We start from the raw sequence: 115343 nt of genomic DNA, 5'->3' as shown, positions 1-115343 counted from the left end.
TGGCATCCTGCGCACCTTTGCGGTGCATGATGTTCTTAAATTGGGAATGACCCGCCATAGTTCCTTACCTAACTGTCCCGTCCACACTCCCGCCTGCTCAGATCAGGCGGCCATGACAATGTTTATATTTTTTGCCTGAACCACAGGGGCATGGCGCGTTACGCGGTGTTTCGCCCCAGCTTGACGGATCATCCGGCATGATGGCACTGGCCCCGATGGGTACTGCCATTTCAGGCGCAGCACCCGGAGACAATCCCGGTCCGGGTTCGGACTCAAAGCCCGGAATTTCCGGGTTTGCGTGAACTTCTGCTGTATCGGCAAACGGATCAACCGTGCCAGCCGGAGCCACTTCCACACGCGCCACCAGAGACACAACGCGTTCACGCATTTCTTCAAGCATGATGGTGAAGAGCTGGAAGGCCTCATGCTTGTATTCGTTCAGCGGATCTTTCTGGCCGTATGCCCGCAGCCCGATGCCCTGACGCATCTGATCCAGCGCGTGCAGATGCTCTTTCCAAACGGCATCATAGGTGGTCAGCAAGACCTGTTTTTCAATGAACCGCATCAGATCCGGGCCAAGATTGGCAGCCCGGGCGGCATGTGCCTGCGTAGCAGCCTGACTGATGCGCTCAGCAACCTGCTCCGCATCCATGCCGTCTTCCTTCGCCCATTCGGCAATCGGCAGATCAAGTGCGAATGTCTTGTTTACAGCCGCATGCAGTCCGTCCACATCCCATTGTTCCGCAAAGGATTTTTCAGGGATATGGCGCGCCACCATGGCGTCAATCACATCTTCCTGCGCTTCCGCAATGATGGAGGACACATCCTCGGTAGACATGTATTCCCGGCGCTGAGCGTACACTTCCTTGCGCTGGTCATTCATCACGTCATCATATTTGAGCGTGTTCTTGCGCATGTCGAAGTTGCGGGCTTCAACTTTTTTCTGCGCCCGTTCCAGCGCCTTGCTCAGCCAGGGGTGAACAATGGCCTCGCCTTCTTTCATGCCCATTTTCTGGAACATGCCGCCCATGCGGTCAGACCCGAAAATCCGCATCAGGTCATCTTGCAGGGAGATAAAGAACCGCGAATTACCCGGATCACCCTGACGCCCGGCGCGACCCCGCAACTGGTTATCAATCCGGCGGCTTTCATGCCGCTCGGTGCCGATAACGAACAGGCCACCGGCCTGCTTCACAATCTCATGGTCACGGGTCACACGGTCCCGAATGGCCTGCTCGGCCGCATCCCGTTCCGGTGACGGCTCCATGCCTTCAAGCTGCTGCTCTATCAGCATGTCAACATTGCCGCCCAGTTTGATGTCCGTCCCACGTCCGGCCATGTTGGTGGCAATGGTGATAGCGCCCGGAGACCCCGCCTGCGCCACAATCTTGGCTTCCATTTCATGGAAGCGGGCATTGAGCACATTATGGGGAATGTTTTCCTGCTTCAGCAGGGCGGAAAGCGCTTCACTTTTCTCAATGGAGGTCGTGCCTACCAGAATAGGCTGGTTGCGCTCATGCACCTCACGGATAAGACGCGTGACAGCCGCGAATTTCTCCGCTTCCGTCAGATAGATCTCATCATCTTCATCTTTACGGGCAACTGGCCGGTTGGTGGGAATTTCCACCACATCCAACTTGTAGATTTCCGCAAATTCGTCGGCCTCGGTCATGGCCGTGCCGGTCATGCCGGACAGTTTGGGATAAAGACGGAAGAAGTTCTGGAAGGTGATGGAGGCCAGCGTCTGGTTTTCCTGCTGGACCTCAACATGTTCCTTGGCTTCCAGCGCCTGATGCAGACCATCCGAATACCGGCGGCCTTCCATCATGCGGCCGGTGAATTCATCAATAATCACCACCTTGCCGCCCCGCACGATGTAATCCACATCACGCGAGAACAGGGTATGAGCCCGCAGAGACTGCTGCACATGATGAACCACAGCCACATGATGCAGGTCATACAACCCGCCTTCATCCAGCACGCCAGCTTCCCGCAGCAGGTCTTCCACCTTGTCAGACCCGGCATCCGTCAGCACAACGCTGCGGAACTTTTCGTCTTTTTCATAAGTTGCGGGGTCCTGCACCAGCCGGACCACAACTTCATCCACAGCACGGTACAGATCTGAACTGTCTTCCGCAGGGCCGGAAATAATCAGCGGCGTACGCGCTTCATCAATCAGGATGGAATCCACTTCGTCCACAATGGCGTGGTAGAAGGGGCGCTGAACCATCTCTTCCAAGCGATACTTCATGTTATCGCGCAGGTAATCAAAGCCGAATTCGTTATTGGTGCCGTAGGTGATATCCGCCGCATAGGCCGCACGGCGGGCTTCATCAGGCATGTTGGGCACGATCGTCCCGGTGGTCAGCCCCAGAAAGCCATAAAGCCTGCTCATCTCGGCCGCATCGCGGGAGGCGAGGTAGTCGTTCACCGTCACCACATGTACGCCTTTGCCAGCCAGGGCACTGAGGTACACTGCCAGCGTTGCCACCAGCGTCTTGCCTTCCCCGGTGCGCATTTCGGCAATACGGCCAGCCTGCAGCACCATGCCGCCAATAAGCTGCACGTCAAAATGCCGCATACCCAGCACCCGGCGGGATGCCTCACGCGCCACAGCGAACGCTTCAGGCAGGAGGCTGTCTAGCGTGGCCCCCTGGGCCAGCCGTTCACGAAACTCTCCCGTCTTGGCTGCAAGCGCGGCGTCATCCAGCGCCTGCATCTGGGGTTCCAGGGCGTTGATTTCCGGCACGCGGCGCTGGAACATCTTGAGCGTCCGATCATTGGCAGTGCCGAACAGGGCGCGGACGAAGCTTGCGAGCATGAAAACCTTTCCGGAACAATGCGCGACCCCTTCCGCCTTCCATCCGGAACCAGACCGGCGGAGACAGAACAAGGCATCAGCATGGAGTGGCTCGGGGGCAAAATAGGGCCGAGGCCGCCTGCGGTCAACCAATCACCCCGGTTTCTTGCCTTGCACCCGGCAAGAGGGCTTGCAGGGCTGGGGAGCCTCCTTCATAGAGGTAACACTGTTTAGTCCTTAGTTTAGGGTTTGTCCTCATGCGGTTTACCAAACAGGCCTTCGCTCTTGCAGCTACGGCCCTGCTTGCCTCCACTGCCTTTTCTGCTTCTTCTTTTGCGGCTCCGGCTGCACCGGCAGCGGCTCCCGCCACGCCGACAGCTCCTCCAGCAAAGCCGGTAGACCCGAATGCCGTGGTCGCTACCGTGAACGGTGAAAAGATCACGGTGTCTGATGTGCAGGACGCCCTGTCCAACATGCCGCCGCAGATGCGCCAGCTGCCGCCGAACCTGATCTTCCCGATGCTGGTCAATCAGCTGGCTGATCAGAAAGCCATCCAGATTGTTGCCCGCAAGGAAGGTCTGGACAAGACACCAGACGTCAAGAAAATGATGGATGCTGCTTCCATCAATGCGCTACAGAATGCATGGCTGTCCAAGCAGGTTACGCCCCAGCTGACGGATACGGCCATTGAGCAGTATTATCAGCAGAATTACGCTGGCAAGCCGCCGGAACAGGAAGTGCATGCCCGCCACATCCTGGTAAAGACCGAAGCTGAAGCCAACGATGTGATCAAGAAGCTGAAAGCTGGCGCAGACTTTGGCAAGCTGGCCGCGGAAGTTTCAACCGATACCGGCAGCGCCAAGCAGAACGGTGGTGATCTGGGCTGGTTCAAGAAAGAAGACATGATCCCGGCCTTCTCAACCGCTGCCTTCGCCATGAAAAAGGGCGATATCAGCAGCACGCCGGTCAAAAGCCAGTACGGCTACCATGTCATTCAGGTGCTTGATACCCGCACTGATCCCGTGCCGTCTCTGGACAGCGTGAAAGACAAGATCCGTCAGGCTCTGATCCAGAAATACGTGCGTGAAGCCGTTGGCAAAGCCACCAGTGATGTCAAGATTGTCCGGTTTGATCCCTCAACCGGCAAGCAGCTTCCTGATGCGCCTCCTCCCGGCACACCGGGCGCAGCACCGGCTGCTCCGGCAAAAAAATAATCTGATCTGACCACTCTCTTCCAGCCGCCATGCTTCCTGCATGGCGGTTCTGCCGTTTCAAGGACATAAAGCGTTATGGCACACGCCCTCCCCGTTTCTCCTCTCGCCCGGCCTCTTCCTGAGCTTGGTGTTATTCGCGGGGTGCGCCTTGGCGCGGCGGAAGCAGGTATCCGTTACAAAGGCCGGACAGATCTGGTTCTGGCCGAATTTACCCCCGGCACCACAGTGGCGGGTGTCTTTACCCAGACAAAATGTGCTGGCGCACCGGTTGACTGGTGCCGCTCCGTGCTACCGCACGGACAGGCAGGGGCGCTGGTGGTCAATGCCGGGAACGCCAACGTCTTTACCGGTCGCGCAGGCCGCGAAACCTGTGAAGCCACGGCGGAAACCGCAGCCAAACTGGCCGGATGTTCGCTGGATGCCGTCTATCTGGCCTCCACTGGTGTGATCGGGGCGATTCTTCCGCATGAGCGCATTACAAATGTGCTGCCCGCGCTGCACACTGCACTCAGCGAAACCGGGTGGGAAGCCGCAGCACGCGGCATCATGACCACTGATACGTTTCCGAAAGCCGCTGTGCGCACTGCCACGCTGAACGGCACCACTGTGACCATTCAGGGCATTGCCAAGGGCAGCGGCATGATTGCGCCAGACATGGCCACCATGCTGGCGTTCGTGGCGACCGATGCCGCTCTTCCGGCACCTGTGTTGCAAAGTCTGCTTTCAGCAGATGTCAAAACCACCTTCAACTGCATCACGGTCGATTCTGATACCTCCACCTCAGACATGGTTCTGCTGTTCGCCACAGGTGCGGCGCAGAATCCGCCTGTTGCAGCAGAAATTGACGCCCTGAATGACGCCGCACTGGCAGATTTCCGCGCAGCCCTGAAAGCGGTGCTGCATGACCTGGCACTTCTCGTCATTCGGGACGGAGAAGGGGCCACCAAGCTCATGAACATTCGGGTGACGGGTGCAGTCTCTGATGCGTCCGCATGGCGTGTTGGCATGGCCATTGGCAATTCCCCGCTGGTGAAAACCGCTGTTGCGGGAGAAGACGCAAACTGGGGCCGCGTTGTCATGGCCGTAGGCAAATGCGGCGAACCGGCAGATCGTGACACACTTTCCGTTTCCATAGGCGGTGTTTGCATTGCCCGTGATGGCACTGTTGTGGCGAACTATGATGAAACCCCCGTGGTTGCCCACATGAAGGGGCAGGAAATTGATATCGCCGTTGATCTTGGCCTTGGCACAGGATCAGCTCAGGTCTGGAGCTGTGATCTGACCCACGGCTATATTGATATCAACGGCTCCTACCGCAGTTAGCCCCGCCGCCCACACGGACGGTTCATGTTCGCTGCTTCGCCAGCAACAGTTTTTAAGGAACAGGCCTGATGTCCGCTTCTGATCTGCCGCCCGGCTGGGGAGGCCCGTCGCAACATTCGGATAACGGTTTCTATACACCACAGGAGGGCATTGGCCGCCCGATGTGGATTTACGCTGGCTTCTGGTGGCGTGTGTGGGCTTTTATAATTGATAGTGTCATTCTGAGCGTGGTGGATGGCGTGCTGGGCTTCTTCATGTTGCCTGACCTGAAAGTGGAATGGGAGGAAACCCCCATTCCCGACGCATCCGGCCAGACCATGGATGTTGTGGATATCGCCTCCTTCGTGCAGCCGGAAACGGCGTCCGTCCTTATTCCGCATATTCATGCAGGCAACTGGCATCTGCCCAGCCTGTTTCTGGCACTGCTTCCGGCCCTGTATTTCATTTTCTTTGAATCGTCCTCCTTCCGCGCCACACCGGGCAAACGGCTATGCCGTCTGGAAGTCACCACCACCCGCGGCAGACAGATTTCCATTGGCCGGGCGACAGTGCGTTTTCTGGTAAAGGCCTTCATCTCGTTCCCGTTTTTTTACATCGGGGTGCTGATGGTGGCTTTCACGCGCCACAAACAGGCGCTGCATGACCTGATTGCGGATACGCTGGTTATCCGGTCTGAAACTGCACAGGTTGTGACTTTCGAACCCCGTTCCTGAAACGCCGGCCATCCCTGCCCTCCGGCGGTCTTGATACTGCCGGAATTGCCCCCTACCCTTGAGCGCACTTATCGGGCATTCACCGCCCATTCTCTCATCGCGCTGAATACAAGGAGACGGCACGCCATGGCGGCAACAAGCCTGGTGCGGGGCTCGACCAGAACTCAATCTGCTTTTTCTTCGTCTTTATCTTTATGGAGCAGATCTTTCTTTGCGCTCTGCTGCCTCTGCCTGCTTCTGGCAGGTATGGTCCCCGGCTTTGCCTCTCTGGCGCACGCGGCAGATGCACCTGCCGCCGCAACGCCCAGTGCAACGGGTTCGCTCAGCAAGGAAGATGCCCAACAGCTTCTGAACGTGCTGAATGACCCGAAAAAGCGCGAGGACTTCACCCACACACTCTCCCTGATGGCAAAAGGCCTACCTGCCGCAGCGCCAGCAGCCGCCAAACCTGCCGCCGCTGCCCCCGCCGTTGTGGATAGTGATGTCAATTCAGAGCTGGATAATCTGACATCATCCATGCAGGGATATGTTCAGAATTTTGCCGGTCTGTTCAAGGATCTGGGGTTTGTCGGCTCATGGTTCCGCAGCCAGATCAGCAATCCGGAAACCCGAAAAACCCTGCTGGACGCCTTCAGCCGCGCCGCAATCATTCTGCTGGCAGCCCTGGCTCTGGAACGCGGCACCAGCCTGATGCTGAAAAAGCCGCTTACCGCTGTCACCTCTCATGCGGAAGCCCGCGAACGCAAACAGGAAGCTTCGGCCGCAGTCGAATCTGTTCAGGCAGCCACCTCCACACCCGATGGAGACAACACTCAGACCCGCGCGGATGATCAGAGACGACGGAATGAGGTCATGCGCTATCTGGTGCGTGTACCTTACAATTTCCTGCACTTCCTGCTCAAACTGCTGCCTGTGGTTGTCGCTCTGGCCATTGGTTATCTGGGCGCAGAATTTCTGACCACCACATCGCAGGCGCGCACCGTCACCATCACGCTGACAAACGCCTATGTTGTGGCACGCGGCCTTTACCTGCTTCTGGAAACAGGGCTCGCCCCCCGTTCGCCGGCCATCCGGCTTATCCCTGCGCAGGATAACACGGCACGGATGCTGACCCGGTGGTGGAACGTACTGGTTGCTGCTCCCTCTCTGGTCATCTGTCTTTCCACACTGGGCAGCGAATTCAATCTGGCCCCTCGCGGCACGGAAGCCATGCTCCGTGCCGTGGTGCTGGTGCAGCATCTGATCATTGCCGCCTTTATCTGGCGGGTGCGCCATATTGTGGCCAATTCGCTCCAGCCGTCCCCGGAACTCCGTAAAAACGCCTTCTGGGCCTTTGTCGGGGCCATGGCGCGCTTCTGGTGGATTCCCGTCCTGTTCCTGGATATTGCTCTGTGGTTTGTGTGGGCCGCACACCTGAAGGGCGGCTATCAGTGGATCCTGCGTGGCACCCTGCTCACGCTTGTCTGCCTGGTTCTCGCACGTCTGATCGCTGTGCTGGCTTACGGGTTGCAGGATCGTCTGTTCCGTATCAGCGATGCCATGGAGGCCGAATATCCCGGTCTGCAAAAACGGGCGGATTATTACTATCCCTTCGTGCGGCGCATGCTGACGGTCTTTATCGTCTTTGTTGCCGCCATCAGCATTGCGCAGAGCTGGAACATCCCCAGCTTCCATTTCTTCTTTGAAAATCCGCTTGGCTCGCGTCTGGTCAGCGCCGCCGTGATCCTGACACTGGGTCTGGTCATCGCCTCCGTGGCGTGGGAAGTTATCAACGGCCTGCTGAACAAGCAGATTGACCGTTACACAACATCCTCCCAATCAGCTCGGGCCACGCGGCTACGCACCATTCTGCCCATTATCCGTACCGTGCTGCTGGTGTTCATTGTGGTGATTGTCACCGTCACAACGCTCTCCCAGATCGGGATCAATGTCACACCCCTGCTGACAGGTGCCGGAATTCTGGGTGTGGGCCTGTCCTTCGGGTCCCAGAGCTTGTGGAAAGACGTGATCACGGGCTTCTTCATGCTGGCGGAAGACGCCATTCAGGTGGGGGACTGGGTCACAACCAGCGGTGTCTCCGGCACGGTTGAACAGCTTTCCATCAGGACGCTTCGTGTGCGGTCCATTGATGGTGATCTGCATATCATCCCGTTCTCGTCCGTCACCTCCATTGCCAACACTGGCCGCGGCTTCAACCAGATCATCATCAAGCAGGTGCTGGATCTGGGCGAAGACCAGAAAAAAGTGGTGCACATCCTAGCAGAGGTAGTGAAGGAAATGCGGACGGAAGACAGTTTCCGCCATATCATTTTCTCCGATTACAATGATCTGGGAGTTGATTGCAGCGACAGTAACGGCGCGGTGCTGGTTGGCAGCATCCGTACTGCCCCCATGATGAAGTGGAAGGTCCAGCGCGAATTCTATCGCCGTCTGGCTAACCGCATGGCGGCTGCTGGCGTTAAATTCTACACACCGACATCGTACTACACCACGCCGCCGGGCAACGCCATGCATCTGGCCATGGACGCCATGCCTGAGTGGACTCCGCCCCAGCCCGCAGCCGGTGCTGCGCAAGCTGCTCCGGCAACTCACCCCCCGGTCGCTGCCCCTCAGGCGGACGTCCAGAAACCACAGGCACCCCACCCCACCGAGGAAAACCCGCAGGGGAAAGCCTCTCCAGAAGGTCCAGCACATGCCTGATGACGCAGACCACCCCGTTGACCAGACTGTGCCGCAAATGCTCGGCACACTGGAAACGCCTCTGGCCAAGGAAGGCTTCACATACCAGCAGGCCGGCTTCATGCGTCCCCTGCTGGAACAGTTTGGTCTGGCACAATGGAACAGCTTTGCTGAAAGCTGGGACCATCTGGGGGTAGATCGGTATATGGCGGATGGCGGACGGTATCGCCGCCGCCGGTATGCCACTTACTCCCTCACACCGGACCAGATTCTCCGTAAGCCGCATCAACCCCATTACCAAAGCCGGGATTACAATACCCTGAATGGCGGGATTGAGCGGTGGTTCAAACCTGTCACGGACGCAACGGGCCACCACCCGGCGCTGCTGGCCATTCTGGAACTGACCCATCGTATCGCGTCAGATCTGACGCCAGCAGATTTGCAGCCTCAGGCATGGCATGCGGAAGTGCATCAGTTCCGCATTGAAGCCAGTCCTGAATCTTCAGGGCAGCCGACACCCGAAGGCCTGCACCGGGATGGCGTGGACTGGGTGTGTGTGTTGATGGTGAACCGGGAGAATATTGCCAGCGGTGAGACAACCATTCATGACCTCAACCGCAAGGCTGTGGGCAGCTTCACTCTGGCTCACCCGCTAGATGCTGCTTTTGTAAATGATAGCCGAGTTTATCATGGGGTAACGCCCGTTAAACCCGTTGATCCATCCCGTCCGGCATATCGGGATGTTCTGGTTGTCACTCTACGGCACGAGTAAGTCAGCAAAGCTGACAATTACGCCTCTCTCTTCTTCAAGGCTGGCTGAAAAGTCAGCCATTGAGAAGATAGGAGGGATTCCAGAAGTTAAAACCGGGATTTGATAGGCCGCTGCGAGGCCACCAGGACAAAAGAATCCCACGCCGTCAGCCGCAAAAGATGTTGATGGACTTTAGTCCACTTCATCAGAACGAGATTTAATATCCCACATAAGAAATGGCGTGCAGACCAAGTGCGGCAAAGCCAAACACAAACACCATGGCGCCCACCATCTGAACAATTTCTTTCATACTAATATCATACTCCTTCACTGGTGCGGCCTGAACAGGTGCTGGCGTTACCGGGATAACGGGATCAGCCATCTCGGCTGAGGTTTCAGCCGTTACCGTGTTCCGTGTTTCTTCCACCGCTGCGTCATGTGCGTTCAATTCCTGTTGCGGCGTGAAGGGCTGCATGGGGACGGGTGCATCATGAGATGACTCTGTTCCTGTCATGGCAAAACCCTTTCATTTTTTGCAATACAGACTTGTAATACACACTGATCTGGTGATCAATCGCCCCTCCGTCAAGAGGCGCTTGCCAAATAGTGAGCACCGGCTTCCCGCTGCAAAGGGATGGACGAACCGCCATTGGGCAGGCACATGAAAGAGACCATTCTTTTCGGAGAACCTGCCATGAAACGCCTGTCTGCCCTGTCTTTTGCCTGTGTGGCTGCACTGGGCACCAGCTTCGCCCTGCCTGCCACGGCCCATGCGGGGGATGCCCCTCCGCCTCTGGCGGACGCCCATACGCAATACCCCACCAGCCTGTTTGAAGGGCAGTGGGCCATCATGGCCATGAGTCCCGTGACCGTAGCAGCCAACAAAGCGCTCGGCCCCGCAGCGCGCCTTTTGGTGACACTTCCAGACTCCCTGAAGAAAATTGTCGGGCAGGACCGCTTCTCACTCTCCCGTCAGTCCGGCACCTCCTGGAAAGGCACCTCGGGGGACGCAACGCTCACATTTTCCCTGATTTCTGAAAACAGCGCCCAGATTCACATCACGGGCAAAGATAATCACAAGCTGGATCTGCCGCTCTACCGCGACAACTGATTGAAAACAGCGTCCTCAACAAAAACGGCTCCCGTCCATACAGGAGGGAGCCGTTTTTGTTGAGTCTTGAAGGGTTTTTGCAGGATCTGGCGGCTTTGATTTTAAACCCGCCTGCAGGGCCTCTCAAAAAAACTCGTCGTTTCAGGATGCCTCTTCAGGCGTCCAGTTTTTCAGAAACTCTTCCAATGCCGCGTCAGCCTTGCCGATCTTGACCTGCAAGGTGACATACAGGTTTCCTGCCGGGCGAGACCCATGCGCCTGCACTCCTTTGCCGCGCAAACGCAGTTTGCTGCCACTGTCAGACCCAGCGGGCACGTTCATTTTTACGTCACCTGTTGGAGTCGGCACGGTAATGGAGCCACCTAGCACCGCCGTTTTCAAATCCACCGGCAATGTCTCGTGCAGATCAAACCCATCCCGTGTGTAACGAGCATCCGGCAGCACCGTTATGGTGATCAGGGCGTCTCCTGCTGGCGCACCAGCCGCCCCGGCCTCGCCTTTCCCACGCAGACGCAGCATCTGCCCGTCTTCTATGCCGGGGGGGATTTTGACATCCAGCGTCGCCCCTTCCGGCAGCGTGATGCGGGATGTCCCCCCATTCACGGCTTCCAGAAAGCTGACCTTGAGGGAATAGGACCGATCGGCACCCTTACGCGGGCCTGCACGGCGGGCCCGTGCGCCACCGCCAAACATCCCCCCGAACAGATCGCTCAGATCTTCTTCCGAGAAACCGCCGCCCGGACCACCGGGACCGCCAGGGCCGCCATAACGGAAGCCCCCCATGCCTTCCCCAAAATCACGATAGCCTGCGCCACCGCTATAACCGGGATGCATACGCTCCTGCCCGGAGGCATCAATTTCACCCCGGTCAAATCTGGCACGTTTTTCAGGGTCAGATAAAAGCTCGTTCGCCTGACCAATGGCCTTGAACTGCTCTTCCGCCTTTTTATCCCCGGGGTTCAGATCGGGGTGATATTTTTTGGCCAGATTCCGATACGCCTTGCGGATATCATCCTGACTGGCCGTTTTTGAGACGCCAAGCACCTCATACGGATCACGCGCACTCATGCCTTGTCTCCCTGTGCTGTATCAGAAGCCGGTGCGAAGTTGTCCGTATCAAGCAGACTGATCAGAAGAGCGATGGTCACATCCTGAGCAAACCCGGCTTTCTCTGCCTCCGCAACAAGAGCTTCTAGCCGAGGTTTCAGAAAAGCCTCCGCCGATAGCGTGTTCATATAGTCACGTTCTCCACATCTTCTTTGAAAGTGCGCCCTGTTTTTTGCGTACCTTCAATGGTTTCAATATCTTGATAATAATAATGGGAACGGGCTCCCCCATGGTCAATGGACAAGGACGATCACCAGCCCCTCATCCCGCGTCGGCAGATACTCTCACCTTGCCTGCCAGAAATGCTCCACCTTTTCTGCCCATGCACAAGCCTGATGCGAAGGGAAACTGCTTTCGCCACCAGGCAGGAATTGTCGGGCAATGCCGTATCTGAACAACAGACCATTCAGACATTTCCAAAGAACCAATAGCCTCTGGCCGTCATACTCACTATAAGCCGTAAGGAGACTGAACAGCTTTGACAGAAAAACCAACCTGCCAAAGCGACTTTTTGAGTGGAGAACCGGTGATGACTGACAAACCGCGCTTTTTTGATGATCTGGCCGGCGTAGCCGGTGGCGCTTTTTCAGCCCTGACCGGTGTGCGGGAAGAAATCAACGCCATTGTGCGCAGCCGCGTGGATGAAGTGCTCAGCAGCCTTCAGGTTGTACGCCGTGAAGAATTTGAAGTTGCGCGCGAACTCGCGGCGCAGGCCCGCATCGGGCAGGAAGAAGCTGAACGCCGCATTGCAGCCCTTGAAGCACGTGTAGAAGCACTGGAGCACAAGGCTCACGGTACCCACACTCACCATCAGGCCTGAACCGTTCCGCTTTTTCCGGGAATGGCGGAAGCACGCTTTTGCCATTCGGCCAGAACATCTGCCCGCATCACCCCCCGCAGCTGAGAGTGAGCCATGCCCGCGTTAAGCACTGATACCACCTTGTCCCCCGCCAACCCGCTTGATCTGATGGAACAGGTTATTGGCGGCCTGGGTTGGAACTTTGAGCGCTGCAACCTGACAGAAATGGCCGTGGAAGCACCCGGAAAATGGTGTGACTACGGGCTGTTCTTCTCATGGTCGGCCGAACTGGGTGCCATTCATTTTACGTGTGCGTTTGATCTGAAGGCCCCGGCCCCGCAGCAACGCACCCTGTATGAACTGATCGGCATGGCCAATGAACGCATCTGGATCGGGCATTTCAGTCTGGATCAGGAAGACGGCGTCCTGCTGTTCCGCCACGCCCTGCTTCTGCGCGGCGCACACCTTTCCGTAGAGATGTTTGAAGACCTGATCGACATCGCCCTGACAGAGTGTGAGCGTTTTTATCCCGCATTCCAGTTTTTCCTCTGGGGTGGGCAGAACCCGGCAGACGCACTGGCAGCCGCCATGCTGGATTGCGTGGGAGAAGCCTGATGAACACCACTTCTCTTCTGCCATCCGTACTGCTGGTTGGATGCGGCAAAATGGGCGGAGCCATGCTGGAAGGCTGGATTCGCCATGGGCTCGCTCCCTCTGTGGTCATGGATCGTCATGACCACACGCTACCCGCGCCGCACCAGCATGCCCGCACACTGGCCGATATTCCAGCAGACTTCACGCCAGACATTATTATTCTGGCTGTAAAGCCACAGAAGGCCGATGAGGTTCTGGGGGAACTTGGGCAACGCTTCCCCACAACGCCCCTGCTATCCGTAATGGCGGGACGGACGGTTGAAAATCTGGCGCAACGCTTCAGCGAGGCCAACAGTGCAGCCAAGCCAACCATTATCCGCGCCATGCCCAATACACCCTGCGCCATTGGGGCTGGCATAAGCGGGCTCTACGCCGCTCCCACCGTAACAGATCAGCAAAAGCAGTATTGTGACCAGCTTTTGCAGGCTGTGGGAGAAACCGTATGGGTGGAGCAGGAAGATCTGATCGATTCCGTAACCGCCGTCTCTGGCAGTGGGCCCGCCTATGTCTTTCTGCTGGCCGAACTGATGGAAAAAGCTGGCGTGGAGCAAGGGCTGCCTGCCGAGACCGCCAGAAAACTGGCGCGCCGGACGATATTCGGCGCAGGTGCCCTGATGGATCAGTCGCCGCTTGATGCGGCTGAACTCCGCACACGGGTCACCAGCCCCGGTGGCACCACGGCTGCAGCTTTGGCTGTTCTGATGGCCCCGGATGCCTGGCCTGCCACGGTTTCCGAAGCCATACAGGCTGCGGCACGCCGCGCCAAAGAACTTTCTTCCTGACTTTTCTGACCGCTGGCCTTTTCTGCCCGCATACCATCATGGTGTTCGGACAGAATGGGCCACGCTCTGATCAATTTTTTCGCTAACAGGCCTTTCGCTATGGATACAGATGATTTTGACACAGCCCTTCTTGCCGCCGCCATGGCGCAGGCAGAACAGGGTGGATGGTCTTCCGTTTCTCTTCTTGATGCCGCCCGCACGGCTGGGCTCTCCCTACCAGCAACACGGGAGCGTTTTCCGATCCGGGCCTCTCTGCTTCTGCGTCTGGGCCGCATAGCCGATGATTCCGCACTGGCGGATGATACAGCCACCGGTAATGCACGGGAGCGTCTGTTTGATCTGCTCATGCGCCGTCTGGATGTGTTTCAACAATACCGGAACGGAATCAAGGCTGTACTCCGCGCCCTTCCGTTTGATCCGCCACTGGCTCTTCTCTTGGGGGGCGCCACACTGGAAAGCATGCGCTGGATGGCCGATGCCGCTGGCATCAACACCACTGGGCTGGGCGGCCTTGTGCGTGTGAACATGGTGGTTGGCATATGGACCCATACGCTCCGCACCTGGGAAAAGGACGACAGCGAAGATATGGGCAGCACCATGGCAGCGCTGGATCAGGCCTTAGACAAGGCAACCCGCTTCCGCCTTTTCCCTGCCGAGACAGATATGAACGCGGGCGGCCTGCCAGATCTGGATTTCGCTGAACCCGAACCGCCGCTCCACCCCCACGCCGAAAATACGCCGCAAGAGTAAAAACAGCGCATCCAGCCTCTTTACGAACCGTGCTGGTTGGTCTTAATAGAGGCCAACCGCATTTCTCTGGTGGGGCGTAGCCAAGCGGTAAGGCAGCGGATTTTGATTCCGCCATGCGGAGGTTCGAATCCTCCCGCCCCAGCCATCTTTTCCCGTCACACTATATCTATCACAAACGAATGCCTCATCACGGGGCCGAAGCGTCAGACCCGCTTGTTTTAGCCTCTTCACGATAGAAAATGTTCCCCTACCCAACTGAGGGGAACAGACAAGAAAGACCTCATTATCCCTTATTTGCGCGACCTGCAGTGGGACACTGCGTGAGCGGCATGGCACCACAAACACGCCATTTCAACGTCACCGCACACCGCACACCGCACACCGCACACCGCACACCGCAAAAATGAGCCCTTAGCACTCAACGCGCCATCCTTTTATGCCGCGTTTTTGGTGTTCCTTTGCACGTAACAAAACATGCGTGGCTTATCAGGGCCAATATCGAACGCTGAGACTGCTATAAAGTGTGAACACGGAGAATATCATGAAAATAAAGACCATGGCTTGCAGCGAGAAATTTATATTACTCTGAATTTTCAGAGTTTTTTCGCTTTTTACAATATTCTTATTGTTCATATATAGAATTTGTATCCCGACAGGAAGCAGCAGTATCAGTGGCAGGAAATAACGCCCCTGCACCCCTTCAATGTGATCTGCACCAACGGCAGTCCAACTCAGATACAAGGCCAGAATAATACCGAAGACAGAGCCGCAAAGAAGAGCAAGCACGCCAGATGTAAAGACAATCTGCCTTGTCTGTATTTGTGGCGTCTGCACACAAAACATTCCCAAAAATGAGAGAATCAGACAGACTTCAGCCACATGATAGAAAAGAGGGGGGAGAGAGGTATCAAGCCACCCCAAAACACCTATCGCTTCATGCAGCAATGGCTTACAGTTTTCGATCCCAAAATGAACAAACATGTTGGCCATTTTCAACGGATTATCAAGAACGAACAGCATCTGATTATGAACCGAAACACCCCGCACAGCGATTGTTGTCATTGTCGGGTGTATGCCGATCACAAACCATATCAAAAAAATGCCTGTGCCCAAAAAAGAGGATAACAACGGCCAGACAATGCTTGCCCCTCTTCTTATAAGTAAAACCAAAGGAAGGAGCACAATAGGGGCATAAGGCACTTTTGCAGCTGCAATACACCCCAGAATAACACCAGCCAAGAGTATGAAACCGTGGGATATCTTGTTATCCGGCCGTTTGAAACACTGGCCGATCAAAGCGCATGCGAGCGCACTGAAGGAAAGCAGAATGCCATCCTGCGAGGCCGACGCCATGAGGCTGACACTCATGGGAAGACTAAGAATGACACAAAAAAATGGAGCCATCTGCCCTGCCAGAGCGATAGCAAACATCGCAATGGCTGTACACAAAAGGCCGTTTATGCCTCGGGCAATATACAAGCTTGTTAAAGGCCGGACACCCAGAGCATCGCCCAGCCAAATTCCCAAAACCACTCCCCCGTAGGATGATGGAGGATAAAAAGCTGTATTGGGGTACTCAACAAATTCTGTTTTGCCTGACCAGGGCATCATATACGCTTGCGCCAGACCACCAAGATCAACTTTTTTAGCAGGATTGAACTTCAAATAATCAAATGACTGCGCCATGGGAAACAGGGGAGAAGGCAGAACACCACCACTTTGTGTTGCGCTAAGGCGCGTGCCAGTCACCCCGCCTTCCGCGATCTGAACAGCACGCATAAAATGGTTAAGTTCATCTGCCACCTGAAAGGGAGGAGTCAGCACAACACACTCCAACCCCGCTATCAGCATGAACATTCCATAAATCCAATGTATGGGCAAAAGACTTCTCTTGATTTGAAGAGATCCAAGGCGCCATGTGAATTTCATAGTCCCGCAATCCAAAAATTAAATTATACTTAGTAGCGGGGCAGGAAGATAACACCAACGCCTGCTTTAGGAAATCAAAAAGAAAACACTTTCTGATTTATTGATTTTAAATCCCTTACATTCTGTTATATTAAACAAATAACAAACTAGAAATACAACTTTTAATTGGATGAAAGTTTTATATCGTGAACTCTTCCCCACGTATTTATCTTCCAATTTTATGCCTTGTCCTGCTGCCGTTCATTGCACACTTACCTGACCTTCTTGGTTTACTCATTGAAGATCCCGCCTACCGTACAGCAGGGCCCGGCGTGCGTGGCATCTCATGGCTGCTGTTTGGAACCCCCGGGTGGGTTGATCCCAATGCGGGCGCAACAACAGAAGCTCTCGGTCACGAGGCTGCATTACAATGGCTTTCAGGGCATATTCCCTGGTGGAATACTTACACAGGCTTAGGGATGCCCTTAGCCGCTGAAATGCAAAACTCTGCTTTATTTCTTCCATTCATATTACTTCTTGCTTTGCCGCATGGTGTCATCCTTATTAAAGCAGCCCTTCAGGTTCTGACCGGTTTATGCGCATTTGGTCTTGGAAAATCCATGAAGTTGAGCCTTCCGGCTTGTATCTTCATGGGAATACTCTGTGAATTTTCCGGCACATTCGCATGGTTTGGGCATGGCCCAATAATGCCTCTGCCATTTCTGCCTCTTCTTTGTTTGGGGAGGATTTAATGTTGCAAACGCTGTTGAAAATAAAAAACGTAGGGGATGGCTTCTTGTAACCGTTGCCATTGCAGGCAGTATTCTTGCCGGCTTTCCAGAAACTGCTTACATGAATGGGCTGTTGGCACTTGCTATTATTACATGGCGTGTTTTCCAATCGCCCCGTTTTTATAGAAAAGCCATTATCTTCCGCATCCTTTACGGCGGCATCTTGGGGCTCTGTCTTTCAGCACCGGCATGGCTTTCTTTTGCCCTTTCTCTGCCTGTTTCTCTTGTTGGTATGAATGCTGATTTCGGGAATGCTCATTTTCTTTCCGGCAGTACAGCCCTTCATTTTTTCCCCTACCTTTTTGGCGCGGAACAGGGGAGGATGGATCTAGTAGAGCTCTGGTGGCATACGGGAGGATATATTGATCTCGGTTTGCTTACATTAGCGGCTCTTGCGTTTACAATACCATCAACATCATACAGCAGTTTGCGTTATGTCTTAGGTGCGTGGCTTATTCTTACAGCCATGAAAGCCGAGGGTGTACATTTTGTTAGCAAAATTATAGATCTGATCCCCCTTATTCGGCAGACAATGTTTTTTGTCTATGCCTCACCGGGCTGGTGGTTTGCATTAACTCTTTTGGCCGCCATAACAATTGATAGCTATTCACATACGAACACATCGAAAAAATCATCCATCTTTTTAATGAGTGGCATTATTTTTTCGGCAGCATTGCTCTCTCTTCTTTACGCAAGGCATGCACTGACGCTGCAACAACATCTTCCCCATGCCAATTTATTGAATTATGCTTCTACTTTATGGGGATTTTCTATTCTATTTTTAATTGTTTTTGTAGCTATTAGCGCAAAAAAGAAAGATGTTTTTCTTTCGTCTATCGGCATAACAAATGCTGTTCTGTTATTTTGTGTGCCCGTGCTGTGTGGATCACGTAACGCAAAAATTGACTATCCTGCCCTTGACTGGCTCAAAAGAGAAACAGCCTTCACGCGTGTTGTCTCTTTTGGAACTCTTCCTCCGAATTATGGTGCCTATTACGGTATTAAGTCTATTAACTATACTTATCTACCTGTCCCTCGTGTTTTTGCAGAAACGTTAGACGCCAACATCGATCCGAATATCGATCCTAGCGGGTTTTATACACCAGGCCTCGGTCAGAAATACAGTGATGCCTCATCTATCCATGATATGAATCTTTACCTTTCCGCGTCTTCGCCCAATACATTGAGCAGCCTGCACTGGCTAGGTTCTGTTGACAAAAGGTCTTTGCAGACTGGCCTGGACGTGATTCAGCGCTGGTCTTTGTGGAGACCTGTGGATGCGTGGCGACCTGACGGACGAGGAATGGGCGATCATTGGCAGCCTGCTGCCGCCTGAACGTGGCCGCTGGTCAAGACCGGCACAGGATAACCGTCTGTTTCTCAATGGAATGCTTTATGTCCTGCGTGTCAGTTGCCCATGGCGGGACATGCATGAGCGCTACGGTAAATGGAACTCGGTCTATGTGCGGTTCCGTCGATGGGCAGAGCAAGGTGTCTGGGACGCTCTGCTGGAAACGCTGGTTGAACTCGGTCTGACCGTAACCGGCCGTTCTGTGCCGCCTTGATTATGCGGCCTTTTTGTGAAGCGTATTCGCGGGTTGCCAGTTCCATGGCAACAATTCGTGGAGGCGGTTGATCTTGTGTTCGTTGATGCGGGCGAGAACATCGGCGAGGTAATCGTGCGGGTTGAGGCCTGAAAGTTTTGCGCTTTCGATAAGCGTCATGGCATCAGCGATGTTGTCGCCCCCGGCGTCTGAACCGGCAAACAGATAGTTTTTCCGCCCGACGCATACCGGTCGTATGGCCCGTTCGGCAGGATTGTTGTCGATGGCAACACGACCATCTTCGAGGAAGAGGGTAAAGGCTGCCCACCGGTTGAGCGCATAACGGATTGCTTTTGCCAGTTCCCCCTTGCCAGGGATACGGGCGAGCTGTGTTTCGCACCATGCGTGGAATGCTGTGACACGAGGGCGGCTTTTTTCCTGTCGGACAGCCAGACGATACGGAGCAGGAGACCCGGTGAGCTGCCGCTCGATATCGTAGAGTTCCCCGATCTGCTCGAGTGCTTCCCTTGCGATTGTCGAATCACTGCCCTTCCAGACATCATGGAAGGCCCTGCGGAGATGAGCCCAGCAGGCCGCTTCGCGCACATGCACGGTTCCCGTTGCATCGGGTTTATACAGATCCCTGAACCCCGCGTAGGCGTCAGCCTGCAGAATGCCCCGGAACTGTGCCAGATGGGTCTGGGGATTGATCCCCTTGCGATCGGGAGAGAACCAGTAGGCCACGGCGGGCGGATCACTCCCGCCCCAGGGGCGGGGATCGCGCAGATAGGTCCAGATCCGCCCTTCCTTCACACCACGTGGTTTCCCAGCCTGGCGCAGACGGGAATCAAGAACCTGGATGGGTGTATCATCGGCATGCAGCAGGTCTGCCTTTACGACATCCTGACGGATCAGATCTGTGAGAGGACGCAGAACGGCAACGGCCTGACCACACCAGTCGATCAGGGTTGAACGGGGAATGTCCACACCCTGACGGGCAAAGATCTCGTTCTGACGATAAAGCGGGATATGGTCATCGAATTTCGAGACCAGGATATGGGCCAGAAGCCCGGGGCCAGCCATCCCCCGTGGAACAGGGCGCGACGGTGCTTCAGGCTGCACCATCGTTTCGCAATGGCGGCAGGATTTCTTCAGCCGTGCCGTTTCGACAACTTTCAGTTTTGCCGCAATAAAGTCCAGTATTTCGGTGACATCTTCGCCTACAAGACGCAGAGGACCGCCACAGGCAGGACAGGCCTCACCCGGGTCGAGAACAATACGCTCCCGTGGTGTCGTGTCAGAAACCTGTGGTTTGCCACGCTGCCGTGGGGGAGAGACTGCATCATCGCTGACATCATGCTCCCTGATATCAGGAGAAGGATCGGCTGCCGCGATGGCGATTTTTACATCTTCAAGGAGCAGTTCGAGCTGTTCAATCTCACGGTCTATCTTTTCTGAACTGGCCCCGAATTTCTGTTTCTGAAGGCGTGCGATCCGGATTTTGAGAGACTGGACAAGAGCCTCATACGCACGGGCCGACGCAGAAAGCCGGGCCACTTCGGTCTGCAGGGAAACAATCATTTCCCTCAGGATATCCGGATCATCAGGCAGGACCACGGGTGCAGGCGTCATTATGAAAAAATAGCAGAAAATCTAAGAAAATTCAAAAGGTTCTACACGATCACGCCATAAAAATCAGGCTACGCGAGACGGTGGTGCAGACCAGGAAGGGCGTCTCCACTCCATGCCTTCCCACAGCATGGCCATCTGTGCTGTCGTCAGGCGTGCAACGCCCTCTGCCGGAGACGGCCATGGAAAACGTCCCTTCTCAAGCACCTTGTAATAAAGACAGAACCCCTGACCGTCCCACATCAGAAGCTTGATCCTGTCGCCACGGCGACCACGAAAAGCAAAGAGCGCCCCTGATGTCGGGTTCTGACGCAGCACGTCCTGTGCCAGTGCTGCCAGACCCGATATGCCCTTGCGCATATCGGTCACCCCGCAGGCCAGATAGACACGCACGCCGTTGCCCACGCCAATCATGCCGTCTCCGCAATCTGGATGACCCGGGCCAGAAGATCTTCGGCAGGATGTCCCGTCACCCTGATACTACGGCCATTGCGCAGCACTATGGCCAGTTCGTCAGGTCCACCGCCAGATGTCACAGCAGGTGTCGTCACTGAAGCAACAGGAATAAACGCCACAGACTGATCTGGCGAAGATAGTCTTTGACGGAATGAACTCCGCCATTGGTAAAGGTGTTGGCGGGTCAGGTCATGCCGACGTGCCACATCCGATACACTCGCTCCATCCACACCAACTTCAGACAGTATCGCCAGTTTGCGTTCATCCGACCAGCGGCGACGGCGTTCAACACCAATCAGGATTTCCTGGGCCATTCTTACCTCTCAAATGACGTCAATAACGACGTCGTTAACGACGGTAAGTTACCAGTCACAATCTTTAATCATAAGGCGGCCTCAAACGGCCGGTTACGTCTGACCGATGACTGGCAGCACATGATCGACAGCACGGTCGTTCGGGCTCACAGCCAGGCGGCTGGCGCAAAAGGGGGACGCATAAGGAAGGCTTTGGTCGAAGCCGCGGCGGCTTTACGAGCAAGATCCACGCCCGTGCCGACGGTCAGGGACGCCCTCTTGGCTTCGACCTGACGGGGGGTGAAGTTTCTGATTATTCCGGCGCTGATGCCCTGTTGGACCTGCCAGTCGTGACACCGCGCCGACTTCTGGCCGACAAGGGGTATGATAGTGACAGGATACGGGAGAACCTGCTTTTTCGAGGCATTCTTCCCGTAATCCCACCGCGTTCAAATCGCACAGAGGATATTCCCTGCGACTTCCGTCGTTATCGGGATCGAAACCGTATCGAGCGGATGTTCAACAAACTGAAGCAGTTCCGACGTATCGCCACACGATATGACAAGACAAGAAAATCGTTCCTCGCCTTTCTTAACCTCGCAGCCGTAAAAATGTGGCTACCGTCTTTTGTCAACAGAACCTAAGCCAACACGGCGTCGGGCTCGTCGCAGTTTCTCCCGAAAAAAATATCTGGCAAGACATTCTTCTAACCCACCCCGTTGCAGGAAATGCCCAAGCATATGATTTCACCGCAGGCCCCCTCTCCGGCCATATCCCTGCTCCCCGCAACAAGGGGGCCGCTGTAAGCAAGGTGGGTATTGCCGTTGGCACATTTTCTGGGCGTGCTACAGGAAAAATCAATATCAGATTATGTAGCAAAGATGTGTGTCAATCAGGAACAACATCCGTAGATCAAACTCCGGACAACACCGTTATCTTTATTCCTCTTGATCAGAAACTGGCTATTACCGGGCCTGAGGACTTGAGTTGGTCCATCTCTACAGATGGCAATGACATTAAACCGGCAGTCTGGGTGTGGCAGAATAAAGAAAATGGTGAGCTGTCTCCCATGATGCCACTTCAGACAGAATTTGATCCACCGGACTATGTGAAGCTTTCCTATCAGGATCCTTACATAACCATATGGAAACTTTCCAATGCTGCCCCTTATTTTTCTGCAGACAACTGTCATCTGACAATTCACTCTACAGAGAAACTTGAAGCTGATTGCGAGAATAAAGGCACCCTTGTTCGCCAGGAAATTGCCTATCCGGGATGGCATGTCACTGTAAACGGTGTGCACACAAAAACAGGGGCTACAAAAGACGGGCTTTTTCAGACAGCAAACCTTGTTTCTGGGCACAACACCATTACGTTCACCTATGCTCCACCCAAAGGAGTGTTAATGCTTTTCCTGTTTATTGTTGGACTATTGGGAACGGGAATAGGTTTTTACCGATCTCGTCCCATCTCCTTGCACTAAACACCGTCCACTTACATCTTGGCAGCGCGGTACGGTACAACCCCGCGCTCCTCACTTCCTGCATCTATGCCTCTTCCTGAAACAGGAAGAGAGCGGTGGCGACAATCATCCCGCGCGCAGGCCCGGCAGCCTGGGCCAATAGGCACAGCATTTCTCTGGTCGGCTACATCCAGGCCTGCTGCGTAAATCATCCGCCCTGCGTGACGAATATCGCAACCCAGCACAACGGCAACCTGACGCGGGCGATCAAAATAAGACATGCTGCTGTGCCGCACGGTGCGGGCCACATTCAGGTACACAACATCATCCGTCATACGAGAAAGCTGCACCTGCACCTGCCCCGGTGTCGTGAACGCCCGAAAGATGTTCCACAAAGGACAAGGACCACCAAAACGTGACTGCATGAAATGGTTTGCTGAAAAACTTTTCAGAATATTTCCTGCAATATCCAGTTTCATGAAGTAAAACGGGATACCCTCCGCCCCAGGGCGCTGAAACGTGCTCAGCCTGTGACAGGCCTGCTCAAAGCTGACACCAAACCGACGGTGCAACCGGTCTATATCATGCTGCATTTCCACTGCCGCCGTTCTGTATAATTCATAAGGCAGCAGAAGAGCTCCTGCAAAGTAATTGCCCAGATACAGCCTGGCCAGAGCACGGGCGTTCTCCCCTTTGGGGCCGGACCGTCGCAGAATACGGTCCATCACGGCCCCCTGCTCCAGTTGCCCGACAACCTGCGCCAGACAGAACAGACTATCTTCGGCCAAAACATCCTGAGACAGAAAGAGGGTATTGGTTTTCTGCTCCAGACGCCACCGCACGCCGCGCTGCTCCAGGGCGTGATCTGTTACAATCTGAAGGCGGTGCTCATCCTGCAAATACTGTATCAGTGCGGGGTGCAACCATCCTTCCTTCGGGGCCAGCTTTCCGTAAAGGGCTTCAGCCGCACTATCCAGCGCATGAAAATAATTGTGATTGGCCTGCACCCAGTCTCCCACAGCTTCATACGGCTCTATCACGGGCTGCGGCGGTGCATCCGCCAGAGATGCAGCCTGCTCCTGTGCATTTCTGTAGGCACTGTAAAGCTGCATAACTGCATGCCCCAGTGCGGGTGCTTTCTGCGCGGCTGTCAGCATTTCTGAAAAATTCGGCCGGGCTGCGTCAAACAGGGGGTCTGCCAGAACTTCCCGCAAAGCCTGAACCAGACGCACTTCTTCCATATCGCTGAAATATGCAGGGCTTACGCCAAACACCCGGCACACATCTTCCAGATGTCGCTCCGGCAGGGGGCGTTGATCCCGCTCTATCTGGTTCAGATAGCTGGCTGAAATACCCAGCTTTTGCGCCAGAACGGCCTGCGTCAGTTCGGCTTGCTGCCGCAGCGTGTTCAACCGGCTTCCTACAAACAGCTTTGTGGCTGGTTTTTTCATGTTCGCAATCTTTGCAATACGGGCGTTTTTCTTCGCCTCTTTCCGCTTTTATCCAGCTTCTTTCTTGGGGGGCTACTCTGCAACACTCGGGCCAAGGATACAAATCAAAGGGTCTGACCATGCAATCCCATCAGGTTACCGTTCACCCCGAAACCGACCGCCTGCCCCGCACAGAGCAACTGGCATGGAAAATTGCCGAAGTCGCTGCTGACCCTGTGCCGGTGGAACCCGAGGTGGCGGAAATGGTCATCAACCGCGTGATTGATAACGCCTCCGTCGCGCTGGCGTCTCTCAACCGGCATCCGGTCATGAGTGCGCGGGCTCAGGCTGTCGCACACGCTCACCCCGGCGGGGCCACCCTGTTCGGACTGGGGCCGGATATCCGCGTGCATGCAGAATGGGCCGCGTGGGCCAACGGAACTGCCGTGCGCGAACTGGATTATCACGATACTTTTCTGGCAGCGGACTACTCCCACCCGGGAGACAACATCCCTCCCCTGTTGGCGGTCGCCCAACAATGCGCCTCCTCCGGTGCGGATTTGATCCGAGCGGTTGCCACCGGTTACGAAATCCAGATTGATCTCACCCGCGCCATCTGCCTGCATAAGCACAAGATTGACCACGTGGCGCATCTTGGTCCCTCCGTAGCGTCTGGCCTTGGCACACTGCTCAAACTGCCGCCCGCCGTTATTTATCAGGCCATTGGGCAAGCTCTGCACGTTACCACCGCAACCCGCCAGAGCCGCAAGGGCGAGATTTCCTCCTGGAAAGCCTTTGCCCCGGCCCATGCCGGAAAAATGGCCGTGGAAGCCACGGACCGCGCCATGCGGGGTGAAGGCGCACCAAGCCCGATCTATGAAGGGGAAGACAGCGTGATTGCCTGGATGCTGGACGGAAAGGACGCACACTACACCGTGCCCCTCCCCGCACCCGGCGAGCCCAAACGGGCCATTCTCTCCTCCTTCACCAAGGAACATTCTGCGGAGTATCAGAGTCAGGCCCTGATTGATCTGGCCTTCCGTCTAGGCAAGCAGATTGAAAACTTTGAGGATGTGGCAGACATTCTGATCGAAACCAGCCACCACACCCATTACGTGATCGGTACCGGTTCAAACGACCCACAGAAATTTGACCCCACGGCATCGCGTGAAACGCTCGACCATTCCATCATGTATATTGTGGCGGTGGCTCTGCAGGATGGTCGCTGGCACCACGTCCATTCCTATGAGCCCGGACGCGCTCAACGCCCGGACACCGTGCGCCTGTGGCGCAAGATCCGCACCGTGGAAACACCGGAATGGACGGCGCGTTACCATGCAGAAGACCCGGCTGTAAAAGCGTTTGGCGGCAAGATCATCATCCGCATGAAAGACGGACGCGTTCTGGAAGAAGAACAGGCTGTGGCCAATGCCCATCCGCTTGGTAGAACGCCCTGGCAGCGAGCAGACTACATCCGCAAGTTCAAGACTTTGACAGAAGATCTGATCTCGCCTTCCGAATCCGAACGTTTTCTGGAACTGGTGCAAAGGCTGCCTGATCTGAAACCGGCCGATCTGCTCGCGCTGGACCTTGTGGTGCCGCCCAACCGTATCTCGCGGAATCTCAACCCCGGTATTTTTGACTTCAGCCAAAGCGCAACCCGCCAGAATCCATCGGACGCACCTGCACGAGAAACCCCGGCTCTGGCCACTTCGGTCTGACCCTTACCAGCCTGACCACATCGCCACCAACAAGATCAAAAGTGCCGTCAAGGCACCCGCAATTTGGGAGACCCGTGATATGGACAACACCACGACGCTCCATCCCCGCCAGAAAAAATCCGTGGCTCTTTCTGGCGTTTCAGCAGGCAACACCGCTCTGTGCTCCGTCGGCCAGAGCGGGAATGATCTGCACTACCGGGGATATGACATTCAGGATCTGGCCGAAGCCTGTTCCTTTGAAGAAGTCGCCCATCTACTGATTCATGGGCATCTGCCCAATAGTGCTGAGCTACAGCTTTATAAAGAACGCCTCCGCAGCCTGCGGGGCCTGCCAGATGCTGTAATGCGCGTTCTGGAATCCCTGCCAGCCGCAACACACCCCATGGATGTTCTGCGCACGGGTGTTTCTACCCTGGGCTGTGTTCTGCCCGAACGGCCGGATACCCCAAGTGCCGGAGCCCGCACCATAGCGGACAAGCTGATCGCCTGCCTGGCGTCCATGCTGCTGTATTGGTACCATTTCTCCAACCATGGCCGCCGCATTGCCGTGGAAACGGAGGATGACAGCATTGGTGGGCACTTCCTGCACCTGATGCATGGACGCACGCCGCCCAAACACTGGGTAAACGCCATGCACAGCTCACTCATTCTCTATGCGGAGCATGAGTTCAATGCCTCCACCTTTACCTGCCGTGTGGTGGCGGGCACGGGATCGGACATTTATTCCGCCATTACGGCGGGAATCGGTGCGCTTCGTGGCCCCAAACATGGTGGGGCGAACGAGGTCGCGCTTGAAATCCAGCAGCGCTACACCAGTCCAGAAGACGCCGAAACCGACATTCTCCGCAGGCTTGAGGCCAAGGAAGTAATCATCGGTTTCGGGCACCCAGTTTACACCATCTCGGACCCCCGGAACGAGATCATCAAGCGGGCCGCACTGAAGCTGGCGCAGAAAAGCGGGTCACGCCGCCTCTATAATGTAGCCGAACGGATTGAGGGGGTGATGGCGCACAAGCGCAAGATGTTCCCCAATCTCGATTGGTTCAGTGCCGTGGCCTACAGCCACATGGGCATTCCCACCGCCATGTTCACGCCCCTGTTTGTCATCGCCCGCACAGCAGGGTGGAGCGCGCATGTTCTGGAACAACGGCAGGACGGAAAGATCATCCGCCCCTCCGCCACCTATACCGGCCCCGAAAACCGCCGATTCCCCTCCCTGCATGAACGGGATGGACTGGAGAACGCAGCATGACGTACCTGACAGGCAAAACGCAGCCCACCATTCCTGCTGGCCAACGGTTCCGGCAACTGCTGGCGCAGCCAGGCATTCTGCAACTGCCCGGTGCGCATAACGGGCAAGCGGCCTTGCAGGCAAAGGATGCCGGGTTCAATGCCCTTTACCTCTCCGGCGCCGCCATGACAGCCAGCATGGGCCTGCCAGATCTGGGCATTATCACGGTTGATGAGGTCTGTTTCTTCATCCGCCAGATTGTCCGCGCCTCGGAACTGCCGCTGCTGGTGGATGGAGACACGGGCTATGGAGAAATTCTGAATGTGATGAACATGGTGCGGGCCTTTGAAGAAGCCGGAGCCGGAGCCGTGCATGTGGAAGATCAGATTCTGCCCAAGAAATGCGGCCATCTGAACGATAAAAAGCTCAGCACACCGCATGATATGGCGCTGAAAGTGGCCGCCGCCGCCAAAGCCCGGCGGGACATGGTGGTCATTGCCCGCACAGATGCCGCCGCACAGGAAGGCATGGACGGGGCCGTTGCCCGCGCCCGCCTGTATTATGAAGCCGGGGCAGATGCCATTTTCCCCGAAGCGCTGACAACGGCGGAGATGTTCCGCGAATTCGCCCGCCGCCTGCCGGATGTGCCCCTTCTGGCGAACATGACGGAATTTGGACGCACGCCCTTTTTCACAGCGTCGGAGTTCCAGGAGATGGGCTACCGCATGGTCATCTGGCCTGTCAGTTCATTACGAGTCGCAAACAAGGCGCAGGCGGACCTGTACGCCACACTGGCCCAGAACGGCAGCACGGAAGCCATGCTGAGCCGAATGCAGACTCGGGAAGAACTCTACAAAACCCTACGCTATCACGAGTATGAAGCGCTGGATGCCAGCATCATCACCACCGTCCTGCCAGAAACACGGGCAGGTACTCCTAAAGCGGCCTGATCACACAGCCGTTTTTACGCCAGAGGCTGTTCCGGCACTGTTATCCTGCTATGAACAGCCTCATCATGACAGATCATCCGGCGGCTTCTACGCCTCTTCTCGCTTTACCCGGCCTGAAAGCCGTTCTGACAGCGCGCACGTTGTCTGCTTTTTCCTCTCAGGTGCAGGCCGTGGCTGTGGGCTGGCAAATTTATGCCCTCACTCACAGCGCCGCCGCGCTCGGGTTTGTGGGGCTGGCACAGTTCCTTCCCATGGTTGCGTTCATTTTTCCCGCAGGCCACGCGGCGGACCAGCATGACAGACGCCGGATTGTCATCACCTGCCAGACCATCGAAGCCATAGCAGCCGCTTTCATGGCGGTAGCCTCCTTCACCCATCATCTTGCTCCAGGCATGATTTATGGGCTGGTCGCCCTGTTTGGCATGTGCCGCGCCTTTGAAATGCCCGCACAGCAGACCTTTTTGCCCTCCATGGTCTCTGCTGCGGTTTTTCCCAAGGCGGCAGCACTTTCTTCCTCCCTTTTTCAGGTGGCATCCATCGCGGGGCCATCTTTAGGCGGGCTGCTTTATGGGCTGGGAGCCGACGTCTGCTACGCCCTCTGCGCCATTGGATTTGCCGTCTCGGCCTTCGCCACCTTTTCCATGACGCTCCGCTTTCCCGCCCGTGCCAGGCAGCCAGCGAGCCTGGCGGCGGTTTTTGGGGGCATCGCCTTCCTGCGCCGCCGCCCCACCATGCTGGGTGCACTCTCGCTTGATCTATTTGCTGTGCTGTTAGGGGGAGCCACCGCCATGCTGCCTCTCTACGCCACGGACATCCTGCACGCAGGGCCATGGGGGCTGGGTCTTCTGCGGGCAGCGCCTGCCATTGGGGCGTTGGGCGTAGCCGCTGTGCTGGCCCGCTACCCCTTGGGGCGGCACGCTGGGCAGTGGATGTTTGTTTCGGTCGCCATCTTCGGCGTTGCCACCATTCTGTTTGGCCTTTCCAGCTCCATTCCGCTCTCCGTTCTGGCGCTGGCGGTTCTGGGCGGCGCGGACGTTATCAGCGTGATGGTCCGCAGTTCTCTTGTTCAGTTAGGCACACCAGATGAAATGCGTGGGCGTGTTTCCGCCGTGAACATGCTGTTTATTGGCTCATCCAATCAGCTTGGCGAATTTGAAAGCGGCATGCTGGCCAGCCTGATCGGCGCCGTCCCTGCCGTTGTGGTTGGAGGCTTGGGGACATTGGCCATTACGGGCCTGTGGATGATCATGTTCCCCGGTCTCAGGCAACTCGACCGGCTGGAAGACATCAAACCGGACTGATCGGTACAATCCTCCAGCCTGTCCGGTTGGTCTCATATAAAAACAGCCCGGAAGGTCTCCCTTCCGAGCTGTTTCGACCAAGAAACATTGTAATAAAACTGAAATGCTTCCTGCGTGTGGCCGTAAAGGCTCAGACCGCCTTTTTCAGGTTGGGGCTGGCCTTGAAACGAACGGTCTTGCCTGCTTTCACCTTCACAGGTTCACCCGTGCGAGGATTCAGCGCTTTGCGAGCTTTGGTTTTGCGGACAGTGAACGTTCCGAAAGACGGCAGGGTAAACCCACCTTCCCGCTTCAGTTCTTCTATGATCGCATCCATCAGATCGTTCGCTGCCTGATTGGCGGCCACGCCGGTGCAGTTGATCGAATCCTGGATCACCGCAGCAATAAAGGCCTTGCTCATTGAGACCGTATCTCCTTTTCAGACAGAACTATGTGAGTAACAATTATTCGGTTACGATAACCAACAACACTCGCGGCTTGTAGTCATATTTTCACGAAAAAACCAACTTAAAAATGCATTCAGTTTCGATTTCTCCCGCCACCATCAGCGAAAACGCTGTTGAAAGTGCCCCTTCGGGTCCCCTTCCACCGGGATCAGTCTGCCTGTTTGCTGCCTATACGCCAAATGGTAATTTGCCGCCATATACCTGTTTTTACCTGAAAAATCTCAAACGCTGTGGCCTGACAGTGCATATTGTACTCTCCGGCTGTTCAGTTATAACAGAAGAAACGCGTCTGTTTTGTAACGCGCAGGCTTTTACCGTCTGGCACCGGCCCAATGGCGGCCTTGATTTTGGCGCATGGCGCTTTCTGCTCGGCAAGAACCTCGTTCAGACCGCGCCCTATATCGTCTTTGCGAATGATAGTGTCTTTGGTCCACTCGCTCCCCTTCCCCCGCTTCTCCGGCTTTTACAGGCGGATACACGCCCTGCGTGGGGACTAGTGGCGTCCCGTGCCGTTACGCCGCACCTGCAGTCCTGGTTTATCGGCTTTTCTCGCGCCACATTTGAACAGGACGCCGTTCAAAGAGTCTTCTCCCTTCCCTTTGAAGACATGACACGTGCTGAAATTATATGGCATGGCGAACTTGGGCTTTCCGTTGCTCTGCGTTCAGCAGGAATTCCTCTGCATGCGTTATGGAGTGATGAAAGCAGTCCATTCGCCCGTATATTCCCCACCAACCCCATGCATTCCCATTGGCGTTCGCTTATTCGGTCAGGCCGAGTTCCTTTTCTGAAACAGGAATTACTTCGCGATAACCCTTTCGCTCTTTCAGAAGTCAAAAACTGGCGCTCGATCATTCCTCCACAGTGTGGTTTTGACCCGGATTGGATTGAAACTTACCTGAGCCAACATCCACCTCGGTCATTTCGGCAGAAATCGACTTGGAAAGGACGATTACTTTATAAAGCCGTAAACATATCTGATTATTTTAAATGTTAGAATTTTGACGCAGTCAAAAACTAAAAAACACTGAGCACTTAATATTTTGTTATTATACAAAACATATTTTTATTATTTATTTTTGAAAAATTCTATTCAATTCTATTTATCATTTTACAGAAAAACAATTTCTATCATCAATAATGCCAAATCGAAATATTGAGAACATAAAATAATTCTACTATCACTTAAGAAATGAATACACTCTTATGTGCAGCCCTTTTAAAAGGCATACTACCTCGTTGTTTAACATTCCCCATAAAAAAACCGGGCTGTTAAGCCCGGTTTCTTCAACACATAAAATCTAAACTGAGATCTTATTTAATGTTGTTAGCAATGTTGAACTGGCTGGTGTTCAGGCTGTCAACGCCAACAAACGTAATCTGGCTCTGGTCAGACAGAGTGATGGTCGTGTTGCCATCTTTATGCGTTGCAGCATCCAGAACCTTCTGCAGGTCTGCATCGCTGTAACCGTAGTTTACCAGCAGAACAGAGTTGCCGGCTGCGCTACCGAAGTCAGAGATGGTGTAGTCTGCACCAGCAATCCCGTCACGGAAGCCGAACACGTTTGCTGCGCCCGTGCCACCCTGCATGGTTGCGTTGCCCACGCCACCAACCAGCGTATCGCTGGCGGAACCACCGATGAAAAGCTGGTTACCCGTGCCATAGGTTGTGCCGAATGCATGAATACCGAATGCGGAAGAAGCGCCATCCAGCGTTTCATTGCCTTCGTTTGCAACAAACAGAGACGTGCCAGCCGTAGAGTTGACAATCGCATCCAGACCGTTCGCACCGAAGATGGTGGTCTGGCCAGCCGTGATGGTGGTAACGCCCGTGCCACGGATGAAGGTCAGAGAACCGCTGACATCCACGTTGGCTGCATTGGTGTTGGAAACTTCAAAGTCACCGTAAGCAGCGGAAATGGTGCTCAGCTGGCCACCAATAACCGTTCCGGTAGAACCGGCCAGGTTGATGGAGGTGTGCGGAACGCTGGTATCATTACCGTTGGAACCACCGATAACAGTGCTTCCACCACCAACCGTGATCTGCTCACCATCGGCGCTGTTATCAACAACCAGAGAGTTTGCACCCACCTGCACAACAGAGCTGGCACCGTTCAGGGTGATGTTCTGCGTGCCTGCCGTTGCGGTAATGGTGTCCTGCCCATCGGAGTGGACATAGTTAACACCCGTGCCCAGCGTGATGGTGTTGTCACCAGCGCCTGCGGCAATCGTGTTGTTGCCAGCACCGGTATCAATAATATCGTTGCCGTCACCGGTCAGGATGTTCCAGTCACCAGCGGTGCTGAGGTTGCTGCCCTGGAAACGGTTGTCACCGGAACCAGCCAGGAACGTACCGCTCTGGCTGCCTGCGCGGAAAGAGATACCGGCTTCGGTGCCACCCAGAACCGTTACGTTCTGTGCCGTGTCCTTGGTGATATCAACATTCACCCAACCGGCAAGAGCGGAACCCGGCTGAGCCGTGGAATCAGAGCCGATGGACAGCCATTCGGCATTACCTGCTACGTTGTAGGAACCAGCGGAGGTGATCACTCCGTATCCAGCCTGGTTGCTACCAGCCTGTCCATTATTAGCGCCCGGGGTCAGGTACCGCACATCAAGCGTATCGACAACGCCGCTCAGCTTAGAGGAAAGAGCGTCAGCCTGCTTGACGAGGGTCGAGTTCTGCGAACCATCGACAGTAACCTGTACCTGTCCACCTGACGCACCGACAACGGTGATAATCGCCATTTATTTCGTCCTTCTCACTCTCCGCTGCGGCGCGAAAAACCCTTACCTTCACAGCGGCATACTTCTGTCATGTTCAGTTCTAGGCGAATCATCCGCGAGCTTGCAAGCATATTTTGAGTATTTGCCGGGTATATTCGCTTTTTTAACACCCCCGTCTCATAACAGAAACGCGGTCAGTTCTTTTGACCGTACGTTACAAAACTACAGCGTCAAATACCGCACCAAGATAGCAGAGCATTTTTCTTGCGGTTTACAGCCAATAGACTCGCCAATGCGCACAATTGCACAACGACCGGCCTTTTCTACTCGCCTGTCCTTTCAACAGCAACATTTCTGCATTCTATCTAAATGAGAAAATATTGCTGTCATTTCCCTCTTACAGGCAGACTCGACTCTGTTTTTCTTCGGAAAGAACTGCTTCATACAGGCTCAAAAGTTGATCCGCCTGCGCCGAATAGGTGGGCAGCGCCCCCTTAAGAGGGTTTTCATAATTTTCCAGCATGGCGGCATTCTCAAGTAATGAGCTTATGGCGCTCCTCAATCCTTCAGACCGCCCATCTAGTTCTATATAAGTGCCATTTACCCCATCAACCACGTCTTCAGACTGACCACCGGGCGCGGTTGTGACAACCCATACATCACGCGCCAGAGCTTCACGCACTGTCAGGCCAAAACTTTCTTTCCATTGGGAAGGGAAAAGAAGAACATCGATTCTATCAAAAAAATCATCAACGTCTTCAGGAGTATAGGACGGAATGACCTCCACTTTCCCGCCTACTTTCCATAAACGTGTATCAATCGATTTGAATCCGAGCTTGAGTGTATTATCAACCAGCACCAGTTCCCAATCTGTTCTTTCCAATGCCTCGAAGGCTTTCCTTACAAGGGGAAACCCTTTTACGGCCTCATTCCCCCCCACATACCCGAAGCGAACAGGTGCCCCCGGTTTACGCTTAAGATGGGGGCGTTTGGGCCAGACAAAGCCATTCCTGTTGACAACAAGCCGGTCAACCGGAACGCCATTGGCTGCATAAAGCTCAAGATGAGACTGACTAGGGCTTAGGAGACGAGAGGCATATTTCAGGCATTCCTGCATCATAAGCATCCGTTCCGACAGATGCCGGACACCGGGCACACAGGTTTCACACACCCGCAGATCTATGGTTTTCTGAAAACAGTATCGGCCGTTTTTCTGCACCATGAACTGGCGATCACATAGCCACCACGCATCATGCAAAGTGACAATGTAAGGAACGCCCAACTCCTGACACACACGCACCAAGGATGTGCCCAGCCCCTGAGTTGCATGAAAATGCACAATCTCCGGCTGCCAGGTCTGAACCCAACTTCTGAAAATTTCTCCAATCGCCGGGTTATCCAGACCTGCAATAGGGTCTTCCGGCACGGGAACAGAAAGTGCCTGCATGTCATGCACCTGATACCGCAGGGCTGAGTTCGGCAGATCCTCCAGAGACGGACGAGAGGTCATGACCGCAACATCCATGCCCCGCTGCTGCATGGCTTTCGCCATTTCCTCCGCAACCAGCGTTGCCCCGCCAAATGAACGGGGCTCAAAGAACACATTCACAACCATAAGGCGGGGTCGTGTATAATCAGGCTTAACGGGTGCGCCAAATGCGGGAAGAACCTGCTGTTGTGCCACCGCCTGCGGACGATAGCGCGCCAGAATATCGGCCCGCGCCTTTTCGCCAATGTCATGGCGCAACGCGGTATTATCCGCCAACGCCAGCAAGCCCGTTTTCCAGTCCTCCGGGGTCACGGCCAGATAGCCGTTTGTTCCCGTCTCAATAACATCCGCAAAGGCCTGAGCCGGAGAACAGACGGAGGGAACAGCAAGAACTGCCGCTTCCAGATATTTTATGTTGCTTTTTGCATCATTGAAAAGGCCGGGCTCCAGAGGAGCAATGGCAATATCCGCCTGCGCAAGAAGCTGCAAATAAGCCGCATAGGAGCGCCCTTGCAGCCTTTCCACCCGGTCTCCCAAAGCGTCAAACTCTGATGGAAGAGTCAGATCACCAACAATCTTCAACCGCATGCGTGGGTTTGCCTGCATGGCGGCCAGAATTCCCGGTGCGGCAACCCGAAAATCCATATCATGCGTCTTGGTGCCAGACCCGTAAAAGACAACGATCTGGCTTTGATCTTCTCCTTCTGCCTGAGCAGGCTGGGCACGGAGCGCGTTTGCCGACGTGAGTGTTTCTACATCCAGCGCGTTCTCAATAACGGCAACATCATTCACGCCAGCCTGGCGCATGGCGTCCGCAAGCCCGCGGGTAGACGCTATAGCCCGACCACAGGCAAGCAGGGCTTTTCTATAATTGGCGACGCCTTCCAGCACATTACGCCGCTCTGCCCCGGAGAGTGTTTTCAGGTTGGTATTTTTCTCATAAGACGCCGGGTCAAAAATAAGGTCATCCACTTCCCACCATGGTGAAAGGGAAAGCCGATGCGCCTCATCTATCAGTTGCATCCCATCCTTGTTTCCTGGCACGCGGTAGAAGACCACCCGGGTACAGACCTGCAACAGGGAAAGCGCACGCGTAATATCGTACCATTCCACCACAACAACCCGCCAGCCGAGGCTTTCCAGCGCCTCCTGCCGTTGCCACACGCGATATTTGGCGCATTGCGGAATGGAAAGTTCAGCAATGATCAGAAACAGAGGCTGGAAATCATCCGTCGTTCGGGCAGGGAGGGAACTGAGGTAGACGTCTTCTGCGCGTTTGCGGCTTTCTTTCTCGGTTGATCTGGAAAGAGACCTTACGGATTTGCGCCCGAAACCCCCTATCCGTGGAATATCCGGCAAACGGGCATGAAGGCGCTCCGCCACACCGCGCCATCCCTCATCCTGCGCAATCTCGCGCACCCTTTGCACAACCTCTTTCACCGGCCGCCCGGAGGGCATGCGCCCTGCCGCAAGAGACCTCACCGCCCGCAGAGGCATGGTCACTTTCCATGAAAGGGATGTCCGCTCCAGATGCCGGTAATGACGCTCGGACGCCAGAGCAGAGAACATGCCATCTGATCGCAGGGAATGCAGGCGCGCACTAGCGCGATATCCCACCACCAGATCTTCCGCCAAGTGAAGCTGCTTTTGCAGGAGCGCATCATCCACGGAGGCCCCCTCGCTCTGAGGAAGGTCCTCTTTTACACCAAGCAAAGAAACCGGATCACGCATCACGTCAGTCATGCCCGAAACATGCCGTTCTTCCTCATGGCTGTCCATAAAAACAAGATATACCCTCGAATACCCCAGTAATACTGGCTCTTTGTTACAGAAACGCCTGAGCAGAAGATCGTTCCTGAGAGGTACACTTTGACGGGCCTTCCCGAAGATTTATATATCACTCAGATATTTGGTTTATTTGATTTCAGTTTCGGCTTGCCGTTTTCAAAGTGAAAAGAAGAGAATGCCCCAGCGTCCCTCCGCCTCAGTGTCTGCTACCCACCTGTCAGAACAAAAGGCCTCTCCTTTTCCGGCCCGTGCAGAGCATGGCTCGCTCCATCCACGCCCTCCTGCTCCGGCCAACACCCCGCAGACAGAGACTCCTGCAGACAATCGGGCGCTCAGAATTGCGTTGGCAGACGCCCTGACAGAACTTTCCCTCGCCCGTAGCGCCCTTGCGGATCAAACACGACGCATCCAGTTGCTCGAGCAGGCCGAGGCAGAACGAGAACGCGCCTTTCAGGTTATCACCACCCAGTTGGCGGACCATCAGAGAGCACTGGCAGAAACAGCCCGGACGCTGACTCCTCACCCCTCCCGCCTGCGTCGTCTTTGGCGCACTCTGCGCTATCCTCCTGTAACACCGGCCTTACCTGACGCACCCGTTCTGGAAGCTCTTCCTTCCATTCCTCCCTCTCTTCCACAGCGTCCCGCCCATCGGCCTCTTCCGCTCCCTCACAGCGGGCCGCGCAAGATTCTGTTTGTTGCCGGAGAGCTGGATACTACAGGCCGCATCTATCGGTGCGAACGGATGGCGGCAGCCTTTGCGGCGGCTGGCGTTGAAGTGCGCGTGCTTGATTGCCCTGTTGTAGGGCCGGATGATGTCAACTGGGCGGATGCCCTTGTCATCTGGCGTACCCGCATGAGTGAGCATGTCAGCATCATGCTGCGTCTGTTTCAGGAGCAGGGAAAGCCCACAATTTTTGACATCGATGATCTGGTTTTCCGACCGGACCTCGCAAAAATCGAGATTATTGACGGCATTCGTCACGGCGGGACAGTTACAGAAGAAACCACCTGCCAGATTTTCACAGGTTTCAAACAAACCGTTGAAAAATGTGACATGGCGTTCACCACCACCCTCGAACTGGCCGACGCGCTCTTCATGACCGGCGTAAGACCTGTGGTGGTTCTACCGAACACATTTGATCATGAAACCCAACGCCGGGGCCGCCTTGCCGCCCGCCGCAAGCAGCTTATCGGGCCAGATGGTCTTATCCGCATTGGATACGCCGCCGGGTCACGCACGCATCAACGAGACTTCAAACTTGTTTCACAGGTGCTGGCAGACCTGTTGCGGGCAGATAACCGGCTACGGCTTGTGCTGTTTACAGTGAACGACACCCTTCCTCTGCTGCTGATGGAAGAATTTCCTGAACTGAGCGGGCTGGAAGAACAAATTGAATGGCGCACCTTTGTGCCTCTTGTCGATCTTCCTGCCGAAATGGCCCGGTTTGATATTTCCATCATTCCGCTTGAGACTGACAATGTGTTCTGCGAAGCCAAAAGCGAGATCAAGTTCTTTGAAGCAGCGCTCGGAAATGTCTGTTCCATAGCCTCGCCCACCGCCCCCTTCCGGCGGATTATCCAACACGGGCAGAATGGCTTGCTCGCCAGCACAGCGGACGAATGGCGGGAGGGCCTGCTTACGCTTATTCGCGATCCTGCTCTTCGGCAGAAACTGGCCTGCAACGCATTCAACTGCGCCCTGTGGTTCTTTGGCCCGGAACGGTTGAGCTTTCTGGCACGCGATGCCGTGCTCTCCATGGGTGCCGGGCTGGAGTGTGCTCAAGCCAGCGCCCGCCTGCTAACCGGCAGCAGAGACACGACACCTCTCATCCCCGTTGTACCGGATAGTGAGACACTCTTTTTGCATGACCAACTGGATCAGGCTGAAGTGAGTGTTGTGGTCACCTCCTACAACTATGAACACTTCATTCTGGAAGGGCTTGAAAGTGTCGTGGCGCAAACGCTGGACATGCTTGACCTGATTATTGTGGATGACGGCTCCACCGATGGCTCCGTACCCCTGATTCTGGCATGGGCCGCAAAACACACATTCCGTTTCAATCGGCTGCTTGTCTTGCGCTCCATTTCCAACGCAGGTCTTGGCGGCGCACGCAATATTGGTATGGCAGCAACAGAAACCCCTTACGTCATGCAACTGGATGCAGATAACAGACTGACACCAACTGCCTGTGAGCGCCTTATGGAGGCGCTAAAGACTGAAGGGGCTGCCTTTGCTTATCCTATAATCGAGCAATTCGGTGCCCGTATCCATAACGGCGTTCTGGGCAACCGTCCCTTTCAACCCCTTGCCTTTGTGCCTTCCAACTACATTGATGCCATGGCCATGGTGGCCAAATGGGCATGGGCAGCCGTAGGCGGCTATTATGTGCAGCGTGACGCCATGGGCTGGGAGGATTTTGACCTCTGGTGCAATTTTGCAGAACGCGGCTTCGTTGGTGTCCATGTACCGGAAATTCTGGCGCAGTACCGCCGCCACACATCGTCCATGACGAATGCAGTAACAGAAACACCTGATCACAAACCTCAGATTGTGTCACTTCTGGAAACACGGCATCCTTGGCTGCGCCTGACCCACCCCCACGCTGCGCCCAGAGACGACACACCGACAGAAACAGCGGTTTAAAAATGAACTGGCAGCCATACTCCAGAGCACGATTTCAGGCCTCTTTTCGATGTTTCCGACACCAGCCTTTCCACTACGCCTTCTGAGTCGTCAGTCTTGTGTGGTTGGCTCAACTTTATGATTCAACCAATGCTTGTGGCGTGCCTGCACATAGGTTTTCGTGTGAGGAAAAAGCGGCCTGGCAGACTGTGATGGGACGTAAATCGCGTTAAATAAGGACCATCTCAAGAAAGCGATTCCCCTGCCTCAGCTTAACAGGAGCTTTCGGACTACTTTTCTTCAAAAGATGTGTGCGCAAATCTGCCTACCATAATGACAAACAGTGGCGATTTTATTTTTACATTGTGATGATATACGATGCAGCTAGATGAACAAAATTTTCATTCATCTAAGCTCCTGATTTTCTTGATAAAATCTGGAGCGGGCGATGGGATTCGAACCCACGACCCCAACCTTGGCAAGGTTGTGCTCTACCCCTGAGCTACGCCCGCATCGGATGGCCACCTTCTACGAGGGAAAGAGAAAACGCGCAAGAGGGTATTTCAAATTTTTTATGCTTTTGTTTCAGCCCTCTCTGCCTCCCTTCCCTCATCACCATTTGGAGGGATGGTTCGCCTGCATATTGGCGTTAAAAAGGCTTGTCTGTAATCATGACGCCCGTTTCAGGTTCAGGAGGGCAGTTCATGCCGGTTTCCCCATTTCACGCCCTGTATCATCAGGGCTTTGCCCGTGTGGCGGCCTGTACTGTTCCTGTTTCTCTGGCAGACCCGGCCACCAATGCGCAGCGTATTCTTGCCGCAGCCCAAACGGCATCGGAAGAAGGATGCGCTTTGTGCGTCTTCCCCGAACTTGGGCTGTCAGGATACGCCATTGATGATCTGCGCCAGCAGGAGGCTCTGCTCAACGCTGTGGAAAAAGCGCTGACAGCCCTTGCCGCCGCGTCAGCATCTCTCCTGCCCGTTCTGGTTGTGGGTGCTCCCCTTCGCCACAACAACACCCTGTATAATTGTGCCGTCATTCTGCATCGCGGTACCATTCTGGGAATCGTGCCTAAAAGCTTTCTGCCAAACTATCGGGAGTTTTATGAGGCCCGGCATTTTACCCCGGGTGCAGGAGTCCGTGGGCAAAGCATCCTTATTGATGGCAGGGCTGTGCCCTTCGGCCCGGATCTGCTGTTTGACGCCACAGATCTACCCGGGTTCTGTCTGGGAGTGGAAATTTGCGAGGATATGTGGGTGCCCGTCCCGCCCGGCACGTTGGCAGCACTGGCAGGGGCTACGCTGCTCGCCAATCCCTCCGCCAGTGACATCACAGTCGGCAAGGCGGAGACACGCACACTTCTGTGCCAATCCCAATCCGCGCGGTGCGTTGCGGCCTATATTTACGCCGCCGCAGGCGCTGGCGAATCCACAACCGATGTGGCGTGGGATGGCCAGATTTCCATCTTTGAAAATGGTGTCCTGCTTGCCGAGAGCGAACGCTTTCCCTCCACGGCTCAGACCGTCACGGCAGATATTGATCTCATGCTGTTACGGCAGGAACGCCTGCGCATGGGCTCCTTTGCGGCCAACGCGCAAGCCATGGCAACCAACGCGCCAGACTGGCGGCGAATACCCTTCACACTCGCCCCACCACAGGCAGATCTGGGACTACGCCGCCCACTTGCACGTTTTCCGTTTGTGCCAAGTGACCCCGCGCGGTTGGCGCAGGACTGTTTTGAAGCCTTTACCATTCAGGTAACCGCCCTCAAGCAACGCCTGCGCGCCAGTGGCGCCAAAACCATGGTCATCGGCATTTCCGGGGGGCTGGATTCCACGCAAGCGCTGTTGGTGGCCGTGCGCGCTGCAGATGAACTCGGCTGGCCGCGTTCCGCTGTGCTGGGCTACACCATGCCCGGTTTTGGCACGACGGAAAAAACTCTCGCCAGTGCGCAGGCCCTTATGGCGGCTCTTGGCACAGGCAACGAGCTTCTGGATATCCGTCCCGCAGCTACCCTTATGCTTAAGGAGATCAAACATCCCTTTGCCCAAGGCGAGCCCGTGCATGACATCACTTTTGAGAACGTGCAGGCAGGACTGCGCACGGATTTCCTGTTCCGGCTGGCCAATATGCGTAATGGACTGGTGATTGGCACCGGCGATCTTTCGGAGCTTGCACTGGGCTGGTGCACTTATGGCGTAGGCGATCAGATGGCCCATTACAATGTGAATGCGGGCCTGCCAAAAACCCTTATCCAGCACATCATTCGCTGGGCCATCGCCTCGGGCCATTTCTCGGCTGAGGTCACGCCCCTGCTCTCCACCATTCTGGCCACGGAAATCTCCCCGGAACTGGTGCCTGCTGGCGCGGATGGAAGCATCCAGAGCACGGAAGACATTATTGGTCCCTACGCGCTGCATGATTTTACCCTGTTTTACGTGCTGCGCTACGGCTTCACCCCTTCCCGTATCGCCTACATGGCGCAACAGGCATGGCAGGACACCGATGCTGGCGCGTGGCCACCCGGCTTTCCGCAGGCCGAACGGAAGACGTATGATCTGCCCACCATCAAACACTGGTTGCGCGTTTTCCTGCGGCGGTTTTTCGCCACCAGCCAGTTCAAGCGCTCCGCCATGCCCAACGGGCCGAAGATCATGGCTGGCGGCAGCCTTTCTCCCCGTGGAGACTGGCGCGCTCCGTCTGATGGCAATGCCACGCTCTGGCTGACAGAACTGGAACAGAACGTTCCCTGAGAGGTTCTGCCCCACCGCATGCATGATGGTATCTGCCGCACTCTTCAGCTATAGACTCCGCATCATGAGCACTCCGCGCCAAGCCACCCTTCATCGCGTTACCAGCGAGACAGATATTGCCGTCACTCTTGATCTGGATGGATCAGGACAGGCAGACATTGATACCGGCATCGGTTTTTTTGACCATATGCTGACAGCGCTGGCCAAGCATGGCCTGCTGGATCTGACGGTAAAAGTGCGGGGAGACCTGCATATTGATGGTCATCACACCGTGGAAGACACCGGGATAGCACTGGGCCAGGCGTTGCGGCAGGCGCTGGGCGACAAACGGGGAGTGCGCCGCTTTGGCCACGCGCTTGTGCCGCTGGATGAAGCGCTGTGTGAAGCTGTGGTTGACCTTTCCGGCCGTCCCTTTCTGGCATTTGACGCCACTTTTGACCGCGACCGCATTGGTGAACTGGATACCGAACTGGTGGAAGAATTTTTCCGCGCCTTTGCCATGTCCAGCATGATCACCCTGCATCTGACGGAAAAAGCAGGTAAAAACTGCCACCATATTGCAGAAGCCGCGTTCAAGGCTCTTGCCCGCGCCCTGCGCATGGCAGTTGAGATGGACCCTCGGGCGCAGGGGGCCATTCCCTCAACCAAGGGAGTGCTGTAAACAGGGCCGGGTCTGGCGCCACGCCGTGGCTGCCTGCTCAGCCTGTTTCAGAATGATCCAGCGGCCACTGTCCCTTCGGGGTATGCCAGCCCGTTTTCCAAACAGGACCATAAGTGCGAGGTCCCATGACCCAGTCTCTCTCCATTGCCGTTATTGATTATGAAGGCGGCAATCTGGCTTCCGCAGCACGCGCAGCAGCACGCGCGGCCGAACTCTCTGGCATTGCGGCCACAGTCACCATTACCAATTCACCCTCCGCAGTGCTGGAGGCCGACCGTATCATCCTGCCCGGTCAGGGAGCCTTTGCGGATTGCGCGCAAGGGTTGGATACACAACCGGGCCTCAAGGATGCGCTGCTCACCGCCACACGCAACGGGACGCCTTTTCTGGGTATCTGCGTGGGCATGCAGCTTATGGCCGAGCGCGGGCTGGAACACGGCGTTACCCCCGGCTTTGGCTGGATAAAGGGAGACATTGCGCCCATGGAGGCCCCCGGCCTGCGGCTGCCACAGATGGGCTGGAATGAACTCAACCTCACCCAGCCCCACCCCTTGACGGAAGGACTGGGCACCGCTCCGCACGGTTATTTTGTGCATTCCTATGCCTTGCAGGGGGCCGTGCCGGAGACCTTGATCGCCACCACGGATTACGGAGGGGCCGTGCCCGCCTTTGTCTGCAACGGCAATGTGGCAGGCACGCAGTTCCATGTTGAAAAAAGCCAGACCGTCGGGCTGCGGATTCTGGCCAATTTTCTGGCTTGGCAGCCTGAAACACGCTGGGCGGTCTGATGTCTCGGAAAAAACCCGTTCAACGTATCCTTAAACTGGATGAAGATGATCTTCAGGCCCTGTGTGAAGCCGTAGATGCCGCCATTCTGGACGGTGGCGGTTTTGGCTGGATACAGCCGCAGGGGCGGCAGGTTCTGGCGCGCTATTTCAAAGGGCTGCTTCTGGTGCCCGAACGCATGCTGTTTGCCGTGCGGCTGGATGGCGTGATTGTCGGCTGTGCGCAACTGGTCCGCGCCGCCCGCAATAACGAGGCTCAGGCCATGTGCGTCACGCTGATGCACCTGTTTGTTGCGCCTTATGCCCGGAAGCAGGGTCTAGGCACCCTCCTGTTGCAGGAAGTGGAAAACGCCGCCCGCAGCATGGGCTACCGTGTGCTGAACGTGGATGTGCCAGAAACCCAGACCGCCGCCATTGATCTGTTCCGCAAGGCGGGTTTTGAACAGTGGGGTACCCATCCACACTATGCCCGCATTGGCGATCAGACCGTATCTGGCCTGTTCTTTACCAAACTTCTTGATAACGCCCGTCCCGCAACAGCAGAAGCACCCCGCATGACCCAGGCAGACGTTGCTCCCGCCGAATACACATCCTCCTCTTCCCGCCCTTTGACGCTTTACCCCGCCATTGATCTGAAAGATGGCGCCTGCGTACGTCTGCGCCGGGGCGAGATGGAAGATGCCACCGTTTATTCAGATGATCCTGCAGCACAGGCCCGTGCCTGGTGTAATGCCGGGTTCAAATGGCTGCATGCCGTTGATCTGAACGGCGCTTTTGCAGGACAGTCCGCCAACGTGCCCGCCGTACGGGCCATTCTGGAAGCATCAACCGTCCCCATGCAGCTTGGCGGGGGACTGCGTGACATGAAGGCCATTGCTTCCTGGCTGGAAGCTGGCGTCACGCGCGTTATTCTTGGTTCGGTCGCTGTGAAAAATCCGGCGCTGGTGCGCGAAGCATGCCGCGCCTTCCCGGGCCGCATTGTGGCGGGCATTGATGCCCGTTCCGGCCACGTCGCCACGGAAGGCTGGGCAGAAGTTTCAGACATGCAGGCCACGGAACTGGCGCTGCGCATGCAGGAAGCAGGCGTTGCCGCCATTATTTTCACGGAGATCAGCCGGGACGGTATGCTGGAAGGTCTTGATCTGGAACAGACGGTTGCTCTGGCCAATACGGTCACCATTCCCGTTATCGCCAGCGGCGGTGTTGGCTCGATCGACCATCTGGTAGCCCTGCGCAAAGCGGCCGATCAGGCTCCCGGTATTGAGGGCGTGATTGTAGGCCGTGCTCTGTATGATGGCCGTGTTTCTCCCGCAGAAGCGCTCAAGGTTCTGGCCTGATGCTGAAACTGCGCGTTATTCCCTGCCTGGATGTCAAAAACGGACGCGTTGTCAAAGGCGTCAATTTTGTCTCCCTGCGCGATGCAGGGGACCCGGTTGAACAGGCCGCACTGTATGATGCCGCAGGCGCTGACGAATTGACTTTTCTGGACATCACCGCCAGCCACGAAAACCGTGACACTATTCTGGACGTGGTCAGCCGCACTGCAGAGCGGATTTTCCTGCCGTTGACGGTAGGTGGCGGTGTGCGCGCCACAGAAGACATGCGCCGCCTGCTTCTGGCTGGTGCAGACAAATGCGCCATGAACTCCGCCGCAGTATCCCGCCCCGAACTGATCAATGAAGCCGCCCGCAAGTTTGGCAGCCAATGCGTTGTCGTGGCCATTGACGCCCGGCAGTCCGCTCCTGGCAAATGGGAAGTTTATACCCATGGGGGCCGTACCCCCACCGGGCGTGACGCGATAGAGTGGTGCAAGGAAGTGGCTGAACGTGGGGCGGGAGAAATTCTGCTCACCTCCATGGACCGTGATGGCACACGCTCCGGGTTTGATCTTGACCTTCTGAAAGCCGCCACACAGGCGGTTCGCCTGCCAATTGTCGCTTCTGGCGGCGTTGGCGCGCTTGAACATTTTGTGGAAGGCGCTCAGGCTGGCGCCACGGGGCTTCTGGCTGCCAGTGTCTTCCATTTTGGCCAGTTTACGGTTTCCCAGGTTAAAACGGCGCTGGCTGAAGCCGGACTGCCGGTTCGTCCTTCTCCTTCACCCTTTCAGGCAAATCCAAGCGCATGATCAAGAAAGCCAGCACCAAACCGGGCACAAAAGCTGCTCCCAAGGCAACGGGCAAAGGAGCCGCCAAGATGGCCGTCAAAAGTCAGTCCAAAAAAGCAGCCGCTGCAAAACAGCCGGAACACAAACCTGATACGCTACCGGCAGATCTTTTGAGCGAACCGGCGGACATGACCGTTCTGAATAGGCTGTATGATGTGGTTCTAAGCCGGAAAGGCACAGATCCCTCCGTAAGCCATTCCGCACGTCTGCTCTCCCGTGGCACATACAAGATTGCGCAGAAATTTGGTGAAGAAGCCGTTGAGTGTCTGATTGAAGCCGTAGCTGGCCGCAAGGATCTTCTGGTTGGCGAAAGTGCTGATGTGCTCTACCACCTTATTGTTCTATGGGTTGATGCTGGCGTCACCCCGGACGAGGTCTGGGCCGAACTGCGCCGCCGTGAAGGTGTGAGCGGAATTGCTGAAAAAGCAGCACGTCCTAAAGAAACTTTTGCAAAAAAGGGTAAATGATGGCTGTCAACGGAACAGGTCCCTATAATTCGGACAACATTTTCGCCAAAATTCTGCGTGGAGACATTCCGTGCAAGAAGGTGTTTGAAAATGAATGGGTGCTGGCGTTTCACGACATCGCCCCCAAAGCGCCTGTGCATATCATCGTTATTCCAAAACAGCCTTATGTTTCCTTTATTGATTTCAGCAAAAATGCCACCACTGAAGAAATTGCGGCTGTCATGCGCTCCACGGGGCAGGTTGCGGCGGCCCTGAATCTGGAAGAAAGCGGATACCGCGTTATCACCAATGCAGGGCAGAATGCAGGGCAGGAAGTGCCGCATTTCCATCTGCATGTGCTGGGTGGCAAAGCGCTTCCGCCGTTTCCTGTCTGATTAACTGCTTTCTGTTCCTGAACCGGAGTTTCCTGATCATGACCCCTATGGAAATGCTTCTTAGCCGCGCATCTACAGACCATCTGGCAGAACCTGCGCCTTCAGCAGCGCAGCTTTCCGAGATTCTGGCAGCGGCCATGCGGGCACCAGATCACGGTAAACTCCGCCCCTGGCGCTACGTTGTGATTGAAGGAGATGCCAGACCGCTTATGGCGGAACGGATTGTCGCCAGCATGCAACGCATGGATGCCGAGGTTCCGGAAGCAAAAATTACCAAACGCCGTCAGCGGTTTTCAACCATGCCCATGATCCTTGCCTTGGGCATGCACCTCCGGCCTGATCACAAAATCCCATTATGGGAACAGGAAATGGCCGTTGCCGCCGCTGCCATGAACGTCTTGAACGCCCTGCACGCCACCGGGTTCGGCGGTGTCTGGGTCTCCGGGGATGTGGTGGACGATCCCGTTCTTGCTGCGGAAATTGGGCTCCCTGCCCCTCATAAACTTGCCGGGTTCCTTTTTGTCGGCACACCATCCGGCAAACCCGCTTCTCCCCGCCGGCCAGATCCGGCGGATTTTACAGCCTACTGGACCGGTGCTCCGGTTACCTTTGCGGCAGATAAGGACTGATCACCATGCAGACCGCGGCACAGACAGACGTTGCCATTATAGGGGGAGGCCCTGTTGGGCTTGCCACAGCGCTTTCTCTTGAAAGTGCGGGGCTTTCTGTCACGGTTTTGGAACGTGCGCCTGCGGCTGTATGGGAAGAACCCTCCTTTGATGGCCGTGAAATTGCTCTTACGCATCATTCCGTCCGCATTTTGCAGGAAAACGGTGCCTGGGAGCATATTCCACAGTCCGCCATCTGCCCACTTCGGGAAGCGCGTGTGGAAACCGGAAAGTTTCGTCACCCGCTCACATTTGATACGCATGGCCGTGGAGTCGATGCACTCGGCTGGCTGGTCTCGAACAATCACATTCGCCGCGCGCTCTATGCCGCAGCCGCAGCCCGCCCCGGCATCACGCTACTAGACGGGGTTACGGTTGAAACCGTACGGCAGAACCCTGCACAGGCCGTGGTGCATCATTCCAAAGGCCACCTTCAGGCACAACTGGTTGTCGGGGCAGACGGGCGCTTCTCCCCTACCCGTCGGCGTGCCGGAATCGGGGCCATTATTCATGATTTCAAACGCACCATGCTGGTCTGCCGCATGGCGCATGACTCGCCACACCATAACATTGCAACGCAGTGGTTTGATGAAGGCCAGACCGTCGCTCTCCTGCCGGTCAACGGCATGGCGTCCTCTCTGGTCCTGACCTTGCCCTCGGATGATATCAAACGCCTTCTGGAAGCACCGCGTGATGCCTTCAATGCAGAAATCATGGAGCGCATTGGTAATCGTCTGGGCGCAATGCGGCTTGTCAGCACCCGTCACGCCTACCCGCTGAAAGGGGTCTATGCGCATCGCTTCACAGCCCGCCGTCTAGCCCTTGTGGGGGATGCCGCAGTGGGGATGCACCCCATTACCGCCCATGGTTTCAATCTGGGCCTCCGCGGGCAGGAAATCCTCTCTCAGGAGGTCGCACGGAACGTTTCCACAAATGGAGATGCCGGTCTGGCACAAGGCCTGCGTCGTTTTGAACAGAAGCACCGCCTTGCCACAGCACCCCTCTTTGCGGGCACAAACGGTATTGCCACCCTGTATACGCATGACGGCGTTCCCTTCCGTCAACTCCGTGAGACAGGTCTGCGCCTGGCAGACGCCTTCACCCCCTTCAAAAATGCCGTCACAACCCTCCTGATGGATCGTCACTCCGTTCCCCCCAAGGCATCCTGACGCCACGGGCTACAGGGCTACAGGGCTACAGGGCTACAGGGCTACAGGGCTACAGGGCTACAGGGCTACAGGGCTACAGGGCTACAGGGCTACAGGGCTACAGGGCTACAGGGCTACAGGGCTACAGGGCTACAGGGCTACAGGGCTACAGGGCTACAGGGCTACAGGGCTACAGGGCTACAGGGCTACAGGGCTACAGGGCTACAGGGCTACAGGGCTACAGGGCTACAGGGCTACAGTTTGGGGCGTGATTTCCGCTTGTAAACCCTTATCGGCGTGTTTTCTTCTGTGGGCACAGGCAGTGTTTCTTCCCGCTCCAACCAAGCGCCAATCACTGCCAGCACATAATTTTGCTGCTGGACTGTAAGAGGAAACCCTTTGGTGAAATGGTGCCATTTTTCGAGGCACGACCTACAGCAAGTTCCTGTAGCATGTTGCGCAACAAAAACCGGATGGCCCTTCCACGGTGTTTGCCGACCGTCTTTCTCCGGATGTGCTGGAGCCAATCGTTTTGCGATAAAATCCGCACCGTGTTCCAGAACAGCGCCCAGTCCTTTTTTTGTCAGATAAGCCCGATCTGAAGCATTTAAATGAAACTGCTGCCGAAATGCGGACCGCGCGAGTTTTTGCCAGAGATCAGGGTCAATTTCTGGTAACTCAAGCGTAGAAGCAAAGAGTTCCCCCTGTGAAGCAGACTTCATTTTTTCTGAAAAGTCAGACAAAACCGATCATGCTTTCTTTAAAAACAATACTTGGTTTTTTAATCTGAATGATGGCGAACGCACAAGGGTTTGAACCCTAGTTCCGCTGATTAAGAATTATGCAACCGAGACAGAAACAAAAACCCACGAACTTTTAAGAGTTATCTCTGCACCAGTAAGAGTCCCTCATCGCTACAGAGGATGTCACGACGGTCAACTCGGTGATCAGCATGAGGGCACAGTAGAAATCCATTTGTGACTGTCTATACAGGCCGTGCCTGCGGTCATACATGGTCAAGACTTAGTGTGGTAGGCAGTCAGAAACCGTGGGGCTGGCCAACTTATCCGGCAACCTCTTTCTATCGCTTTTAGGTTGGCTCAGAACCTTCTCTACCTGCACTTCCCTATGAACGCGCTCACAGCTTGAAGCATGGTGCATCCCACGTAAGAAGGAGTATCAGATAACAGCCGCAAGCAAGGACGATAGCCAACTTGCGTCATTTGCCCACTAAGCACATCAGGATGCAGGCCTGCCGCCCTCGTTGGCATAAGCATATGCCCCACCGCGATGCAGGGCACGCTGATAGGAAGGACGGTCATGAATACGGCGCAGGAACGCCCTGACATGCGGCCGATTATCCGTTGCTCCTGCACGTGCGGCTGCCGCTTCAAGAGGGAAACTCATCTGAATATCCGCAGCGGTAAAGTCATTCCCAGCGAACCATTCACTTTCAGACAGGCTACGCTCCCAGTAATCCATATGCAGTTTGACCTGCGAATTGATGAGCTGTGTTTGCGCCCCTTTTGAAACCAGAAAAGCAAAAGGGCGAAAAGGCAAAGGAGCCTTCTTGGGCAGCATCCCGAATATCAGTTTGAGCAATAGCGGCGGCATGGCAGATCCTTCCGCATAATGCAGCCAGTATATGAAGCGGGTGTATTCGGGAGTGTCGCGCGCTGGGGCCAGTCGGCCATTGCCGTATTTATTGATAAGATATTCGATAATCGCCCCGCTTTCTGCCAGCGTCACGTTCCCGTCCGTGTCAGTTATCACCGGAGACTTGCCTAGTGGATGAATAGCCCGAAGCGATTTGGGAGCCATCATGGTTTTGGGGTCACGTTTGTAAAACTGGATGTCGTAGGGAAGTTCCAGTTCCTCCAGCAGCCACAGAACCCGCTGCGAACGGGAATTATCCAGATGATGCACGATAATCATAAGATGCAGTCCTTCCTTCAACTGGCATGAAAATCCTGCCCAGCCTTACCCATCTTGGCAGAGGGGCTATGGCATATGCGTTCCGGGCGAAGTTGATTACCGGCTAAAGAACGTGACGATGGCTTTGGTTCCATGGACCATCCGGATGCGCAAGGCTGATTACAGGCAGAACTCTCCTGTTACCTTGCGTCCCGCAACTGCATTTTTTGCCTACTCTTTTGAGGAAAGCGTAAAAATTTAGGGTCTAGTAATGCTAAGAGATCAATGAGCAGATTTTGAATGTCTATCAACCGGACACGGGCCAGATGCTCATTAGCTCCTAACTTACTGATTTCCTCTCTCAAAATATCGATCTGCTTGTTTTTACCCGGCGGAAACGTGTCCATAAACTGAGCAAACCCCATGCAGGAGGAACTGCCGTCACGCCGAATAATAAGATTTTCCCCAATAGCCCGCTGCTCCCCTGCAAACAGGCAAAAAATACCGTGATATTTTGTTTTATCCGTGCCCCACAAAGTTTGCACGTTATCCTGCAAATGCAGTAGCTGGCGCGTGTCTTTTTCGTTTTGTAATTCGATGTAATATAATTCCTGCCGTGTAAGCTCAAACCAGCAGAAAAGCTGTGAGATAAGAAACGCCGTGTTTTCTACACAATATTCCCGCGTTCTCTCATCCCCATGAACATAGAAGTGGTTCATGAAATGCCGTTCTACAATGTTGTATATTCTGCTTTGAAGATCAAAAGCCGCATGGGCCAAGGGCTCACTATAAACAGAAACCTCTTTTTCTCTTTGATGGACAGCTTTCTTTTTCTCATGTCGAGCAGAGAAAAAACCACCCACTCCCCCACTAATCCAGCCACAGAAAGCTCCAATAACAGTGGGAAGAACACCCGATAATAACCCGCCATCAGTCATAAACAGAATCCATAGAAATTTCCCCTCACCCTAGCATTGGCTTCCATCTGCACAAGGATGAACAATTTTCTCTGCTGCACTAAAAGCCCAAGTATTCAGTCTCAGGATTTGATGGTGCATTATGGGACAAATACGTCATGCCAGCGCCACGACCATGCACGCTGTCCAAGAACAGCAATATAACGATCGGATGTTTCGCTCGCGGAGCCTGACCTCTAGGCCCTGCCCCTAAAACAGGGACAAAGTAGCGAAAGTATCAAACCATCAAGGACTAGAAGACGGCTCCAAAAGAGCCTCGCTCAACGGTCCTGTCTGAAACAGACGAAGCGATGGTCGGGACCGTTCGCCGACGTAATCTGCTGCCTCTGGGGTAAGTAGCCTGTAAGCTCTGTAAGAAGCCGTCCAGAATTCTTAGCAACCATGAGCATCTAAGCCCAGCAAGGGCAAATTTTCATACCCGCAAAATTGCAGAGAAAAGCTACCAAGACAAAGTGAAGGATTGGGCGGATAGGCTGAAGATCTGGATATTTATCATGAGCGGGGAAAAGGCCCCTGCCCTGCTAGCCTAAACCGGCCTTTCAAATGATTCCGGAAAGCCATGAGGGTGAAGCACCCCTAAGCCTGAAAACCACCTAAGTCTTTGGAAAGATTGGTGGGCGCACAAGGGCTCGAACCTTGGACCCGCTGATTAAGAGTCAGCTGCTCTACCAACTGAGCTATGCGCCCTTACAGTCTTGTGGACTGAAGTGAGGGCTTTGTATCACCCTCCCCTTCAAAGCACAAGTCTGAATTTCAAGATTTCAGACGAGAGAGAACGTCATCCAGTTGGTCCAGGCTGTTGTAATGAATTTCGAGAGAACCACCTTTCCGGCCGTCAAAATTCACCTTCACGCGTAAGCCAAGCCGCGTTGCAAGATCCCGTTCCAATGCTGCAATTTCAGGATCACGCGCCTTCTTGTTTTGCTCGGCTTTTTGGGGTTTGGCCTTGTTTTCAAGTGCTGCCTGAACCAGAGCTTCCGTTTGCCTGACGGAAAGGCCTTTGGTTAGCACATCATGAGCAGCAGCAATCGGGTCAGGATGAGCAAGCAGAGCCCGTGCGTGTCCGGCAGACAATGCGCCAGTTCCAACGGCTTTTCTTACGGACTCAGGCAGGCGTAGCAAGCGCAGGGTATTGGCAACGTGCGGGCGAGATTTACCAATTGCCTTGGCCAGTTCATCCTGCGTCAGGCTGTAATCTTCCATCAGCCTGCTGAACCCTTCAGCTTCTTCTATCGGGTTCAGATCTGCACGCTGGAGGTTTTCCACCAGGGCCGCCGCCATGGCGTCACTTTCGTCCAGATCACGTACCAGCACTGGCACTGTATGGCACTGTGCCAGTTGGGCAGCACGCCACCGCCGTTCGCCTGCAATAATCTGATACTGATCTTTTTTATCCGGATCAGGGCGTACCAGAATAGGTTGCAGAATACCGCGCGCCCGAATGGAATCGGCCAATTCCTGCAATGCCGTGGGTTCCATGTCCTGCCGTGGCTGAAAAGGACCGGGAACAAGAGCCTCAACAGGCAGTGTGCTCGCTGGTGCAGCAGGTTCTGCTTTTGCTGATGAGGAAGAAGCCTTCTCGGCCGCTACGGGAGCCGTATCTCCCAGCAACGCGGCAAGACCACGGCCCAGTTTGGGACGGGCAGCAGGTTTACGAGCCATGCTTACGATGTTCTCCTCTTGATTTCCTCAGCGAGCGCTCTGTAAGACGCAGCACCACTCGCCTTGGGGTCATACACCATAACGGGCTGCCCATGGCTCTGCGCCTCAGAAATACGGATATTACGGGGTATCAGAGTTTCAAGAACATCATCCCCAAAGAAACTGCGGGCATCAGCGGCAACCAGTTCGGAAAGATTATTCCGCCGGTCATACATGGTCAGCGCAATACCGGTTATTTTCAGACCTGTGTTCAGCTTCTTGCGAACACGCTCAATGGTCTTCACCAGATGGCCCAACCCCTCAAGCGCAAAAAATTCACACTGCAAGGGCGCCAGCACCCCATCCGCAGCCACCAGAGCATTCAACGTCAGCAGGCTCAGGCTGGGAGGACAATCAATAATCACATAATCAACAGATTTGGTCAGAGAAGCCAGAGCAGTGCGCAATCGGCTTTCACGCCCATCTTCATCAACAAGCTCTATTTCCGCCCCGACAAGCTCCGTATTTGCCGCGATAACAGAAAGGCCATCAATCTCGGTGGGCTGAAGCAGTTCTTCGGCGGGTTTTTCCTGCATCAGCAGGGCGTAGGCACCTCCCTGCCGGGCATCATATCCTACGCCCAGACCTGTTGATGCGTTGCCCTGAGGGTCCATGTCCAGCAGAACCACGCGGGCACCATCTTCTGCCAGCGCTGCGGCAACATTAATGGCCGTGGTTGTTTTCCCTACACCGCCCTTCTGGTTTGCTACTGCCAGAATGAAACATTTCTTTGCTTTTTTATCGGTCTTAGACACGTTCAAGATTGCTCACTTCAAGAATCACACCATCATGGCTTGTCACACTGGGGTGGATACACACATCCATGTGCCAGTTCCGTCTTGCCTCGGTCAACTCATCTTCGGCCTGCTGGCCTTTCAAAAACACGGCTTTTCCCCCTTTTGCCAATAACGGGGCCGTCCACTCCAACAATTTGGGCAAAGCGGCCAAAGCCCGCGCTGTGACAATAGGCGCGGGTTCAGGTGTCGCCTGCTCAATCCGCTCCGCCAGAACTTTTACCGGAGCTACCGTAACACGCGCGGCCTCGCGTAAAAATGCGGCTTTACGCTGATCTGATTCAATCAGGGTTCCGGGCACATTTGTGGCAATGGCTGTAATCACCCCCGGGAACCCACCCCCAGACCCAAGATCAATAAAGCTGGAAGCACCTTGCACCAAGGGGGCAATCTGGAGGCTATCACGCACATGCCGGTCCCACACAAACGCCATATCCCGGCTGGAAACCAGATTGATGCGCGGGTTCCATTTTTCCAGCAGGGCCACAAAGGCTTCCAGCCGCTCCTTCGTTTCACGTGAAACATGCATTTCAGGCACGATCATGCTCATCCGGCCACTCTCTGCCGCACATGAGCCAGAATAGCCACCAGAGCAGAAGGCGTTATTCCTGGAATTCTTTGCGCAGCACTAAAGTTTTCCGGCTTTGCACGCTCCAGCCTTTCCTTCATTTCAGCACTAAGGCCACCGATATCACTGAAATTGATACCTGTTGGAAACCGGATCTCGCTTTCAGCTTCCAATTGTTTGATCTCCCGCCTCTGCCGGACGAGATAGCCTTTATACCGCGCCTCGGTTGTCACGTAATGACGTGCTCTTTCTGAGGCAGACAGATACCATGGGGCCAATCTGGCAATAACATCATCCGTTATGCCATAGCCCAGAATTTCCAGAAGCGTTCTACGGCGGCCATCAAGTGCCACTTTCACTCCTGACTGAACAAGCACATTTGGGGCCCAGCTCTCCTGCTCGGCTTTTTCTGAAACCTGCTTTATTTCAAGGCAATCTTTTTCAAAAACGGACTTCCGCTCTTTCCCCACGCAACCCCAGTCGATGCCAAGCTGGGTCAGACGCATATCCGCATTATCCGCACGCAACGTCAGACGATATTCCGCGCGTGAGGTGAACATGCGGTACGGCTCACTCACTCCCTGCGTGGTCAGATCATCCACCATGACGCCAATATACGCTTTGCCTCTATCAAGGCTGACCGCTTCCTGCCCCCCTGCCCGCCGTGCAGCATTCACGCCTGCCAGCAGCCCTTGAGCCCCGGCTTCCTCATAGCCTGTCGTGCCGTTGATCTGACCGGCCAGAAACAGGTTGGGACATTTCTTAAGTTCGAGAGATGCCGTCAGTTCTCGGGGGTCAACATAATCATATTCAACAGCATAACCCGGCTGAGCAATGATGGCGTGCTCCAGCCCCGGGATAGTGTGAATCATCTCTTCCTGCACATCTGCGGGAAGGCTGGTTGAAATGCCATTCGGGTAAATCAGATGACCACCTTCATGCTCAGGGAGAGCTTCCGGCTCAAGAAAGATCTGATGGCTGGTTTTTTCTGCAAACCGCACCACTTTATCTTCAATAGACGGACAATAACGTGGTCCACGGCCTGAAATAGCCCCTCCATATACTGCTGAAAGATGCAGATATTTATTGATAATATCGTGTGTTTTCTGGTTTGTCGCCGTTATGCCACATACCATTTGCGGGTTTGTAATGGCCTGCGTCAACCGGCTGAACGGTTCAGGATGATCATCCCCTTTATCTTCAGCCAAAGAGGCCCAATCAATACTGTCCTTAACCAGACGCGCAGGCGTTCCCGTTTTCAACCGGCCCATTATCAAACCAAGATTTCTCAGCCGCTTGGCTAACGCAACCGCAGGTTGTTCCCCCACTCGGCCCGCCGGTTTAGATTTATGCCCAATATGAATAATTCCATCCAGGAAGGTCCCTGTCGTCAGAACAACAGCGCCAGCCCGATAGGTCGTCCCGTCCTCACACACCACTCCCTGCACGCTTCCATCTTCCGCACACAGAAGATCACCTGCAGCACCTTCAGCACAGTCCAGAAGAGGGGTTTCAGCCAGCAGGTCCTGCACAGCCTGTTTGTAAAGCATCCGATCAGCCTGAGCACGAGGCCCCTGCACGGCTGGGCCTTTAGACCGATTAAGAAGCTTGAAATGGATACCTGCACGATCAGCAGCGCGGCCCATAATGCCATCCAGCGCGTCTATCTCGCGCACCAGATGCCCTTTTCCAATCCCGCCAATAGCAGGATTGCAGGACATGGCCCCCACCGTGCTTTTGTGATGCGTTAACAGAAGTGTGCGGGCACCACAACGCGCTGCGGCAGCAGCAGCTTCACAGCCCGCATGCCCTCCTCCAACAACAATCACATCGTAAAAACGGTCCATTATTCCGCCGCCTTTTGCAAACCTATTTCCCAATACAGAACTGCCCGAACACTGCATCCAGCAGATCTTCCACGCCCACATGGCCTGTAAGCCGCCCTAACGCCCGCATTGCCAGACGCAATTCCTCTCCCCGCATTTCCGGCCATTCCTGCTCCAGTGCCTGCTGCAGACAAAGGCAGGCTTCCTTCACGCCAGCCTCATGCCGTGCGCGGGTTAAAAGAGGCGCACCAGAAGCCGACTGTGCCGTTAAGGCTTCCACCTTCTGCTCAAGAATCGTTCGGAGTGCGTTCAACCCCTCGCCCGTCTGCAGACTGACAGGAATTACAGACATCCCTAACACTTTTGCAGGCACAGGCCCAAGGTCTGTTTTATTGCCTATCAGCAAAGCGCCAGGAAAGACATTCTCCGGCAGCATATCCCCCGTGAACATTTGCAGTACACAGTCTGCCTGTTTCACGTGAAACAGTGCCCGTTTGACACCTTCAGCTTCAATTTCGTCCTGAGTTTCCCGCATTCCGGCCGTATCAACAAATGTCACCCGCACACCGGCCAAACTACCGTTCACTTCTATGGCGTCCCGCGTCGTCCCCGCCACGGGGGACACAATGGCGGCATCACGGTCTGCAAGCCAGTTCAGTAGGCTGGATTTGCCTGCGTTAGGAGGGCCCGCAATGGCAAAGACAACGCCCCGCCGAATCCGTTCGCCTCGTTTTCCGTCCTGAAGATGCTCCTGCATGGCACCAATAAGCGCGTGAATCTCGTTCAACAGGCCTTGTTCCACCTCTTCCGGCAGATCTTCATCCGGGAAATCAATCAGTGCTTCCTGATGCGCCAGAACCCGCTTCAGCCGCTCTGCCCAGTTTTCATACAGGCGGCTGAGCGCTCCATCAGTTTGCGCCAGCGCCAGCTTCCTCTGGCTTTCCGTCTCGGCATCCACCAGATCAGCAATGCCTTCTGCTTCCACCAGATCCATGCGACCATTGGTAAATGCCCTACGGGTGAACTCACCCGGTTCTGCAGGACGAGCACCGCCTGCTACCAATGCCTCTGCAACTGCTTTGATAACCGCCGGTCCCGCATGAAGATGCAGTTCAAAACCATCTTCCCCCGTGTAGCTATTTGGGCCAGGAAACCAGAGCACCAGCGCTTCATCCAGAAGATTGTCTTTTACGCTGGCATCCTGCCATACACGCCGCAAAACGGCTTTCCGGGGTAGCGGAACCTTCCCACATAAGCGGGTCAACAGGCTTGCGCTTTGGGGACCGCTGACACGCATGACTGCAATGGCCGCTCGTCCCAGACCAGTTGAGAGCGCAAAAATGGTCTCTTCACTCTGATAGCCCACGGCGGCCTGCTCCTTCTGTCATTCCGTAATCTCTGAAGTCTCTCTTTTTCGGCCCGCGTCTCAGTATGATCCGAGCCGACAACCAAAACAGGTCTTCCTTATCCTGCTAAGGAAAGGAGGAGCGAGAAATACCCGCCTCTCCCTTTGATTGGCTGAGGCTTTCTAAAACAGATTCCCGCCCACGCGTAGCCAAAATTAAGACCTTGCAGCCTGCTCCCTTCTTCCTGCTTGGATGGAGAGAGCTAGGAAACTGTTTTCAAAGAAGGCAGCAAAGCGAAAAAACAATCAGGATAAAAAATAAGCGACACAGAATTGAAGCTCATATCTACAGCGTAAGATGAAAGCCTTCCCAAATTTTGATTGAAAAATCAGGCAGATCAATTTGGCTACTTTTTGAGTTAAGGCTTACTTCAAAAGTCCCTACGCTAGGCAGGCACTCATCTGGCGTGAATATGCGTTGTCCTTTCACCCCGATGCATCCGTATAAGCAGCAAGACTTCTTTTTAGCTCAAAAAATGCTCTGCCTATCCTCCCTTCCGCTTTTTTGATGGTGACTTAAAATGCGGGTCGGGTGTCGTGCCCATGGTGCCATCTCGCGGGTTCAAATCTGCCCTTCGATGCATCCAAGCCTCTTGCGCTTCTCCATTTCTGGGGTTCGCCAACAGTCTCTAGTCGAGGTTCGCGGGCTCTTCCTTTTGTTTTGGCCTGACATTTTGTGGCTTTCCTTTTGAAAGAGAAAGAGCATCCGCCAGTGAAGAGATAGCCATTTCTGCTGCTAAAAATTACAGCATGCAAACTTTCAGACAGAAATATCAGGATAAAGGCTCAACGAGCTTGTCTGATACTGAGAGCAACCCAACTCAGTTTGAAGAAAAGCAAAAACCGTCCTTTGGATATTTCAGCTACGAAAACCGAAAGAGGAGGCAAACTTAAAACCATGCCCGGCTAAGCACAGACAAAAGTGGATTCATGGAGAGGGAGAGCCATTTTAAAATGGATGCCCGTAAAAATTCGTCTCTGCTGAAGGTCGGTATCTTTTTTAAGCCCCGTCTTCAATCTGCTTGTATAATGTCCCTACTCTCGTCTGAAACCATAACGCCCGAAGGGTCGATTTATGCCGCAGCTTTCCCTCCACTCACCACTTGGTCCGCTCACTCTCACCGAGGAAGAGGGAAAAATCATTTCTCTGGATTGGGGATGGGGTCGGGACCAGACAGAAACGCCTTTGCTCTGTGAAGCCAGAGACTGGCTGGATAAATGGTTTGATGACCCCAAAGCATCGGGAGCTTTTCCTTTCCCGCTTGAACCGTTTGGCACGCCTTACCAGAAAAAAATATGGGCGGCTTTGTGCGCTATCCCGGTCGGCAGTGTCACCACCTATCAGGCGTTGGCTCAACAGGTTGGCGGCAGTCCGCGTTCTGTGGGGCAGGCTGTAGGCCGCAATCCTATCCCGATCCTGATCCCGTGCCATCGCGTGGTGGCTCAGCGTGGACTGGGTGGATATTCCGGGGATGGCGGCATTGAGGATAAACAGTGGCTTCTGAACCTGGAAGAAGCCCGTCTAACAGCATAAGGACTGTTTTATGTAAAAGGGCCGTAGCACCCTTCTTTGGCGCGCTACGGCCTTCTTTTTACCGAAAACTGAGCAGCGTGTTAGTGCTGCTGATCAGGTGATGTCACGCTCATGGCTGCTGCTGAAGCAGCATCTTTGTGCGCAATATCCGTCTTCACCACAAACGCATTATCTGTCCGGTTAAGATCAGGAATTTTGTGATCAGGGTCCAACACTACAGACTGGATAGCCTGTTTCCCCGGAATCTGAAGCGTGACGTCGTTCTTCTGGTACCACGTTTCAGTTGGAATCAGCACACGGGCTGAGCTGCCGTCTATCCACGTAATCGCCATTGTCACCGGCAGGGGTAGCCACCCCTTGTTTTTGACATGCACAAGTGCGCCTTGAGAGGGATTGCCGTTAACGTAAGAAACGGACCGTAGAGCATAGTCAGGCCCCCAGTTCTTAAAATACCAGCCCCGCCAGAACCACGAGAGATCTTCTCCCCCTTCACTCTCCATCACCCTGAAAAAATCTGATGGCGTAGGATGCCCAAACGCCCACAACGCAATGTAGCGTCTGAAAGCACGGTCAAAGCGCTCTGGGCCCAGTATCTGTTCTCTCAACAATTGCAGACCATAAGCGCCTTTAAAGTATGTCACCGGATGGCGATATTTTTCGGGTATAAGGTCCGCAGCCGTCATCAATGCGGGTGCAGAGGCATCTTTCAGAACAGGGACAATATCATCCGCAGGTTGGCCGGTCTGGGGCGCAAATTCCACATCACGCTTGGGTGCAAACTCACCATGATTGAAATGCTCTGAGGCATACATATCAATAAACGTATTGAACCCTTCATCCATAAAAGCATGGCGGCGTTCATTGGAGCCCACAATCATGGGAAACCACCCATGCCCCAGTTCATGAGTGGTCACCCAGAACAGTTGAGATCCCGCATCCTCTTTCCCATCAAAAACAATGCCGGGATATTCCATGGCGGCGCCATGCCCGCCAACATTCACTGCATTGGGCCATGGATAAGGGTACCACTTGCCTGAAAAATACTCGATCGCATGTTTGACGTATTCTGTGGAGCGATCCCATTTTTTCTCCCCTGCTGCTTCAGCCGGGTAAACCGACATAGCCAGACGCGGAAGTGGATTTTTGGCATCCGAGCCTTCCAGTGGAGGCAGATCAAGTTTTGCGGCATCCCACAGCAACGCAGCGGACGCCACAAACGCCACATCACGCGTATTGGACATGTGGAAACGCCATGTCTGTGTGCCTTGCTGCACCTGATCAACCAGCGCTTTGACGTCTGCTTCCGTGCGGATCAATACGCGTGTTTCACTTTTGGCGGCGTCGGCCAGACGGCTCCGTTCCTGTGCGGTCAGAACATCATCCGGGTTTGTAAGAGCACCGCTCCCCACCACCAGAAACCCTTTAGGCACAGTAACGCTATAATCGATAGTGCCGTAATCCAGATAGAATTCCTGCCCCAGATACGGGGCTGTATCCCACCCTCTTACATCGTCATAAACAGCCATGCGGGGATAGAACTGGGCAATTTCATAAACCTCCCCGTCCCGATCCTGACTGAACGCTGTGCGGCCACCCCATTCAGCAGGAATCTGGTAATGCCAGGAAATTTTCAGGGTTAGTTTGCCACCGTTTGCAGAAAGATCGTGCGTCAGGGGCACCTGCATACGGGTGTCAGACACTATCGGCGAAACAGGCGTATCTTGCCCATTATCCTGTATGGCAACCCCATCTATCACCACGCCATCTGTGTGGTGACGCAGCCACCGGGGCGTTGCAAAGGAAGCGCGAGAACCAAGAGCATACAGATTCTGGTCAAGCTGCACCCAAAGGGAAGAAAGAGCGTCCGGGCTGTTATTGGTGTAGGTCAGTGTCTCAGTGCCAGATAGCACATGCGTGGCCGGATCAATCTGGACATGGATGTCGTAATCAGCATGATTTTTCCACGCTTGCGGGCCGGGTGCGCCGCTGCCGGAATGATAGACGTTCACGGGTTGCGGATAAGCCAGCGGCGCAAAAATCTCTTGTGCATCTGGTTCTGCCGCATTTGCAGCAACGCCAGTCACGGTGGCAGCAAGAAGACCACCTGAAAGAGTTAAAGCCCGATACCCAACCAGAACCCTGCACGACGCCAGATAATCACGTAAATACTTAAATGCCACCACGCTTATCCCCTTTTGACACTCTGCTTCCCTATCAAACATTTACCCTAGCGCAGTTTTTTACTGGCCATAAATGCAGAAAGGAGAAAAGGGCTGCCCCTTTTCTCCTTCCGTAATGGTCTTGTGGTTCTGGTATCAGAAAATAAACGATAGAATCAGCGTTTATCGCAGCTTTCCGTGTAGGTATTAAAGAAACGCCCTGCACTACAACGCACAACATCAGACGGCTGTGAGACATTTTGCGGCACAGCGCCGGAATAAGCTGGCTGCTGATAGGAAGAATACGCCGGGTCTCCCACAGGCTGAGAAGACGCTCCTCCATAATAATAGCTTTGAGGCGCGTAAATATTCTGGCTCTCATACCCATCATAAGAGGACGCAACAGCACTTCCTACCGCCAGCCCGAGCGCTGAGCCGAAGACAAACGGCGCGCCCCAACCCCAGCCCCAGCCGCCATAGGGACCAGCACCCCAGCCCCAACCGGGATAACCCCACCCCCAGCTATAATAGGGGTAGCCCCAGCCTCCGCCACCCCAGCCCCATCTGGGGCCACCGCCCCAACCGCCGCGCCAGCCCATACCGCCGCCGTAAAATCTTCCTGGGCCGCCAAAGCCCGGGCCACCGCGAAAGCCGCCACGCCCCGGACCACCAAAGCCGGGACCACCGGGGCGAAAACCGCCGCCCATACCGCCGCCTCTAAAAACCGCCACCAGGCCCCATGCCGCCACCGCCACGGAATCCTCCCCCACCGGGGCCGCCACCATGAAAACCGCCGCCTCCCGGCCCACCACCACCGCCCGGACGCGCCAGAGCCTGCGCCACAGGAGCCAATCCGGTTGCCAGAGAAAGGCAAACCGCCAGGCCATATTTGAATGATGCTTGTTTTTTCATGATCCTCTCCCCGCAGGGTAGATATCCAATTCCATGGGGCTCCGCTTTCTCAACCGAAGCCGTTGTGGGTTCTCATTATAAGATGGGGCATCAGATGCCGCGTTTCCATCCCCAATCCGGCTCTGCTGCATGAAATACTAACACGATCTGCAACAAACATTCACCTTACATGCCTCTATACGGCAATCTCATGGCGTCCAAAGACACGAACATGTAAGAGATGGACAAGATATCAGGCAGAGAAATTGCTAGCCGCAACAGCGTACCATGAGTCTCTAACGGGACATAACAGCGCCAAACCCTAAGATTTGATCTGTTGCCAGCGCCTTAACCACATTCTGTCAGATACGCATTTCCAAGCAGCATCTGGAATTTATGGTACCATTTCAGGAAGGAAACCGTGCCATCCATCTGCTTTTATAGCAGCTATGCGATGACATTATTATAGCCCAACTCTCCAGAAAGGAGTTGAAGGGTTATTTACTATTTTGGTGGGAAAAGTCTGGTCGGAGTGAGAGGATTCGAACCTCCGGCCCCTGCGTCCCGAACACAGTGCTCTACCAGGCTGAGCTACACTCCGATGACCTGCACGGGGCTATACCGCTCTCGTGCCGGTTTAGCAAGAGCAGAAACGCACGGAATCGCATTTCTGCCCCGTTTTATCGTGCTTTAAAGCTGCCCGGCAGGCACTTTCTGCTGCGCAATCTGTGGCTGAGAAAAGGCCAGAGCGGTCTCAATATCAGGAACCGTATGAATCATGGCGCGGGAGACAGGTTCCGCAAAGCCTTGCGCTACGGCAGCATCCAGCATGGCAATCACATGGTCAGCCCAGTGCTCCACATTGACCAGAATGATTGGTTTCCCATGCTGGCCAAGCTGCTTCCATGTCAGGATTTCCATCATTTCATCAAACGTGCCAAATCCACCGGGCAGGATCCAGAACGCATCCGCACGTGCAAACATGATCTGCTTCCGCGCATGCATGGAGTCCACAACAATCAGTTCTGCAACGCCTTCATGCATTTTTTCACGCGTTTCCAGAAAATCCGGAATAACCCCGGTTACAGCCCCGCCAGCCGTTAAGGCGGCATCTGCCACCACACCCATCAGGCCATGAGCTCCACCGCCATATATCAGCCTGATGCCCTGCTTTGCCAACACCTGTCCGGTTTTCTGGGCTGCCTGCCGATAAAGCGGATTATTTCCAAAACGGGATCCACAAAACACAGCAACAGCACTCAGCGTCACAGGCATCAGCTTTTTCTCCTCTGGCAAAAATGATGCATTACTGTCTCATGCCTGTTCACGAAACGCCAGCCGTATGATGCCGCTGATGGCTTTTCACCACCATGCACAAAACAACCCCCATCAGGCAGCACAGCGCCGTTATCTGAAACAGCACGCCATACCCCCACAACGGTATGATCAGGCCCAGAAGCGGGCCGGAAATACCAATGGCAATATCCAGAAAAACAGAAAACGCACCAATGGCCCCTCCTCTGTTCTCGGGCCCAACCTGTTCCACCGCACCCACTCCAAGAGCAGGAAACAGAAGCGAGAACCCAGCCCCTGAAAGAGCTGCCCCCACATTCGCCCAAAGTGGAGAATTGCCCCATGCCAGAACACTCAGGCCAAGAGCTTCAACCAGCAGGGAAAACAGGGCAACGCTCATGCCCCCCCGCTTTGCAATCTGTGATGTGAAGGCAAAGCGGGTCAGCACAAAAACCGAGCCAAACAAAGACAGCCCAATGGCTGCGCCATTCCAATGCTGATCTGCAAAATAAAGCGCCAGCAACGCTGAAATTGCCCCAAATCCGATTGATCCTGCCGCAAGTGCCAGACCATACGGCATGACACGAGAGAGAATGTTGAAAAAGGAGTGCTGTTTTGTGGCAGGAAGCGGATCAACTGCTGGCTGACGATTCGCCAGGGGCAGACCTATGCCCATCAGCATGGCTGAAAGCAGCCCCACCCCAAAAAAACCGCCAAAAGCCGGTAAAGTTGTTGCATGGTAAAGAAGTGTGGCAATCGGAGCACCTAGCGCAATGCCCCCATAGGAGCAGATTCCATTCCAGGAAATTACCTGAGCAGTATTTGCCACCCCCACCCGTCTGATATTCCAGACAATAGCAGCCGTGGCGACCCAGCTTTCCGCAAACCCCAGAACAATACGCCCCACAATTACCAGAAGCAGGGAAAGCATGGGCACACTGGCCAAAACACCTGCCATAGCCAACATGACACCGGAAAGCACACCTGCCGCCAACCCGACCAGCACAACTTTCTTGGGGCCTATGGTGTCAATCCTGCGCCCGGCCGAGGCGCGGGTAGCAAAAGTGGCCAGATACTGAACAGAAACAGCAAAGCCTGCCATGGCTGAACTGAAGCCCAGCTTTTCACGCACAAACAACGGCACAACAGCCATTTGCAGGCCAATGACCGTGTAACAAAGCAACGTAAAAAGCACGACCGCCAGAATGGTCATAAGGACGGAGGGCGAACGTACAGCCGTGACAGACATGATAAAACCCTTAAACAATCCGCTTTTTCTGTTTCTTCACACACTCCGTCCGCAGATGCCAGAAAAGCCCGGAAGTGCTTTTTGAGAAAGAGTCCTGTAAAATATGCTCTTCCAGATACCGGAAGATGGAACTACGCGTCATGACCACGTCATTCCCCGATGCAGGCGGATACCTCGTCCTCTCATCCCGCATTGCTTATGAAAACCCATGGACCCGCGTAAGGGAAGACATTATCCGCCGCCCAAACGGGAAAGACGGGCTATATGGCGTGGTTGAACGTGGTCAATTTGTTGTGATCCTGCCCCTTGGCCGTACGGACGATGGAAAACCCACGGTTACCCTGGTCAACCAGTATCGCTACCCTATTGGCAAACGGTTATGGGAATTACCCATGGGCATGTGGGAGTCCCGCCCTGATGCCTCGCCCGCAGATGTTGCTGCAGGGGAACTACGCGAAGAAACAGGGCTGATTGCCCGCACCATGCATCACGCAGGAGAAGTGTATCAGGGAGCAGGATATTCCACCCAGAAAGGGCACGTCTATCTGGCGACGGATCTGACCCCCGGCCCCACAAACCGGGAAGACACGGAGCAGGACATGACATGCCACACGCTGCTGCTGGAAGACGTTGAAGAGATGATCCGTAAAAACGAGATCACCTGCATGGTCAGCCTTGCCGCCTTTGGCATGCTGCGTGCACAGAACCTGATATAATATGGAGTTTTTATAACTTTGTATTTCAGAAAACACCTTCCGGACCATAGTTCCGGTCTGGAAGGTGCAGAATGTTTCTTATTGAAAAAGATAGACCATAAAACAGTTTTTTAGAATGGTCTTACAATGACCATGATCACAATAATCATCATCAGAACTGTCGGCACTTCATTGGCAATACGGTAATATCGTTCAGGGTGACGGTTCTGATCTTTTTCAAAATCTTTCCGCCACCGTGCACAAAATCCATGAAACGCAAACATGCCTAATAAAGCAGCCATTTTGCAGTGCCACCACCCAGCATGCCAATCAACGGCCCCTGGCGTAAGCACAAGAAGAATACCAAAAAGCAGGCTGGATATCATGGCAGGATTGATAATGGCCCGCAGAAGCCTGCGTTCCATGATCTTGAACCGCGCACTTTCTTCCGATCCAATCTGCACCTGACAATGATACACAAACAACCGAGGCAGATAGAACATCCCCGCCATCCACGCCATGACAGACATGACGTGAAACGCCAGAAACCAGCGTGTCCAGGGCAGGAAGGCTTCAATTGTCATGCCAGACGTCCCTGCGCCTTCAAGGCTTCTTTCAGAAGGGGTGCAAATTCACAAAGATGATGAATAACAACCAGATTTGGCCAGTCAGGCACGTCTTCACCTGCCTTGCGCAGTAGAACGCACATCATCCCGGCATCAATTGCCGCCCGTGCTCCTGTATTACTGTCTTCCAGAACAACACAGTTTGCAGGAGCAACCTGTTCTTCCTTTGCCGCATGCAAGTAAACATCCGGCCGCGGTTTGGGGATTCCCATATCCCGTGCAGAATGAATACGACCTTCAAAATACGGTGTCAGGTTGGTTGCAATGAACTTGGCATCCATTTCCTCAACAGAAGAATTGGAACCAACCCTGACAGGCAGACCAAGTTTTGTAACATCTTCAAGCATGGCATAGACACCGTCTATCGGCTCCACGCCCTGCTTCATGGCGGCGACAAAACGAGCCTGCGTTCTGGCAGCCCAATCCGCACCAAGAGATTTTCTGGTTTTCTGCTCAATAACATCCTGAATACTGGGCAGCGCCATACCAGAAAATGTATCAACGGCCAGATCATCTGGCACGTCCATACCTGCTGCTCGCGCTTCCTGAGCGCTGATACGGCAGCAGGTTTCCTCACTGTCCACCAGAACCCCGTCACAATCGAAAATGACAAGTTTCAGGCTGCCATCAGCCGAAAGAGCAAGAGGAGAAGCCATCATGCTGTCTCCCTGACTGTTTTAACCAGATCAGCAACATGTTCCACAGGCGTTTGCGGCAACACGCCATGGCCAAGGTTGAACACATGAGCCCGGCCTTTACCCGCATTTCTGACTGCCAGCGCTTCCCGTCGCATAGCCTCTCCACCTGCCAGAACGGCAATAGGGTCCAGATTGCCCTGAAGACCAATGGACTCAGGCACCTGCGTGCGCATCAGCGCCAGATCCGCACTGGTATCCAACGCAACAACATCTACACCCGTTTCGCGTGCATATTCCGGCACCATCATGCCGCCCAGACGCGGGAAACCGATGATTTTCACAGAAGGATGTTTTGCTTTCACAGCCTGAACAATCTGCCGGGTAGGCGCAATAACGTGCTTGCGGAATTCGGAGGGCGGAAGCAGACCTGCCCAGGAATCAAACAGCATGACGGCTTCCGCCCCAGCTTCAATCTGGGCACATAGGTAATCTGCCGTCGTTTCTGTCAGCAGAGCCATGATACGATCAAACAGCGCGGGTTCGGCAAACGCCATCTGCCGGGTAATGGCAAATTCACGCGAACCACCCCCTTCAACCATGTAACAGGCCACGGTAAAGGGAGCTCCAGTGAACCCCATCAGGGTTGTTGCTCCGCCTTTTGCCACACCAATATCGTCCGGGCCATCAAGAACTTTGCGCAGGCGGCTTAATGTTTCAAGAACAGGTGCGGTAATCTCCGCAATGCGGTTACGGTCCAGTCTGGCAAAATCCTGTTTGCTGCGGATAGCGCCCAGAACAGGGCCTTTTCCTTCAACAAACTCTAAAGACTGACCCAATGCCCAAGGCAGGATCAGAATATCGGAAAACAGGATGGCACCATCCATTCCAAAACGGCGGATGGGCTGCAATGTCAGTTCCGTGGCGATATCTGGCGTCATGCATCGCGTCAGAAAATCAGCCTGCGCACGCATGGCCCTGAATTCAGGAAGAAAGCGTCCTGCCTGTCTCATCATCCAAAGCGGTGGTGGCCACATGGCCTCACCATTCAGGGTTCTGAGAAGGCGCTTGGAGGGGGGGATTTCTGTCTTGCTGCTCATGCTCAGAAGTCCTGCACGTCTTTTTCCAGCCTGTCCACGCCCTCTTAACTATAAAAAAAGAAGATAGAATTGATTGTAGGGGTTAAGAGGTACTGTGGATGACGGGGTACCCACCATTCCAAAAATGTACCCCATCTTTCCCACAGTGTGTACAGATTACAGAGCCTTGGAAAAACAGGGGTTTTTTGAGTTATCCAGAAAATACCCCAATAAGGCTGTGTACAACTCACCGGTTCATGACTCTTGCAGGTTGTGCACGGTACTCGGTACGGGCTTGTCATGATCGCCGTACAATCCACATGTACCCCGGTACTCAGGATAGTACTCACACCCCTATTTTTTGCTCAGTACCTGAAAGGGACTCGCTCACGTGACAGATTTAGTACTTAAGCCGACTCCATTACAGGACAAACGTCACGAACTAGTACTAGCCAGCGGTTCGGCTATCAGACGAATAGTACTGACCAATGCCGGACTTGCTTTTTCAGTCATGCCTTCCAGTGTTGATGAAACGGAACTGAAGGAAGCTGGGCAGCGTGAGGGCTGGTCTCCCGCAACGGTGGCCCTCCGGCTGGCGGAAGCAAAAGCCCTGGCAGTGGATGTGCCTGATGCCTTTATCATTGGCGCGGACCAGATGCTGTCCTGCAATGGTGTTCTGTTTGACAAGCCAAAGGACAGGCAGGCCGCCCGGCATCATCTATGCTCGCTGCGCGGGCAGACACATATCCTCCACACGGCAGTTGTGGTGTGCCGGAATGGCGCAGTGCTCTGGCAGCATGTGTCTGAACCACGTCTGACCATGCGGCTGTTTTCAGATGCGTTTCTTGAAGCCTATCTGGCGGAAGAAGGAGAGCGCTGCCTGGCCTCAGTGGGAGCTTACCGGATTGAGGGACCGGGCGCGCATCTGTTTGAGAGAATAGAGGGGGATCACACTGCTATTCTGGGTCTGCCTCTCTTGCCGCTTCTGAGTGCGTTGCGTGAAATGAGTGTGATACTTTCCTGAAAAAAGGGGCTTGCCACCCGGAAAAACGCCTTGTATTAGGCATGCACACACATACCACCCCCAAGTGGTATGGTTGGAACAGTGTGGGGCCATAGCTCAGTTGGGAGAGCGCTTGAATGGCATTCAAGAGGTCGTCGGTTCGATCCCGATTGGCTCCACCAGTTCTTCCTTCCCTGACATTCAGACATTATTTCGTAGGACATGCTGTGGCAGAAGGTATTTTCCTTTTGTTGCGCTCCCTTGCGTCTGACAGATGCAATCGTTCTTTTGCTCCCTGAGATCATGCAGAAAAGCTGGAATGGCGGATAAGGCGCAAAGCTATTGTGACTAAAGTCCACTTTCTCCCAAAAAGAATGACACTTCAAAATATTCTTCGGGCCTCTCTCCTGAAGGAGAGTGCCCGTTAGATGCGTGCTGTTCTTCTGCTGAGACACTTGAAAGCTGATCGCATGGCGCGAGAAGCCCTTCTTTTCTTTCCGGACTGAGCGCCATCACGCCCTGCTCTGCTTCTGATCTGGGTGGACAAAACAGGGCTAAAAGACAAAAGAACAATTTCTTCCTTTTTTCGGGTCTGGTTTGGTTCATGACACGCTTCTCTCCCCCAAAAGCATTGCCCGGTGGTAGTTTTACCCCTTGGCTGATTGTGTTGCTGGGGTTGGTAACGGCCATTGGTCCGCTTGCAACGGATATGTATCTTCCGGCTTTTCCGGAAGTGGAGCGCGATCTGGCCGGAGGGCCGGGCTCTGCGCAGTTTACATTGGGGGCCTGGTTTCTGGGGCTGGCGATAGGCCAGTTCTCTCAGGGGCCTTTATCTGATCGGTTTGGCAGGCGTGCGCCGCTGGTGATCGGGCTCGCCATTTTTGTGCTGGCGTCTGCCGGGTGCGCCCTTGTGCAGGATTACCACCTGTTTTGCCTCTGCCGTTTTATTGGTGCGGTTGGTGGCTCAGCCTCTGCTGTGATTCCACGCGCGATCGTGCGGGATGTAGCGACAGGCAAAAAGGGTGCCCGCATCATGTCGCAACTGACACTGGTGTTTGGGGTCATGCCGGTTCTTGCCCCCAGCCTTGGCAGCATCGTGCTCAAGTTCGGCAACTGGCGATGGATCTTCTGGGTTGGCGTCTTCTATGGGCTGGCTGGTATTGTCGGTATTCTGCTGTCTCTGCCTGATACATTGGTTCCTGAACGGCGGATCGCCTTTTCTCCTGTCAGAATTGCCAGCCGTTATATTCTTATTCTTAAAGAACCGGTTTTTCTTTCCAATGCGCTGCTGGCTACGTTTTCGACCTTTGTGATGTTTGCCTATCTGGGCAGTGCACCTGTGCTGTTTGAACAGGTGTTGCACTTCTCCGCAGGGCAATTTGGGTTGTTCTTTGGCATCAATGCCGCCGCCTTCATTCTGGGAACACAGATCAATGGTCGGCTGGTGCATAAATTCGCCATGCCCGTGCTGCTGGAAAGTGCCCTGCTATGGGCTCTTGTGGTTGGTGCGCTGTTTGTGGTGCTCGCCCTTACCGGCATTGCGGGTGAACATCATCCCATTCTGACCTGTGCGCTTATCACCAGCATCACCGGCGCGCTGGGCTTTATCGGGCCTAATGCTACCGTGATGTCCTTTTACCATCACGGGCAGCATGCTGGCAGCGCATCGGCCATGCTGGGAACCATGCAGTTCAGTATCGGTTCACTGAGTAGTGTATTGGTGGGGCTGCTGCCTGGGGGTAGCGCTATACCAACGGCTATTGGCATGATGACAGGTATCCTTGGCATGGCGGTTGCTGATCTCATGCGCCGCCGTGCTCCGGCCATCGGGACGGAGGACGACTAGGGCCTCATGATTTTTCTGGAAGAGGGAAGAATGGTATGAACCAGCAGGCGACCGAACAGACATCCTTGCTTACGCAGGCACGGCAACGCAGATCTCCCTTCTCTCTTCCGGCTCTGTTGCTAGCGGGGGCCTGTTCCCTTGTGGCAATAGGCCAGCCTGTGCAGGCGGCAACGGTGTCAGCACCGGTTTTGCTGGAACACGTGCGGTTATTTGACGGTACGGACACGCCCGAGCAGGAGGATATGGCTGTTCTGGTGGAAGGTCAGTCCATTGCGGCTGTAGGTCATAATGGTGCGGTCAAAGCGCCTAAAGGCACCAAACGGATCAATCTGTCCGGTAAAACCCTTATTCCCGGCCTGATTTCCAACCATAGCCATGTTGGGGTGGTGTCCGGCACCAAGATAGGCGCGGAGAATTTTACCGCTCCGGTTATCAAGACGGCACTGGACCAGTATGAGCGCTATGGCGTGACGACAGTAACAGCGCTTGGCCTGACCAAATCGCCTCTGTTTGATGATCTTCGCAAAGCCCAGCATGCCAACACGGATGGCGCTGATCTGTTCGGGGTGGATCAGGGCATTGGTGTGCCGGGCGGCATGCCGCCGGAGGGCATGGTCAAGGTTGGGAAAGACCAGATTTTTCGGCCATCAACGGCGGAAGAAGCCCGCCAGGCCGTGGATACCATGGTCAGCGAAGGCACGGATCTGGTTAAACTGTGGGTGGATGATTTCCGTAACGGTGTAAAATCAGCCAAGCCCCTGCCCGTCATGAAGCCGGAGGTCTGGCAGGCCGTGATGGCGGAAGCGCATGCCAAAAATGTGCGGGTGGCTGTCCATATTCATGATCTGGCTTATGCCAAAAAGCTGGTTTCTGCTGGCGCGGATATTATTGCCCATGGTGTGCGTGATGAACCCGTGGATGATGAACTTATCTCTCTGATGAAAAGTCATAACGTATGGTATGTGCCAACAATCAGCCTGGATGAAGCGACCTATCTGTTTGCCGAACAGCCTGCCCTGCTGAATGATCCCGTTCTGAAGGCAGGACTGAGTGGAGACCTGAGCCGCCAGTTCTCTGATGCAGCATGGCGGGACAAAATTGTGAAGTCACCGTTGGATGCGGCGTCTCATAAAGCTGTCGCCATGAATGAGCAGAACTTGCTGGCCCTGTATAAAGCGGGAGTCAAAATCGGGTTTGGCACGGATTCCGGCGCTGCGCCTGTCCGTATTCCGGGCTTTGCCGAACATCGGGAACTCAGGCTGCTGGTTGAGGCTGGACTGACACCGTTGCAAGCCCTCCGGCTGGCAACCAGTCAGGCTGCGGCTTTGCTCAATCTGTCTGACCGTGGGGTCATTGCCCCCGGCAAGCGGGCGGATTTTGTGGTGCTGGAAGCTGACCCTGCCCAGAATATCGCGGCAGTTGATCAGATCAGCGCCGTGTGGCGCGGCGGCGTGCGGGCTGATGGCCCACTTGTGCCGCGGTAACGCGCAGCGCATTCAAAACTGGAAACAGAACAGGCTTCCGTAATGCTGCGGAAGCTTGTTTTTTTGTCTAATGAAGCGTGCTGCCCTGTTGGCAAAAGAGACACCGCCAAGAGTGCTTCAGGCTGGAAAAGGCTAAGTCGTTTTTCCGGCCTCTGACTGCCTTTAACGGGGTTGCTGCGTCTGCTGTGGCGGCTTGCCGTAGATCGCTTCTGTTTCCGGAATAACGGAATGGCCATCGCCCTGATCCAGCGGTCCGTTGGCCGCGTTGGAAGGTGTAAGGGCCTCATACCGGTCTTCAGGTTTCTGCGGCTTTTCTTCAGGCAACTGGCCGTTGGCGCGGGCTATGTCTTCGCGTTCTTCCTGTTCCTTGGCACGGCGTGCTTCCGCTGGGGCCGCTTCAGGCATGAAACGGCCGGGGCGCTCGTAAGGAAGATCAATATTGTCACCTTCAATTTCTCTGTGACAGCCCCCCAGAAACGGGAGGGAAAGGAGTGTAAGGCCTATCCCCACCAGAAAACCGGAAGAATGCGGCCGTATGCCGGTTGTCCGGTTGGGCCGAGCCAGAGAAAAACGATGTATCACGGAAGAATGGTGTCCTGCCGCAGGTTAGCCTTCCAGGTGACGCGCTTCCTCAGGCAGCATGACGGGAATGCCATCACGGATGGGAAAAGCCAGATGGGCTTTCTGACTGACCAGTTCGTTGGTTTCAGCGTTATAGGTCAGCGGCCCTTTGGTAACGGGGCAGACCAGCAGGGAAAGCAGGCGCGGATCAAGTGGGGCGTGGGTTTCAGCACCAGACATCAGGTATCATCCATACAAAATCATCATGAAGGCGGCCCCTCATCTTCCGGGCCAGCCAGATCAAGCAGCATCTGTAGCACACGCACACGGTCTGTCAGCGTGCCAGCATCAAGCAATGCCTGTTTTTCAGCCGGAGGGAAAGGACAGATCATGGGCAGGGTGACCAGCAGAACATCATCTCCCATCTGTTCAATGGCGGACCAGCGTGCGCCCAGCCCCCGTTGCTGGAAATACCGGCGCATGGAATCCAGCAGTTTCTGGCGATCAAAAGGCGCGGAGGGAAGTTCGCTGAGGTCAGATGCAAAGGAAGACGCATCAATCCGGGCTTGCCGGTAGCCGCGATGCAGCCCGGTCTCCCGCAGAAGCCGGAACCGGGCAATGCCACTGAGCGTGATGGCGTATGTGCCATCAGAACGTTCCGTAAAGGAGGTTATCCGGCCAATGCTTCCAATATGGTAAAGCGGAGGCGCGTCATCTGTTTCTGCATCTTCCTCCTTCCAGACGGGTTGAATCAACCCAATCAGCCTGTGGGAGGCCAGCGCATCTTCCACCAGCGCAATATAGCGCGGCTCAAAGACGTTCAGAGGCAGCTTTCCCCGCGGCAGCAGCAAGACACCGCTGAGCGGAAAAAGCCCGATCTCGGCCGGAATATCGGCCAGTGTCAGGTCAGACACCCGCGGAATGGCCCGCGGGATGTCCTCGTCGTCAGGGAAATAAGAAGCCAACGGTCCGGATATCAGGAAAAAAGGAGGGAGGAGAGCTTGCGGCGGGCCGCAAGGGTGGCAGGGTCATCATGCCCCCAGGCTTCAAAGAAGCGCAGCAGTTGCAGGCGGGCAGCCCCTTCTTTCCAGTTCCGGTCAGCGCGGATCACGGCCAGAAGTTCATCTGCGGCTTCTTCCCGCTTGCCAGCGGCGTTCAGCCCGGTGGCCAGTTCACAGCGCGCATCATAATCGTTGGGGTTAGCGGCCAGACGTGCCCGCACTTCCTCCATTTCCTCGGCGGCTTTGCGGCCTTCCTTTTTCAGTTCAAGGGCCGCGCGGGCCCCCACAACTTCCGGGGCTTCGGCAATTTTAGTGGGCACATCCGCCAAAGCGGCTGCGGCTGCTTCTTCATCATCAAGCGCCAGCATGGCGCGGATCAGGCCCCCCCATGCCTTGGGGTTTTCAGGCTCTTCTCCAATCACGGCGGAATAAAGCTCGGCAGCGTGCTCAGGGCGGCTGGTTTCCAGTGCTACATTGGCCTGCTCAAGCAGTTCGGTTGCGGGCATCGTGCCACCACCAGCGGCTTTCAGCACGTTTTCCACGAATTTCTTGATCTCGCTTTCCGGCAGGGCTCCCTGGAACAGATCCAGAATCTGTCCTTTCCAGAAGGCGGCAACCAGTGGGATGGACTGAAGCGGCAGACCAACCTGCGCCAACTGGGCGGTCAGCGCCCGATTGGCTTCAATATCAATTTTGACCAGACGCAAACGGCCTTTGGCTGCCGTCACCACTTTTTCCAGCACAGGAGCAAGCTGTTTGCACGGCCCACACCAGTCGGCCCAGAAATCCACCAGCACAGGCACGGTGCGGCTTGCTTCAATCACATCCTGCATGAAGGTGGCCTGAGAGCCATCAGAAACAAGCGGGACAGAAGCCTGAGCGCCCGCGCCTTCATTCTGCGCGCCGGGACGGGACTGGCCGATAATATGGTCCATCTGGTGTTATCCTTGCTCAAAACTGCGGTGGAGGCATGCAAAAAACGCTCCACATTTTGCGGCATGCGCCGCGCTTATCGTTCTAGATGGTCAATCAATCGTCCCGGTGCAATGGGAATTCAGGCAATCCATGCCCATATGGGCAGATTAAGTGTGTTGGGCAGCATTCCCATACAGCATGGGTAAGGGCTACAACAGCAACAGGACAAAACAGGAACGGCGGCGAACCCAAGATGGAAAATACCCCTCTGCCCGGTCATCAGGCCATTCGCGTTCGTGGCGCGCGGGTGCATAACCTCAAGAATGTGGATATTGATATCCCGCGGGACAGCCTGACCGTGATGACGGGCCTTTCTGGCTCCGGCAAGTCTTCTCTGGCGTTTGACACCATCTATGCCGAGGGCCAGCGCCGGTATGTGGAAAGTCTCTCCGCCTATGCCCGCCAGTTTCTGGAACTGATGGGCAAGCCGGATGTAGATTCGATTGAAGGGCTTTCTCCGGCCATTTCCATCGAACAGAAAACCACCTCCAAGAACCCGCGCTCTACCGTAGGCACGGTGACAGAAATTTATGATTACATGCGTCTGCTATGGGCGCGTGCCGGAGTGCCGTATTCCCCAGCAACGGGTCTGCCCATTGAGGCGCAGACCGTCAGCCAGATGGTTGACCGGGTGATGGCTCTGCCGGAAGGCACGCGTCTGCTTCTGCTCTCGCCTGTCATTCGGGACCGTAAAGGAGAATACAGAAAGGAACTGGCCGAACTGCAACGCAAGGGTTTTACTCGCGTGAAGGTGGACGGCACGCTGTATGAAATTGGTGATGTCCCTTCCCTGAACCGCAAGTTGCGGCATACGGTGGAAGTGGTGATTGACCGTATTGTGGTCAAACCCGGTCTTGAAACGCGGCTGGCGGACAGTTTTGAAGCCGCGCTGGAACTGTCAGATGGCATTGCCTACACGGAAGAAGTGCTGCGTGACAGTGATGCCACGCCAGAACGGCTGGTATTTTCCTCCCGTTTTTCCTGCCCGGAAAGTGGGTTCACGCTGGAAGAAATTGAACCCCGGCTGTTTTCCTTCAACGCGCCGCAGGGGGCCTGTCCATCCTGTGATGGGATTGGCACGGAAACCTTTTTCAACCCTGCGTTGGTTGTGCCCAATCCGTCTCTTTCCCTGAAAAAAGGCGCTATTGCGCCTTGGAAAGATGCAAAATCGCCTCTGCTGGACCAGACATTGCAAAGCCTGGCTGAGCATTTTGGCGTCAGTATGGAAACACCGTGGAAAGATTTGCCGGAAAGTGTGCAGAACAGTATTCTGGATGGTAGTCTGGAAGATGTGACGTTCACGTATAAGGACGGCAAGAAAAGCTATAGCGTAACCAAGCCGTTTGAAGGGGTGCTCGGCAGTCTTTCAAGGCGATTGGCCAATACGGATAGTATGTGGGTGCGTGAAGAACTTTCACGCTATCAGTCTGAAAAGCCCTGCCATGTCTGCAATGGCGCACGGTTGCGGCCAGAAGCGCTGTGCGTGAAGGTAGCGCAGAAAACCATTGCGGAAGCCAGTGATCTGCCAATTGGCAAAGCGTTGGACTGGTTTGATACGGTGCTCCCTACCCTGACACCACAAAGAGCAGAAATTGCTCGTCGTATCCTGCGTGAAATTCTGGAACGTTTGAAATTTCTGGATGATGTGGGGCTGGAATATCTGACCCTCTCCCGTAGTTCTGCCACCCTTTCTGGTGGCGAAAGCCAACGTATTCGCCTCGCCAGCCAGATCGGGTCCGGGTTGACCGGGGTTCTGTATGTGCTGGATGAACCCTCCATTGGCCTGCACCAGCGTGATAATGAACGCCTGCTTGGTACATTGGACCGTTTGAAAAAGCTAGGGAATACTCTGATTGTTGTTGAACATGATGAGGACGCCATTCGCAGTGCAGACTGGCTGATTGACATGGGGCCCGGTGCGGGCGTCAATGGTGGTACAGTTGTGGCTGCGGGTACGCCTGAACAGGTTGCAAAGTCACCAGAAAGCCTCACTGGTGCGTATCTGTCTGGCCGCAAGAAAATTCCAGTTCCGGAAACAAGGCGCCCGATTGATAAAAAACGGATTCTGACAGTTGAGGGCGCAAGCGGGCATAATCTTAAAAACGTAACTGCACGCTTTCCATTGGGAACATTTACCTGCGTGACTGGTGTATCTGGCAGCGGCAAATCCACGCTGGTGATTGATACACTTTACAAAACCCTCTCACGGGAACTGATGGGGTCTTCAACCACACCGGAACCTTGCAAGGCGATAAAAGGGATAGAACTGCTCGATAAAATTATTGATATCGACCAGTCTCCCATCGGGCGTACACCGCGCTCCAACCCGGCAACCTATACGGATCTTTTCACCCCTATTCGTGACTGGTTTGCCGAACTGCCTGAAAGTAAGGCGCGGGGCTACAAGCCGGGTCGTTTTTCGTTCAACGTCAAGGGTGGTCGTTGTGAAGCCTGCCAGGGCGATGGTGTGCTCAAGATCGAGATGCACTTCCTGCCTGACGTGTTTGTCACATGCGATACCTGCAAGGGAAAGCGGTATAATCGGGAAACGCTGGATATCAAGTTCCGCGGAAAATCCATTGCGGATGTTCTGGCCATGAGTGTTGATGAAGCCGTACCCTACTTCTCCGCCCAGACCCGTATTCGGGACCGGTTGAGCATTCTGCAAAAAGTGGGGCTGGGGTATGTGGCGTTGGGCCAACAGGCCACAACCCTTTCGGGTGGTGAAGCCCAACGTGTTAAACTTTCCAAGGAACTGGCACGTCGGGCGACAGGCCGCACGCTTTATATTCTGGATGAACCAACAACAGGACTGCATACGGAAGATGTGCGGAAACTGCTGGAAGTACTGCATGCGCTGGTTGACCAAGGCAACACGGTTGTCGTGATCGAACATAATCTGGAAGTGATCAAGACCGCAGACTGGATTGTGGATGTCGGGCCGGAGGGCGGTGACGGCGGCGGACAGATTGTGGCTGAAGGCACACCGGAAGAGATAGCGGCTTGCCCTGCAAGCCATACTGGGCACTTTCTGGCACCGCTGCTTGTTCAGAAACCGGCAAAGAAAACAACCAGAAAGAAAAAATAAGAATGCAGAGTCAATTCGGGAAAAACACGTTGCGGTCCATGGCGGCGTGTTTTCTGTGTGGTGCGGGCGCTCTGGCTGCTTCGCATCTTGCCTGTGCTGCTCCCCTTTCTTCCGTGTTGTTCGAACAGAACACATGGAAGGAAATTCAGGCGGATATTGCTGCCGGTGCCACCACAATTATTGTCCCTGTGGGCGGTACGGAACAGAGTGGTCCCTTCATTGCTGTCGGCAAACATAATACGCGGGCATTGTATCTTGCGCAGCAGATTGCTGAAAAAGCAGGAAATACTCTGGTGGCGCCAGTGATAGCTTATGTGCCGGAAGGAGGAACGTCTCCCCGGTCTTCTCATATGCGGTTTCCGGGAACCATTACTGTTCCACCAGATGTTTTTGAAAAACTTCTGGTTTCAGCGGGAGAAAGTTTTCAGGTTCAGGGGTTCAAACTGATCGTGTTTGTGGGAGATCATGGTGGCTACCAGAAATATCTGCAAAAAGCGGCCGAAACACTTACGCAAAAATGGAAGGGAACAGGCGCGAAAGCCCTGTATGCTGCTGGCTACTATACAGTTGTGGCGCACCAATATGCTGACTGGCTGAAACAGAAGGGATATGGGAAGGATGTTGGCATGCATGCTGATATCAGTGATACCTCCCTCATGCTGGCGGTTGATCCCTCCATGGTCAGAGAACAGGCATTACGGGCTTCTGGCACGCCTTCATCAGCCGACGGTATCTATGGGGGAGATCCTCGTCGGGCTTCTGCATCGTTGGGGCAGGCAGGACTTGCCATGCAAGTGAACGCGGCCGTGCAGGCTATTGAACAGGCCCGTGGGAACTAGCGGGCAGTAAACAAACGCTGTCTGAACAGCCGGTTCGGTCTGGGCAGACAGCTATTGGTATCTGAGACAGGCGATAGTGCGGGCCGATATTTTTGTCTCGCCCTGCCTTACTTGTCTTTTCATCCGCAAAAATATCTTTACAGTCTTTCCCTGTGGCTATTTAAAAACAGCCATTAAGAAAGTTTTTATAAGCTCAGCTGAAAATAGACGCAAAAAAAAGCCTGTGCTAAATATTTCCATGCTTACTAAAAGAGTACAAAAAAGGTACGGTCTGTAATATTATGGTAGTAAAACGACATCTGGCAGCCGCAACGGCTGTTCTTGTTGCTTTGGGCGCAGGATACGGCGTGGCCACAGCGCAGGAAGCCGCTCAGTCCCCTGTGCAGACACCTCCGTCTGCTACCAACCCTCAGCAGCCTGTTCCGGGAACAGCGCCATCTGTTCAAACGCCCCCTGCTCCGGCAGTTTCCTCTGCTGCTGAGGGACCGGTTATTTCAGGGGCCACGGCGCCTGCTGTGCAGACCATTCCCGGTATGCCGCCGGTTATCAATCCGAACAATCTGTATAGTGAAACAGGTGCAGGCCATATCGCTCCGCAAATTGCGCAGGACCCGGCCCGTGTCTATGTGCCTAATCTGCGCTCTAATGATGTGTATGTGATTGATCCCGCTACATCCAAGGTGGTTGATCGTTTTCCTGTTGGTCAAAGCCCGCAGCACGTTGTGCCATCATGGGATCTGCGCACCCTATGGGTGACAAACAATGCAGAAGGCAAAACCAGCGGTAGCCTGACCCCCATTGATGCCCACACAGGTAAACCGGGCGCCAATGTGCCAGTGGATGATCCTTACAACATGTATTTCACGCCAGATGGTAAATCTGCCATTGTGGTGGCGGAAGCGCGTAAACGGCTGGATTTCCGTGATCCCCACACCATGGAGCTTCAGCAGTCAGTTGAAACGCCAGACTGTAAGGGCGTGAACCACGCGGATTTCTCCATTGATGGGCGTTACGCCATTTTCACCTGTGAATTTGGTGGGCATCTGGTGAAGGTTGATACCGTCAACAAGAAAGTGCTGGGTTATCTGAAGCTTTCCAGCGGAGGAATGCCGCAGGACATTCTCATCTCTCCCAACGGCAAGACATTCTATATTGCTGACATGATGGCTGATGGTGTGTTTCTTGTGGATGGTGACAGTTTTCGCGAAATTGGCTTTATTCCAACAGGTATCGGCACCCATGGGCTTTATCCAAGCCGCGATGGTACCAAAATGTATGTGGCCAACCGGGGGTCTCATAAAATTCATGGTAAACCGCACAGCAAGGCGGGTGGCGTAACGGTAATTGACTTTGCCACAAACAAGATTGTTGCCAACTGGCCTATTCCTGGTGGTGGTAGCCCTGATATGGGCAATGTCAGTGCTGATGGAAAAACACTTTGGCTATCCGGGCGCTTTGATGATGTCGTTTATCAGATCAACACGGAAGATGGCTCCATGCAGAAGATCCGTGTTGGTGCGGAACCGCATGGGTTGACGGTCTGGCCGCAGCCGGGTCGCTACTCAATCGGTCATACGGGTATTCTACGCTGATACAGTCAAAGATTTTACTAAAAGCAGAAAAGAAAAACCCCTTCCTGAACAAGGAAGGAGTTTTTTAAGGTGAGGGGAACAGGTTTGAAAAAAACTCTTTCCCCGTCTTTCTATTGTCAGGCGTTCAGATAAATGGTTTTGGTCTGCACATAGGCTTCCAGACCATATTTACCGTCTTCCCCACCAAGGCCACTATCTTTGTAACCATGGTGGAAACCTTGCGGCGCCTCTCCGCCCTCGCGGTTGACATAGACCTCGCCAAAGTTGAGATCAGAACTGATACGCATGATACGTTTCAGATCATTGGTGAAGACATAAGCAGAGAGACCATAGCGACAATCATTCGCCTGGCGGAGAGCATCATCATAATCAGCGACTTTTGTCAGCAGCATGACGGGGCCGAACACTTCGTCTTTCACAATGTCCATGTTCTCCCGCACATTTGTCAGAAGCGTCGGGGCATAGAAAAACCCGTTGTTATATTCATTGCCTTTCAAACGATGACCACCAGTTTCCAGCTTTGCCCCTTGCGAGACCGCTTTTTCAACCATGGCGTGAACTTTTTCCAGTTCCTGCAGGCTGACTTTAGGGCCCATGTCAGTTGATGGATCAAGCGGATTGCCAACTTTTAGGGCGTCAATTTTTTTTCTGACTAGCGCTGAAAATTTATCATAAATGGCGGCATGAACATAAGTGCGTTCATTGCTGGTGCACACCTGCCCGGCATTGGTGAAACGGGCAAGAACAGCCGCTTCAGCCGCTTTTTCCAGATCTGCATCTTCCATTACAATGAACGGTGCCTTGCCCCCCAGTTCCAGACGAACTTCCTTGAGGGTATTGGCAGCTGCAGCCATGATCTTTTTGCCGGTGGCTGTGCTGCCGGTCATGGTGATCAGTTTTATATCCGGGTTTTCGACCAATGGGGTACCAACGTCTTTACCATCGCCTGTCACCACATTTAGCACCCCAGCCGGAATACCGGCTTCCTCTGCCAGACGTGTGGCTTCCAGCGCAGCTAGAGGAGCCAGTTCATGGGGTTTGATGACAATGGTATTGCCTGCCGCCAGAGCAGGGGCCACTTTGCGAATAAACAATGCCAGCGGGAAGTTCCATGCGGAAATACCGCCAATGACACCGTGTGGAATTTTTTCCAGAAGAATTTTCTCGCCAGGGCGGCTGCCGGGCACAATATCGCCTTCCAGGCGGCGGGTATTTTCCGCAGCAAAGCGCAGAAGGCCCGATGCAAATCCAACTTCGACTTTTGCTTCCTTAAGCGGTTTTCCCATTTCACTTGAAATAATGCGCGCCAGCCGTTCGGCATCCCTCTCAATCAACGCCTTGAAAGCATAGAGAGCATCCGCACGTGCTTCAGCCGTTTTACGGCTCCAGGCTGGAAATGCGGCATTGGCGGCGGCTACGGCACGCTCTACATCATTTTTGGCTCCGTTAGCTACCTGTGCCAGCACATTTCCGTTTGCCGGGCTCTTTATTTCTGTAAACGTGGTTGTAGATGCTTTTGTCCATTTACCGTTAATAAACAGGTCATAATGCGTTTTGTGATCTGTATCAGTCATCAAAATCTCCTTGTTGCAGAGTATGGAAAAAGTGAGAGTTGTTTGAAAAAGGCGGCGGATAGATGCAGAACGGGTTTTGTGTGGACGCTTACCGTCATCTTGAACGGGATGTTCCTTCAGTTGTCTTTTTATATTTATCCGATCATACACGAATGATTTTTATCCGTTCCGTATTAGCAATTTTTCAAATACTCTCCAAAATTTCTCTGATTTCTGTAGCATGATTTAACAACAATCATGTCTGGCTTGGGTTTCATAGTTTCACAGGGAATGTATAAAGGAAAGTGATTTAAAAAGAGCAAAAACATCATTTAAAGTGAGGATAGGATGTACGTTCCCAAACTGTCTCAGCTCCGTTTTTTCTGCGCCATTGTAGAAGGCGGTTCCATTGCCGCGGCAGCCCGGAAGATGAATTGTGTCCCTTCCAACATTACAATGCGACTGAAAGAACTGGAGACGGATATTGGACAGGATCTTTTTATAAGGGATCGTAAAAAATTACTGATTACACCGGCGGGGCGGCTGTTTTATCGGGAAGCGCGGGAAATTGTCAGTCGAGCAGAACGCCTACCCTCTTTGTGGTCCCGGCCAAAATCACGCGGTATTCTGAACGTAGGGGCGTTGGATGTGGCATTTTTAACGTGCCTTCCCAAACATGTGCCGCAATTTATGATGGATTATCCGGATGTGGAGCTGAATGTTTTGCAACATTCCAGTTTTGTACTGGAAAGAATGCTAAGTGAAGAGAAAATTGACCTCGCCATTACCGATGGACCAGTTGAAAACACGCTTCTGGAAGGCTCTTTTGCGTTTCATCAATCTCTTTATCTGGTCATGCCGGAGCATATCAAGAAAATCACACCGGACGTTATAAACCGGTCTGATATTTATCTGTTCAATAAGGACTGTTTTTACCGAAGATGTGCAGAGTTATGGATGGAGCAGAAAGGATATCAGCCGCGTTCTGTGCTGACCATGGAATCCTATGATCTGATCCTGTCTTGCCTTGATATGGGAATTGGTCTGGCCTGTATGCCGGAAAGTGTTGTTGCCCAGTTTCGGGTGCGGGGTAGAAAGCTCAATATCTTCAAAATGGATGATATAGGGCCAACAGATGTTTACTATGTCTGGAGAAAACACGGAAAAAATGACATCATCCAGGCGTTTCTTGACTACATGAGAGAAGACTGAGCAGCCTTCTCTTCACGGAGAGAGGTAGGCAGAGAATGGTAGAGTCCCACTTTAGGAATTTTCCTGCCTTTTTAAAAGATATTTGAAAATCAGACGTAAGTTAAACCAAAAGTGCCGACATTTTCACATGCGGCCTTAAGCACATCTCCTTTCATAATGCGGCTTACGCCTGCCGGCGTTCCTGTCATGATCAGATCTCCTGCTTCAAGCCGGACAGATTGTGAGAGTATGGAAATTATTTCTGGAATAGACCAGATCATATCGTCAATGTTCCCTGACTGCCTGACCTCGCCGTTAACTGTCAGCGTGATTTTGCTGTGTGCGAGAGATGGTATCTGGGAGGCTGGTTTGATGGCGGAAATTGGACAGGATGCATCAAACCCTTTTGCAAGGCTCCATGGTCTTCCCGCTTTTTTTGCAACAGCCTGAAGATCTCGCCGGGTCATATCCAGGCCTACTGCGTATCCGTAAACATGCTTGAGCGCTGTTTCGGAAGAAATATTAGCGCCCCCGGCAGCAATGGCGACAACAAGCTCCACTTCGGGGTGCAGGTTATCGGTTTTGGGTGGGAACGGCAGAACCGAGGCCTGGGTGACGGCATCAGCGGGTTTGGAGAAGAAAAAAGGTGGGTCCCGGTCAGGGTTGCCGCCCATCTCGCGGCTGTGTTCGGCATAGTTTTGCCCAACACACCAAATGCGGCGCACAGGAAAACGGCTGTTTTCTCCCTGTACCGGAAGCGTGGGAACAGAGAGCGGAAAAAGTGTTGGGAGCACGTTTGTTGGCATGACCAGAATTTCCTGAAAATGAGGGACCCAAGACAAACCCGTAACGACATATCTGAGTGAAACGTGGGCAATCCGGTAAGGTACCGCTTCAGGGCGGCCTGCCAATGCACATTTTCTTGAAATAGGCCCTTCGTTTTGCCTCCGAGATATCTCGACAGACAACCTGCTGAGTGCTTCAACACTCTTACGTTGAACATGCGGACCATTGGTTCATGAAGCCATTGCTCATGACCTTGCCAGAATGGGATCGCATCATAGGGAGACACATTTGAACATGTCTTTACGAACTCACTTTCTCTCATCCGCCATGCGTGTCTGTGCGGGAATGCTGATCATGGCCGCAGTGGCGCCGCATGGTCTATCAAAAGCCTATGCGGCTGATGCTTCAGCTCAGTCGCAACCAGAACCTCTTCCCCTGCCTCCCTCTGTGCCGACGCCGCAGGATGTGCCTTATGGCGGCACCATTAGCCTGAAGGTGAACGCAACAGACCTACCACGTCACATCCTGAGCATGCAGGAAACCATTCCGCTTCCTGCGAATGTTGTGGAAAAAGGGGGAAACTTCACGCTCCTGTATCCCATGTGGTTGCCGGGTAATCATTCCCCTACAGGCACGATTGATCAGCTTGGCGGATTGAAAATACAGGCTGGGGGGAAACAGATTCCGTGGGTGCGGGATACAGTTAGTGTCAGCGCGTTCCATGTTCAGGTGCCCAAAGGAACGCATCAGCTTGAAGTATCCTATCAGTTGCTAACCCCGGTCTCTCCCAAGGAAGGCCGTGTGGTGATGACAGACGTCATGGTGAATGTGCAGTGGTCGGCTGTCTCCTTGTATCCGGCAGGGTATTTCACACGCCAGATCCAGTTCAAACCGCAGGTTGTGTTTCCTGCGGGCTGGTCTTATGGCACAGCCCTGCGGGCTGATGGCGCACAAAGTGGAAATACGATTACGTTCAAACCCGTTTCCTTTAATGTTCTGGAAGATTCTCCCATTTTTTCCGGAAAATATTTCCGGAAATTTGATCTGACACAGGATGACAAGGTGCCTGTGACATTGAATGTCATGGCGGATCGTCCGGAAGATCTGGCGGCAACGGATGAGCAGATCAAGGCGCATCGGGAACTGGTCCATCAGGCCAACCTGCTGTTTGGGTCACATCACTATGACCACTATGATTTTCTTCTGGCGCTGACGGACAAGCTGGGTGGCATTGGTCTGGAGCATCATCAGTCCAGTGAAAATAGCGGCCCCCGTGGGTATTTTACCCATTGGGACAAAACATTTGCCGCACGGGACCTGCTGGCGCATGAATTTACTCATTCCTGGAACGGAAAATATCGCCGTCCGGCAGATTTGTGGGCGGCCAATTTCAACACGCCCCAGCGGGGAAGTGGCCTGTGGGTCTATGAAGGGCAGACACAGTATTGGGGATATGTACTGGCCGCGCGTGCAGGGTTGATGACAGCACCGCAAGTGGAAGATGCCCTCGCCGAGGTCGCTGCGGTCTATGATGGCAGACAGGGCCGCACGTGGCGTCCGCTGATTGATACAACCAATGATCCAATTATTTCACAGCGTGCACCGCAATCTTGGAGAAGCTGGTCACGAAGCGAAGATTATTATTCTGAAGGCCAATTGATCTGGCTGGATGTAGATACGCTTATTCGCAAACTGTCAGATAACAAAAAATCCCTGAATGATTTTGCGAGTACGTTCTTTGGTACTCATAATGGCAGTTTTGTCACCAGCACCTATCAGTTTGATGATGTTGTGCAGGCTCTCAATGCCGTACAACCCTATGACTGGGCAACATTCCTGCACCAGCGCGTGTATGATATTCGGGATCACGCACCGTTGGACGGTTTTATGCGCACGGGCACGCGCCTTGTCTTTACGGAAAAGCCGTCTGACTACATCACATCCTATTCCACACTGCGGCATGTAACGGATTTCCTGTTCTCGCTTGGTTTTAGTGTTGGCAAAAAAGGCGTGTTGGCAGAGGTTCTGTGGGGCAGCCCTGCATGGCAGGCAGGGGTTACGCGGGATCAGGAACTTGTTGCTGTAAACGGGCAAGCCTATGATGCTGATGATCTGAAGGATGTCATTACAGCAGCAAAAAGCAAGGATGGTGCGCCTATCAGCTTGCTTTTGCGGGATGGGGATAGCTTCCATACCGTTTCCATCACCTATCATGGTGGTTTGCGTTACCCGCATCTGGACGGAAAAATGGATGGTCTAGCGGCTATCCTTGCTCCTGTGGGCGGGCAGCCTTCTGCAGCGGACCATAAGGAGTAAAATGCTAGGGGATATAGGTCTTTTTTATGTCCGTATCCCTTCCATAACCGGAGAAGAGAGAGCACTGCATGGAACAGAGTCTTCATAGCGCGGAAAATGATGCGATAGATAAGCTCTCGCCCACCAAGGTGCTCTCTTCCCAGCAGAATGATCTGAAGCAGGCTATTCGGACGTTCTGCCTGGCGCATCGGCAGGATGAGCATGCTGTCTTCCTGATAGAGGGAGATGCCGGAACAGGAAAAAGCATTGTTCTGAATTCTATTTTTAATGAAATACAATCTCTGTCCCGGCAGAAGGAAAAAAATAGCCCCTTTTACGGAATGCAGAATTATCTTGTTGTCAATCATCCTGAAATGATGAAGTTGTACAAGAACATATCAGAACAGTTTCCGTATCTGAAGAAAAAGGATTTTGAACGCCCAACAACCTTCATCAACAGGATGCAAAAGGCCGGAAAGAGGGCGGATATCCTGTTTATTGATGAAGCCCATCTTCTGTTGACCCGGAGCGACAAATATAATCACTTTGAACAGAACAATCATCTGGAAGAGCTGATCCGGCTTTCCCGTATTACGGTTGTTGTTTTTGATGAAAAACAGGTTCTGAAATTCAAGAGCTGCTGGAACCGTGACCTTCTGAAAAAACTTGTTGGCCCCTACCCTGTGCAGACATATTTTTTAACGCAGCAGTTCAGGGTTCAGGCAAATGCGGATGTGCAGGAATGGATAAGCGCCTTCTGCCAAAAGATTATTCGGCCGATGCCCGCAAAGCAGACGTTTGACCTCAGGTTTTTTGATGATGCACAAAGTCTGTATGATCTTCTGTGTCGCAAAAACGCAGAACATGGCCTTTCACGCATGTTGGCGACATATGATTACTCCTACAAGCTGGATGGGCATGACCATTTCATTCATGAAGGCCGGTTTCACCTCCGATGGGATCGGTCCAAGCCCGATGAAAAACTTCCTTGGGCCGAACGGCCGGACACCATAGAAGAAGTGGGATCAGTCTATACCGTTCAGGGGTTTGACCTGAACTATGTCGGGCTGATTCTGGGGCCGTCCGTTCTGTATGATGCCTCGACAGATGGCATCCGTATTGACACCAGCAAGTATGAAGATGGGGCCGCTTTTGCGGGGCGGGACGGTCTGACTGATCCGGAGAGCGTGAAGGAACGGATCATGCTCAATGCCATGAATGTGCTTATGACGCGTGCCGTGCATGGGCTATATATTTATGCGCATGACCCCGCACTGCGGCGCAAACTGATGGAAATTCAGGCCGAACGGGACTACGCTTCCTCCCGTGCTACAAAAAGTCCGGTGCCTGAGGCGTGAGCCTTTGGAGAGGATGCATGGCAGCATCCACTCTTTAGCGAAGCCTCTTCTGGTGCTTTTGGGGCATGTGAAGGCCCCGCAGTGTGACACGGTACGCCAGAACACGGTTTTTTCTTTTATACAGGACTTGTCCTGTCCCCATTCTGGTGCCAACTGATGAGAAGAAACGGACTCAGCAGAGAAATCAGGACCCCTTCCCATGTTTATTGAAACTGAAGACACTCCTAATCCCGCTACGCTCAAATTTCTTCCAGGCCGCCCCGTGATGGGCGATGCAGGCACCATTGATTTCATTGATGCCGACTCTGTGGCCGGGCGCTCCCCTCTGGCGGATGCATTGTTCGCTATCCCCGGCGTCTCCCGTGTGTTTCTGGGCAATGATTTTGTGTCCATCACCAAGGCCGATAGTGAGGACTGGTCTGATGTGCGCGCCAAGGTGCTGGCAGCACTGGTAGACCATTTTGTAGCCGGTTTCCCGGTTGCGGCGGAAGGCGTGGGCATTACGGAAGAACCCATTGCCCCGGAAGACAAGGAAATTGTCGAACAGATCAAGGAACTGCTGGATACGCGCGTGCGTCCGGCTGTGGCGGGAGATGGTGGTGATATTGTCTTCCGTGGATACCGGGATGGCGTGGTGCGTCTGACCATGCAGGGGGCCTGTTCCGGGTGTCCGTCTTCCCGTGCAACATTGAAGCACGGCGTGGAAAACATGCTGCGCCATTATGTGCCGGAAGTTGTCGGCGTAGAGCAGGTGGAGGGCTGAAAAGCGCTTCCATCTTTCCGTCTGCACGCCTCTGACCTAAAAGAGAGCAGAAACTGAAACCCCTGCATCGGTAGGGATGTGGAGACGGAACAGAGATGCTGGATGAAAGCGGGCTGGATATTCTTTTCCAAAAGGCGCGTACGCCTCGGCGGTGGATGGCCCGGCCGGTCGAGACGGATGTTCTGCGCCGCCTTTATGATCTGGTGAGTCTGGGGCCAACATCCGGCAACTGTAGCCCGGCCCGTTTTGTGTTTATTACCGGGTCTGACGGACGGGAAAAGCTGCGGCCCGCGCTTTCCTCCGGGAATGTCAATCGCGTCATGGGTGCGCCCGTTATTACCATTGTGGCGCATGATCCCCTGTTTTTTGATCAACTTCCCCGCCTTTGCCCCAGTGAGGAACTGCGCTCCTGGTTTGCTGCGGATGTGGGTCTGGCGGAAGAAACAGCCTTCCGGAATGGCACCTTGCAAGGTGGCTACATGATTATGGCGGCTCGTGCGCTGGGGCTGGATGTACTGCCGGTTTCTGGTTTTGATGCCTCTTTGGTCGAGGACGCCTTTCTGGCGGATACCGGATGGCGCGCTAACTTCCTGTTGTGTCTTGGCTATGGGGACACGGAAAACCTACCTCCCCGCGCGCCGCGTCTGGCGTTTGAAGAAGCCTGTCGTCTGCTGTGAGCACGATTTCACGTATTCTGGTTCTGGATGGCAGTGCGGCGGGCGATGCTGCATGCGGTCTGGCAGCGTGTGTCTCGGTAGGGAGTGAGGGCGCGTATGCCCTGATTGCCCAGCAGAAAGCGGCAGGCAAACAGGCTGCGGAAGGTATCGGGCTGCTGGCTGGGCAGGCTCTTGCACAGGCAGGCTGGCAGGCAGGAGCACCCTTGCAGCCACAACTGGTAGCGGTCGTGGTTGGTCCTGGGTCTTTTACGGGGTTGCGGGCTTCCTGTGCCACAGCGGCGGGATATGCGTTGGGTCTTGGCGTGCCCGTTGTCGGCGTTACGCGGGGCGAAGCCCTCCGGTCTGTTCTTGATACGGAAGTAAAGAAGGCTGACGGCTTGCAAGGCTGGCTGCTGGTAACGGCTGCGCGTAAAGGCCGCGTGTTTGTGGAAACTGTGGCAGGCGTGCAGGCCGTGGCGTTGGTGGACTGGCAACCGCCTGAAGGCCGCTGGCTGGTGGCTGGTGATGCAGCGACGTCCCTCCCTATGCCAGCAGGTACGGTGCTGTCCGAGAGTGCAACTCCCACAGCAGAGCAGATTGCCGCTGCCGCGTTGGCTCGTCAGAAAGGGGAACTCGGCCCTCGGGAGGCGTTACCCCTCTATGTGGACCCTCCGGAGGCCAAATTGCCTGCTGCGGGTTTACGCTCGGCTCCGGTCTGATGCCTGGCGTCGGCGGGAGCGCGGCCAACGGAACCTCTTTGGAGATCCTGCCGGTTTCAGCACCCCATGGCGGGCTTTTGGCGGCCCTGCATGCCGCCAGTTTTCCTCCGGCTGATCAGTGGGATGAAGATGCCATGCAGAGCCTGCTGTCTTCGCCCGGCGTGGCTGCGGCAGTCGGGGTGAAGGATGGCACACCTGCTGGCTTCATCATGATCCGGTCTGTTGCGGGAGAAGCTGAAATTCTGACCCTGTGCGTGGTGCCTTTCTTCCGGCGGCAGGGCGTTGCACAGGCCTTGCTGGCGTGGGCTTTGCTGACAGCGCAGACAGATCAGGTTGAGCAGATGTTTCTGGAAGTCTCGGTTCTGAATGCAGGCGCAAAAATATTGTACGAAAATGCGGGTTTTGCAAAAGCAGGGCTACGCCGGTCTTATTATCCTGACGGATCGGATGCGCTGGTGCTGTCTAAACGCCTAGACGGCTGAAGCACCGGCGTAGATTCCGGGCAGATCGAAATCGTGTTTTGATGCGCATGCAAAGAAGCCTGTGCCGGGCAGGTTTTTTAGATCGTATGGTTACGACGGCATCGTGCCCGGTGTCATGATGATCGGGACTTCTTTTGTGTATGCGGCCTCATCTCTTTTCAACAAAGAGGAGGACGCGTCCTGTCATCGTTATTGGTCTGTTGTCTCTTCTGAACCGTTGTTCATGATTGCTTGCCGGTAAAGCGGCTCAAGTATGACCTCTGATCAGACAGACGGATTCAGCCTCATGTATGCAGACACCAGTTGTCTCGGTCTGGGAGCAACTGGGTCAGTTTTGTAAAACCCGGCGCAGTTTTTGTGCGCCGGTCAAAAGGGGTCAGAGTGCGCGAGCGCCAATATCTGTGCGCCATTGTGCGCCGTCCCATGAAATGGCTTTGACTCCTGCATAGGCTTTGTCTCGTGCTTCCTGCACCGTGTTGCCGACAGCACAGACTGACAAAACGCGCCCACCGGCAACAACCAGTTCTCCTGCCGCATTTTTTGCTGTGCCAGCCTGAAAAACCGTTACATCTTTCAGGGCATTGGCATCCGCGATGCCGGAGATAACGACCCCGGTAAGGGCTTTGCCGGGATAGCCTTGCGCTGCCATTACAACGCTGATGGACGCCTGATCGGAAAAAGTGATGGGCGTGGCATCAAGCTGGCCATCGGCCAGAGCTTTCAGGGCAGGCAGAAGATCGGAGGTCAGGCGGAGCAACAGGGCCTGAGCTTCGGGGTCTCCAAAACGCACGTTATATTCGATCAGTTGCGGGCCTGCATCTGTCAGCATCAGCCCGGCAAAAATCACGCCCCGGAAGGGGGTGCCACGGCGTACCATTTCCTTCAGCATGGGGCGAACCATGACATCCAGCGCCTGTTCCTGTGCCGCCCGGTCAAACCCGCGCGGAGGGGAAACGGCCCCCATGCCGCCCGTATTGGGGCCGGTATCTCCATCGCCAATACGCTTATGGTCCTGCGCCGCGCCAATGAGTGTTGCGGTTTCTCCCGAGCAGAACGCGAACAGCGAGACTTCTTCTCCCACCAGGCAGTCTTCAATCACCACGCTGCGTCCGGCATCGCCCATGCTGCCCTGTGTCATCATGTCGTGCACGGCGTCTTCCGCTTCGGCAAGTGTCTGGGCCACAACAACGCCCTTGCCTGCTGCCAGACCATCCGCTTTGACAACGATGGGGGCACCGCGTTCCTGTATGTAGGTCAGTGCGGCATCCACGCTGGTAAAGCGTTCGCCCTGTGCGGTGGGAATACCCGCAGCGTAGCAGATTTCCTTGGTGAAGCTTTTGCTGCCTTCCAGCCGGGCGGCGGCGCGGGTGGGACCGGCGCAGGCGATTTCGGCCTTGGCGCAGGCATCTGCCAGACCGGCTACAAGCGGGGCTTCTGGGCCGGGCACAATCAGGTCAATGGCCTGTTCCTTGGCAAAGGTGATCAGCGCTGGCACGTTTTCTGCCCCAATGGCAACATTCACGCCATGTTTGGCTGTGCCGGGGTTGCCGGGCGCAATGAACAGGGCTGTCAGGTGCGGTGAGCGGGCAAGTGTTGCGGCCAGTGCATGTTCCCGTCCGCCTGATCCAATCAGTAATACCCGCATTGTTTTCTCCCGCATGTAAGGTCTGCTCTTTCAGGGCGAGCGTCTGTAGCATAGATTGCGCTTATGGACGAAGGCTTTGCAGCAGGCACACCCGCAGGGAATGTGCCGGAATATACCGTTTCAGAAATTTCGGGGGCCATCAGGCGCACGCTTGAGGGCACATTCGGCCGCGTGCGGGTGCGTGGGGAGATAACGGAGTTCAAACGTTATCCCTCCGGCCATGTCTATTTCTCTCTCAAGGATGAACGCGGCAAGATTGCGGGTGTGGTCTGGCGAGGGTCTGTCTCCCGCCTTGGGCTGGTGCCGGAAAACGGGCTGGAAATTATCGCAACCGGCAAGATTTCCGCCTATGGCGAACGCTCAAGCTACCAGCTTGTTGTGGAACGCATGGAATATGCGGGTGAAGGCGCGTTGCTGGCCCGTATTGAACGCCTGCGCCTGAAACTGGCGGAAGAAGGGCTGTTTGATGCTGAGCGCAAACGTCGTTTTCCGCTTCTGCCGCAGGTGATCGGGGTTGTGACCTCCGCGCAGGGCGCGGTGCTGCATGATATCCGGACCACATTGGCCCGTCGTTTTCCGCGCCAGTTGCTGGTGTGGCCTGTGGCTGTGCAGGGTGAAGGTGCCGCTGCGCAGGTGACAGCCGCCATAAACGGTTTTTCTCAGTTGGATGGCACAGGCCCGGTGCCGCGCCCGGATGTGTTGATTGTGGCGCGTGGCGGTGGCTCGCTGGAAGACCTGATGGCCTTTAATGATGAAGGCGTGGTGCGCGCGGCAGCGGCCTGCACCATTCCGCTTATCTCCGCCGTGGGGCATGAGACGGACACCACCCTGATTGATTTTGCAGCGGACCGGCGGGCCCCCACCCCCACCGCCGCTGCCGAAATGGCCGTGCCCGTTCGTACCGAACTGCTGGCAGACCTTGAACACCGTGGCGCGCGCGCGTTGGGGGCCCTCTCTCGGCAAATGCAGACGGCGCGGTTGCGGTTGGACCGTGCGGCGGCAGCGCTGCCCGACCTCCCAGCCCTGCTGCAAACAGCCCGCATGCAGTTGGATGATCGGGGGCGCAGGCTGGATGTCGCGTTGCCGGGGTTTGTGCAAAAACAGCGGGCTGCGCTTGTAGCGATTGAGCGACATATGCCTTCGGTAGAGACATTGCTGTCTGCCCGGCGGACCCAATTGGCCCTGTTGGGAAATGGTCTTCTCAATGGGTTGCGGCACGGTCTGCAGGGTAAGGAAGCGCGGCTGGGGCGGGTAAGGCTTTCCCCTGCGCCGCTTGCCGCACTGGTGCGGGAGCGGCGGGTGGCTCTGGCAGGCTCAGGAGGGCAGTTGGAAGCAGTCTCCCCCAAGGCGGTTCTGGCGCGAGGCTATGCGCTGGTTACGGCGGAGGGCCAGCCTGTTACATCGGCTCGGGCCCTGAAAACAGGGGAGCAGGTGACACTTACTTTTGGGGATGGAAGCCAGGATGCCGTGATTGGCCGCAGGAAAGGCGGTGAACGCGCACAGGGGCTTCTTGACCTGTAAGGCCACGTGCGGGCCTTGGAGTTTGAGGCGGTTTAAGAGTATCACGGCACAAAGAGAAACGGGGCTGCAAGGCCCGACCTGAGTGTAAGAGAAGAGCGCATGTCCATCCGTTTTATGACCCGTGCCACGGGCTGTCTGGTTCTGGCTTTGCTGGCAGGGTGTGCGGCCCAGCCGCAGCATACCGCCTCCCGCATACCATCGCAGAGTTTTGCGCCGGGTATGGTGTCAGATGCCCCCCACCCGGATGAAAGCAAACTGACGAATGATCCCTCCGCTCCGGCCAATACGCCCTTGTGTGGCGTGGCCGCGCGGGAGGCCATTGCCGCGGCAACGCAGAATTACCCGCAGCCGCTCGGGTCCGGAAACAGTTGCGTGCAGAATGCGTGCTTCAATCCACAAACCGGCACTTATATTGCCGCAGATGGCACACCCCGCGTCTGCCGCTGATGCAGCCGTAGGAGTTTGGGCTGCGCTGTGAGCGCTTTAATTGCGTGAAGCAGACTTTTCGACGCAGCGTTTTGCTGATAGGAAAGACCCAGCCGCGAGAGTGACGGAACGGTAGACGTAGTCGGCTCAAAATCGACCGCCGCAAGGCATAGGGGTTCGAGTCCCCTCTCTCGCACCAGAGCTTGTCTCACTTCCCAAGACCGGACAGGGCGATGACCGTTTTAGATTCCGTAGTTTCCTCTCGTCCGGCTACGCGCCCCGCTAATCCGTGCTTTTCCTCCGGGCCATGTGCAAAGCGGCCGGGGTGGAGCGTATCTGCTCTTTCTGGCGCGCTGACAGGCCGTTCTCATCGCTCAGCAGAAGGCCGTGCGCGGCTGGGGGATGTGATAGAACGCTCCCGCACCATACTGGGCGTACCAGAAGGCTGGCGGATCGGTATTGTTCCTGCTTCTGATACGGGCGCTGTGGAAATGGCGCTGTGGTCTCTGCTGGGGCCTCGCCCTGTCGATGTCCTGGCGTTTGAGAGTTTCTCTTCCCTTTGGGCGCAGGATATTGTCTCCCAGTTGAAGCTGGAGAATGCGCGTGTGCTCAAGGCGGATTATGGCGCGCTGCCTGCGCTGTCTGACGTCAATTGGGCGCATGATGTTGTCCTGGCCTGGAACGGCACAACGTCAGGTGTCTGCCTGCCGTCTGCTGATGTGATTCCGGCGGAACATGACGGGCTTGTGATCTGTGATGCCACATCTGCCGCTTTCGCCATGGATTTGCCGTGGGACAGGCTGGATGTGGTGACGTGGTCCTGGCAGAAAGCGCTCGGCGGTGAGGCAGCCCATGGGATGCTCGCCCTCTCACCCCGTGCTGTGGAACGGCTGGAGCAGTTTCAGACATCACGGCCTCTGCCCAAGATTTTCCGCCTTATGGCCAAGGGCGCGCTGATTGAAGGGATCTTCAAGGGAGATACCATCAACACACCGTCCATGCTGTGTGTGGAAGATGCGCTAGATAGCCTGAAATGGGCAGCTTCTGTTGGCGGGCTTGAAGGACTGAAAGCGCGCAGCCGGGCCAATCTGGCGGAAGTGGCAGCATGGGAAGCCAGAACGGACTGGGTTTCCTTTCTGGCAGAAAATCCGGCCGAGCGCTCTTCAACCTCCATCTGTCTGCGGATTGTGGCCCCGTGGTTTCTGGCGCTGGAACGTGCCGAACAGATGAAGGTGGTCAAGAAAATGACCGCAGTACTGGAAAAAGAAGGCGTGGCGTTTGACATTGCCAGCTATCGCGATGCACCGCCCGGCTTACGGATCTGGGGTGGCGCAACGGTGGAGGCCAGTGATGTGCGCGCGCTCCTGCCCTGGCTTGACTGGGCATTTGCAGAGGTGTCTCCGGCCTGAAAAACGCCTGAGAGAAAGACATGCTCTCTTGAAAAACCGGTCATTGTGGCCGGTTTTTTTTATGGCATACCGCAGAATTCCGATAATGGATGGCATCCTAGAGGCTCTGTAAGCCGGAACACATATGCGTTTTTGGTTTTGCCCCTGAAACAGGGTGGACGTGCGAAGAAAATCGACGCATCGTTCGGGAACCAGCTTGAAAAAGCATAGACCCAAAAACAAAGTGCAGACTCATGGTATCGTGTTCCTTACCCCTGAAATCTGGAAAAACTGAACAGCGCACATCGTGGTGCGGACGCCTTGTGGCATCGGGCCTTCTGGCCGGACTTCTCTCCGGTACAGCGTTTGCAGCACCGGCGCCAGCTTCTGTGCCGCCATCTGATCCGCTTACGGTGCAGACAGGCACGGATATTCCAGCAAAGGTTGCCTTCCCTGTTGCCGAACAGCAGCGCGATTACATCAAGCGTGTTGCCATGGTGCCAATGCGAGATGGCGTGAAGCTTTATACGGTTATTGTTATTCCCAAGAATGTGCGGAATGCCCCCATTCTGCTGACCCGTACGCCTTATAACGCCAAAGAGCGGGCAAACCGTACGCCAGATGCCCTGACCATGGGGGAACTGTTGCCGCAAGGGGATGATGTCTTTGTAGAAGGCGGCTATATCCGCGTATTTCAGGATATTCGCGGGAAATATGGCTCGGAGGGCGATTATGTAATGACCCGCCCGCCACGTGGCCCGCTGAACCCCACAAAAACGGATGAAACCACGGATGCGTGGGACACCATAGACTGGCTGGTGCATAATGTTTCGGAAAGCAATGGCCGTGTGGGGATGACCGGATCATCCTACGAAGGGTTTACGGTTGTTATGGCGTTGCTGGCCCCGCATCCCGCGCTGAAAGTCGCGGCACCTGAAAGCCCGATGGTGGACGGCTGGATGGGGGATGACTGGTTCCATTACGGTGCTTTCCGGCAGGGCACGTTTGATTACTTCACCTCGCAGATGACCGTCAGAGGAAGCGGGGATTCCATTCCGCGTAAAGATGCTGACGATTATACCAATTTTCTGAAAGCAGGCTCTGCCGGAAACTTTGCGACACAGGCGGGGCTGGACCAGTATCCGTTCTGGCAGCGGATGCATGCCCACCCGGCTTATGATGCCTTCTGGCAGGGGCAGGCGCTGGATAAACTTCTGGCCCAGAAAAAACCCACCGTGCCCATGTTGTGGGAGCAAGGGTTGTGGGATCAGGAAGATATGTGGGGAGCCATTCATACATGGCAGGCCTTGAAGGATGCAGATGTCAAAGCCCCCAATACGCTGGTCATGGGGCCGTGGCGGCATAGTGGCGTCAATTACAATGGTTCAGAACTCGGCCCGCTGTCCTTTGAGGGGGATACCGCGCACCAGTATCGGAAAGATGTGTTCCGTCCGTTCTTTGATGAATATCTTAAGCCGGGCAGCGCATCCGTGCATTTGCCTGACGCCATCATTTACAACACGGGTGACCAGAAATGGGATTATTATCGTTCCTGGCCGTCAGTTTGTGAAACTGAATGCACGAATAAACTGACACCTCTTTTTCTGGCCAGTGGGCATAGCCTGAGCTTTACGCATCCGGACAAGGATGATGCAGATAGCTATGTCTCTGACCCCGCACACCCTGTTCCCTTTCTGGCTCGGCCATTTGCATTTTCCATGGGGCCGCGCTGGAAAAGCTGGCTGGTGCAGGATCAGCGGGAAGCGGAATCCCGCCCTGATGTGCTGACTTATGAAACAGAAGAACTTGATGCGCCTGTGCGTGTCAGTGGTGTGCCGGTAGCCGATCTTTTTGCGGCAACAACGGGCACGGATTCAGATTGGGTGGTCAAGTTGATAGATGTTCAACCAGCCGCTACGCCGGATAATCCTAAAATGGGTGGGTACGAACTGCCTGTTTCGATGGACATTTTCCGTGGCCGGTACCGTGCCAGTTTTGAAAAACCGGAAGCCATACAGCCCAATACCACGCAGCATTATCATTTCACGTTGCCAGCAGTGAACCATGTGTTTGCCAAGGGCCACCGTATTATGGTGCAGATCCAGTCTTCCTGGTTCCCGTTGTATGACCGTAACCCTCAGAAGTTTGTGCCAAACATTTTTGATGCCAAAGCCGAGGATTATACGGTTGCCACTCAGAGCATTCACCATGGAGGAAATGCCTCAACGGCCATTCTGCTGCCTGTTGTGAAGGCTGATCAGAACCCGTAAGAAGAGTGCTAAATAAAATCATGTGATTTTCAAGAACCAGTTTTTCGGGAACAAGGCGCATCAGGCTCTGGTGCGCCTTGTATTGTATCTGAGAGACGGTTCTGCACGGAGACGAGAAAATGACCAAAGCGACAGTTCATATGGCCAGGCTGACAGCGGCAGAAATGCGGGAAGCGGTTGTCCGTAACCCTGTTATTCTTTTGCCGCTCGGCAGTTTTGAAGATCAGGGCCCGCATATGCCCATGGGTGACTATCTTCTGGCGGACGCGGTAGCCGAACGTATTGCCCAGGAAGCGACACAGGCAGGGCATGAAACTTATGTTGCCCCGGTTCTCCCCTTTGGTGGTGCAGATTTTTTTGGATACATGCCCGGTGGCATTGCTCTTTCTCAAACCACACTTCAGGCTGTCCTGTCAGATATGCTTGAAAGTCTGCTACGCCATGGCTTGACGCGTCTTGTTATTCTGAACGGGCATGGTGGAAATTGCACCATGATTCATGATGTGACGCATAGCATTATGAGGAAAAGTGGCGTGATTATTCCCAGCTTTTACCTCTGGCGTGTGGCTGCAACAATAATGCCGCATATCATGGGCAAGGAAAAAGCGGCTTTGTCTGGTGGCCATGGCGCCAACCCTTTGACCAGTATCGGTATGCATTTGCTACCAGAGTGCATCAAACCGGAACGTCTGATTACGCTGGATTTAGAAAAAACAGCGTGGGGTTTAAAAGTTGTTGATTTTGGAACCGTTGATCTGAACGGGGTCCCGGTTTCCATTCCCCTGGAAGGGGACAGCACGGCAACGCACGGTGTCGGGAAAGGGAATCCTCATTTGTGCTCGGCTGAAGATGGTGAAAGGTTGACCGCAAAACTGGTAGAATACGGTGTGCAGCTTGTGGAGCATGTCATTAAGAAAGCTTCCTGAAAAAACGATTTCAAGAACGATATTTTCAATATTTGAAGAATGTCAAAAGGCGGCAGATAACCTGCCGCCTTTGCGTTAATAACCTGTTACAGCCAATCAGGCTGGCGCATCAATTGGCACGACGTTGATCAGCTTTTTGTTTACAAATTCTTCAATGCCCATCATGGCCAGTTCCCGCCCATAGCCTGAGCGTTTTATGCCCCCAAATGGCAGGTCCGGTCGGGTCCATGTGGGGTGATTGACATATACCATGCCGGTGCTGATGCGTTTAGCAACATCCACCCCGCGTTCCGTATTTTGCGTGAAGACAGAACCACCCAATCCGTATGGGTTGTCATTTGCCAGGGCAATGGCTTCGTCTTCATCCTTCACCCGGAAGAACAGGGCAACGGGACCAAAAAATTCCTGATAAAATGCAGGATTATCTTTTGTGATGTCTGTCAGGATGGTGGTCTGAACAAACGCACCCTTGTTTGGCGGAGCAGGACCAACCCTGTGGGCGGTCGCACCGTGTTTAACAGCGTCTTCCACCTGCTCGTTCAACTGGTCCGCCGCACTCTGGGAGGACATGGGAGGCACGCCTGTGGCGTCATCAGACGGATCACCAGGGGAAAGCTTGGCCAGTTCTTCGCTAAAGCGTTTGAAGAACGTATCAGCAATCTTATCAACTACAATAATGCGTTTTGCAGCCACACAGCATTGGCCGCCATTATTCATACGGCCCCACACCGCCCACTTGACCGATTTTTCAAGGTCAGCATCTTCCAGCACAATAAAGGCATCGCTGCCACCAAGTTCCATGGTGGTTTTTTTCAGGTTCTTGCCTGCCTGAGCTGCAACTTTGGCTCCCGCACCTTCACTACCCGTCAGGGCAATGCCCTGCACGCGTGGGTCATCAATCAGGGCTTCAAGCTGCTCGCGTGTGGCAAACAGGTTGGTGTAAAGCCCTGCCGGAGCACCGGCATCATGGAACAGTTTTTCAAATGCGGCCGCTGCCTGAGGAACAATGGAGGCGTGTTTGACCACCACAACATTCCCGGCCATCAGATGCGGCCCGGCTACGCGGGCAAGCTGATAGTAAGGGAAGTTCCACGGTTCAATGGCTAGAATAATGCCCAAGGGCTGGCTGACCACCATGGCGTCATCACCGCGTTCTGCACCGCCGGGCACTTTTTGCGGAGCCAGGAATTTTTCTGAATTCTGGGCGTAATAATCAAGAATATCGGCAGAAAGGTCCACTTCTGCTTCGGCCTCACGCTTGAGTTTTCCCATTTCAAGCGTAAGGAGTTTTGCATAATCCTCCTTCTGCTCACGCAGCAGGGACGCAGCCCGGGCAATAATTTTGGCCCGGCCTGCAAAGGAGGTCTGAGCCCAGCTTTTGTAAGTGGTCTCCGCCTGATCCAGAAGGGTCTGAAGTTCTCCGTCTTTCAGATCAGGAAAGGTAGCGATCGTCTCATTGGTGTATGGATTAACAGTCTTGTAAGCCATTTCCAGAGCCTTTCGGTTCCCCTTGACGGAGATCAGGCGCGAAAGTCGATCACGATACGGCCTTCGACCTTTCCCTCCTCAAGGCGTGTGAAAATATTGTTTATGTTCTCCAGCCTGTCGGTCTGGGTCACGGAAGTCACTTTGCCCTCTGCAAAGAAGGAGAGAGCTTCAATCATATCAAGCCGGGTCCCCACAATGGATCCGCGAATGGTTGTGCCTTTCATCACCATATCGAAGATCGAAATTGGGAAATCTCCCGGCGGCAGTCCGTTCAGAACCAGCGTGCCCCCTGCCCGCACATAACCCATTGCCTGTGAAAAGGCTTTTGTGGAAACAGCGGTAATCAGGCCGCCATGCACACCCCCAACCTCTTTCTGGATGAAGGCGGCGGGATCTGTCGTCCTGGCATTAACGGTCAGAGCTGCGCCAAGTTTCCGGGCGGTAGCCAGTTTTTGATCATCAATATCAACCGCAATCACATTCAGGCCCATGGCCACGCCATATTGCACGGCCATCTGGCCCAGGCCGCCCACACCAGAAATGGCAACCCAGTTGCCAGCTTTGGTGTCTGTCATTTTCAGACCTTTATACACCGTCAGCCCAGCGCACAGCACCGGGGCGACTTTCACGGGATCTATCCCCTTGGGTAGGCGGGCAACATAGTTGGGGTCTGCCACCACATATTCGGCAAAGCAGCCGTTTACGGAATAGCCGGTTTCCTGCTGTTTGGCGCACAGGGTTTCCCAGCCGCCCAGACAATGTTCGCAATGGCCGCAGGCGGAGTAAAGCCACGGCACGCCAACTTCATCCCCCTCCTTCACCCAGGTTACGTTGCTGCCAACCTTGGTAACGACGCCTACGCCTTCATGGCCCGGAATAAAGGGAACGGTAGGCTTCTTGGGCCAGTCGCCGCTCGCGGCATGCAGGTCTGTATGGCAAACGCCGCAGGCCGTCATTTTTACCAGAATCTGGTCTGGCCGGATGTCGGGAATGTCCAGTTCTTCAATAGTCAGCGGTTTGCCGAATTCATGAACAACAGCGGCTTTCATTTTTCCTGACATAGTTCCTTAACTTTCATTCTTTATCTTATTCTTACAGGCCACCTGCGGGGCAGGCAGAGGCCCTCCCTGCCGGTTTTTGGCTGGAAGAACAAGAGGGGGCTTTCGGGCTAAGAGATTGAAAAGCATGAATTCTACAGCCCTTGTGGTTGAAAGATCGTGTTGCCCCGCCAACTGCCAGGAACGGAGCGGAAAGTCAGTTGGCGTGGTCGGTGCCGGGCTTCTGGTGCGTGAAGGTTCTCTGTGGTCGGGTGGATGCTTCAACGTCAGGCTTCCAACTGGTTTTTTACCCCCAAGAAACCACCACACATCTCTTATCCCGGCAGCGTTTTTTCGCGGTCATTCACTCTGAGCGATACAGATGCTTCTGCGGCTTCTGGTGTTTTTCACGCTGTTTTTGGAGACCATGGCTCCTATTCAACTCTATCTCTTTCTGAATTACGCCGGCCCATGCAAAAAGCTGCATTGACCTGTATCAAAAAAAGCCACGTTTCCTTTCTAGGGCAGACATGACTTATAGAAAGCCTTGTTTTGAAAAGAGATTTCCTGCCCTTGAAATAAAGGTTTCATGGTTGCCATGAACCGGCAGGAAGAGCAGAGGACAGCTTGATGGAACTGAGTATGAAGACCCTGGGTAATCTGCCCGCAACGGTCGTGATGTCAGATTATGACCGCAGCGCGGTGCGGCCGGGCATTGCGCATCTGAGCGTCGGAAATTTTCATCGCGCTCATCAGGCTGTGTATGTGGATCGTGTTCTCGCTCTGCCCGAACAGGGCGGCTGGGGAATTGTTGGTGTCGGTCTGCTGGATACACCCGCAGAAGCGGCGAAGGCTGCGGCATTGCAGGCGCAGGACGGTCTTTACACTCTTACGGAATGCCCGGCGGATAAACCGGATGTGGTGCGGGTGATCAAGTCCCTGGTGGAGTATGTTCACGCCCCGGCGGATCGGGCTGCGGCCATCTGTCGTCTGGCTGATCCGGCTATCCGGGTGGTCACCATGACCATTACGGAAGGTGGCTATTATATGGATGAAGCTGGACAGTTCATGCATAGCCATCCCGATATGGTGGAGGATCTGGCACGGCAGGTTCCCCATTCTGCTTTTGGTGTCATGGCGGAAGCCCTGCGGTTGCGACGCGAGGCTGGCGTTGTGCCGTTTACCGTATTGTCGTGCGATAATGTGCCTCATAACGGGCATGTGGCGCGCAAGGCTCTGGTGGGCTGGGCCGAACAGCGGGATAAAGATCTGGCTGGCTGGATCAGCCAGAACGTGGCGTTTCCTTCCTGCATGGTTGATCGTATCACGCCCGCTGTGCGGGAAGCTGATATTCAGCGTCTGGATGCCGCAAGCGGCATACAAGACCGCGCTCCGGTTTATTGTGAAGATTTTATTCAGTGGGTGGTGGAAGACACGTTTTCCTCAGGCCGCCCTGACTGGGAGAAAGTGGGCGTTCTGTTTACACAGGATGTTGCGCCCTATGAGCAGGTGAAACTGCGTATGCTCAACGCAACCCATTCCATGATGGCGTTGCCCGGTGTGTTGATGGGGTACCGGGTTGTGAGTGATGCCATGCAGGACGCCAGCCTTTACGCTCTGCTGCAGCAGTTTCTGGGGTTTGATGCGGAGCCTCTTTTGCAGGCTCCTCCCGGTATGGCGTTGCAGGAATACGGGGCGCTGCTGCTCTCCCGTTTTCGCAACAAGGCCATAAGTGACCAGCTTGTGCGCATTGCGTCTGATAGCGCCTCCAAGCTTCCGGTTTTTATAAGGCCGACCGCGTCAGGTGTTGTTGCGCAGGGGCGTGACGCGCGCCGGATAGCCTTTTTGCTGGCCTGCTTTTGCGCCTATCTGGCAGGGCGGGATGAAAAGGGTGCTGCGTATGATGTGCTGGAACCGCACCTGACAGATGAGGATAAAAAGCTGGCATTTGATGCTGACCCAGCCAAGGCATTGGAGATGAGTGTTTTCTCTGGCTGGGATCTGGAAAAATCAGATGCGTTTGTCACACAGTTTGTAGAAATGCGGCAGGCCCTTAAAGCACAGGGTGTTCGGAAAACCCTCGAAACCGGCGTTCTGGCCTGAGGGCTTCTTTTGGGCCCTATTCTTTTAATTGAGAGAACGGTGCCCAGCAGCGGCCATCCCGTGCCAGCAGGGCGGATGCTGAGGCTGGGCCGTCCGTGCCCGCCTTGTAAGGTTCGGGCGGCGCAGGGTCTTTGGCCCACGCCTTCAGAACCGGGTCTACCGCCCGCCAGGCAGCTTCTATATTATCGGCACGCTGAAACAGGGTGGCGTTGCCTTGCAGACAGTCATACAGCAAGGTCTCATACCCGACATTGGGAATGCTGCCGAAGGCTTGTTCATACCGGAACTGGGAAACAACTTCCTTCACTATGGTTTCCGGGCCTGGCTGCTTGGTATTGAAGTGCAGATCCGCTCCTTTTTCCGGACGAATATTATAGACAAAGCGGTTAGGAGTCTGGGCTGCGCCCTCCGCCGTATGAAAAAGCGGATGAGCTGTCTGTTTGAACTGCACCACAATTTCCGTCACGCTGGAGTCCAGCGCTTTGCCCGTGCGCAGGTAAAACGGCACTCCTTTCCATCGCTTACTGTCAATTTCGATCTTCAGCGCAGTATAGGTCTCGGTCCGGCTGTCGGGGGAAACGCCCTTGCTGTCCCGATACGCGGGAAGGATGCGCCCCTTTATCAGGCCAGCTTCATATTGGCCTCTCACGGCATTTTGGGGAGAAATGGGCCGGATGGCCTCAAAAACCTGCTGCTTGGCGTTTCGAATGGCTTCTGGTTCAAGCGATGCAGGGGGTTCCATGGCTACCAGCGCCAGAATCTGGAACAGATGGTTGGGCACCATATCCCGCAGGGCCCCTGTGGCGTCATAGAACACGCCGCGGCCTTCTACCCCCAGTATTTCTGCGGCGGTAATCTGGATATGATCAATATACTCGCACCGCCAAAGCGGATCGAACAGAAGGTTGCTGAAGCGGAGGGCAAGCAGATTCTGAACGGTTTCTTTCCCCAGAAAATGATCAACCCGGTAGATCTGTGATTCCTGAAGGAAGGAGAGCAGGTGCGCGTTCAGCGCCTGAGCGGACTGGAGATCCGTTCCAAACGGTTTTTCGATAACCAGTCTGCGGAACCGATTGTCTGTTTCCTTTAGGAGACCAGCCTTGGCGAGCGTTTCTGCCGCAGGTTCAAAAAAACGCGGTGGCGTGGCCAGATAGAAAACAGCATTCCGATCGCCAATATCCCGAGCAAGGGTACTAACAGCGTCAACTGACGTAAAATCCAGTGCCTGATAGGTCATGCGCTCGGTAAGCCAGGACCAGGCGGTTTCATCTATTTTGGGTGTATAGAATTCCGCATGGCTGTCCTGAGTGAACGTCTCCATCTTGGCGCGTAGGGAGGCTTTCCATGAGGCGGATGTCAGGTCTTCCGCACTGACGCCAATAATTCGGAAGTCATCAGGCAGGAATTTGTTACAGGTGAGGTCATACAGGGCCGGAACCAGCAGCCTGTGGGTCAGATCTCCCCCCGCGCCGAGAATGACCAGCGTGCCAGCCGGTGCCGGTTGCGTGGCGGCCGGGGCAACAGGAGCCCCCGCCGGGATGCATGTGGGTGAAAGCTGAACCAAGACCGCTCTCCTTTATGCGTGGGCGACTCCACAAGGGGCGCCTTTTGAAAAACAGGGCTTTTTATGGTCCTGCCGGGAGAGGAACAATTCCATTTATGTCCAGTTTGGTCTAGGTTCGCCGCCCGGTCAGGCATTCAACAAGAACAGAAGATAGGGAACGTTATGGGGTATCGGGTTGCAGTTGTCGGAGCCACAGGTGCGGTTGGGCGTGAAATCTTAAAGACACTGGCGGAGCGGGAGTTCCCGGTTGACAAGATTGTGGCCCTGGCATCTCCCCGCTCTACCGGGCGTGAGGTTTCCTTTGGCGATAAGGTTCTGAAAGTACAGAACCTTGAAACCTTTGACTTTACGGGGTGGGACGTTGCCCTGTTCTCTCCAGGTGGGGCAGTTTCCGCCAAATATGCGCCGGTTGCCGCCAAGGCAGGGTGCGTGGTGATTGATAATACCTCCCACTTCCGTATGGAGCCGGACGTGCCGTTGGTGGTGCCGGAAGTGAACCCGGATGCCCTGAAGCGCATGAAGCGCAACATTATTGCCAACCCGAACTGTTCAACCATTCAGATGGTGGTGGCGCTCAAGCCCCTGCATGATCTGTTTACGCTCAAGCGTGTGGTTGTGGCCACGTATCAGGCCGTTGCGGGCGCGGGCAAGGACGGCATGGATGAGCTGTTTGCCCAGACTCGGGGCAGTTTTGTGAACGATCCGCCCAAGATCGAACAGTTCCAGAAACAGATCGCCTTTAACTGCATTCCGCAGATTGACCGCTTCATGGATGACGGGGCAACCAAGGAAGAGTGGAAAATGGCCGTGGAAACCAAGAAGATTCTTGATCCCGATATTTCCGTGATTGCAACCTGTGTGCGGGTTCCGGTGTTTATCGGTCATTCTGAAGCGGTGGTGGCCGAATTTGAAGAACCTGTGGATATCAAGCGTGCGCGTGAAGTGCTGCGTGAGGCAGATGGCGTGATTCTGCGCGATGAGCGTGAAGACGGCGGGTATGTGACTCCAATTGAATGCGTTGGGGAAGACGCAACCTACGTTTCACGCCTTCGTGTCGATCCCACTGTTCCCAACGGTCTCGCTTTCTGGTGTGTGTCCGATAATCTGCGGAAAGGTGCGGCTTTGAACGCGGTTCAGATTGCTGAAACTATGATCGCCCTGGACCTCCTTCCCAAACACGGCTGAGTGAGGCGGCCCCGCCTCTCGGTGTCGTGTTGCCTGGTTGAATTGACCACTCTGCGGGTGGGGCGTAGGACGAAATCAATGCAGAAACGCTGGCACTAAGCCAGTGTAGGGATAGACGGACGGGATACGAGGCTGACAATGCAGGATATCCGGAAGGCCCTCTACGTAGGGAGCCGAAGTGACGGCAGACTCATTCAGCGGCCTATGTCGCCGCATCTGCAAATTTACCGCTATCGGCTCTCCATGGTTCTTTCCATTTCGAACCGATTGACCGGTGTTGCAGCAACAGCGGGAGCGGCCCTGGGCGTGTTCTGGCTTGCCGCCGCCGCCAAGGGGCCGAAATCTTTTGAAACGGCACGCAAGGTTACAGGTAATCCGGTTGGCCAGCTTCTGCTGGTGGGATGGCTGGCTTCTGTTGTGTACCACACGGTGGGCGGCATCCGCCATCTGATCTGGGATAGCGGTTACCGCTATGACAAGACGGAAATCAACAAGGATGGGCCGGTTGCTGTTGGTGTTACCGCTGGGGTGAGCACGGTTCTGGCCGGTGCCCTTCTGTGTGTGGCGGGTGGCCGGGCACGTTCCCGCGCCAAGGCAAGGAAGGCAGGCTGACATGAACGCTTCTGTTTCTCATATCGAGGTCATGCGCTCCCAGCTTGGCCGTGCACGTGGGCTGGGCGCAGGTGGATCTGGCGTAGGGCACTGGTGGGCGGAGCGTGTTTCCGCAGCGGCTCTTCTTCCTCTTTCAACGTGGTTTGTCGTTCAGATGTTCCGTCTTGGCGGGGCTGATCACGCGGAAGTGGTGAAATGGGGCGGCAAGCCGGTGAACGCCACAATGCTTACCGCACTGATCATCACCACATTCTACCATGCCCAGATGGGTCTGCAGGTGATTGTGGATGATTACGTGCATGGCAAGGCGCACCTGCCCACGCGAATTCTGGTGAAAATTGGAACGTCTCTGATCGGACTTCTGGGCGTGTTTGCGGTCATCAAGCTGGTGGCGGCGGGCAACAGCCAGAAATCCTGAAAAAACTCTGAGCCTTGTGCCGCCTGCCTGACAGGATCTGCGCGGCACGAACCTGAAGACATGACAGGCCGAACGCACATGGGAGCGCCGTCACGATGAATGCCAATACCTCTCCGTCACGGGGAGCCTACCGGATTATTGACCACGCTTATGATGTTGTGGTTGTGGGTGCAGGTGGATCCGGCCTGCGTGCTACGCTGGGCATGGGGGCCGCTGGCCTCAAAACTGCCTGCGTGACCAAAGTTTTTCCCACACGGAGCCATACCGTTGCCGCCCAGGGGGGTATCGGAGCTTCTTTGGGAAATATGGCGGAAGATAACTGGCGCTGGCACATGTATGACACCGTAAAGGGGTCTGATTGGCTGGGTGATCAGGACGCCATTGAATTCATGTGCCGTGAGGCCGTGCCCGCCGTGCAGGAACTGGAACATTTCGGTGTGCCGTTCTCCCGCACGGAAGAAGGCAAGATTTACCAGCGCCCGTTTGGCGGCCATATGAGCGATTACGGCAAGGCCCCTGTGCCACGTGCCTGCGCCGCTGCTGACCGTACCGGCCATGCCATTCTGCATACGCTGTACCAGCAGTGCCTGAAACATAACGTTGAGTTCTTTGTCGAATACTTCGCCATTGATCTTATTATGGATGATGAAGGCGCCTGCCGTGGTGTTGTGGCGTGGTGTCAGGATGATGGCACGATCCATCGTTTCAATGCCAAGATGGTTGTTCTGGCAACCGGTGGATATGGTCGCGCCTATCAGTCCTGCACCTCAGCCCACACCTGCACGGGTGATGGCGGCGGTATGGCCATGCGTGCTGGCCTGCCTACGCAGGATATGGAATTTGTGCAGTTCCACCCGACTGGTATCTACCCCGCCGGCTGTCTGCTGACGGAAGGTTGCCGTGGTGAAGGTGGGTATCTGACAAATTCTGAAGGCGAGCGCTTCATGGAGCGTTATGCGCCAACGGCCAAGGATCTGGCATCGCGTGACGTTGTTTCCCGCGCCATGACCATCGAGATCAAGGAAGGCCGTGGTGTTGGTCCGAAGAAAGATCACATCATGATGCATCTGGAGCATCTGGGGTCTGATCTGCTGCACCAGCGTCTGCCGGGCATTATTGAAACCGCCCGTATCTTTGCTGGTGTGGACGTGACCAAGGAGCCTGTGCCGGTTCTGCCGACCGTGCATTACAACATGGGCGGTATTCCTACCAATATTCATGGTGAAGTTGTCCGCCCAACGGCTGATAATCCTGATGCCGTTGTGCCGGGCCTGATGGCGGTGGGTGAAGCCGCCTGTGTGTCCGTGCATGGGGCTAACCGTCTGGGCACGAACTCCCTGCTCGATCTGATCGTGTTCGGGCGTGCGGCGTCCAAGCGTGCAGCAGAAGTTGTGAAGCCCACGGACTTTGTAAAACCTCTGCCAGCAGGGGCAGGTGAAGCCGCACTCGATCGTCTGGACAAGCTGCGTTATGCCAAGGGTGGAACCAAAGTCTCCGCCATGCGTGATCGTCTCCAGCGTGACATGCAGACCCATGCTGCCGTGTTCCGTACGCAGGAAAGCCTGCAGGAAGGCGTGGACAAGATTCACGAAATCTGGGGCGGTTTGGGTGATATCTCCGTTTCTGACTCATCACTGATCTGGAACAGTGATCTGATGGAAGCTCTGGAGTTTGAAAACCTTCTGGCCAACGCGACAGTAACCCTTGAAAGCGGTCTGGCCCGGCACGAAAGCCGTGGCGCCCACGCGCGGGATGACTTCCCCGACCGTGATGACAAGGAATGGCTGAAGCATTCCGTTTCCTGGCTGGATGACAAAGGCAGCGTGTCGCTGACTTACCGTCCGGTTCATATGAAGACACTCACCAATGATGTTGAGGTCTTCCCACCCAAAAAGCGCGTTTACTGATCTGTCGGCACGAACGGGCGAATAAGGGAGGTAAAGATGGTCGAACTCAGACTGCCGCGCAACAGCGAGATCGGGAAAGGCAAAACCTTTCCCGCGCCAGCCGGGGCCAAAAACGTTAGAACATTCAAGGTGTACCGTTGGACACCGGATGATGACAAAAATCCGGTTGTTGATTCCTACGAACTGGATCTTGATACAATCGGGCCGATGGTGCTTGACGCCATTATCCATATCAAGAACGAAGTGGACCCTACGCTGACATTCCGGCGTTCCTGCCGTGAAGGAATCTGCGGGTCCTGCGCCATGAACATTGATGGTGAAAACACGCTGGCGTGTCTGAAGCCCATCAAGGACATCAAGGGCGATGTGCGCATCTATCCGCTGCCGCATATGCCGATTGTCAAGGATCTGGTGTCCAACCTTGATGGTGCTTACGCTCAACTGCGTTCCATTGAACCGTGGATGAAGTCTGACAGCGCGCCGCCGCCGGATTCAGAGCGCCGCCAGAGCATTGAAGAACGGGAAAAGCTGGATGGGATGTGGGAGTGCATTCTGTGCTTCTGCTGCACAACCTCCTGCCCGTCCTATTGGTGGAACGGTGACCGTTATCTTGGTCCTGCCGTGCTTCTGGCAGCGTATCGCTGGATTGCGGACAGCCGTGATGAACATACGGGCGACCGCTTGGATTCTCTGGAAGATACGTTCAAGCTGTATGCCTGCCGTACCATCATGAACTGCACCCAGACCTGCCCCAAAGGCCTGAATCCGGCCAAGGCAATTGGGCGTATCAAGGAACTTCAGATTGAGCGGAAGCTCTGACATCAGTCAGAAGTCTTTCTCCTCAACGCTGCTAAAATGATGGTCTGTCTTGTAAGAGAGAGGACCTTCATTCTGAACTGAGCAACCCCCACGCAGTTTGATGACAGCGTGGGGGTTGTTTTTTGCGTTTCTGAAATGCGTGAGGAAGGGTTGGGTACATACCCTCTCGTGATATGGCGTGCTCAGCTAAAATGCTGAACGGCACATGCCATAATGGGAGGATATGCGGGAAGAATGGTTTCTTTTTCCAGAATGAAGCAGAGGATGTTGGAGTCTCTGGCTCAGGGTGCAGAGATAACAAAAATACCTGTGCTTCTGCTCTGTTCTATCCTTCTTCTGGCGCTCTGTTATTTTGCCAGCTACAGCGTGCTGCCTTTTTCAAATGGAGATATTGCGTACTACGTCATAATCGGGCGCGGTATTCTGCGCGATCATCTTCTCCCATACAGTTATGCCTTTGATCATAAACCGTTGGCCGTTTATCTGGTTTATGCGGTGTGGGACCAGATTATTCCGCTTCCTTATGGAAAATTCGAACTTCTGGCCTGTTTGCTGATGGGCGCCTTTGTCTGGTTCTGCCGTGCCTTCGGGCCTTTTAACAAAGTGCTGGCGTGGCTGATCCTGACGGTGGGTGGATCAGTGTTTGGTATTCTGGATGCCAATACGGAAACGGTTCTGGTGGCGGGGGAAGCCCTGTTTCTCCGGTTGCTTTATCAAGGGAATACTCAGGGAAAACTGCTACAGTTTTTTGGTGCCGGACTGGTTTTTGCGGGCATCGTAAATGTCAATTATCTCTCAGCCGTCTGCCTGTTTCTGCCGTCCCTTTTTCTGTTTCTGGCTCCCGGCTGGTTTCGCATCAGGCATATCCTGCTTGCAGGATTAGGGCTGGTGACGGGGTTGGCGCTGCTATTCGCACCTTATTTTGTGGTTGGTCATGGTGCGTTACAGGCATATTTTTCCATGCAAAGCGCCTTTCTGCATCATTATGGGGCTTCCCTTAAAGCCCGTATGCGGAGTGTGCTCCGGTGCGCCATTTACACAGTCCTCCTCTTTCCCGTGCTTCAAGGTTGGATCAGGGTTTTCCCCCTTACCCTGAAAGGGGAGGACAGGAAAACACTTGTTCTATTATTGTGGTTTTTGTCATCCCTTCCCGCAGTTATCCTATCAGGACATCCGTTTGAGCATTATTTTATTTTGTGCTTTGCGCCTGCTGCCATCATGGCCGCGATCCTGTTTGAGAAAAAATACGTCTTCCCAACTTACTGTTTCGTGCCATTCACGTTTTTTTTCGTTGGGGGCATGATTCAGGATACCCGGAAGAACATGGATGAAAGACTATATTATAATCGGGTGGACTATGCTTTTCTGTCAAAAGAAATCGGGACGCAAAAAGTTCTGAATATTCGCGGCAGTCACGAGACATTTTACCTCGCTGATTTGCGTCCTTTCGATGTTTATCTATTTCCCACACACATAGATATTCTGTTCGGGAAAGAGAACGCGTGGAAGCGTTATATGCAGGATCTTCTGCGCAGGCCTGCATATGTCATAACGCCTTATGCAGGGTGTGCCCGTAATCTGGTGGAACCAGTTCTGTGTCAGTGGCTGGCAACGCATTACACGCGTATTTACTCACTGAATACGCGACATGCTCGCCCGCAAAAAGATCAACGGTTTTCCTTTGATCTCTATAAGCTGACCTTACCCGAGCAACGTGACGACCGCACAAACCAGACACATTCCCCATAGCAGAAGGCGTTATGAGCTAATCCTGATGACAACTCCGACGAATGGAAGGGTAGCAAGTAGGACGGATCTTCGGCGCTAAGATGACTGGTTGAAACCGTCATGACCCATCGCATGTGTGGGGCGCAGTCATGCTAAGGGAAAAGCAATTTTGAGGCAGGTAGCATCCCTTTGAATGCGGCCTTCGGCGGCAGTGCATGCAAAAAAGTGCCGTAGGTTAGACATAAAAAGATCCGTCAGACTGGACAGACAGGTTTTTCGCCGCTTCTTTTTAAAGGGGGAATTGGAAAGTCAGCAGTTAAGACGCTGAGGCGGATTTTCGAGGCGGGGCAGGTAGATTAAAGGGCCATTGCATGAGCCCGTGCGGACGAGAGACGAGCGCATTCAGACAGAAAAAGACCCGCCTGCTGGATGTGACAGGCTTTTCAAATACCCCTCAGAGTTCGGCAAAGGTAAGAAGGCACGGTATGCTGGTCAGGAATGCAACAGAACAAGACGCGCCAGCCATAGCGCATATCTATAATCATAATGTGCAGTTCAGTACGGCGATCTGGAATGAACGGGTTGTGGATGGTCCTGACCGTGAAAGATGGATCAGGGAACGGCAGGTAGCAGGGTATCCGGTGTTGGTTGCGCAGGACAAGGCAGGGAAGGTGGTAGGATATGCCAGCTTCGGGCCATGGCGCGCGTTTGACGGGTATCGGCACACGGTTGAGCATTCGGTTTATGTTGATCCGGACCATCAGCGGAAAGGAATTGGTCGCCTGCTGCTGGAGGCCCTGATCGACCGGGCGAAAGCGGATGGCCTGCACGTTATGGTGGCGGGCATAGAGGCTGGCAATGAGGGTTCAATCGCTTTGCATAAGGCGCTGGGGTTTGAAGAAACCGGCGTGATGAAGGAGGTAGGAGCCAAGTTCGGGCGGTGGCTGGACCTTGCGTTTCTGTGCCTGAAACTGGACGATCGGCCCATTCCCTGAAGGGCAGGTAACGCAGAATGGATTGACGCCACGCCCCAGAGGGTGGAACACATCATGACCCCTTTATGATCAGGAGCTTCTGCAGTCGTGTTTGACGGCCAACTGACTTCTCTGGCGGGCCGTACACGGGCCTGGACGGATAGCCTGTTTGTTGACCACGCCGTATTTCGGCTGGTGTGGACCAACTTTCATACCGTGGTGCCGGGTAAGGTATACCGGTGCAACCACCCTACCCCTGCGCGGCTGAAATGGGCCATGAAGCGGTATCAGCTGCGCACGCTTGTTAACTTACGTGGGCACAGAAAATGTGGTTCGGATGCCCTTTCCCGCTCTACAGCGCACAAGCTGGGTCTGGCACACGTGGATATGGCTTTTGAAAGCCGGGGCGCGCCGCACCGGGATCGTATTTTGCGGTTTGCTTTCCTTTACCAGAGTATTGCCTTTCCCATGTTGATGCATTGCAAATCTGGGGCAGACCGCGCGGGGCTGGCATCTGGGCTGGTGGTTCTGTTTGAAGGCGGGAGCGTTGCACGTGCGCTCAAGGAACTCTCCTGGCGATATGGGCATTTTCGGGGGTCACGCACAGGGATTCTGGATGCCTTTTTCATGCGCTATCAGGCCGAAGCGGAAGGACGCCTGCCGTTTCTGGACTGGGTGCGGGATGAATATGATGAAGTGGCGCTCAAGCGCGATTTTGTGGCCGGAAAGCTGGCGTCTTTCATGACCGATCAGGTACTGCGCCGGGAATAGGCACTGGCGTGCAAGACAGGGGCAGGATGTATGGAGCATAAGCCTGCGGGAGCCCGAAAGACGCATGTCTTCCGGCATGGAACCATGCTGGCCGCAGCGTTGGCGCTGGTGTCCTGGGGGAGCGCTTATCCCGTTGTGCGCATGGCGCTGCATAGTATGGCACCCATTCCTCTGGCTGCGGCACGCTATGCGGTTGCGGCCATTGTGGCGCTGGTGTGGGTGGTCTGGAAACGGCCGTTGCTGCCACGCGTACAGGATCTGCCGCGTTTTGTGCTGTGTGGCGCAGTCGGCATTACGCTTTATAACATTCTGTTCAATGTAGGTGAGCAGACGGTCTCTTCTGGTGCAGCAAGCCTGCTGATCAGTTTTTCACCCCTCATATCAGCCTTTATTGCGGTTGCGTTTCTGGGGGAACGTCTCTCTTTATGGGGCTGGGTGGGGTCTCTGGTCAGCTTTGCCGGTGTGGTGTTGATTGCACGCAGCCAACCGGGTGGCCTTGCGTTTGGTTCCGGCGCTGCGGATATTGTGGGGGCAGCGTTTTCTGCCGCCCTCTACAACACGCTCCAGAAAAAACTGGTGGCATCTTATGGTGCTTTGGCAACCACGGCGTATATCCTGATAGTGGGTGCTGTATTGCTGGCACCCTGGTGGGCCGAAGCGTGGCACAGCCTGAGTATTGCGGGACCAGGTACATGGGGGCTGGTGCTCCAGTTAGGTCTGTTTCCCGCAGTGTTGGGCTATGGGGCGTGGGCCTATGTGGTGGGGCATCTGGGCGTGGCGCGGTCTTCTGGGCTGCTCTATCTGCTTTCTCCCACCACGTTGGTGTTGGCGTTTCTTTTGGCCGGAGAAGTGCCCACATTCAGAATTCTGCTTGGCGGCGCCATCATCTTGAGCGGAGTGGCTTTAATGAATGCTAAAGGCCGGAAACCAAAAAGCGCGGGATAGACAAAAGAGAGGCACGAAAGAAAAAACGCCGGAAGCAGACATGCTCCGGCGTTTTCTGAAGAACCCTTCCTGTTTTTGATCAGAATGAGAAACAGGAAGCGATTTTCTTAAGGTTTTTAGATGGGAATGGTGCGTTCCAGCGTGGTGCTGATGGCGGTCAGACCCGGCAGAACCTTGCCTTCCAGCCATTCCAGAAACGCACCGCCAGCGGTGGAAACATAGGTCATGTCTTCCAGAACCCCAGCATGGCGCAGGGCGGAAACGGTATCTCCCCCACCGGCAATGGTTTTCAGGGCACCGGCTTTGGTCAGGCGTGCCGCTTCCTGCGCAACAGCGTTTGTGCCTTCGTCAAACGGAGGCATTTCAAACACGCCTAGCGGACCGTTCCAGACCAGCGTTTTTAGGCCCGACAGTTTTTCTTTCAGCAGTTTGACGGTTTCAGGCCCTACGTCCAGCGCCATCCAGCCATCGGGAATATCCGTAACCGGGGCAACAGCAGTGGGGGCTCCGGCCATGAAGTCTTCAGAAAGCACAACATCAACAGGCAGAATCAGCTCGCACTTCTTGGCTTCAGCCTGCGCCATGATCTGACGGGCTGTGTCCAGCATGTCTTCTTCCTTCAAAGACTTGCCAACCTTGTAGCCTTTTGCTGCGAGGAATGTGTTGGCCATGGCACCGCCAACAGCCAGAACATCCACTTTTTCCAGCATGTTTTCCAAAAGTGCCAGTTTGGTGGAGACCTTGGCCCCACCAACAATCGCACCAACCGGACGTTCCGGATTTTCCAGCGCTGCATCCAGCGCTGCAATTTCCGCTTCCATCAGGCGGCCTGCATAGGCGGGCAGATGCTCGGCCACGCCAGCGGTGGAGGCATGGGCCCGGTGCGCGGCAGAAAACGCATCGTTCACATACACATCGCCCAGATTAGCCAGGGCTGCGGAAAGATCGGGTGCGTTGGTTTCTTCACCCGGCTGGAACCGGGTGTTTTCAAGCAGAAGAACTTCGCCGTCTTTCAGGGATGCAGCAGCAGCTTCCGCATCCGGGCCGATGCAGTCATGCGCAAAGCTGACAGGCTTGCCCAGAGCCGTGGCGAGCGCCGTGGCGATGGGCTGGAGCGACATGTCCGGCACCACTTTGCCTTTGGGGCGGTCAAAGTGGCTGAGCACAATCACCCGGCCTCCCTTGTCGGCCAGTTCCCGAATGGTGGGAACAATGCGCTCGATACGGGTGAAATCAGAAATAACCCCATCTTTCATGGGAACATTCAGATCGACACGCAGCAGGATACGCTTGCCGCGAGGGTCAAGCTTATCCAGCGTGTTGAAAGGGATCATGGCCATTAGAGAGTTCCAAACAGAGCGGCTGTATCAGCCATGCGGTTGGAGAAGCCCCATTCGTTATCATACCAGGAGCAGATACGAACCAGCTTGCCGCCATCCACCAGAGAAGTCTGGGTTGCATCAAACGTAGAGGACGCCAGAGCATGGTTGAAGTCGGAGCTGACCAGTGGCGCATCGGAATACGCCAGAATGCCCTTCAGCGGACCAGATGAAGCTGCCGTTTTGATGGCGTTGTTGACGTCTTCAACAGAGCCCGGGATTTTTTTCGGCACGAAATCAAGGGAGACCAGAGACACATTGGCCGTGGGCACGCGAATGGCGGTGCCATCCAGCTTGCCCTTCAGGTGTGGCAGAACCAGCCCCACAGCACGGGCCGCGCCGGTGGAGGTGGGGATCATGTTCAGGCCAGCGGCACGGGCACGGCGCAGATCCTTGTGCAGGGTATCCACGGTGCGCTGGTCACCCGTGTAGGAGTGAATGGTCACCATGTAACCGCGTTCAATGCCGAACGTATCTTCCAGAACCTTGGCAACGGGGGCCAGACAGTTGGTGGTGCAGGAGGCGTTGGAGATCACCGTCATATCCGGCGTCAGCACGTCCTGGTTCACGCCAAACACGATTGTGGCGTCCACATCTGTTGCGGGGGCGGAGATCAGCACCTTGCGGGCGCCAGCCTTCAGCAGCGGCTGTGCTTTTTCCTTGGAGGTGAACAGGCCTGTGCATTCCATGGCCACATCCACACCTTCAAACGGTACCTTGGACGGGTCACGCTCTGCGGAAACCGTGATCGGGTCCCAGGTGCGGCCCTGTGTCGTGATGATCAGTTTGTTGCCATCCACGCGCACATCCGCGGGCAGGCGTCCATGCACACTGTCATAGCTGAGCAGATGCGCGTTGTCTTCCACACTCCCAAGATCGTTAATCGCTACAGGGACAACATCGGTCCGTCCGCTTTCAATCAGCCCGCGCAGGACGAGTCGGCCAATGCGACCGAAGCCGTTGATAGCGATTTTGACTGCCATTTGTCTGTTCTCCGTTTTTATCTTTTATGGTCTTGTCAGTAACGGTCCCCGAGCGCGTGCCCGAGGCTGGTCCGGCGCGAACGAGGAAGCTCCCCGTGCAGCGCCTGAGGCAAAAAGGTGATGCTCCACCTTTTCACAGATCGCTTCAGCAGTAATGCCGAAACGCTCATACAATGCGTTGGCCGGGGCAGACGTGCCGAAATCATCCATGCCAACAAAAATTC

General features: G+C 54.7%; 103 protein-coding genes and 6 tRNA genes (2 of these 109 only partly in view). 63 read left to right on the top strand and 46 right to left on the bottom strand.

Going from position 1 to position 115343, the window contains the following annotated elements:
* A protein-coding gene (locus tag ASN_RS07390; RefSeq protein WP_035382568.1) for a YebC/PmpR family DNA-binding transcriptional regulator crosses the window boundary here: on the bottom strand, window positions 1-58 show its beginning. 692 nt of this gene lie to the left of the window's left edge; the window shows 58 of its 750 coding nt (coding positions 1-58); it begins with the start codon at window positions 56-58; its stop codon lies off the left edge, out of view.
* A gap of 39 nt (window positions 59-97) precedes the next feature.
* Window positions 98-2821, bottom strand: a complete 2724-nt coding sequence (secA, locus tag ASN_RS07385; protein ID WP_058989223.1) for a preprotein translocase subunit SecA — start codon at window positions 2819-2821, stop codon at window positions 98-100.
* A 236-nt stretch (window positions 2822-3057) separates the two neighbouring features.
* Here secA and ASN_RS07380 point away from each other — a divergent pair, with 236 nt between their 5' ends.
* From ASN_RS07380 to ASN_RS07360, 5 genes are all read left to right on the top strand, one after another.
* Window positions 3058-4014, top strand: a complete 957-nt coding sequence (locus tag ASN_RS07380; protein ID WP_058987757.1) for a peptidylprolyl isomerase — start codon at window positions 3058-3060, stop codon at window positions 4012-4014.
* Window positions 4015-4089: 75 nt separating this feature from the next.
* Window positions 4090-5337: a bifunctional glutamate N-acetyltransferase/amino-acid acetyltransferase ArgJ gene (gene argJ / locus ASN_RS07375; RefSeq protein ID WP_058987756.1), complete on the top strand. Its 1248-nt coding sequence runs from the start codon at window positions 4090-4092 to the stop codon at window positions 5335-5337.
* Window positions 5338-5405: 68 nt separating this feature from the next.
* Window positions 5406-6050, top strand: a complete 645-nt coding sequence (locus ASN_RS07370) for an RDD family protein (protein ID WP_006557700.1) — start codon at window positions 5406-5408, stop codon at window positions 6048-6050.
* A 33-nt stretch (window positions 6051-6083) separates the two neighbouring features.
* Window positions 6084-8750, top strand: coding sequence for a mechanosensitive ion channel domain-containing protein (locus ASN_RS07365; protein ID WP_407922304.1), 2667 nt, complete (start codon window positions 6084-6086; stop codon window positions 8748-8750).
* Complete coding sequence (locus ASN_RS07360; protein ID WP_058987754.1) at window positions 8743-9501, top strand: 2OG-Fe dioxygenase family protein; 759 nt, start codon at window positions 8743-8745, stop codon at window positions 9499-9501. Before ASN_RS07365 ends, ASN_RS07360 begins: the two co-directional genes overlap by 8 nt.
* 196 nt (window positions 9502-9697) lie before the next feature.
* Here ASN_RS07360 and ASN_RS07355 read toward each other — a convergent pair whose 3' ends face one another.
* A complete protein-coding gene (locus tag ASN_RS07355; protein WP_148262716.1) occupies window positions 9698-9994 on the bottom strand; it encodes a hypothetical protein in 297 nt (98 codons plus the stop codon).
* A 180-nt stretch (window positions 9995-10174) separates the two neighbouring features.
* Here ASN_RS07355 and ASN_RS07350 point away from each other — a divergent pair, with 180 nt between their 5' ends.
* Window positions 10175-10591, top strand: a complete 417-nt coding sequence (locus tag ASN_RS07350) for a hypothetical protein (RefSeq protein ID WP_148262717.1) — start codon at window positions 10175-10177, stop codon at window positions 10589-10591.
* Window positions 10592-10732: 141 nt separating this feature from the next.
* On the opposite strand, the gene ASN_RS07345 is transcribed toward ASN_RS07350, so the two are convergent.
* Complete coding sequence (locus tag ASN_RS07345) at window positions 10733-11659, bottom strand: DnaJ C-terminal domain-containing protein (RefSeq protein WP_058987752.1); 927 nt, start codon at window positions 11657-11659, stop codon at window positions 10733-10735.
* Window positions 11656-11826 (bottom strand): hypothetical protein, encoded by a 171-nt coding sequence (locus ASN_RS19895; RefSeq protein ID WP_006557708.1) that lies wholly within the window; start codon window positions 11824-11826, stop codon window positions 11656-11658. The genes ASN_RS07345 and ASN_RS19895 overlap by 4 nt, the downstream gene beginning before the upstream one ends.
* Before the next feature lie 401 nt (window positions 11827-12227).
* On the opposite strand from ASN_RS19895, the gene ASN_RS07340 reads away from it, so the two are divergent.
* The 5 genes from ASN_RS07340 to ASN_RS07320 all read left to right on the top strand — a co-directional run bounded on the left by ASN_RS07340 (window position 12228) and on the right by ASN_RS07320 (window position 14828).
* Window positions 12228-12518: an accessory factor UbiK family protein gene (locus ASN_RS07340; protein WP_035382658.1), complete on the top strand. Its 291-nt coding sequence runs from the start codon at window positions 12228-12230 to the stop codon at window positions 12516-12518.
* 93 nt (window positions 12519-12611) lie between these two features.
* Window positions 12612-13112 carry a type III secretion system chaperone family protein gene (locus ASN_RS07335; RefSeq protein ID WP_035382550.1) on the top strand — a complete coding sequence of 167 codons (501 nt, stop codon included), beginning with the start codon at window positions 12612-12614 and terminating at the stop codon, window positions 13110-13112.
* Entirely contained in the window at window positions 13112-13933 is an 822-nt protein-coding gene (gene proC / locus ASN_RS07330; RefSeq protein ID WP_058987751.1) for a pyrroline-5-carboxylate reductase, read from the top strand. The genes ASN_RS07335 and proC overlap by 1 nt, the downstream gene beginning before the upstream one ends.
* 99 nt (window positions 13934-14032) lie before the next feature.
* Entirely contained in the window at window positions 14033-14683 is a 651-nt protein-coding gene (locus ASN_RS07325; RefSeq protein WP_058987750.1) for a hypothetical protein, read from the top strand.
* A 70-nt stretch (window positions 14684-14753) separates the two neighbouring features.
* Window positions 14754-14828: transfer RNA gene (locus ASN_RS07320), tRNA-Gln, on the top strand.
* Between the two features lie 341 nt (window positions 14829-15169).
* Here the strand turns inward: ASN_RS07320 and ASN_RS07315 are convergent.
* On the bottom strand, window positions 15170-16612 hold the full coding sequence (locus ASN_RS07315; RefSeq protein WP_082666614.1) for a DUF2142 domain-containing protein: 1443 nt from the start codon (window positions 16610-16612) through the stop codon (window positions 15170-15172).
* Window positions 16613-16797: 185 nt separating this feature from the next.
* Here ASN_RS07315 and ASN_RS07310 point away from each other — a divergent pair, with 185 nt between their 5' ends.
* The 3 genes from ASN_RS07310 (at window position 16798) to ASN_RS07300 (ending at window position 18947) form a co-directional block, all read left to right on the top strand.
* Complete coding sequence (locus tag ASN_RS07310; protein WP_058987748.1) at window positions 16798-17343, top strand: hypothetical protein; 546 nt, start codon at window positions 16798-16800, stop codon at window positions 17341-17343.
* Between the two features lie 100 nt (window positions 17344-17443).
* A complete protein-coding gene (locus tag ASN_RS07305; RefSeq protein ID WP_058987747.1) occupies window positions 17444-18718 on the top strand; it encodes a hypothetical protein in 1275 nt (424 codons plus the stop codon).
* Window positions 18660-18947, top strand: coding sequence for a transposase (locus tag ASN_RS07300; protein ID WP_058987746.1), 288 nt, complete (start codon window positions 18660-18662; stop codon window positions 18945-18947). The genes ASN_RS07305 and ASN_RS07300 overlap by 59 nt, the downstream gene beginning before the upstream one ends.
* Here ASN_RS07300 and tnpC read toward each other — a convergent pair whose 3' ends face one another.
* From tnpC to tnpA, 3 genes are all read right to left on the bottom strand, one after another.
* Entirely contained in the window at window positions 18948-20558 is a 1611-nt protein-coding gene (gene tnpC, locus ASN_RS07295; RefSeq protein WP_058986868.1) for an IS66 family transposase, read from the bottom strand. It abuts the gene before it with no gap.
* Between the two features lie 63 nt (window positions 20559-20621).
* Complete coding sequence (gene tnpB / locus ASN_RS07290; RefSeq protein WP_010510701.1) at window positions 20622-20969, bottom strand: IS66 family insertion sequence element accessory protein TnpB; 348 nt, start codon at window positions 20967-20969, stop codon at window positions 20622-20624.
* The gene (tnpA, locus tag ASN_RS19200; protein WP_058986867.1) at window positions 20966-21325 is read right to left on the bottom strand and encodes an IS66-like element accessory protein TnpA; all 360 of its coding nucleotides are present in this window, start codon (window positions 21323-21325) and stop codon (window positions 20966-20968) included. The genes tnpB and tnpA overlap by 4 nt, the downstream gene beginning before the upstream one ends.
* Before the next feature lie 110 nt (window positions 21326-21435).
* On the opposite strand from tnpA, the gene ASN_RS20510 reads away from it, so the two are divergent.
* The gene (locus ASN_RS20510; protein ID WP_197603356.1) at window positions 21436-21948 is read left to right on the top strand and encodes an IS5 family transposase; all 513 of its coding nucleotides are present in this window, start codon (window positions 21436-21438) and stop codon (window positions 21946-21948) included.
* Window positions 21918-22787: a hypothetical protein gene (locus tag ASN_RS07280; RefSeq protein ID WP_058987745.1), complete on the top strand. Its 870-nt coding sequence runs from the start codon at window positions 21918-21920 to the stop codon at window positions 22785-22787. Before ASN_RS20510 ends, ASN_RS07280 begins: the two co-directional genes overlap by 31 nt.
* A gap of 11 nt (window positions 22788-22798) precedes the next feature.
* Here the strand turns inward: ASN_RS07280 and ASN_RS07275 are convergent, their stop codons facing one another.
* Window positions 22799-24217, bottom strand: a complete 1419-nt coding sequence (locus ASN_RS07275) for a helix-turn-helix transcriptional regulator (protein WP_058987744.1) — start codon at window positions 24215-24217, stop codon at window positions 22799-22801.
* A gap of 119 nt (window positions 24218-24336) precedes the next feature.
* Here ASN_RS07275 and ASN_RS07270 point away from each other — a divergent pair, with 119 nt between their 5' ends.
* The 4 genes from ASN_RS07270 to ASN_RS07255 all read left to right on the top strand — a co-directional run bounded on the left by ASN_RS07270 (window position 24337) and on the right by ASN_RS07255 (window position 29399).
* Window positions 24337-25917: an MmgE/PrpD family protein gene (locus tag ASN_RS07270; RefSeq protein WP_058987743.1), complete on the top strand. Its 1581-nt coding sequence runs from the start codon at window positions 24337-24339 to the stop codon at window positions 25915-25917.
* 79 nt (window positions 25918-25996) lie between these two features.
* Window positions 25997-27169, top strand: coding sequence for a bifunctional 2-methylcitrate synthase/citrate synthase (gene prpC / locus ASN_RS07265; RefSeq protein WP_058987742.1), 1173 nt, complete (start codon window positions 25997-25999; stop codon window positions 27167-27169).
* On the top strand, window positions 27166-28098 hold the full coding sequence (gene prpB, locus ASN_RS07260) for a methylisocitrate lyase (RefSeq protein WP_058987741.1): 933 nt from the start codon (window positions 27166-27168) through the stop codon (window positions 28096-28098). Before prpC ends, prpB begins: the two co-directional genes overlap by 4 nt.
* A gap of 50 nt (window positions 28099-28148) precedes the next feature.
* Window positions 28149-29399 carry an MFS transporter gene (locus tag ASN_RS07255; RefSeq protein ID WP_058987740.1) on the top strand — a complete coding sequence of 417 codons (1251 nt, stop codon included), beginning with the start codon at window positions 28149-28151 and terminating at the stop codon, window positions 29397-29399.
* 130 nt (window positions 29400-29529) lie between these two features.
* On the opposite strand, the gene ASN_RS07250 is transcribed toward ASN_RS07255, so the two are convergent.
* A complete protein-coding gene (locus ASN_RS07250; protein WP_006557723.1) occupies window positions 29530-29799 on the bottom strand; it encodes an HU family DNA-binding protein in 270 nt (89 codons plus the stop codon).
* A gap of 113 nt (window positions 29800-29912) precedes the next feature.
* Here ASN_RS07250 and ASN_RS07245 point away from each other — a divergent pair, with 113 nt between their 5' ends.
* Window positions 29913-30842, top strand: a complete 930-nt coding sequence (locus tag ASN_RS07245; RefSeq protein ID WP_058987739.1) for a rhamnan synthesis F family protein — start codon at window positions 29913-29915, stop codon at window positions 30840-30842.
* Window positions 30843-31159: 317 nt separating this feature from the next.
* Here ASN_RS07245 and ASN_RS07240 read toward each other — a convergent pair whose 3' ends face one another.
* Complete coding sequence (locus ASN_RS07240; RefSeq protein WP_058987738.1) at window positions 31160-32593, bottom strand: beta strand repeat-containing protein; 1434 nt, start codon at window positions 32591-32593, stop codon at window positions 31160-31162.
* 376 nt (window positions 32594-32969) lie between these two features.
* Window positions 32970-35840, bottom strand: a complete 2871-nt coding sequence (locus ASN_RS07235) for a glycosyltransferase (protein WP_197603343.1) — start codon at window positions 35838-35840, stop codon at window positions 32970-32972.
* Between the two features lie 184 nt (window positions 35841-36024).
* On the opposite strand from ASN_RS07235, the gene ASN_RS07230 reads away from it, so the two are divergent.
* Window positions 36025-38493 carry a glycosyltransferase gene (locus tag ASN_RS07230; protein WP_058987737.1) on the top strand — a complete coding sequence of 823 codons (2469 nt, stop codon included), beginning with the start codon at window positions 36025-36027 and terminating at the stop codon, window positions 38491-38493.
* Window positions 38494-38909: 416 nt separating this feature from the next.
* Here ASN_RS07230 and ASN_RS07225 read toward each other — a convergent pair.
* Window positions 38910-38984, bottom strand: a tRNA-Gly gene (locus tag ASN_RS07225).
* A gap of 159 nt (window positions 38985-39143) precedes the next feature.
* Here ASN_RS07225 and ASN_RS07220 point away from each other — a divergent pair.
* From ASN_RS07220 to ubiM, 9 genes are all read left to right on the top strand, one after another.
* Window positions 39144-41225 carry an NAD(+) synthase gene (locus ASN_RS07220; RefSeq protein ID WP_058987736.1) on the top strand — a complete coding sequence of 694 codons (2082 nt, stop codon included), beginning with the start codon at window positions 39144-39146 and terminating at the stop codon, window positions 41223-41225.
* 64 nt (window positions 41226-41289) lie between these two features.
* A complete protein-coding gene (gene hisB, locus ASN_RS07215) occupies window positions 41290-41886 on the top strand; it encodes an imidazoleglycerol-phosphate dehydratase HisB (RefSeq protein WP_035382652.1) in 597 nt (198 codons plus the stop codon).
* 125 nt (window positions 41887-42011) lie between these two features.
* A complete protein-coding gene (hisH, locus tag ASN_RS07210; RefSeq protein WP_035382532.1) occupies window positions 42012-42674 on the top strand; it encodes an imidazole glycerol phosphate synthase subunit HisH in 663 nt (220 codons plus the stop codon).
* Window positions 42674-44008, top strand: coding sequence for a 1-(5-phosphoribosyl)-5-[(5-phosphoribosylamino)methylideneamino]imidazole-4-carboxamide isomerase (hisA, locus tag ASN_RS07205; protein ID WP_058987735.1), 1335 nt, complete (start codon window positions 42674-42676; stop codon window positions 44006-44008). The genes hisH and hisA overlap by 1 nt, the downstream gene beginning before the upstream one ends.
* Window positions 44008-44796, top strand: coding sequence for an imidazole glycerol phosphate synthase subunit HisF (gene hisF / locus ASN_RS07200; protein WP_006557736.1), 789 nt, complete (start codon window positions 44008-44010; stop codon window positions 44794-44796). Before hisA ends, hisF begins: the two co-directional genes overlap by 1 nt.
* Before the next feature lie 68 nt (window positions 44797-44864).
* Window positions 44865-45302: a phosphoribosyl-ATP diphosphatase gene (locus tag ASN_RS07195; protein WP_039903553.1), complete on the top strand. Its 438-nt coding sequence runs from the start codon at window positions 44865-44867 to the stop codon at window positions 45300-45302.
* Complete coding sequence (locus ASN_RS07190; RefSeq protein WP_058989221.1) at window positions 45302-45676, top strand: histidine triad nucleotide-binding protein; 375 nt, start codon at window positions 45302-45304, stop codon at window positions 45674-45676. The genes ASN_RS07195 and ASN_RS07190 overlap by 1 nt, the downstream gene beginning before the upstream one ends.
* Before the next feature lie 38 nt (window positions 45677-45714).
* Window positions 45715-46305, top strand: a complete 591-nt coding sequence (locus ASN_RS07185; protein WP_058987734.1) for a nitroreductase family protein — start codon at window positions 45715-45717, stop codon at window positions 46303-46305.
* A gap of 5 nt (window positions 46306-46310) precedes the next feature.
* A complete protein-coding gene (ubiM, locus tag ASN_RS07180; protein ID WP_006557740.1) occupies window positions 46311-47513 on the top strand; it encodes a 5-demethoxyubiquinol-8 5-hydroxylase UbiM in 1203 nt (400 codons plus the stop codon).
* Between the two features lie 233 nt (window positions 47514-47746).
* Here ubiM and ASN_RS07175 read toward each other — a convergent pair whose 3' ends face one another.
* The 9 genes from ASN_RS07175 to mnmE form a co-directional block, all read right to left on the bottom strand.
* Window positions 47747-48214, bottom strand: a complete 468-nt coding sequence (locus tag ASN_RS07175; RefSeq protein WP_058989220.1) for a DUF4186 domain-containing protein — start codon at window positions 48212-48214, stop codon at window positions 47747-47749.
* A gap of 517 nt (window positions 48215-48731) precedes the next feature.
* Complete coding sequence (locus ASN_RS07170; protein ID WP_058987733.1) at window positions 48732-49427, bottom strand: glutathione S-transferase; 696 nt, start codon at window positions 49425-49427, stop codon at window positions 48732-48734.
* A 179-nt stretch (window positions 49428-49606) separates the two neighbouring features.
* On the bottom strand, window positions 49607-50344 hold the full coding sequence (locus ASN_RS07165) for a hypothetical protein (protein ID WP_157765136.1): 738 nt from the start codon (window positions 50342-50344) through the stop codon (window positions 49607-49609).
* 650 nt (window positions 50345-50994) lie between these two features.
* Window positions 50995-51070: transfer RNA gene (locus tag ASN_RS07155), tRNA-Lys, on the bottom strand.
* Window positions 51071-51136: 66 nt separating this feature from the next.
* On the bottom strand, window positions 51137-52045 hold the full coding sequence (locus ASN_RS07150; RefSeq protein WP_006557794.1) for a ParB/RepB/Spo0J family partition protein: 909 nt from the start codon (window positions 52043-52045) through the stop codon (window positions 51137-51139).
* Window positions 52046-52047: 2 nt separating this feature from the next.
* Window positions 52048-52839 (bottom strand): ParA family protein, encoded by a 792-nt coding sequence (locus ASN_RS07145; RefSeq protein WP_006557795.1) that lies wholly within the window; start codon window positions 52837-52839, stop codon window positions 52048-52050.
* A complete protein-coding gene (rsmG, locus tag ASN_RS07140) occupies window positions 52832-53428 on the bottom strand; it encodes a 16S rRNA (guanine(527)-N(7))-methyltransferase RsmG (protein WP_006557796.1) in 597 nt (198 codons plus the stop codon). Before rsmG ends, ASN_RS07145 begins: the two co-directional genes overlap by 8 nt.
* Window positions 53425-55293: a tRNA uridine-5-carboxymethylaminomethyl(34) synthesis enzyme MnmG gene (gene mnmG / locus ASN_RS07135; RefSeq protein WP_058987730.1), complete on the bottom strand. Its 1869-nt coding sequence runs from the start codon at window positions 55291-55293 to the stop codon at window positions 53425-53427. Before mnmG ends, rsmG begins: the two co-directional genes overlap by 4 nt.
* A 22-nt stretch (window positions 55294-55315) precedes the next feature.
* Window positions 55316-56569 carry a tRNA uridine-5-carboxymethylaminomethyl(34) synthesis GTPase MnmE gene (mnmE, locus tag ASN_RS07130; protein ID WP_231948504.1) on the bottom strand — a complete coding sequence of 418 codons (1254 nt, stop codon included), beginning with the start codon at window positions 56567-56569 and terminating at the stop codon, window positions 55316-55318.
* A gap of 1183 nt (window positions 56570-57752) precedes the next feature.
* On the opposite strand from mnmE, the gene ASN_RS07125 reads away from it, so the two are divergent.
* A complete protein-coding gene (locus ASN_RS07125) occupies window positions 57753-58211 on the top strand; it encodes a methylated-DNA--[protein]-cysteine S-methyltransferase (protein WP_058987728.1) in 459 nt (152 codons plus the stop codon).
* 80 nt (window positions 58212-58291) lie between these two features.
* On the opposite strand, the gene ASN_RS07120 is transcribed toward ASN_RS07125, so the two are convergent.
* The 6 genes from ASN_RS07120 to ASN_RS07100 all read right to left on the bottom strand — a co-directional run bounded on the left by ASN_RS07120 (window position 58292) and on the right by ASN_RS07100 (window position 63803).
* Complete coding sequence (locus ASN_RS07120) at window positions 58292-60394, bottom strand: M1 family metallopeptidase (protein WP_058989219.1); 2103 nt, start codon at window positions 60392-60394, stop codon at window positions 58292-58294.
* 152 nt (window positions 60395-60546) lie between these two features.
* Entirely contained in the window at window positions 60547-61155 is a 609-nt protein-coding gene (locus ASN_RS07115; RefSeq protein ID WP_157765135.1) for a hypothetical protein, read from the bottom strand.
* Window positions 61088-61282 (bottom strand): hypothetical protein, encoded by a 195-nt coding sequence (locus ASN_RS20045; protein ID WP_157765134.1) that lies wholly within the window; start codon window positions 61280-61282, stop codon window positions 61088-61090. The genes ASN_RS07115 and ASN_RS20045 overlap by 68 nt, the downstream gene beginning before the upstream one ends.
* 503 nt (window positions 61283-61785) lie before the next feature.
* Window positions 61786-61862 (bottom strand) — tRNA-Pro (locus ASN_RS07110).
* A gap of 89 nt (window positions 61863-61951) precedes the next feature.
* Window positions 61952-62536, bottom strand: a complete 585-nt coding sequence (locus ASN_RS07105) for an LOG family protein (RefSeq protein ID WP_082666611.1) — start codon at window positions 62534-62536, stop codon at window positions 61952-61954.
* A gap of 49 nt (window positions 62537-62585) precedes the next feature.
* Entirely contained in the window at window positions 62586-63803 is a 1218-nt protein-coding gene (locus tag ASN_RS07100) for an MFS transporter (RefSeq protein WP_058987727.1), read from the bottom strand.
* 140 nt (window positions 63804-63943) lie between these two features.
* Between ASN_RS07100 and ASN_RS07095 the strand changes: the two genes are divergently transcribed.
* Entirely contained in the window at window positions 63944-64519 is a 576-nt protein-coding gene (locus ASN_RS07095; RefSeq protein ID WP_058987726.1) for an NUDIX domain-containing protein, read from the top strand.
* Window positions 64520-64629: 110 nt separating this feature from the next.
* Here ASN_RS07095 and hemJ read toward each other — a convergent pair whose 3' ends face one another.
* Genes hemJ through hemE form a run of 3 tightly spaced genes read right to left on the bottom strand, consistent with a single transcriptional unit; the run spans window position 64630 to window position 66859 of the window.
* A complete protein-coding gene (hemJ, locus tag ASN_RS07090; protein ID WP_006557809.1) occupies window positions 64630-65082 on the bottom strand; it encodes a protoporphyrinogen oxidase HemJ in 453 nt (150 codons plus the stop codon).
* Window positions 65079-65780: an HAD family hydrolase gene (locus tag ASN_RS07085; RefSeq protein WP_058989216.1), complete on the bottom strand. Its 702-nt coding sequence runs from the start codon at window positions 65778-65780 to the stop codon at window positions 65079-65081. Before ASN_RS07085 ends, hemJ begins: the two co-directional genes overlap by 4 nt.
* Complete coding sequence (gene hemE / locus ASN_RS07080; protein ID WP_058987725.1) at window positions 65780-66859, bottom strand: uroporphyrinogen decarboxylase; 1080 nt, start codon at window positions 66857-66859, stop codon at window positions 65780-65782. Before hemE ends, ASN_RS07085 begins: the two co-directional genes overlap by 1 nt.
* Window positions 66860-67229: 370 nt before the next feature.
* On the opposite strand from hemE, the gene ASN_RS07075 reads away from it, so the two are divergent.
* Complete coding sequence (locus tag ASN_RS07075; protein WP_058987724.1) at window positions 67230-67862, top strand: Maf family protein; 633 nt, start codon at window positions 67230-67232, stop codon at window positions 67860-67862.
* 85 nt (window positions 67863-67947) lie between these two features.
* Window positions 67948-68023: transfer RNA gene (locus tag ASN_RS07070), tRNA-Ala, on the top strand.
* Between the two features lie 166 nt (window positions 68024-68189).
* Here ASN_RS07070 and ASN_RS19580 read toward each other — a convergent pair.
* Entirely contained in the window at window positions 68190-68447 is a 258-nt protein-coding gene (locus tag ASN_RS19580) for a hypothetical protein (protein ID WP_157765133.1), read from the bottom strand.
* On the opposite strand from ASN_RS19580, the gene ASN_RS07065 reads away from it, so the two are divergent.
* Entirely contained in the window at window positions 68446-69687 is a 1242-nt protein-coding gene (locus ASN_RS07065) for a multidrug effflux MFS transporter (protein ID WP_058987723.1), read from the top strand. The two genes, ASN_RS19580 and ASN_RS07065, sit on opposite strands and share 2 nt — an antisense overlap.
* A gap of 35 nt (window positions 69688-69722) precedes the next feature.
* Window positions 69723-71171, top strand: a complete 1449-nt coding sequence (locus ASN_RS07060) for an amidohydrolase family protein (RefSeq protein ID WP_058987722.1) — start codon at window positions 69723-69725, stop codon at window positions 71169-71171.
* A 162-nt stretch (window positions 71172-71333) separates the two neighbouring features.
* Here the strand turns inward: ASN_RS07060 and ASN_RS07055 are convergent, their stop codons facing one another.
* From ASN_RS07055 to ASN_RS07040, 4 genes are read right to left on the bottom strand one after another with little or no spacing between them, the layout of a single operon-like run.
* Complete coding sequence (locus ASN_RS07055; protein ID WP_231948420.1) at window positions 71334-71753, bottom strand: hypothetical protein; 420 nt, start codon at window positions 71751-71753, stop codon at window positions 71334-71336.
* Between the two features lie 24 nt (window positions 71754-71777).
* A complete protein-coding gene (locus ASN_RS07050; protein ID WP_006557818.1) occupies window positions 71778-71972 on the bottom strand; it encodes a Trm112 family protein in 195 nt (64 codons plus the stop codon).
* A 23-nt stretch (window positions 71973-71995) separates the two neighbouring features.
* Window positions 71996-72697: an LON peptidase substrate-binding domain-containing protein gene (locus tag ASN_RS07045; protein ID WP_006557819.1), complete on the bottom strand. Its 702-nt coding sequence runs from the start codon at window positions 72695-72697 to the stop codon at window positions 71996-71998.
* 11 nt (window positions 72698-72708) lie between these two features.
* Complete coding sequence (locus ASN_RS07040; RefSeq protein ID WP_058987721.1) at window positions 72709-73668, bottom strand: tetratricopeptide repeat protein; 960 nt, start codon at window positions 73666-73668, stop codon at window positions 72709-72711.
* A gap of 233 nt (window positions 73669-73901) precedes the next feature.
* Here ASN_RS07040 and uvrA point away from each other — a divergent pair, with 233 nt between their 5' ends.
* The 3 genes from uvrA (at window position 73902) to ASN_RS07025 (ending at window position 79227) form a co-directional block, all read left to right on the top strand.
* On the top strand, window positions 73902-76796 hold the full coding sequence (gene uvrA / locus ASN_RS07035) for an excinuclease ABC subunit UvrA (protein WP_006557822.1): 2895 nt from the start codon (window positions 73902-73904) through the stop codon (window positions 76794-76796).
* A 2-nt stretch (window positions 76797-76798) separates the two neighbouring features.
* Window positions 76799-77635 (top strand): creatininase family protein, encoded by an 837-nt coding sequence (locus ASN_RS07030; protein WP_167541302.1) that lies wholly within the window; start codon window positions 76799-76801, stop codon window positions 77633-77635.
* A gap of 281 nt (window positions 77636-77916) precedes the next feature.
* The gene (locus ASN_RS07025) at window positions 77917-79227 is read left to right on the top strand and encodes a YncE family protein (protein ID WP_058987720.1); all 1311 of its coding nucleotides are present in this window, start codon (window positions 77917-77919) and stop codon (window positions 79225-79227) included.
* A gap of 116 nt (window positions 79228-79343) precedes the next feature.
* Here the strand turns inward: ASN_RS07025 and aldA are convergent, their stop codons facing one another.
* Window positions 79344-80801, bottom strand: coding sequence for an aldehyde dehydrogenase (aldA, locus tag ASN_RS07020; RefSeq protein WP_058987719.1), 1458 nt, complete (start codon window positions 80799-80801; stop codon window positions 79344-79346).
* A gap of 327 nt (window positions 80802-81128) precedes the next feature.
* Between aldA and ASN_RS07015 the strand changes: the two genes are divergently transcribed.
* Window positions 81129-81992, top strand: coding sequence for a LysR family transcriptional regulator (locus tag ASN_RS07015; protein WP_006557829.1), 864 nt, complete (start codon window positions 81129-81131; stop codon window positions 81990-81992).
* A gap of 89 nt (window positions 81993-82081) precedes the next feature.
* Here the strand turns inward: ASN_RS07015 and ASN_RS07010 are convergent, their stop codons facing one another.
* Window positions 82082-82777: a fumarylacetoacetate hydrolase family protein gene (locus ASN_RS07010; protein WP_058987718.1), complete on the bottom strand. Its 696-nt coding sequence runs from the start codon at window positions 82775-82777 to the stop codon at window positions 82082-82084.
* A gap of 274 nt (window positions 82778-83051) precedes the next feature.
* Between ASN_RS07010 and ASN_RS07005 the strand changes: the two genes are divergently transcribed.
* From ASN_RS07005 to ASN_RS06980, 6 genes are all read left to right on the top strand, one after another.
* Window positions 83052-85073: a M61 family metallopeptidase gene (locus ASN_RS07005; protein WP_407922295.1), complete on the top strand. Its 2022-nt coding sequence runs from the start codon at window positions 83052-83054 to the stop codon at window positions 85071-85073.
* Between the two features lie 68 nt (window positions 85074-85141).
* Complete coding sequence (locus ASN_RS07000; RefSeq protein ID WP_058987716.1) at window positions 85142-86410, top strand: DUF2075 domain-containing protein; 1269 nt, start codon at window positions 85142-85144, stop codon at window positions 86408-86410.
* Window positions 86411-86609: 199 nt separating this feature from the next.
* Window positions 86610-87173, top strand: coding sequence for a NifU family protein (locus ASN_RS06995; RefSeq protein WP_058987715.1), 564 nt, complete (start codon window positions 86610-86612; stop codon window positions 87171-87173).
* A gap of 95 nt (window positions 87174-87268) precedes the next feature.
* Window positions 87269-87850 (top strand): malonic semialdehyde reductase, encoded by a 582-nt coding sequence (locus ASN_RS06990; protein ID WP_006557835.1) that lies wholly within the window; start codon window positions 87269-87271, stop codon window positions 87848-87850.
* A complete protein-coding gene (gene tsaB / locus ASN_RS06985) occupies window positions 87847-88548 on the top strand; it encodes a tRNA (adenosine(37)-N6)-threonylcarbamoyltransferase complex dimerization subunit type 1 TsaB (protein ID WP_082666609.1) in 702 nt (233 codons plus the stop codon). The genes ASN_RS06990 and tsaB overlap by 4 nt, the downstream gene beginning before the upstream one ends.
* On the top strand, window positions 88548-89030 hold the full coding sequence (locus tag ASN_RS06980; RefSeq protein WP_231948418.1) for a GNAT family N-acetyltransferase: 483 nt from the start codon (window positions 88548-88550) through the stop codon (window positions 89028-89030). Before tsaB ends, ASN_RS06980 begins: the two co-directional genes overlap by 1 nt.
* Window positions 89031-89406: 376 nt before the next feature.
* Here the strand turns inward: ASN_RS06980 and purD are convergent, their stop codons facing one another.
* Window positions 89407-90690, bottom strand: a complete 1284-nt coding sequence (gene purD, locus ASN_RS06975; RefSeq protein WP_197603342.1) for a phosphoribosylamine--glycine ligase — start codon at window positions 90688-90690, stop codon at window positions 89407-89409.
* 48 nt (window positions 90691-90738) lie between these two features.
* Here purD and xseA point away from each other — a divergent pair, with 48 nt between their 5' ends.
* The 6 genes from xseA to ASN_RS06945 all read left to right on the top strand — a co-directional run bounded on the left by xseA (window position 90739) and on the right by ASN_RS06945 (window position 97206).
* On the top strand, window positions 90739-92196 hold the full coding sequence (gene xseA, locus ASN_RS06970; protein ID WP_058987714.1) for an exodeoxyribonuclease VII large subunit: 1458 nt from the start codon (window positions 90739-90741) through the stop codon (window positions 92194-92196).
* Window positions 92197-92295: 99 nt separating this feature from the next.
* On the top strand, window positions 92296-92643 hold the full coding sequence (locus ASN_RS06965; protein ID WP_035378931.1) for a hypothetical protein: 348 nt from the start codon (window positions 92296-92298) through the stop codon (window positions 92641-92643).
* 94 nt (window positions 92644-92737) lie between these two features.
* Window positions 92738-92821, top strand: a tRNA-Leu gene (locus ASN_RS06960).
* A 34-nt stretch (window positions 92822-92855) separates the two neighbouring features.
* Entirely contained in the window at window positions 92856-94031 is a 1176-nt protein-coding gene (locus ASN_RS06955; protein WP_058987713.1) for a phosphoserine transaminase, read from the top strand.
* Between the two features lie 233 nt (window positions 94032-94264).
* Window positions 94265-96280, top strand: a complete 2016-nt coding sequence (locus ASN_RS06950; protein WP_231948416.1) for a CocE/NonD family hydrolase — start codon at window positions 94265-94267, stop codon at window positions 96278-96280.
* Window positions 96281-96399: 119 nt separating this feature from the next.
* The gene (locus ASN_RS06945) at window positions 96400-97206 is read left to right on the top strand and encodes a creatininase family protein (RefSeq protein WP_058987712.1); all 807 of its coding nucleotides are present in this window, start codon (window positions 96400-96402) and stop codon (window positions 97204-97206) included.
* Window positions 97207-97302: 96 nt separating this feature from the next.
* On the opposite strand, the gene ASN_RS06940 is transcribed toward ASN_RS06945, so the two are convergent.
* A complete protein-coding gene (locus ASN_RS06940) occupies window positions 97303-98694 on the bottom strand; it encodes an NAD-dependent succinate-semialdehyde dehydrogenase (RefSeq protein ID WP_058987711.1) in 1392 nt (463 codons plus the stop codon).
* 32 nt (window positions 98695-98726) lie between these two features.
* Entirely contained in the window at window positions 98727-99755 is a 1029-nt protein-coding gene (gene adhP / locus ASN_RS06935) for an alcohol dehydrogenase AdhP (RefSeq protein WP_006557552.1), read from the bottom strand.
* Window positions 99756-100361: 606 nt separating this feature from the next.
* Here adhP and ASN_RS06925 point away from each other — a divergent pair.
* A complete protein-coding gene (locus tag ASN_RS06925) occupies window positions 100362-101834 on the top strand; it encodes a mannitol dehydrogenase family protein (RefSeq protein WP_058987706.1) in 1473 nt (490 codons plus the stop codon).
* Window positions 101835-101850: 16 nt separating this feature from the next.
* Here ASN_RS06925 and zwf read toward each other — a convergent pair whose 3' ends face one another.
* On the bottom strand, window positions 101851-103398 hold the full coding sequence (gene zwf / locus ASN_RS06920) for a glucose-6-phosphate dehydrogenase (protein ID WP_058987705.1): 1548 nt from the start codon (window positions 103396-103398) through the stop codon (window positions 101851-101853).
* Window positions 103399-103560: 162 nt separating this feature from the next.
* On the opposite strand from zwf, the gene ASN_RS06915 reads away from it, so the two are divergent.
* The 9 genes from ASN_RS06915 (at window position 103561) to ASN_RS06875 (ending at window position 112757) form a co-directional block, all read left to right on the top strand.
* Window positions 103561-104583, top strand: a complete 1023-nt coding sequence (locus ASN_RS06915; RefSeq protein ID WP_006557557.1) for an aspartate-semialdehyde dehydrogenase — start codon at window positions 103561-103563, stop codon at window positions 104581-104583.
* Between the two features lie 138 nt (window positions 104584-104721).
* The gene (sdhC, locus tag ASN_RS06910; protein WP_035378917.1) at window positions 104722-105195 is read left to right on the top strand and encodes a succinate dehydrogenase, cytochrome b556 subunit; all 474 of its coding nucleotides are present in this window, start codon (window positions 104722-104724) and stop codon (window positions 105193-105195) included.
* Between the two features lies 1 nt (window position 105196).
* A complete protein-coding gene (gene sdhD / locus ASN_RS06905; RefSeq protein WP_006557559.1) occupies window positions 105197-105613 on the top strand; it encodes a succinate dehydrogenase, hydrophobic membrane anchor protein in 417 nt (138 codons plus the stop codon).
* 95 nt (window positions 105614-105708) lie between these two features.
* Window positions 105709-107520 (top strand): succinate dehydrogenase flavoprotein subunit, encoded by a 1812-nt coding sequence (sdhA, locus tag ASN_RS06900; protein ID WP_006557560.1) that lies wholly within the window; start codon window positions 105709-105711, stop codon window positions 107518-107520.
* 36 nt (window positions 107521-107556) lie between these two features.
* Window positions 107557-108339, top strand: a complete 783-nt coding sequence (locus tag ASN_RS06895) for a succinate dehydrogenase iron-sulfur subunit (protein WP_006557561.1) — start codon at window positions 107557-107559, stop codon at window positions 108337-108339.
* 234 nt (window positions 108340-108573) lie between these two features.
* The gene (locus ASN_RS06890; RefSeq protein WP_157765132.1) at window positions 108574-110088 is read left to right on the top strand and encodes a hypothetical protein; all 1515 of its coding nucleotides are present in this window, start codon (window positions 108574-108576) and stop codon (window positions 110086-110088) included.
* Between the two features lie 464 nt (window positions 110089-110552).
* Window positions 110553-111062, top strand: a complete 510-nt coding sequence (locus tag ASN_RS06885) for a GNAT family N-acetyltransferase (protein ID WP_058987700.1) — start codon at window positions 110553-110555, stop codon at window positions 111060-111062.
* Window positions 111063-111149: 87 nt separating this feature from the next.
* Window positions 111150-111812 carry a fused DSP-PTPase phosphatase/NAD kinase-like protein gene (locus tag ASN_RS06880; protein ID WP_058987699.1) on the top strand — a complete coding sequence of 221 codons (663 nt, stop codon included), beginning with the start codon at window positions 111150-111152 and terminating at the stop codon, window positions 111810-111812.
* Between the two features lie 30 nt (window positions 111813-111842).
* Window positions 111843-112757: a DMT family transporter gene (locus ASN_RS06875; protein ID WP_082666608.1), complete on the top strand. Its 915-nt coding sequence runs from the start codon at window positions 111843-111845 to the stop codon at window positions 112755-112757.
* A 116-nt stretch (window positions 112758-112873) separates the two neighbouring features.
* Here ASN_RS06875 and ASN_RS06870 read toward each other — a convergent pair whose 3' ends face one another.
* The 3 genes in view from ASN_RS06870 to ASN_RS06860 are tightly spaced (at most 24 nt apart) and all read right to left on the bottom strand, a layout consistent with a single transcriptional unit that may run on beyond the window.
* Window positions 112874-114097 carry a phosphoglycerate kinase gene (locus tag ASN_RS06870; protein ID WP_058987697.1) on the bottom strand — a complete coding sequence of 408 codons (1224 nt, stop codon included), beginning with the start codon at window positions 114095-114097 and terminating at the stop codon, window positions 112874-112876.
* Window positions 114097-115119, bottom strand: a complete 1023-nt coding sequence (gene gap, locus ASN_RS06865; RefSeq protein WP_058987695.1) for a type I glyceraldehyde-3-phosphate dehydrogenase — start codon at window positions 115117-115119, stop codon at window positions 114097-114099. The genes ASN_RS06870 and gap overlap by 1 nt, the downstream gene beginning before the upstream one ends.
* Before the next feature lie 24 nt (window positions 115120-115143).
* On the bottom strand, window positions 115144-115343 hold the final stretch of the coding sequence (locus ASN_RS06860; RefSeq protein WP_006557569.1) for a transketolase-like TK C-terminal-containing protein. The gene runs 1771 nt beyond the window's last position; 200 of the gene's 1971 nt are visible here — the last part of the coding sequence; its start codon lies beyond the right edge, outside the window; the stop codon is at window positions 115144-115146.

This window comes from Acetobacter senegalensis, assembly GCF_001499615.1.
GTDB classification, from domain to species: domain Bacteria; phylum Pseudomonadota; class Alphaproteobacteria; order Acetobacterales; family Acetobacteraceae; genus Acetobacter; species Acetobacter senegalensis.
The sequence above is the reverse complement of the archived record's forward strand: the minus strand, read 5'-3'. Positions and strand labels throughout refer to the sequence as shown.

Coding starts and splice junctions, on each gene's coding strand:
- ASN_RS07235 (WP_197603343.1), bottom strand. CDS start 35,840: ATGGACAGCCATGAGGAAGAACGGCATGTTTCGGGCATGACTGACGTG.
- ASN_RS06885 (WP_058987700.1), top strand. CDS start 110,553: ATGCTGGTCAGGAATGCAACAGAACAAGACGCGCCAGCCATAGCGCAT.
- ASN_RS06980 (WP_231948418.1), top strand. CDS start 88,548: ATGCCTGGCGTCGGCGGGAGCGCGGCCAACGGAACCTCTTTGGAGATC.
- ASN_RS06890 (WP_157765132.1), top strand. CDS start 108,574: ATGGTTTCTTTTTCCAGAATGAAGCAGAGGATGTTGGAGTCTCTGGCT.
- hisB (WP_035382652.1), top strand. CDS start 41,290: ATGAGCACTCCGCGCCAAGCCACCCTTCATCGCGTTACCAGCGAGACA.
- ASN_RS07105 (WP_082666611.1), bottom strand. CDS start 62,536: ATGCCTGTGACGCTGAGTGCTGTTGCTGTGTTTTGTGGATCCCGTTTT.
- ASN_RS07360 (WP_058987754.1), top strand. CDS start 8,743: ATGCCTGATGACGCAGACCACCCCGTTGACCAGACTGTGCCGCAAATG.
- ASN_RS06990 (WP_006557835.1), top strand. CDS start 87,269: ATGCTGGATGAAAGCGGGCTGGATATTCTTTTCCAAAAGGCGCGTACG.
- ASN_RS07340 (WP_035382658.1), top strand. CDS start 12,228: ATGACTGACAAACCGCGCTTTTTTGATGATCTGGCCGGCGTAGCCGGT.
- ASN_RS07060 (WP_058987722.1), top strand. CDS start 69,723: ATGAACCAGCAGGCGACCGAACAGACATCCTTGCTTACGCAGGCACGG.
- ASN_RS07170 (WP_058987733.1), bottom strand. CDS start 49,427: ATGATTATCGTGCATCATCTGGATAATTCCCGTTCGCAGCGGGTTCTG.
- proC (WP_058987751.1), top strand. CDS start 13,112: ATGAACACCACTTCTCTTCTGCCATCCGTACTGCTGGTTGGATGCGGC.
- ASN_RS07250 (WP_006557723.1), bottom strand. CDS start 29,799: ATGAGCAAGGCCTTTATTGCTGCGGTGATCCAGGATTCGATCAACTGC.
- uvrA (WP_006557822.1), top strand. CDS start 73,902: ATGGAAAATACCCCTCTGCCCGGTCATCAGGCCATTCGCGTTCGTGGC.
- purD (WP_197603342.1), bottom strand. CDS start 90,690: ATGCGGGAGAAAACAATGCGGGTATTACTGATTGGATCAGGCGGACGG.
- ASN_RS06915 (WP_006557557.1), top strand. CDS start 103,561: ATGGGGTATCGGGTTGCAGTTGTCGGAGCCACAGGTGCGGTTGGGCGT.
- ASN_RS06925 (WP_058987706.1), top strand. CDS start 100,362: ATGGAACTGAGTATGAAGACCCTGGGTAATCTGCCCGCAACGGTCGTG.
- ASN_RS07050 (WP_006557818.1), bottom strand. CDS start 71,972: ATGTCTGGTGCTGAAACCCACGCCCCACTTGATCCGCGCCTGCTTTCC.
- ASN_RS07350 (WP_148262717.1), top strand. CDS start 10,175: ATGAAACGCCTGTCTGCCCTGTCTTTTGCCTGTGTGGCTGCACTGGGC.
- ASN_RS07010 (WP_058987718.1), bottom strand. CDS start 82,777: ATGCCAACAAACGTGCTCCCAACACTTTTTCCGCTCTCTGTTCCCACG.
- ASN_RS06965 (WP_035378931.1), top strand. CDS start 92,296: ATGTCCATCCGTTTTATGACCCGTGCCACGGGCTGTCTGGTTCTGGCT.
- ASN_RS07380 (WP_058987757.1), top strand. CDS start 3,058: ATGCGGTTTACCAAACAGGCCTTCGCTCTTGCAGCTACGGCCCTGCTT.
- ASN_RS07335 (WP_035382550.1), top strand. CDS start 12,612: ATGCCCGCGTTAAGCACTGATACCACCTTGTCCCCCGCCAACCCGCTT.
- sdhC (WP_035378917.1), top strand. CDS start 104,722: ATGCAGGATATCCGGAAGGCCCTCTACGTAGGGAGCCGAAGTGACGGC.
- ASN_RS19580 (WP_157765133.1), bottom strand. CDS start 68,447: ATGAACCAAACCAGACCCGAAAAAAGGAAGAAATTGTTCTTTTGTCTT.
- ASN_RS06940 (WP_058987711.1), bottom strand. CDS start 98,694: ATGGCTTACAAGACTGTTAATCCATACACCAATGAGACGATCGCTACC.
- ASN_RS07255 (WP_058987740.1), top strand. CDS start 28,149: ATGAACAGCCTCATCATGACAGATCATCCGGCGGCTTCTACGCCTCTT.
- mnmE (WP_231948504.1), bottom strand. CDS start 56,569: ATGCGTGTCAGCGGTCCCCAAAGCGCAAGCCTGTTGACCCGCTTATGT.
- ASN_RS07315 (WP_082666614.1), bottom strand. CDS start 16,612: ATGAAATTCACATGGCGCCTTGGATCTCTTCAAATCAAGAGAAGTCTT.
- ASN_RS07040 (WP_058987721.1), bottom strand. CDS start 73,668: ATGGACCATATTATCGGCCAGTCCCGTCCCGGCGCGCAGAATGAAGGC.
- ASN_RS07100 (WP_058987727.1), bottom strand. CDS start 63,803: ATGTCTGTCACGGCTGTACGTTCGCCCTCCGTCCTTATGACCATTCTG.
- ASN_RS07025 (WP_058987720.1), top strand. CDS start 77,917: ATGGTAGTAAAACGACATCTGGCAGCCGCAACGGCTGTTCTTGTTGCT.
- ASN_RS07115 (WP_157765135.1), bottom strand. CDS start 61,155: ATGGTGGCGGCCCCGGTGGGGGAGGATTCCGTGGCGGTGGCGGCATGG.
- ASN_RS07175 (WP_058989220.1), bottom strand. CDS start 48,214: ATGAAGTCTGCTTCACAGGGGGAACTCTTTGCTTCTACGCTTGAGTTA.
- ASN_RS07030 (WP_167541302.1), top strand. CDS start 76,799: ATGCAGAGTCAATTCGGGAAAAACACGTTGCGGTCCATGGCGGCGTGT.
- mnmG (WP_058987730.1), bottom strand. CDS start 55,293: ATGGACCGTTTTTACGATGTGATTGTTGTTGGAGGAGGGCATGCGGGC.
- ASN_RS07000 (WP_058987716.1), top strand. CDS start 85,142: ATGGAACAGAGTCTTCATAGCGCGGAAAATGATGCGATAGATAAGCTC.
- ASN_RS07345 (WP_058987752.1), bottom strand. CDS start 11,659: ATGAGTGCGCGTGATCCGTATGAGGTGCTTGGCGTCTCAAAAACGGCC.
- sdhD (WP_006557559.1), top strand. CDS start 105,197: ATGAACGCTTCTGTTTCTCATATCGAGGTCATGCGCTCCCAGCTTGGC.
- ASN_RS06875 (WP_082666608.1), top strand. CDS start 111,843: ATGGAGCATAAGCCTGCGGGAGCCCGAAAGACGCATGTCTTCCGGCAT.
- secA (WP_058989223.1), bottom strand. CDS start 2,821: ATGCTCGCAAGCTTCGTCCGCGCCCTGTTCGGCACTGCCAATGATCGG.
- ASN_RS07065 (WP_058987723.1), top strand. CDS start 68,446: ATGACACGCTTCTCTCCCCCAAAAGCATTGCCCGGTGGTAGTTTTACC.
- ASN_RS20045 (WP_157765134.1), bottom strand. CDS start 61,282: ATGAAAAAACAAGCATCATTCAAATATGGCCTGGCGGTTTGCCTTTCT.
- ASN_RS06945 (WP_058987712.1), top strand. CDS start 96,400: ATGACCAAAGCGACAGTTCATATGGCCAGGCTGACAGCGGCAGAAATG.
- ASN_RS07325 (WP_058987750.1), top strand. CDS start 14,033: ATGGATACAGATGATTTTGACACAGCCCTTCTTGCCGCCGCCATGGCG.
- argJ (WP_058987756.1), top strand. CDS start 4,090: ATGGCACACGCCCTCCCCGTTTCTCCTCTCGCCCGGCCTCTTCCTGAG.
- ASN_RS07125 (WP_058987728.1), top strand. CDS start 57,753: ATGCCGCAGCTTTCCCTCCACTCACCACTTGGTCCGCTCACTCTCACC.
- ASN_RS07240 (WP_058987738.1), bottom strand. CDS start 32,593: ATGGCGATTATCACCGTTGTCGGTGCGTCAGGTGGACAGGTACAGGTT.
- ASN_RS07095 (WP_058987726.1), top strand. CDS start 63,944: ATGACCACGTCATTCCCCGATGCAGGCGGATACCTCGTCCTCTCATCC.
- sdhA (WP_006557560.1), top strand. CDS start 105,709: ATGAATGCCAATACCTCTCCGTCACGGGGAGCCTACCGGATTATTGAC.
- ASN_RS07165 (WP_157765136.1), bottom strand. CDS start 50,344: ATGACTGATGGCGGGTTATTATCGGGTGTTCTTCCCACTGTTATTGGA.
- ASN_RS07015 (WP_006557829.1), top strand. CDS start 81,129: ATGTACGTTCCCAAACTGTCTCAGCTCCGTTTTTTCTGCGCCATTGTA.
- prpC (WP_058987742.1), top strand. CDS start 25,997: ATGGACAACACCACGACGCTCCATCCCCGCCAGAAAAAATCCGTGGCT.
- ASN_RS07270 (WP_058987743.1), top strand. CDS start 24,337: ATGCAATCCCATCAGGTTACCGTTCACCCCGAAACCGACCGCCTGCCC.
- ASN_RS07305 (WP_058987747.1), top strand. CDS start 17,444: ATGAATGGGCTGTTGGCACTTGCTATTATTACATGGCGTGTTTTCCAA.
- ASN_RS07085 (WP_058989216.1), bottom strand. CDS start 65,780: ATGGCTTCTCCTCTTGCTCTTTCGGCTGATGGCAGCCTGAAACTTGTC.
- ASN_RS06870 (WP_058987697.1), bottom strand. CDS start 114,097: ATGGCCATGATCCCTTTCAACACGCTGGATAAGCTTGACCCTCGCGGC.
- ASN_RS07230 (WP_058987737.1), top strand. CDS start 36,025: ATGCCCCAGCGTCCCTCCGCCTCAGTGTCTGCTACCCACCTGTCAGAA.
- ASN_RS07300 (WP_058987746.1), top strand. CDS start 18,660: ATGCGTGGCGACCTGACGGACGAGGAATGGGCGATCATTGGCAGCCTG.
- ASN_RS07190 (WP_058989221.1), top strand. CDS start 45,302: ATGGCTGTCAACGGAACAGGTCCCTATAATTCGGACAACATTTTCGCC.
- ASN_RS07275 (WP_058987744.1), bottom strand. CDS start 24,217: ATGAAAAAACCAGCCACAAAGCTGTTTGTAGGAAGCCGGTTGAACACG.
- hisH (WP_035382532.1), top strand. CDS start 42,012: ATGACCCAGTCTCTCTCCATTGCCGTTATTGATTATGAAGGCGGCAAT.
- tnpC (WP_058986868.1), bottom strand. CDS start 20,558: ATGACGCCTGCACCCGTGGTCCTGCCTGATGATCCGGATATCCTGAGG.
- gap (WP_058987695.1), bottom strand. CDS start 115,119: ATGGCAGTCAAAATCGCTATCAACGGCTTCGGTCGCATTGGCCGACTC.
- prpB (WP_058987741.1), top strand. CDS start 27,166: ATGACGTACCTGACAGGCAAAACGCAGCCCACCATTCCTGCTGGCCAA.
- aldA (WP_058987719.1), bottom strand. CDS start 80,801: ATGACTGATACAGATCACAAAACGCATTATGACCTGTTTATTAACGGT.
- ASN_RS07185 (WP_058987734.1), top strand. CDS start 45,715: ATGACCCCTATGGAAATGCTTCTTAGCCGCGCATCTACAGACCATCTG.
- ASN_RS19895 (WP_006557708.1), bottom strand. CDS start 11,826: ATGAACACGCTATCGGCGGAGGCTTTTCTGAAACCTCGGCTAGAAGCT.
- tnpA (WP_058986867.1), bottom strand. CDS start 21,325: ATGGCCCAGGAAATCCTGATTGGTGTTGAACGCCGTCGCCGCTGGTCG.
- ASN_RS07220 (WP_058987736.1), top strand. CDS start 39,144: ATGACGCCCGTTTCAGGTTCAGGAGGGCAGTTCATGCCGGTTTCCCCA.
- hisF (WP_006557736.1), top strand. CDS start 44,008: ATGCTGAAACTGCGCGTTATTCCCTGCCTGGATGTCAAAAACGGACGC.
- ubiM (WP_006557740.1), top strand. CDS start 46,311: ATGCAGACCGCGGCACAGACAGACGTTGCCATTATAGGGGGAGGCCCT.
- ASN_RS06895 (WP_006557561.1), top strand. CDS start 107,557: ATGGTCGAACTCAGACTGCCGCGCAACAGCGAGATCGGGAAAGGCAAA.
- ASN_RS06950 (WP_231948416.1), top strand. CDS start 94,265: ATGGTATCGTGTTCCTTACCCCTGAAATCTGGAAAAACTGAACAGCGC.
- ASN_RS07195 (WP_039903553.1), top strand. CDS start 44,865: ATGGCCGTCAAAAGTCAGTCCAAAAAAGCAGCCGCTGCAAAACAGCCG.
- ASN_RS07355 (WP_148262716.1), bottom strand. CDS start 9,994: ATGACAGGAACAGAGTCATCTCATGATGCACCCGTCCCCATGCAGCCC.
- ASN_RS06995 (WP_058987715.1), top strand. CDS start 86,610: ATGTTTATTGAAACTGAAGACACTCCTAATCCCGCTACGCTCAAATTT.
- xseA (WP_058987714.1), top strand. CDS start 90,739: ATGGACGAAGGCTTTGCAGCAGGCACACCCGCAGGGAATGTGCCGGAA.
- hemE (WP_058987725.1), bottom strand. CDS start 66,859: ATGAGCAGCAAGACAGAAATCCCCCCCTCCAAGCGCCTTCTCAGAACC.
- hisA (WP_058987735.1), top strand. CDS start 42,674: ATGTCTCGGAAAAAACCCGTTCAACGTATCCTTAAACTGGATGAAGAT.
- adhP (WP_006557552.1), bottom strand. CDS start 99,755: ATGTCAGGAAAAATGAAAGCCGCTGTTGTTCATGAATTCGGCAAACCG.
- ASN_RS07370 (WP_006557700.1), top strand. CDS start 5,406: ATGTCCGCTTCTGATCTGCCGCCCGGCTGGGGAGGCCCGTCGCAACAT.
- ASN_RS07150 (WP_006557794.1), bottom strand. CDS start 52,045: ATGGCTCGTAAACCTGCTGCCCGTCCCAAACTGGGCCGTGGTCTTGCC.
- rsmG (WP_006557796.1), bottom strand. CDS start 53,428: ATGAGCATGATCGTGCCTGAAATGCATGTTTCACGTGAAACGAAGGAG.
- ASN_RS06955 (WP_058987713.1), top strand. CDS start 92,856: ATGACCGTTTTAGATTCCGTAGTTTCCTCTCGTCCGGCTACGCGCCCC.
- ASN_RS07245 (WP_058987739.1), top strand. CDS start 29,913: ATGCATTCAGTTTCGATTTCTCCCGCCACCATCAGCGAAAACGCTGTT.
- ASN_RS07005 (WP_407922295.1), top strand. CDS start 83,052: ATGTCTTTACGAACTCACTTTCTCTCATCCGCCATGCGTGTCTGTGCG.
- tnpB (WP_010510701.1), bottom strand. CDS start 20,969: ATGATTGGCGTGGGCAACGGCGTGCGTGTCTATCTGGCCTGCGGGGTG.
- hemJ (WP_006557809.1), bottom strand. CDS start 65,082: ATGACAATTGAAGCCTTCCTGCCCTGGACACGCTGGTTTCTGGCGTTT.